This is a genomic window from Flavobacterium sp. SM15 (genome assembly GCF_022012335.1).
Classification (GTDB): Bacteria; Bacteroidota; Bacteroidia; order Flavobacteriales; family Flavobacteriaceae; genus Flavobacterium.
In genome coordinates this window covers 1-88,411 of sequence record NZ_JAKLTO010000009.1, presented here as the reverse complement: position 1 = coordinate 88,411, position 88,411 = coordinate 1, and the positions used below count along the sequence as shown (strand labels likewise).

The window sequence follows — 88,411 nt, the reverse complement described above, 5'->3', positions numbered from 1 at the left end:
GTTTACTCCTGGGCCTGTCCAAAGATATGTATATGGTGTAGTTCCGCCAGATGCAGTTAGATTAATTGATCCGTTTGAACCTCCAAAACACGAAACATTCACATGAGTTTCTGAAGCTGAAAGTGCCGCGGCCGGTTGAGTGATTTGGATACCCGACAAAGTGAATGTACATCCTTTGTTATCAGTTACTGTTACACTATAATTCCCTGCCGACAATCCCGATTGGTCTTCAACAGAAGCGATAACACCTGTTCCTGTCCAAAGATATGTGTAAGGAGATGCCCCTCCAGTTGGAGTGATATTTATTGATCCATTTGAACCACCAGAACAGGAAACATTCACATGAGTTTCTGATACTGATAAAGGACTATTAACTGTGACATTCAGTGAAGGACAGCTTGTATGTGGTCCTACTCCAACCGCACCACAAGTATTTCTATTGTTATTTCCATCAGAAGTTAATCCATAATTTGTATTTGTAACTACAGTTGGGTTTGTTACAACCACATTAAATTTTACCTGATCTCCACTTACTATCCGTTCAGCATTTGAATTTGCAGTAATACATACTATATTTCCAGAATTAGAAATAGCCCAAGTCTTTCCAAGGGGAGTACTTGTTATACTTAATGCCCCTAATGTAAATCCCGAAGGAATTGTAACACGAATAGTCCCTACCTGCCCAGGGCTAGATGAACCTAAAACCGATGCGGTAAAAGATAATGTTGAATTTGCCCCTGAACAAAAAGATGTTTGAGAGACACTTAAACACCAATCGAGTGTGTCTGTAAAAATAACCTCTGCATGCAAGTTAGATGATAAGCCATCAGCAGTTGCAATTAAAGTTGATCCTAAACAATCATCCTCACAAACAACCCATGTCGTTATAAAATTACCGGCTTCATCGGCCGTAACCATCCAAGAATCATGATCCGTTCCCGTATTTGGCGTTCCATCGTAATGAAGTACCAACATGATAACCTGTTCTCCCGGCTCAAAACCGCTACCAGTAAAAGTCGCAGTTGCTCCCGGTGGATAATCCATCTGATCTGAGACAAGCGTTGCCTGACCAAAAGTAATGGTCGATATCAGCAAGCAAGTAAATAGAATAAAAGGACTCCAAAACCCATTTTTTAGTAATAATGTCTTCATAGAAATATGGTATTATTTAGACAAAAAGTATTTTGTGTTTATATCCAAAAATATAAACGGCAATAAAATGCAGAATGATAAGGGGTTCAAAATCAATAAGAAATGAAACATAACAGTTCACCCGATTCGATTCGAACAAAAGAATTTACTTTTGGATGCTTAATGGCTCTAGAGTGGTATTTAAGACCGATTAAACAATTCAGTACAAAGTAATTGCAATAAAAGTGAAGACTAATTTAAGATTATGATTTAGGTTAATCTTAACAAAATGCTAAATATTCGATAAAACGAATAAAAAAAACCGCGTAAAGCAGTTTTTCTATTATGTCCCTTTTTTATTTATCTAAAGTTTGAATATTCCAAAGTTGGGTTTTATTATAGTAAAGTTTTCCGCTTATAACTTCGAGCGGGCAATCAAAATTATTAGTGAAAAGCGCACCTGTCCCTAAGCCTTGTGGCATTGGGTTTTGAAGGGTAAAGGTCCATTGTGCAATCGCATTTAAACCAATATTAGATTCTAATGCAGAAGTAATCCACCAACCGATTTGGTATTTTTTAGCCAACACAATCCATTCTTCAGAGCCTCGAAATCCTCCTATTAAACTTGGTTTTAAGATGATGTATTGGGGTTTGGTGCTTTGCAACAAGCGTTCTTTCTCTTCATAAGAAAAGATTCCGATCAATTCTTCATCCAGAGCAATTGGAAACGGAGTTTTTTGGCATAATGCTGCCATTGCATCCCAATTTCCGGCTTTGATTGGTTGTTCGATGCTGTGCAGTTTGAATTGGGATAATTTTTGAAGTTTATTTAAAGCTTTGTCGGGAGGAAATGCTCCGTTTGCATCAACGCGTATTTCAATGGTTTTTTCATCGAAATTATTTCGGATGAATTGAAGTAAATCAAGTTCTTGCTGAAAATCTATGGCTCCTATTTTAAGTTTGATGCAGTTAAAACCGGTTGCCAATTTCTCTTCAATTTGTTGCTTCATGAAAGCTTCATCACCCATCCAAACCAAACCGTTTATTGGAATGCTTTGGCTTGCGGAAGTAAATTCAGAAGGAAATAAGACAAAGGGATTTTTGCTTTCTAAAGACAAAAATGCCTGTTCAATCCCGAATTGTATCGAAGGAAATTCGCGTAATGCTTCCCATAATTGCTCTTTTCCTAAATGTATGTTTTCACACGCCCATTTTAGCATTTTTTCGTAATCCGGACGGTCGTCGATGCTTAATGTTCTAAGGATACCACACTCGCCTATTCCCTTTTTTCCGTTTTGCTCCAGAAGGATGAACCAGGTTTCTTTTTCCGTCAAAACGCCGCGTGAAGTTCCGCTTGGTCTTTTAAAGTTGAGAATGTATTTTTTATAGGATGCGCGAATCATGGTTTTTTTACTTATACAAAAATGGTTTGCCTTCTAGCCCCGATTGAAACGGTTGCCTCGCAAAAGTGGAAAGCGGGAAAATGGCCTGCAAATAAACACAGACCATTCGCTCCAAAAATTATAAATCGATAGAATTTCCGATGTCTAAAAGCATTAAATCTTTGCCTTTGTCGAAGAATTTCTTGATGGCCTCTTCATGGTTGATGACAATAAAACCAAACGTATCGTAGTGATAACCAAGGATTTTATCGCAGTCTAAAAAGTCTGATGCAACAATAGCGTCGTTTACATCCATCGTAAAATTACTGCCGATTGGAAGAATTGCCAAATCCAGCTTGGTACGCATCGGAATCAGTTTCATGTCCATTGTTAAGGCCGTATCACCAGCAATATAGATGTTTTTGTGTTCGCCTTCGATTACGAATCCGCCCGGGTTTCCACCGTAAGTTCCGTCTGCAAAAGAACTGGTGTGAATCGCGTTTACGTATTTTACGGTTCCGAAGTCGAATTTCCAGCTTCCGCCGTGGTTCATTGGGTGGTAATTCAGTTTTTTATTTCCGTAATGGGTTGCGATTTCATAGTTGGAAACGATGATTGCATTAGTTCTTCTGGCAATGGCTTCTACGTCCAAAACGTGGTCTTGGTGCGCGTGGGTAACCAAAATGTAATCTGCTTTTAACGTATTGATGTCGATATGAGAAGCTTTCGGATTTCCGGTAATGAACGGATCCACCAAAATGTGCTTACCGCTAACTTCAATACCGATACAGGCGTGACCGTAAAATGTAATTTTCATATTTGTAGTTTTTTGACTAATATTTCTTTAAAATTACTAAAAATAAAAAGAACAACAGTGAGAGAAAAAAAGTTCCTAAAGCCACTTTTTTAAGCTCCGGATCAAAGTCTTTATAGGTTTGTGCCTTGTTCACTACTTTAAGGTGGCGGATCAGAATAAAACTAACCAATAAAATAGGAATTGGCGATGTTCTGGTTAAAACCGAAAAAGTAATCATGCAAGCCATTGGCATAAAGACCAATACATTATGGTAATGTTTTGCGGTTTCCAATCCCATTTTTACCACTAAAGTATTTTTTCCTGAATTTTTATCGTTTTCAATGTCGCGCATATTGTTCAGGTTTAAAACCGCAACGCTTAACATACCTATTGAAATTGCTGGCAGAATTAACAACCATTCGAAATGTTTGGTAAAAAGGAAATTACTTCCCAAAACGCTCACCAATCCGAAGAAGATGAAAACAAAAACATCACCAAAACCGCTATAACCGTATGCGCCTTTTCCAACGGTATATTTAATCGCAGCCACAATCGAAGCAATTCCTAACAATAAAAACAATACGGAATAACCAAAGTCTTTTTTACCGAAGGCAATGTAAATTAAAGCCATAGCGGAAAGCAATGATAACAAGGAAGTAAGTATGATACCTTTTTTCATTTGCTTAACAGAAATAGCTCCGCTTTGAATGGCGCGCTTTGGTCCTACCCTGTTTTCGTTGTCGGTTCCTTTTACCCCATCACCGTAATCGTTTGCAAAATTGGACAAAATCTGAAAAAAAAGCGTGGTCAGCAACGCCAAAACCACAATTTTCCAGTTTTCATGTCCTTTAAAATAAGCATAACTGCTTCCTACAATAATTCCCGAAACCGATAACGGTAACGTTCTGAGCCTTGCGGCTTTAATCCATTCTTTCATATTTTTCTAATACTCTACGCTTATGTATATGTACAATACGGTCAATCCGTTTATCAACAAGGCATAAAGCCATAATTTTTTATAACTGAACTTGTTTTTTATCAGCATTATTAAATTTGTGATTGGTAGTACAAAAAGCAATGCCAAAAATGGTAACCACACAAATTCATAAATAGCTCCAACAATAGCATAACGATATACGTCTGTCAAATTAGCTCCCAACCAATATAACAACAAGAGAATACTTAAAAACAGTACCGTTCTACTTTGTCTATCAAGAAAATTAACTATTTTCCCCATAAGCTATTGAATTGATAATTAGCTACATCCAATTTTTTTCTGTGGTTTCCACCTGATACAACCATTTGTTTACAAGCTGTTTGATGTTTTCGAAATTCCCTAAATGAAAGGTAACGTCGCCACCGGCTGTTGAAATTCGTAAACTTCCGATATTCAAACGCTTGTGCCAAAAAAGCTGGCTTACTTTTAAGGACTGAATTTTATGCGGCTCAATAATTTCGTTGTCGATGTCCCAGGCGCCACTTTGCTTGATGATATAATCTTCATTAACAAACAAACGATAATTTTTAAAGCTGAAAAACAGCATGACTCCAACGAAAATCAGGTAAACCGGCAAAAGAAATAGGTAATCAAACAATTCCTCATTCACTTTAAAACCAAAAAACAACAATAACGATACTGGTAGCACTACATAAAAAAGTACCGGAAACAATAAATACCTGATGTTCGGTTTGATCATTGCGCCTTTTTCAGGGATTTCGTTGAAGATCAGTTTTAATATTTCCGCTTTTTCCTGAGCATTACAACCCGGAATTTCAATAGCAGATTTTTTCTCTTCACGACCGTCTTCACTTCCGGAGGCCTGCTTGATTTTGAAATTCAGAACGTTCATCTTTTTTTGGAGCCAATTCTGACTTACCGTGATAATCTGTACCTTTTCCGGTTTGATGATCGTGTTTTTGGTATTCAGCAAACCGTAAGACAATAACAACGAACGGTTTTGTCGGGCAATTTCAAAATCGAAATATTTGATGAGCGTTCTTCCTAAATTCAAAACCAGGATAAAGACGAAAATCACTAAAATGAACATTAGTACCGAATACATAATTCGATTCGCATCAAACAAATTGTCCAGCTTTGTGGTATCGACCGACTGAACCGATTCGGAATTGCGCAGCAGGTTTTGGAAATTTTCATACAAAGTCCCGACAAAAGCCAACAAAACACCGAATGTTTTTACATAGTTTGATGTAATTCCAACCTTAATTAAACTCAGAATACTGATTTTGATGAAAGGTTTCTCGTTTATAGTTTGAGTACTTTCTTCGGTTATAATTTCAGATGAAGATGTTCTGGCTTCACTCAAAAGTTTCGTTTTCAAAGCGACCGCCAAATCATGAGAAATCGCACGGATGGAAACTTCTTTTTTGTTGCTTCCTGCTGTATCGACATCCAAAGCGTGAACTCCGATAAGCTTCTGAATTAACGTTTGATTGATATTAACCTGCTGTATTTTATGCAGTTGAATTGCAATTTTGGTTTTATTGAGTATTCCTTTATTGATAATGAATTCGTCGGAGTCTTCATCAATATAAAACGTAAAATTCCAATACTGAAGATAGGCAATGATTCCAATTAAAGCGATAACCGCAACAAATCCTAAAGCCAGGTAAACTTTGTTCAGCTCATTGAATTTAAACAACCAAATCACCAAAATCGGCCACATCGCACGGGCAATTTTCTGGAACGTATCGGTAAACATGACCAAAACGCCCACCAAAGATTGCCTTTGCGGCTGATTAAATTCGGGTTTAGTACTCATTTTCGGAACTTGTCTTCGAAGGTTCTTCCGTTAGTTTTTGCATTAACAACTGCTTGATGTTCTGCGCTTTTTCCTTTTCGATACCCGGAATTTGGATATCGCTGTTCCCGCCGCCGGCTGTAAACACTTCAATTTCAGCAAGGCCAAACAGACGCGAGATAAAACCTTCGTGTAAAGCTACATGCTGAATCCTGTTATAAGGAATAATGGTTGTGGATTCGGAAATGATTCCGCTCTTGTACAGTAAATCGTGCTGACGAAAAGCATAACCTCTTTTCCTGAAACTGATTCTTCCAAAAAGTACCGACAAACCAAAAATTAATACGATTGTTATAACAAGAAAATGCCAAAACGCTCTGATTTCTTCATTAAAAAACAAAAAACCGCCTGCAATTGCACTCAAAATCAACAAAAAAATACACTTTTGAATCAATACGATTTTCCAATAATCTTGATGTAAAGGTTCAAAGGTGACTTCTTCAAATTTTGGAAGTTCGTTGGTGTTTAAGATTTCGTTGGTGAAATTTTGCATTGATAACTATTAAGGAATGTACTTTTTCTCAAAATTAGGCTTACGCTTTTCAAGGAAAGCGTTTCTTCCTTCAATTGCTTCGTCGGACATATAAGCCAAACGGGTCGCTTCTCCGGCAAAAACCTGTTGTCCAACCATGCCATCGTCGGTTAAATTCATGGCGAATTTCAGCATTTTGATAGAAATTGGTGATTTCTCAAGAATTTCTTGTGCCCACTGATACGCTGTGTCTTCAAGCTCTGCATGAGGGATTACCGCGTTGACCATTCCCATATCAAAAGCATCCTGCGCCGAGTAATTTCTACCTAAAAAGAAAATTTCACGGGCTTTTTTCTGTCCAACCATTTTGGCTAAATAAGCAGAACCATAACCACCGTCAAAACTGGTTACATCGGCATCCGTTTGTTTGAAAATAGCATGTTCTTTACTGGCTAATGTCAAATCGCAAACTACGTGCAAGCTGTGACCACCGCCAACTGCCCAGCCCGGAACAACTGCAATTACAGCTTTCGGCATAAAACGAATTAAACGTTGTACTTCTAAAATATTTAAACGATGGTAACCATCATCTCCAACATAACCTTGTTTTCCTCTTGCTTTTTGGTCGCCTCCACTGCAAAATGACCAGATTCCGTCTTTAGAAGAAGGTCCTTCGGCAGATAATAAAACCACTCCAATGGAAGTATCTTCATGGGCATCATGGAACGCTTCTAAAAGTTCTTTGGTTGTTTTGGGACGAAACGCGTTGCGTACATCCGGACGGTTAAAGGCGATTCGAGCTACGCCGTTGCATTTCTTATAGGTTATATCTTCAAACTCTTTTACGGTTTGCCAGTTGATCGTACTCATAATTTCAAAATTTTAGCGTAAAAATAACGCATTTTTTGCATTATATTGCGGTTTCAAATAATTAAAATATCATGAAAAAACTATTTGTTTCGGCAGCATTATTAGGTGTTCTATTTAGCGTAAATGCTCAAAAATATGAATTTCAAACCGTTACCGATTTAGAAGCACTACCTGTAATAAGCCAAGGGCAAACGGGAACCTGCTGGAGTTTTTCTGCATCATCTTTTTTAGAGTCGGAAATCATTCGTTTGACGGGAAAGAAAATCGATTTGTCTGAAATGTATCAGGTTCGAAATACTTATCCGAAAAAAGCAGATAATTATGTAATGCGCCAAGGAAAAGCGCAGTTTGGCGAAGGAGGACTCGCACACGATGTAATCAATTCCGTTGCGGATTTCGGCTTGGTTCCCAATAGCGCCTACACAGGTTTAAACGGAACTTATGAAAACCATAATCATACTGAAATGGTTGCGGTTTTAGAAAGCATGCTGAAAACCTACGTGGAAAATCCGGCAAAAAAACTGTCTCCAAACTGGAAAAAAGGAATTGAAGCTTTACTGGATGTTTACATCGGGAAAAACCCAACGGAATTCACTTACGAAGGAAAAAAATACACCCCAAAAAGCTTTCAGGAATTTACAAAAATCAATCCTTCGGCTTATGTAACCATTTCATCGTTTACTCATGCGCCAAATTACAAATCCTTCATTTTAAATATCCCGGACAATTTCTCAAATGGTAGTTTTTATAATTTGCCATTGAACGAATTCATTGAAAACATTGACAATGCTTTAGCGAAAGGCTTTACTGTGGAATTGGATTGTGATGTTAGTGAAGCTACTTTTTCGGGAAAAAACGGTGTGGCTGTAATTCCTGCTAATGATGACGATGCCAAAATGATTCTGACAGAAATCAAACCAGAGAAAAACATCACACCAGAATACCGCCAGCAGGAATTTGAAAACCAAAGCACAACTGACGATCATTTAATGCACATCGTTGGAAAAATGAAAGACCAAAAAGGAAACGTTTACTATAAAGTAAAAAATTCTTGGGGAACCGATGAAAAACGCGTAGCCAATGGTGGTTATGTATACATGAGCGTTCCGTATATGAAACTGAAAGCAATTTCCATATTGGTGCATAAAGACGCTTTGACCGCAGCCACACGAAAAAATTTGGGATTATAATCCTTGAAAAAAAGACGTTAAATTTTTAGAAATTCATTTTAATTTTAGTAACTTTAACTACCTCAAAATGAGGTTTTTGGATAACTGAATTATTAACTTAAAAAATTTATTCTTTGAAAAAATCTGTAATTTTTGTCGCTCTTTTATCTGTAGTGTTTTTTGCTAGTTGTAAAAATTCTGAAGTTAAACCTGAAGAAACAACACCGGCAACTATGGAAGAGCAAGTGGATTCAGTTGCAACTGATAGTATTAAAACTGATGAAGTAGCACCTGTGGAAGAAGTGAAGGATTCAACGGCAACTCCTAAAAAATAAGGACGCTTGTCATTCCTTAATGGATGATAAAATTCATAGGTTGAACAATGTGAACATCGCTTTTAATCTTTTACCAGCTTTGATTGAAACATTTGAAGACAAATAAAATTTAGCAATCGCCTTGATATATATCGAGGCGATTGTTTTTTTATACACCAATGAAAAACAACTACTTGAAAATTTTAACAGAAATATTTTTAATTAAGAATTTTGAAAACTCTATTGGTTAATTATATTTGCTTTTTACCAAGATTTACAATGAGAATTTCACGATATATCCCTATACTTTCACTATTTTTATTTTTAAGCTGCAATAAAGACAAATCCGGAAAAGACGGCAATAGCGTAAACGACACCGTCTTATTGGCTGATAATTATGAGGTTAGTTTTCCTAAGCTCACAGGCAAGTTTTTGTCCAGCAACAAAAATTATGTAGAAAATTTTTACAATAAAAAATACAATCCGAAAGATTTCAGCGGAGGTTTTCTTGTGGCAAAAAATGGCCAGGTAATCTACGAAAACTACAGTGGTTACGCTTATAAGGAAAAAGGAGAAAAAATTACAGCGGAAACACCAATTCACATTGCTTCGGTAAGTAAAATGATGACTGCTGTTTGCGTTTTAAAACTTGTCGATGAAGGAAAAATCGACCTGGACAAAACTGTTCAAACCTATTTGCCGACATTTCCTCACGAAGTAACTACTGTTCGTATGCTTTTAAACCATAGAAGCGGCTTGCGTAATTATGCCTATTTTACGGATGATAAAGGAGTTTGGGATAAACACAAAACTCTAACAAATCAAGATGTTTTAGATATTTTGGCAACAAAGCCGATCGGATTGGAATCAAAACCCGGTACCCGTTTTGGCTATTGCAATACCAATTATGCTCTTTTAGCTTTAATTATTGAAAAAGTAACCGAAAAAAAATATGCTACCGTTATGAACGAAATGATTTTCAAACCATTGGGAATGAAAAACACCTTCGTTTTTGACAATTTGGAAAAGAAAGACGACGTAAGCCAATCCTATAAAAACAATTATTTGCGTCTTGCTTTTGAATTTTTGGATCAGGTTTACGGCGATAAGAATATCTATTCTACACCTAGAGATATGCTTAAATTCGATATTGCCACTTATTCTGATGAGTTTTTAAGCAAAAAAATTAAAGCCGAAATGTTCAAGGGTTACAGCTATGAAACAAAAGGCCAGCGTAATTACGGCTTAGGAATTCGTATGCTGGAATTTGAAACCGGTCAGAAGTATTTCTTCCATAACGGTTGGTGGCATGGTAATACGTCTTCTTTGGTGACTTTGAGAAAAGAGAATGTGACCATTATTTCCCTGTCGAACAAATACACTCATAAAACTTACCAAACCAAGAAATTAGCACCTCATTTCGGAGATTATCCATTCAAATTTAACGACGAAGTAATCGGGGCAGAATAAAGTCGATAAAGATTAAAAATACGTAAAATGAAAACCTATCGTTCAACTTTAAATGTCATTATGGTTCCGGTATTGGTTATGCTGGTTTTCGGAATTATCGCTTCATTTTTTATTGCAGAAAATGAAATAGGCGAAGAAATCCCGATTCAAATCAAAATTTTTCTGGGATTGGTTGCTGCGATGCTTTTGTGGATATTGTTGGACACGAATTATAAAATAAAGGAAAATCAATTATTGTATTGTTCAGGTCCAATTCGAGGGAAAATCAATATCAATAAAATAAATAAAATCGAGAATGTAAAAACCTGGTACGTGACTTCTATTTTGAAACCGGCGCTGGGTTCTTATGGTTTAACCATCACTTACAACAAGTTCGACGACATTTATATTTCCCCAAAAAACAAATCGGAATTTGTTGCCGAACTTTTAAAAATCAATCCAAATATTCAAATAATCGCTTAACCGATTTTAACCGAAGTCATGGTAAGCGAACCTCCAACCGCTTTGTCATTAAAGAAACTGATTTCATCTTTACTGTCCTGCAAAGCCAAATTATAAAGCATTGGGTAATAATGATCCGGAGTAGGAATTGCCAATTTTGCAGCTTTATCTAAAGTTTCATAATCAATCAGGGCTTTGTGGTTACCGTCTGTGATTTTATTTTTAAAAATAGTGTTCATTTCATTAGCCCAATCAAATCCGTATTCTGGCTCACTTAATTTATCCCAAGCGACCATACGCAAGTTGTGCACCATATTTCCGCTACCAATAATCAACACCCCTTTTTTACGCAAAGCTGCCAATTGTTTGGCCAAATCGTAATGATATTGCGGTGGTTTGCTGTAATCTATACTTAATTGAAGCACCGGAATATCTGCATTGGGATACATATGACGAACCACTGTCCAGGTGCCGTGGTCTAGACCCCAATCGTGGTCCAAACCTACATCCGTAGAAGTAATTAACTGTTTTGTTGCTAAAGCCAATTCAGGATTTCCCGGAGCCGGATATTGAACTTCGAATAACGCTTGAGGGAAACCACCAAAATCATGTATAGTTTTGGGATTGTTCATTGCCGTGATGTGCGTTCCTCTTGTTAACCAATGCGCAGAAATTACAAGAACCGCCTTGGGTTTAGGGATTTCTTTGCCCATTTTCGCCCAATTTTGTGAAAACTCATTATCCTCAATACCGTTCATGGGCGAACCGTGCCCGATAAACAAAACGGGAAGTTTTACGTCTTCTTCCTTTAAATCCTGAGTCCAGTTGTAAAAGGGTTGTAAACTTGCCATGGCTGCTCCTCCTATTATAGTTTTAATAAAATCCGATCTATCCATTTCTATACAATTATTGTATATACAAATGTATGATTATTTTTTTACTCTTAATCTAATTTAGCATTTTTTAACAATAAATCATTGATTTACAAAAGATAAATACCGTCGTCTTTAATCTCGATAAGCTTTTGCTTATAAAGGGTTCCAATAGCTTTTTTAAACGTTTTTTTGCTCATTTGAAGAACGGTTTTAATGTCTTCCGGATGGCTGTCATCGTTTAAACGTAAGTAACCTCTGCTAGCTTTAAGCTCATCTAGAACAGCTTGTGCCGAAGCATCGATTCGATCCATTCCGAAAGGCTGTCGGGAAACATCTATTTTTCCATCAGGTCGGATGTTTTTGATAAAACCGATGATACGATCTCCGGTTCGCAAATCTTCAAAGACTTCGTTTTTATAAAGTAATCCTTTGTGCTTTTCGTTGATAATCACATTGATACCAACTTCAGTAATGTGAGAAACGATCAAATCTACTTCTTCCCCTACTTCAACGGTAATTTCATCGTTTTTTAAGAACTGATTCGTTTTACTGGAAGCTACAAGACGCTTGGTTTTTTCGTCAATATACATATAAACCAAATAACGTTTTCCTTGCTCCATTGGACGCGCCTGTTCTTTGAAAGGAACAAACAAATCTTTTTCCATACCCCAATTCATGAATGCACCGAACTTGTTGGTATAATTTACACGAAGCAATGCAAATTCATTCAGAAAAATATAAGGCTCAAGCGTGGTGGCAACCGGACGTTCTTCATGATCCAAATAGACAAAAACAGCCAATTCATCGCCAATTTCATATTCGTTAGGAACGTATTTATTTGGCAACAAAATATCTGTGGTTCCATCAGTTAAGTACAACCCCACTTTGGTGTCACGGGCGATTTTCAGTGTATTGTATTTTCCTATTTCGATCATAAATAAAGTTTCAGAGCCGCAAAGTTACAAAGTTTCAAAGTGGTTTCCATAAAAAAGCGCCCATTTCAGGCGCTTATATTCTATAACTGTTGTTTCTTACTTATAAACACTTTCTTTTTTGAAATGCGTTGTAAGCAAATAATAAACTACCGCCCTGTATTTGTTTTTATTGGACTTGCCATATTTTTCAATTACAGCATTAATGCCTTTATCCAGATCCGGACCGTCTTTCAACCCTAATTTTTTAATCAGGAAGTTATTTTTAACCGTTGCCAATTCTGAATCGGAACTTCCGGAAACCGTTGCAGCATCAGCATTATAAATTGACGGACCACAACCAATGGTCACTTTGGTTAATAAATCCATGTTTGGGGTTACACCGCACTTGTCTTTTAAATCGGCAGCGTATTTTGTAATCAATTCATCTCTTTTACTCATAATGTTCAAGTTTAAGTTTGTAATATGATACTTCTCTCAAATTTAAAAACTAAAACGTAAAACAAGTAGGATTTCTTACACTATAAAATTATATTTATGTTAAACTTTTGAAATACTCCAGCAATACCTGATTATTAACCTTCGTTGGCGTAAAAATTTCAATTATAGATGGTTTATTATTTTTGAAAAACGAATCTATTTCCTTTTCAAGTTCTTGCTCGTTTGAAGACTTGAAATAATCAAACCCATACATTTTAGCCAAATACTCAGCAGTTAATTGATGTGTGGTTTCAAAATAGGTATTGAAAACAGGGGTTTCCTTATGTCCTGGAAGAATTCTGAAAATACCTCCACCAGCATTATTAATCAAAATGATTTTAAAATCTTTAGGAATATAATTGTTCCAAAGCGCGTTGCTGTCGTAAAAGAAACTGACATCGCCAGTAATCATTATTGTCTCTTTTCCTGATGCGTAAGCTGCTCCAATAGCAGTTGTTGTGCTTCCGTCAATGCCGCTTGTTCCTCTATTACAGAAAACATCAATAGATGAATCTATCGGAAATAATTGTGCATAACGAATCGGTGAACTGTTACTGATTTGCAATTGAGCGTTTTTGGGAAGCTTCGGTAAAATGCTGTCAAAAACCTTTAAATCCGAAAAAGGAATCGTGTTCAAATAAACATCGTGTTTTTCCTTACGCAACGATTTCAAATTCAAGGCGTTTTGCAAATAATCACTTTCCGTAGTTTTTGTTTTCTGAAGAAAAGTCTCAAAAAAAACATTTGGCTCCACTTCAAAATGCTGTGTAAGCGCCTCAAAAGTATTATACGCACGAAGCTTGTCAATGTGCCAGTGTTGCATTGGCTTGTATTTCCTTAAAAAAGCTTTGATTCGTTTGGAAACAATCATTCCGCCAAAAGTAATCAGGATTTCCGGCTGAAAATCTTTAAAATCTTCCTCAGTAAAAGGAGTAATGATTGTATCAATATTGGCAATGAAATTAGGATGATGAATGTTTGAAGTCACTTCTGTCATCACAACTACCGATTCATCTTCAGCTAATTGCTTAATAAAACGCTCTTCAATTTCATTTGGATGGTTCCCTCCTATTAAAACCAGTTTCTTTTTAGCAGTATTCCATAAATTGACAAATGGTTCCAAAGAAGGAAGACTTATTGGCTCAGCCATTAAATCTTTAAGCAGCGGATTTACCCTAAGCTCACTAACAGTCTCATACAAAGGCTCTTCAAAAGGTGCGTTAATATGAACCGGACCCTGTTGGGTTATCGCAGTATGAATCGCATCGTTTATTTTTGAATCGTTTTCCTTAGAAGCTTCTTCAAGCAAATTTGCACTGAATAAAATATGATTCGCATAAACATTTTCCTGACGAATGGTTTGCCCGTCGCCAATATCGATTTTATTTTTAGGACGATCGGCAGAAATCACAATAAGCGGAATCTGACTGTAAAACGCCTCGGCAATGGCTGGATAATAATTCAACAACGCCGAACCCGAAGTACAGACTAACGCGACCGGTTTTCGTTTTTGCTGGGCAATTCCTAAAGCGAAAAAAGCAGCACAGCGTTCATCGGCAATACTAAAACATTCAAACGATGGATTACTGGCAAAACCTATAGTCAACGGTGCATTTCTGGATCCTGGGGAAATTACGATATCGAGTACATCTTTAGCTTTACAAATTTCGATAATGCTTTGTGCTAAAGGTATTTTTGGGTAAATCATTTTAAAATCGGTAAGTAACAAAGATAGGAATATTTGGTTAGTTCTGAGCTTGGAATTTGTACATTCAAATTGCTTCTTTTGCAACCGATTCTAAATCTTTAAAAACCATAAACTTGTAAAAAGTAAAATGAGAAATCCCATAAAATACAATAATGAGCTGAAGAAACAGTTGTTGTTTCAAATAAAATTTATTGACAAAAAACAGACCAATCTGCACCACAAAAAGAAGCGCGCTAATTAAGAGCCAGTAACTTTTCTGATCGTCTTTGTAACAATAATTAGAAACTGCCATTCCGGCCAAAAAGGCTGTCAAAAGACCATTACACATCCATAAATAATAACTGTCAATCACATTTTCCCGTATCAGATTGATCAAATAAAAATAAATGAACAAAATCGGTATACCACTAAGTACAATCATTTTCCAGCGTTTATCTGAAATTGCTCTGAAAATAATAATTACAATCAACAGTCTAAAAACTACCGATGCAGCAGCACCCCAAAACATATTTTGTGGAGTATTACTTCCAAAGAGAAGGTATGCTGCCTGAAAAAAAATCAGAGCTAAAACATAGATGTAATCAAACTTTGCAGAAGAATAAAAATAAAGTCCCATAAGAATTGGAACCCGCAAAAAACCAAAGAAATCCTTTAATGGCTGAAAGTCAAAATAAACGCATATACTGTAAAAAATCACTATTGAAAAATACAGTACAATCAAAGCCAGGACTCTACTATGTTTTTGCTGAAAAACCATATTTAAAGTTATGGCTTTTTTTTAACCCCAACAAGTAACTAAATGATATTCAGTGAATTAATTTGAATTTTATTTCCTCTGTTCTTTCAAGATCAGAAACTTGTAAAACGTAAAATGAGAAATACCATACGAGAGAATTACCATCTGATAAATCCCTTCACTTTTTACGTAAAATTTATTAATGAAAAAGGCAGCAATCTGAATAATGAATAAAATTGAACTGATCAACAGCCAAAATCCGTCCTCTTCAGAATCATTAAGATAATAAATAATTGAAACGCCTCCCATAAAAGAAGTGAGCAGTGCATTGATGATCCAAATATAATAAGTGTCACCTAACGAATCCACAACCATCTCAATAACATACAGATACAGTACAAAAAAAGGAAGAAAAGCAAACCCGATTGCCAAGCGATTTTTCTTTGTTATCAAATCCAAAATAAGCAGCACCAGGCAAAATTTAAAAAGAACCGAACAAAACGTCGCATAAACAAAATAATCAGGATTACCGGTAAAAAAGAAGACTGAAGCAAGTTGATAAAACAACAATCCTATCAAATAAACCCAACTTCTTTTAACGGTAGCCGAAAGGTATAAAACAATTAAAATAGGAATTCTAAAAAACCAGAAATAGCTACTGATATCCTCCAAATCCAACAACGAAGAAATACTGTACAGAAAAAGATTTACAAAGTAAAGAATGGTCAATATTGTAAGCAAATTTCGTAACTTCATGGTCTAGTTTAAACCGGTATTGGTTTTATATAAATTTAACACTTTTTCCACAAATGTCAATAACAATTCGACAAGCCACTAAAAACGATCTTCCCGCTGTACTCGAAATCGTTAATTATGAAATACTTCATTCAACTGCCATTTGGGACTATGACACCCGAACATTAGAAGAACAAACCGCAATTTTTAAAGAGAAAAGCGATAAGGGTTTTCCTTTTTTGGTAGCGGAAAAAAACGGAATTGTGGTTGGATTTGGCACTTATGGACCATTTCGTTTCAAAATTGGGTACCGATTTACCGTTGAACATTCGGTCTACGTGCACAAAGATTTTACCGGCAACGGAATCGGATCGTTATTGCTTAAAGAGTTAATTGAAATGGCAAAACTTCAAAAATTACACACCATGATTGGAGTGATCGATTCGGAAAACACCGGAAGCATTTCTTTTCACGAGCGCATGGGGTTTAAAAGAGTCGGCCATATTAAAGAAACCGGTTTTAAATTTAACCGCTGGCTGGATTCAATATTTGTACAGATACTGCTTTAGTTTTAAAAGCAATAAAAAATCCCAAACCGTTCAAGTTTGGGATTTTTCAATTCTGACAGGATTTACTTAAGACTTAATCCAATCAATGATTTCTTTATCGTTTGGTAAAACTCTCGGGTTGATTACATTTTCCAACTCCCCTTTTTCATTGATAAGGTATTTTTGAAAATTCCATTCCACCTGACTGTCTTCCAAACCGTTTTTGCTTTTTTCGGTTAAGAAATGATATAGCGGGTGCATGTCGTCGCCTTTAACGGAGATTTTCTCCATCATCGGGAATGTAACCCCGTAATTTTTAGTACAAAAAGCTTTGATTTCCTTATTGCTTCCAGGTTCCTGTGCTCCAAAGTTATTGGCCGGAAAACCTACAATCACAAAACCTTTGTCTTTGTATTCATTGTAAACATGCTGCAATTGCTCGTATTGCGGAGTTAGACCACATTCTGAAGCAGTGTTTACGATCATGATTTTTTTCCCTTTCAAAGAAGCAAAATCAAATTCCTTTCCTTCAATATCTTTTACTTTAAACTGATAAATGGTTTGGGCAGTCATTACTTTATTTTTTTGTGCTGTTTCCATTGCTTTCTTATTTTGGTTTTGCCCCTGGCATCCAAGTACAAACAATACCCCAAAGGCAAGAATTACATTTTTCATTAGTATTATTTTTTATAAAATTACTGAATTTGTAAGTTTAGATAGACTTTTATCGATTAAAGTTTTGTTAAACAAAAAACCCACAGTCTTGCGATCATGGGTTTTGCTTATTATTTTTTATAAAATTTTCGGTATTTAAAGTACGACAGAACACTTAACAAAATCACTAAAGCCACAGAAATATAAACAAAATCCGGCGTTACGACTTTATCTCCTTTTGCATAGGAATGTAAACCTGTCAAATAGAAATTCACTCCAAAATAGGTCATCATGATTGAATAGAATGCAAAAACACTCATCAGGTTGAAAATCCATTTTCCTCTTAAAGCCGGAACAAATCGGGCATGAATTACAAAGGCATAAACCATAATACTGATAAGCGCCCAAGTCTCTTTAGGATCCCAACCCCAGTAACGTCCCCAGCTTTCATTAGCCCATTGACCTCCCAAGAAGTTACCAATGGTTAACATTACCAGTCCAACGGTTAAAGCCATTTCGTTAATAATGGTTATCTCACGGATATTTAGTTCCATTTTCTTTTTGTTCTTCTCGTTGGTTAACAACATCAGCAATAAAGAAACGATTCCTAAGATCATCCCCAAAGTGAACGGTCCGTAACTTGCAACAATTACCGCAACGTGAATCATTAACCAATACGAGTTTAGTACGGCTGCAAGGTTCGCAATAGAAGGATCCATCCAGTTCCAGTGTGCCACCATCAAAATCATTGAGGCTACAAACGCAGTAGATGCAACGGTAAGTTCCGATTTTCTTCCAAAAATAAGCCCGAAAAGCATTGTTGCCCACCCCACATAAATCATCGATTCGTAAGCATCACTCCAAGGCGCATGTCCGGAAATGTACCAACGGGCAATCAATCCGGCAGTATGCAAAACGAACAATAAACCAATAACTACGTGGCTTATTTTCACTAAAGCATTCACAATTCTGCCTGAATTAAAAATCTTGATGATCACAAACAAAAACATGAAAACCCCGGCAAACATGTACCATGAGAACAACTTTTTGAACACATCGTATTTGTTGTATAAAATCTCCGAATCAATCTTGTCTTCGCTTGGATAAACTTCTTTTCCGAATTTCTTCTGATATTTGATTAATCCGTCCAAGAACAGGTTGGCCGCTTTATAATCTTTTTTAACCGGAACTTCGTCTAAAGCCGATAAATAAAGTGGAATTGCATTTTTAGTAAACAACGAATCCATTCCTTTTAAGCCAGCCTCGTTCAATTCTAAATGCGAAACCCATTTATTGTTTTTATCAAACGGAATTGGAAATACTTTCAGGATTTGACCACTTAAAGCCGAATATAAAAGGTTTACTTTTTTATCCGTTTCAATGAAATCTTTCTGGAATTGATTCGGAACTGCTGCTTTATAGGCTTCATCTAAGTAAGGCGACAATTTATAATTCCCGCGGTTGTCAAAAAACTTCATTAAGGAAACGTATTTTGTTCCTTTTTCGGCTCCGATTAAATTATGGATACTGTCGTTGTCTTTTTTGATATAAATGATTGGAATATTGTACCACAATTGCGGAAACTGCGTCATCGACAAAAACACCTGATCGGAATTCATGTCTTTGTAAGTATCCTTTTTACTCACTTTTCGAAGTAATTCCGAAGAGAATGTATTGACCGGTTTCATACGACCACCTTCGTCCTGAACAATCAGTCTCCCGAATTTCTCCGCATGTTCTTCCGTCACTTTGTATTTTGAAAGTATGGAATCAACCTGCTTTTCTGTTGGCAATTTAGGCTCGTGCATTTCTGCTTGATGTTGATGCTGAGCCGAAACACCTAAGCTGAAAAACAACGCAATAATCATGGTTAAAGCCGCTTTCTTATCTTTTACTTTTTTAAGTTTTCGTTTTAAATCGCCAAAACGGGAATCTTTTGTAAATAAAATTCCAAGCAAACCTAAAAACAATAGGAAATAGCCAACATAAGTAACCCAAGTTCCCCAGAAATCATGATTTACGGATAGAATCGTTCCTTTTTCATCCGGATCGAACGAAGCCTGAAAGAAGCGATATCCTCTGTAATCTAAAATATGGTTCATAAAAATTCTGGCATCAAACTTATTGTTTTGCTCTTTGTCTTCGATAGTTACCTGACTCTCGAAACCGGAATAACTTTTCTCAGTTCCTGGGTATTTTGAAGCGATGAAATCATTTAACTTTACTGAAAACGGCGTTTCGTAAACTTTACTACCGTAGATGAATGTATATTCTAAACTTCCCAATTTAAAGGATTGAGGAACTCCCATTTTCCCTTTCGAACCTACAAGTGTAACCTCTTTTTCTTTACCTTCAGATTTTACGGTTAAAACCAAAGCATCGTCGGTATCTTTATCTTTATAATCTCCGTTGGACTGCTGAACTACTTTTCCTTTCATCGCCGGCTCAGGGATTACAAACTGTGTTCCGCCCATGTTGTAAAGCGAACGCAGCATCAAAGGTTGAATTTTCTCTTTCTCAACCGAACCTTTAAACTGATCGGCCATTCGCATAAAGTTTCCGTCAAAGGGCGACTGAATCGTGTAAGCTTCACTAATTTTTGTAATGTTTACAGCACCTTGCGTAAATTTATTGAAAGCAAAAAGCACATTGTGAATGTTCTGAACCTCGCCTTCTTTGATATAATGTTCGTGACGTTTCCCGTCTCCGGATTCTACCAATTTCAAGTAAAAAACACCGTTTGGATCTTCTTTGATGGTTTCTTTGGCTCCCATAATGAAATCTTTGTAAGCGATCTCAAAAGGGATTTCATCAAATTCTCCGTTGATACTGAAATCATTATCGGTAACCGGTGAAAGCAAAAGCTGTTTCTCGAACGTACGGCGTTTCATTTCGCCTTTATAATTTCCGTCAATGAAAACATTCAAATAGGTTTTATCGGAAAAAATCTGTGTGGAAGATTCGCCTTCACGAATTGGCATCATTCCTTCAAAGCTGATGTAACGTGTAATGAACGCTCCAACGATGATCAGGATAAAAGCCAAGTGTAACAATAACGAAGCCCATTTACTCAACTGAAGTAAATTATAACGCTTAATGTTTCCGAAGAAGTTAATCACAAAAAACACCATGATTACCTCAAACCAACGCGCATTGTAAACTAGAATTCGCGCCGTATCGGTGTTGTATTTACTTTCGATAAAGGTTCCGGCAGCCATCGCAATTGCAAAAACGATAAACAAAACAGCCATTAAACGTGTTGAAAACAAGAAGGAAAATATTTTTTTATCCATGATGGAAACCGGTTTTTTCAAATTGTCGCGAAGATACTTAAAAACAAACTTTTGTTAAGCCATTTTAACGTATTTTAAGAAATAAAAAAGCCTGATTGGAATTCCCATCAGGCTTATATTTTTATGAATTGCTATTTTTAAATTCCGATTTCAATCTGGAAGCGCACATACCAGTTGTTTTTGGTAACATCTGCATTAAAAAACTGATTTTCATAGGTTACCTCACCCTGAAGTTTCAAAGCGTGCTCCCAAATATATTTATTAACACCAAAACTGTACTGGTTGGTGTTTGGCATCAGGCTTTTAATTTCTTTGTTAACATTCTGCTTCGAAAAACGCCCAATAACTTCATATTTGGAAGGAAAAACATAACTCATTTGGTAATCCTGACCGTTTCCAACAAAAACCGCTTTGGTTTGCGTCGCGTCTGTTGGATTAACCGTGATAGGATTGTGTGAACCACGTTGCATGTGCGTTGCCATAAAAGCCCATCCTTTGTATTTTAAGATCACATCCAACAAAAGGGTTGACATATCTTTGTTTTCATATAAAATATCACCGGTCTGACCTTGAGATTTTCTTGCTTTATTGTTAAAGTTATAAGCTCCGGAAATCATCAAACGAGGCTTCTCTTCTCTTAAGATATCACCCTCAAAATAATGACCGTCTTTTTTGAATTTACCAAACGGCAACAATTCCACTTTTCCACTGAAGGACAATCCATTGTTGTCTTTATTGGTATTTGTCCAGTTTCTTCCTTCTCCTAAAGTAACTGCTCCCTTAAAATTATAGGAGAACTTATCTGCGTATTCGTTAAGATTCGCAAAATGTACCCCAAAATCACGATCAATGCTAAAACGGGTGTTATTAATCGAACGATCGGTTAATTGAATAGCTCCAGAGGAATTCACCGCTTGTCTGGTACCTGGTAATTTAGACAAACCGAAACCTACTTGCCAGTGCTGACTTGGTTTATAATACAAAATCGCATCTCGAACCACATTAAGGTTTTCATTCGGTTTTACTCCGCCAACATCACCAACTCCGAAAGAAAGTTGTAAAACGTAAAGAAATTTAGGATTACCGACAAAACCGTCAAAACGCATACGCAAACGACGCACTTGGGCTTCATAAAAAGGTTCAACACCTTCATTATCTACATAACTCAAACGGTTTTGCATTCTGAAACGCATGTTGAACTGAAAAAGACTGTCCGGTGAAGTGATTCCCACACCTTTTCCGAAGTTATAATACGGTAAAGACGTAAGTTTTAAATCATTATCTTTAGTAGTGATTTTTATGTCTTGTGCCTGTAGTACAGCAACAAAACACAATGATAAAATTGTAAATAATTTTTTCATGTTAAGAAAATGTAAGTTGTGTGTTATTCAGGTGCAAAACTAATGTTATTAATTTCAGTCAATATTAAGGAATTGTTACCTTTGCGGAAATTTTGCGTTATGGAAAACAGCTATATAGGATATCATTTCACTGTAGAACCGAGAGAATTGGGCTCGGAAATCTTAATTGCCGAGTTAGGGGAAAAAGCCTTTGAAAGCTTTATAGAAACCGAAAACGGTGTCTCGGCTTACGTTCAGAAAGACTTATGGGACGAGCACATCTTGGATGATATTTACATTTTACAATCCGAAGAATTTAAAATATCCTACACTTTTGAAGAAATCGAACAGGTAAACTGGAACGAAGAATGGGAAAAGAATTTTGACCCAATTGATGTAGACGGAATTTGCTATGTTAGAGCTCCATTCCATGAGAAAACCGATGCAAAATACGATATCGTAATCGAACCAAAAATGAGTTTTGGAACCGGTCATCACGAAACCACCTACATGATGATTCAACATCTTTTGGAAATGGATGTCACTGATATGAAAACCTTAGACATGGGTTGCGGAACAGCTATTTTAGCCATTTTAGCAGAAATGAAAGGCGCAAAACCAATTGATGCCATAGACATTGATAATTGGTGTTATCTGAACTCTATTGAAAATGCAGAGCGCAACAACTGTAAACACATTTCGGTTTATGAAGGTGATGCAACTTTGTTAAATCAAGGACAGAAATACGATTTGATCATTGCCAATATCAACAGAAACATTTTACTGAACGATATGCAAACGTATGTGAACTGCTTAAATAAAGACGGTGTTTTATTATTAAGCGGTTTTTACAATGAAGATATTCCTCATATCGATGCTTCCTGCACCGAGAAAGGCTTAACCTATGTTAAAAAGTTCCAAAAGAACAATTGGGTTTCTTTAAAATACATAAATTAGCCTAATATTCAACACAAGTAATTGATTATGAGTGTAAAAGAAAAAATAAAAGAACAAGTTTCCGTACAGGAATTACTTGCAAATAATTATGAAATCATATTGTTCAATGACGATGTCAATACTTTTGACCACGTTATTGATACTTTAATTGATGTTTGCGATCACGAGCCTTTACAAGCAGAACAATGTGCCCTTTTAGTACATTATACCGGAAAATGTGGTGTCAAAACAGGTTCGTACGACGAATTAGAACCTCAATGCTCCGCCCTGTTAAGTGCCGGTTTAAGTGCCGAGATACAATAAATAAAAAAGTCCCGAATTATCGGGACTTTTTTATTTCAGTTAATGAGGTAGTTTGTCTTTAAACATACCGTATAGATACGTTCCTAATAAAGCTCCTATCAGTACAATTACAATTCCGTAGAAACCTGCTCCCAAAAGAATGAAAATCGGCCCGGGACAAGAACCAACCAATCCCCAACCTAATCCAAAAAGTATTCCCCCAACAATGTATCGGGTAAAACCTTTTTCTTTATCAGCGATTTCGATAGGAAGTCCATTAATATCCTTCGCATTTTTTCTTTTGATTAATTGCACACCGATAAGTCCGGTTGTAACGGCAACTCCTATAATTCCATACATGTGGAATGACTGAAACTGAAACATTTCATAAATTCTGTACCAGGAAACGGCTTCCGATTTTGTTAATACGATACCAAAAACAAAGCCGACTAAAACGAATTTTATAAGGTTTAAAAATTTCATATGCTGCAATTAAAAAATTAAGGGTAATAGAAAATGTGCCATGATTAATCCTCCGATAAAAAAACCAATAACCGCAATTAGTGAAGGTTTCTGAAGATTACTCAATCCGGAAATTGCGTGGCCGGAAGTACAGCCTCCTGCATAACGTGTTCCGAAACCAATGAGCAATCCTCCAAAAAATAAAATAAACAACATTTTAGGATTTTTAATGGCTTCCAAGCCGAACATAGTTTCTGGGCCAAGTTTCCCGTTTGGCGCTTCAATATTCATGGTTGCCAATTGTTCTATGGTTTTGGGATTTAGGTTTACTCCGCTTCCATCGCTTAAAAAATGAACAGCCACGAATCCTCCTAAAATCGCTCCTAAAACAACTGCCAGATTCCATTTTTGTTCCCTCCAGTCGAACTTGAAAAAATCAACGTTCTTTCCGGCTCCAGCAATTGTACAAAGTGTTCTCAAATTGGATGACATTCCAAACTGTTTTCCGAAGAAAATAAGGGTGAGCATGATTACTCCTATCAAAAACCCTGAAATGTACCAGGGCCAAGTTCCATAAAATGAATACATAGTGAATTATTTTTTGACAAAATTAAATATTGAGGCTACATTTTGTGTAACAAAAATTACATATTTTTCGTTAATCGGTATTAAACTGCTATTTTTGGGTGACTGAAAACAAAAACCAAAATATGAAAAACTTTGCAATTGAAATCAAATGGGGATTAATTTACATCGTTGCCTCATTATTGTGGATGGCGCTTGAAAAAACGGTTGGCCTGCACGATGTTCATATTGACAAACATCCTATTTATACCATGTTGTTCTTGTTTGTAGCCATTGCGGTTTATTCATTGGCAATTCGAGATAAAAAGAAAAACTTTTTCAAAGGAGAAATGACCTGGAAACAAGGCTTTGTCTCAGGAATTGTAATGACCATTGTTGCAGCATTATTAACACCGCTAATGCAATACATTACAAGTGCTTTCATAACTCCTGATTTCTTTAAAAACGCTATTGCTTATGCCGTAGAACACAATAAAGTAACCCGCGAGCAAGCTGAATCCTACTTCAACATGAAAAGCTATATCACGCAAGCCACTTTCGGAACATTGTCCTTCGGTGTTGTAATTTCTGCTATTAGTGCTTTTTTCAATAAATCTAAATAATTATGTTTAAAAGATTTTTATTTCTTTCGATAAGTTCTTTATTATTAGTGTCTTGCATTAGCACTAAATCAACCATTAAAAACATTGATAATACGGCGGCAAGGCTTAAAGTTGTTGAAGACGCCTATCAAATAACCGAAACTGCAGACAATGCTAAATATGGTTTAGACGAAGATTTTCCAGTTAACATCGGCTTTATTCTTGAGGCGAATGAAAGTAAGTTTGCTTCCTACTATTTTAATGCATTAGCTGGTCCAAATGGTGAAAAGCTTTCTTATCGTAAAGTTGATACCTGTTGCCCGTTCCCAACAAAAAACACAAAAGTAGGGGCTGGAACCTTGTCGATATATGAAGTTACCTGGGAAGGGCAGTCCAAACCTGTACGAATGTATTTCAACTTTTTCGAAAGAGGTAAAATAATGTGTCCTAAAGGGTTAAGCATTAAAAACAAAACAACCAAAACTCCATAATTTTAAGAATTTTATAAGATTTCAAACCTTTTAACGGCTTCGTTGGAAGGTTTTTTTATTATATCTTTGCACAACTTTTAGATCGAACTATGAACTTACAGAATATACCTCAAATTAAACACACAGACAGTGGTAATTTTTTCCTTTTGGCCGGCCCATGTGCTATTGAAGGCGAAGAAATGGCGATGCGCATTGCAGAAAAAACCGTGGCGGTTACTGATAAATTAAAGATTCCTTATGTTTTTAAAGGATCGTTTAAAAAAGCGAATCGCTCCAGAATCGACAGTTTTACTGGTATTGGCGATGAAAAAGCGTTAAAGATTCTTCAGAAAGTTTCCAGAGAATTCGGAGTGCCGACGGTTACCGACATTCATACCAATGAAGATGCTGTACTGGCTGCGGAATATGTAGATATACTTCAGATTCCTGCATTTTTAGTACGTCAAACCGATTTAGTGGTAGCTGCTGCAAACACTGGAAAAACAGTAAACCTGAAAAAAGGACAATTTATGAGCCCTGAAAGCATGAAACATGCTGTTCAAAAAGTATTGGATTGCAACAATCCAAACGTTATGGTTACCGACCGCGGAACCATGTTTGGCTATCAGGACATGATTGTAGATTACCGAGGAATTCCGACCATGCAACAATTTGCTTCTACAGTTTTAGACGTAACTCATTCGCTACAACAGCCAAATCAGATGGTTGGAGTAACCGGTGGTCGCCCTGAAATGATTGAAACCATTGCAAAGGCTGGTATTGCTGTTGGTGTAGACGGAATTTTTATCGAAACACATTTTGACCCGGCTAATGCCAAAAGTGATGGCGCTAACATGCTTCATCTTGATTTATTTGAAGGATTAATGACCAAACTTGTCGCTATCAGACAAACAATTAATAATTTATAATAACATATTAACCTACTAATGAAACATCCATTTTTGATGGTTGTGCTTCTTTTTAGTGTTTTTTCTCAGCACAGCATTGCTCAGGAAGCTCCTGCAACTCCAGAAAAATACACCGCTCATAATAAAGGGAAATTTTACATCTTTTGGGGTGGAAACCGTGAATCATATAGTAAATCCGATATTAATTTCAGTGGTCAGGATTACAATTTCACCATTCATGACGTAGAGGCTCACGACAGACCCAAAGGATGGCACATCGATTATGTCAACCCTGCCAGAATGACTATTCCGCAAACCAATTTCAGGTTAGGATATTTCATTACAGACAAGTACAATATTTCGGTTGGAGTGGATCACATGAAATACATCATGACTCAGGATCAAACCGTTAACATGAACGGATACATTAATATGCCGGCTTCGGAACCTGGTTCTGCGTTTAATGGTATGTATTCCAACGTTCCTCAAACTATGACGGAGGATTTTTTAACTTTTGAGCATACCGACGGTTTAAACTATGTAAATACTGAATTTTCAAGAGTAGATGACATCTCTAAGCTATTCTCAATTGGCAATACTGATAAATTCCAAGTTAATATTACCGAAGGAATTGGCGGTGGAGTACTTTACCCAAAAACCAATGCTAAAGTTTTAGGAAAACAACGTCACGATGATTTTCATATTTCAGGTTATGGTGTGGCTGCAAAAGTGGGTTTGAACCTTACTTTCTTCAAGTATTTCTTTATGCAGGCTGAATTAAAAGGCGGTTACATCAATATGAACGACATCAGAACCACTTATGTTGGAGCTGATCGCGCACAACAGGAATTTTTCTTTTTACAGCGTATTGTTTCCTTTGGAGGAATTTTCAGAATCTAAACACAATATTCATTTCAATTATCATAAAGCTTTCTTCGGAAAGCTTTTTTTATTCCTAAAAAAGTATCAAAAAATTTGTGCGTTCAAAAAAGAATTACTTACTTTGTTTTTCAAAGTACTTTTATGGAAACACAAGATTATCTTCAGGACTTAAAAGAAATCAAGAATTTGATGAGCAAATCTACTCAGTTTATTTCTCTGAGCGGGCTCTCTGGAATTTTGGCCGGGATATATGCCTTAGCCGGAGCATTTATAGCGTACCATTTAATAGAAAATCATACTGAATATTACATTACTTTAGAGAGTCAAACCTTCAAACTAATTCTGCTTACCGCTGTTTCTGTATTTGTAGCATCGATCGTGACCACTTTTGTTCTAACAATGAACAAAGCTAAAAAAGTGGGAGAAAGCATCTGGAACTCAGCTTCAAAGCGTCTTATTATCAATTTTTTAATCCCTTTGGTTACTGGTGGAATATTTGCATTGTTATTGCTTAAAAACGGGCATTACGGACTAGTTGCTCCTATCACTTTGATTTTCTATGGTTTAGCCTGTATTAATGCCAGCAAATATACTTTAAGAGATGTGCGCTACTTAGGTTTAACTGAAATCATTTTAGGCTTATTTGCAGTTGAATATTCGGGTTATGGATTGTACTTTTGGGCTCTGGGATTTGGAGTTTGCCACATTTTGTACGGAACCATCATGTATTTTAAATACGATAGAAACTAAGCACTTGAAAAACATTATTCAAAATATAAATAAAGCCTTCGACCATCGCATCCGATTGGGGATTATGTCGGTACTGATGGTTAATGAAAGTGCCGATTTCAGCACCCTTAAAGAACTTCTCGGGGTAACAGACGGCAACCTTGCAAGCCATACCAAAGCACTAGAATCGGAAAATTATATTCTTGTGGAAAAACAGTTCATTGGTAAAAAACCCAACACAAGCTATAAAGCGACTCCTGCTGGACGTAAAGCGTTTCAGGAACATATTGACGCCTTGGAAAAACTTATCAGTAAGAGCTAGTCTATTTTTTTATTTTAAAACTTTGAATTTCAAAGTACTTTTAATTACACAAACAACAAAATCCCTTAAACTGATTATCAGAAATATGTTAAAAAAAATCCTTTAATATTCTATACTATGCAACTCACTTCACTACAAATTAATTTTGGAAAAATAAGCGATTTCACCGCATTGGCAAGTTTTACTACCGGAACCCTTTTACTGCTTCTCGGCTTAACATGTAAAGGCTTTGACCTTATTTTTTTTATCGGCTATTTCTTTGTAATCATAGCTTTTTTATTCAACCTTTCTTTACTACTCATCTCACTTTCATTGCTCTTCATTTATTGGAAAAACTGGAAATTCTATCTTATAAGAATACTGATTTTATGTGCCAACATACCTGTTACACTACTTTATCTATACATCATCTTTAAATAATCAAAAAATGAAAATCATGGAAAACGAAAATCAAAAAACAAATCAAAATCAAGGAGATTTAACCGTTAGCATCGCTACAGGTAAAACTTCATTTTTCCAATCTACTACGGCAAAAATGATGATGGTTGGAATGCTAACCTTGATTTTACTCATTCCGCTTGCTTTTGTAAACGATCTTATTTCGGAACGTTCACAACGAAAAAAAGAAGTAGTAAACGAAGTCACACAACTTTGGGGACAAGACGTACTTTTTTATGGTCCGATTTTAAGGATTCCGTATAAAACCTATTCCGAAACTTCTGTGGTCGATTTTAAGACCAAACAGACCGTTATTGAACGAAAAGCTGTTGTTAATTATGCCTATTTCTTTCCTGAAAAACTAAACAACAACTCCGAAATTAAAAAGAATACTTCCTTAAAAAGAGGCATTTATAATAATGTGGTTTTTACTGCAAACATGAACTTTAACGGAAATTTCGAGAAACCTAACTTTGAAAAATTAGGCATAAAAGAAGAAGATATGCTTTGGGATCGAGCTGCTCTTGTTGTGAAAACCTCGAACTTAAAAAGCATCAAAAGCGATTTAAACATTAAACTTAACAATACCTCTTTCAATTTTGAGGCAAAAACCGAAGAAAACGATACTCTAGGAACCTTGGAGACTTCCTTGTTCAACTATAAAAATTTAGCAGCAAACTACAAACTTGATTTCAATTTCATCATGAAATACAATGGAAGCAACAGTGTTAAATTCATTCCGGTGGGAAAAACGACGCAAATCAGCATGAATTCGGATTGGGAATCGCCCAGTTTTGAAGGAATGTTTGCAGCAAACGATACAACGAAATCTGTAAGCAATAAAGGATTTCATGCCGATTGGAAAATTTTACACATCAACAGACCTTTTCCACAGCAATATGCAGGTAAAATACCGAATCTTACCAGTTATTCTTTCGGAACTAAATTAATTGAAACTGTAGACGAATACCAACAGAATGAACGTGCTTCAAAATATGGCTTTCTGGTAATTGGGCTTACTTTTTTGATTTTCTTTTTGATTCAGTCAGTAAATAAAATCAATATTCATATTTTTCAATACACGATGTTGGGTCTTGCGCTTATCATGTTTTACACCTTACTAATCTCAATTACAGAACACTCCAGCTTTTCATTGGCTTATCTGATTGCATCGATAGCAGTTATTGGAATGATTGTTCTTTATTCGGTATCCATTTTAAAAACCAAGAAATTCCCAATTTTTATAGGAATGGCATTAGCTGCTCTTTACACTTTCATTTATGTAATCATTCAGCTTGAAAACTATGCGCTATTAGTGGGCAGTATCGGATTATTTATTATTCTTGGATTAGTGATGTACTTCTCCAGAAAAATTGATTGGAACAACAACAGTTTATAGAACCCCCAATTTATTAAAATAAAAGCCCCGACTAAATCGGGGCTTTTTATTATTTTCCATCTACATAATCCTGCAGATATTTAAATCTTTCGGTTAGTTGGCCGTTTTCAGTAATTTTGGCACGTTCTAAAATTCCGTCTTTATCTCCATTGTAAAATGCAGGAATAACGTGAGTTAAAAACATTTCTCCAAAACCTTCACTGGCATCTTTCGGTAATTCACAAGGTAAATTATCGACAGCCATTACTACAATAGCACCTGGATGATTGATATCTACTTCAACTCCTTGACTTGGATAATATCCGTACAAAGGTTCTGCAATAGTCGAAGAGCGAATTGTTGATTCAATCGGCCCGTTCACATCACAGGAAATATCAGCGATTACTTTGATTTTATTATCCGGAGCATTAAGCATTTCACGGGTTAAGATTACCGGCGCGCCATTTCCGTAAAAATGTCCTGCCATAAAAATATCCGAAACTTTGGTAAAACGCTCAAAATCTGAAACGTATTCTTCAGGATGGGTATAGAAATCTTTATTGTCCAGCTTTTGCCCATCTTTGCGTTTGTTATAATCCAAAACGTCAATTTGAGTATAAACCGGCTCTGTATAAGTTTTGGTTAGATAATCGTCTGCAGAAACCTGTTTGATTTTCATGGCGTCCAAAATCTCCTTCGCTCCCATTCCAACTTTACCGTGACCGGTTAATACGATCTTGATTGGTGGCAACATCGGACGACGTAATCTTTCTACTAAAGCGGCTTTATCTGCCAAAGTTTCCGCTTTAGGTAAATTGAACAATTCGTATTTGATACCGAAAGCTCTAAAACCATTGTAAGCTCCAACAATTCCGGCATAGCGCCCGAAGCCAATTAAACGGTGGTTGGTATGGTCTACAATCGTTTCATGATCAATTAACTTGATATTCTTTTCTAAGCAGGCAATAAGTAATTTTCTGTTATAGGCTTGTTTTTTAATGGTATGGGAAAAGAAAAAATATTTTTTATTTGGTATTAAAGCGTCTACCGGCACTTCTTTCACACCAAGTAATACGTCGCAATCTGAAAGATCATCGGTAACTTCAAAACCTAATTTTCTATATTCTTCATCAGAAAAAACGCGGATATCTGAAGATTCCACTTTAATTTCCGCCTGAGGAAACTGCTCCTTTAGTTTCACTAATTCTGTAGGAGTAAAAACCACGCGTCTATCCGGCGGGGTTTTTCTTTCTTTAATTATTCCAAATTTCATTGTAAGGCACTCTTTGCAAAATTTTTATAATTATTGCTATTTTTATAACAATAATTTAAATTTTACTGTTTTGATTTGTTTGTTTTTATTTATTTTCGCCCAAATGTAACATTTAAAGAATAGCGAAGCAATTATTTTCATTCGTTTTTTTCAATTGTTTTTTTAAGATATTCGGAACATCTTTTTTTAATTCCTACACAAAAGGATTTTTCTTTAAACAAGAGTTTCAATTGAAAATTAAATGCTTTAACTTTGTGGTCTGATATTTGCTTTAAAACCTGTATCAGATACTGAAAAATTGGGGTCGACTGGTTTTGACAGCGAGTGGAATTGGACAGTAAGCACGTCGAGAACTGGGACAATTCTCGTTAATAAAAGGTTTCACAATTTTACACGGCGAAAATAATTACGCTTTAGCTGCTTAATCTGAATTATAGTAAGATTTGCCTAGTTCCTACCAGGTAGGAAAGCTAGATTCTCCTCAAAAGCCTTGGTTTATGGCGTTTGGATTAGGGGAACCGTAAAAGTAAACCTAGGAAAGGTAATGCTTTAAATCCGTTCTGAAACTCATAAAGCTAAGCAGAAAGTGGCGGTTTCCGGCCTTGCTTTTTGTCGAAAATTAAATCGGAAACTAAGCGTGTAGAAAGCTCTTCGATTGCTTGTTTGGACGAGAGTTCGATTCTCTCCGACTCCACATTAAAAAACCGCAATTAGCTAATTTTAAAGCTAATGCGGTTTTTAATTTTATAAGCTGTACGGTTCTGACTTTAAGTCCTTCAGAAACGGAACAAGCACAAATATTTTTACTTTAAGCAAGATATTACTCCACAACAATAGTTTTAGCAGCTTTCCCTTGATTGGTCACAACTTCTAAATAATAAGTACCTTTTGCTAAGTCACCAACTGAAATTACTGTATCTTTTTCGGTTTTAACTAATTGTCCTAAAGTAGAATAAACATTAACTTTTTCAATTTGCAAACCTTCTTTTAATTCAATGGTTACCTTATCAGTTGTAGGATTTGGATATACCTTAAAATTAGCTTGTACAAAACTATCGCTGGCTAAAACAACTGTTAAATCATACACTCTTACATTACCGGAATTAGTTCCAATTCCATCAGCATAAGAAGCACCAATAGCCACAATAGTACCATTGGCTGACATTGAAACACTCCTACCACTCCTATCATCACTTAATTCTCCATTGATATCACTACCAATTTGTTCTTGAGAAAAACTTAAAATCGGGAACAAAATTAAAAGTAGGATTTTTTTTCAATTTTTGAAATTTTTACAAATATATTGCTTTATAATGATTGTCTGACAAAAAAACAAGCTTAAAGAACATCTGGCTTTTTAATGTTGTTGTTTAAATTTTAAAAACTTTTTTATTTTAAAAAATATACTAATATTGTAGTTCTATTAACCCATTAACCCAATCTTAAAATGAAAAAAATATTTTTTTTCTTGTTGTTTGCCACTTTCGCAGTTAATGCACAGCAACCAAAATTCGATTTTCCTTTAAACGAAAACGGACAAATCATTTTTACAGAAGTTGTTCCTGCTGAAGGGAAAACCAAACAAGATTTGTTTACCAACTCAAAAATGTTTTTCGTAAACACTTATAAAGTGACTCAGGATAAACTTAAGCAAAACGCAGAAGCATCATCGGTTTCCGATACGCAGTATTCGATTATGACTGTAAAAATTAACGGAGCAGATGTAAAAGTGAAATTGTATTACACAGTTGCAATCCTGTCTAAAGACAACAAATACAAATACGAGATTAAAAACATCATAACCAAAACCGAAGTAACAGAAACGCCATTAGAAAAGCTATTTGACAAAACCGCAGCAGAAAAAGCCGCTCAAAAACCTAAAACAATGGAAATTTTGAATGCTTATTACGGAGCAATTAATGCCGAAATTGAAACGATTAAATCGAACATCAAAAAAGAGATGAGTAAAGCTTCTGCCAATAAAAACGATTGGTAAAAAACTCAAAACGATAAAAACAAAAAAGCTCCAGAATCTGGAGCTTTTTTTTATGGTTTCATAATTAATAACGATGGCGTTTTGTTTAACCAGGAACTCTGTTTTTCTAAGAGCATTTTCCAGGTTTCTACGCTTATTATCATTAAATCCTGTTCGTCTAATAAGGCTTTTTCGATCTTTCTTTCAACTGCCAATTTAACGTGTTTTGGATATTTTTTACTGATTTTATCAATCTGCTCGTTAAACACAGAACTTCCTTTTAAATGACCGGCTTTATCCAAAATAGTAACCGAAGCATTAGAATTTTCAATCAATTGTTTAGCGTAATCCAACAAAAACAAATCGCTTTCATCCAAGAGTAATACAAAAACCCTGTTTGCGTTATGGAAATTTTTATCAACCAAAATACCAACAGGAACCTCGGTTTTGGATAAAATCATGGCGGTTCTTTCATCAAAATGAGCATTATCAAACAGCTTTTCCTTGCCGGTAAATTTATTAATCAAACTCTCCGGGCTTATGATTCGCGTTGTAAAACCAAGCACTCGCCCTAAAAATGTTCCGTCAAAAATAGACTGGCTTAAACTCATCAGTACCAGATCAAAATCGCCTTTATTGGAAACTTCCACTACATCATTCTCAACCTCAATCGAGCTTTTGAAAATAGTCGTCACCTTCTGATTTAACTCTTCCGAAGTATGCAAAACCGGTTTGAAACTTTCAATTTCGTATTCGTCAATATTATACGGGCTTAATTCATTACTTGGCAAAATGTGCATAGCAGTAACTATGGCATTATTATTCATTTTCTTTACGAAGTTATTCGCCAAACGAAGTAATGACTGGCTTTCTTCTGCATTGTGAAACGAAAAGAGTATCTTGAATTTATTGTTCTGAACGATTTCTTTTGGAACAATCTCCGCCTTCGATTTAAACACAAAATTTATAAGATCCAAAGCTGGCCCCGTCATAAAAGTAGTGGCTAAGGCCATAATTACCATCATGGCAAAAATCTCTGGTTTTAGTACGCCCAAATCATAACCGATATTCAAAACTACAAGCTCCATCAAACCTCTGGTATTCATCAAAGCACCAATGGTCAAACTGTCTTTCCAGCTTTGTCCAACGTATTTAGCCGTTAGCGCGCTTCCTACAAATTTCCCGACTACGGCAACCAAAACGATGTAACCGCAAACTTCCCATAAATAAGCGTCGTCCAACAAACCAATCTGAGTACGAAGCCCTGTAAATACAAAGAACAACGGAAGCAACATTACCTGAGAAACATCCTCTACTTTTTCAATGAAAACATTACGAAAACGCATACTTTCCGGCATGATCACACCTGCCATAAAAGCTCCAAATAAAGCGTGGATTCCGATAATTTCGGTAGCGTAGGATGAAATTAATAAGGTCAAAAAGAAGATCGCCACAACAGGTTTTGTAATACTGTCGGGATTATCATAAAGCTCTCCAATACGTTTCAAGAAGGGTTTTACAAACTTCAGCATTAAGAAAACGTAGATAATTGCCAAAGCCATAATGTATAACGAACTCAAAAAAGAACCCGCCTTTACAATAGCGATAACCGCTGCCAGAATACACCAAGCTGTAATATCATCGGCGGCAGCACAGGTAATAACCATGGCTCCTAATTTGGTTTTATGTAAGCCTCGCTCCTGCACAATTCGCGCTAAAACTGGAAAAGCCGTGATACTCATTGCAATTCCGGTAAAGAGTGCAAAAGAAAGGAACTCTACACCTTCCGGAGCAAATTTTGCATAAATAAAATAGGCTAAAACCAACCCTAAAGTAAACGGGATAACTATACTCGCATGACTAATTACAACGGCTTCTTTGGCTTTATTCTGAAGCACTTTCAAATCCAGCTCCATCCCAACCACAAACATGAACAAGATAAGCCCTATTTGACTGAGAAACTGTAAATTTCCCAATGATGCTGCAGGAAACAAAGCATTCGAAAATTCAGGAAAGTAATTCCCAATAACAGAAGGGCCTAAAAAAATACCGGCTAAAATTTCTCCAATAACGGTAGGCTGTCCTATTCGCTTGAAAATGGCTCCAAAAAGTCGTGCCACAAAAACAATCATGACAATCTGAGCCAATAAAATTGCTAACGGATGGGTGAGGTTGTGCTCTAATGAATTAAGAAATTCCTGCCATTGTGTATTCCCTGTATTGGAAACTACAATATTTCTGCCAGCTTCAAGGTCTTTTCCATGCTGTACTGTCCAGTACATTATGGCCGAAGTGACCCCAACAATCCCGAAATAAAAAAAGCTGTTTTTGAATTTTTTCATAGTAAAACCAAGCGGTTTATGCCTTTCGCTTACGGACATCAATATTACTAATAAAAAAGGAATTTCAGGTTATTCTAACAATATTTATTCTACAACTGCCAACATGACAAATATCATTTTAAATGCGAACTCGCCAAAGTAATTTTGAGCTTGTAAATTCATTGAATATGACCACTTCATTAGTTCAAAAATATAACGTTCCAGGGCCGCGATACACGAGTTATCCAACGGTTCCGTATTGGGACGAAACATCTTTTTCATTGGAAAACTGGAAAAACAGCTTTATAAAATCGTTTTCCGAAAGCAATGATTCCGAAGGTATTAGTTTGTATATCCATTTACCTTTTTGCGAAAGCTTGTGTACGTTTTGCGGTTGTCATAAACGTATTACCAAACGTCATGAAGTGGAACATCCTTACATTGAAGCGGTTCTGAAAGAATGGAATTTGTACTGCGATTTGTTTCCGGAAAAACCAATTATCAAAGAAATTCATTTAGGCGGCGGAACTCCGACGTTTTTCTCACCGAAGAACCTTGAAAACCTCATCACCGGAATTTTCAAACGCGCAGAAAAAGCAGAGGAATACGAATTCAGCTTTGAAGGACATCCCAACAATACTACACGTGAACATCTTCAGAAATTATTTGATTTAGGTTTTCGAAGAGTAAGTTTTGGGGTTCAGGACTATTCTGAAAAAGTGCAAAATGCGATTCATAGAATTCAGCCGTTCCACAATGTGGCGAAAGTTACGTTTTGGGCCAAAGAGATTGGTTACACCTCCATTTCACACGATTTGATTTTCGGTTTACCCTTCCAAACCCTTGAAAATATTGTAGATACGATTGAAAAAACCAAAGCGCTTTCCCCTGACCGATTAGCTTTTTACAGTTATGCCCATGTTCCCTGGATTAAAGGTAACGGACAACGCGGTTTTAAAGATCAAGACGTTCCTAAAGACGATGAAAAACGTCGTCTTTATGAAATCGGAAAACAGCTTTTAGCTAAAAAAGGCTATCATGAAATCGGCATGGATCATTTTGCACATAAAAAAGACAGTATGTTTCAGGCGTTTCAGGAAGGGAAACTGCACCGTAATTTTATGGGATACACTTCTTCTAAAACCCAACTAATGATTGGTTTAGGTGTTTCCTCCATTAGTGACAGCTGGTATGGTTTTGCTCAGAATGAAAAATCATTGGAAGATTATTACACACGATTGGAAATCAATGAAATACCTGTTTTTAAAGGTCATATTTTAAATGATGAAGATTTGACCATCCGCAAGCATATCTTAAATCTGATGTGTCAATTCACAACTTCTTGGGATGAAAATTATTTGTTTTTTGAAGAATTACCCGAAGTTATAGCACAATTGCAGGAAATGGAAAAAGATGGTTTACTTGTTATTCAACACAATGCCATTACCGTTACCGAAAAAGGAAAACCATTTGTGCGCAACATCTGTATGGCTTTCGATTTACGTTTAAAACGCAAAGCGCCACAAACCCAATTGTTCTCTATGACGGTTTAATCACAAAGAAATAAATCTTACTTTTGAAGTAAGTCAAACCTGTTATGGAAGATTTACTTCAAAAAATAGAGCAATGTATTATCTGCAAAGAGTTCCTGCCGAATGAGCCGAAACCGGTTTTGTCCATTAGTAGGGAATCAAAAATTATTATTATTGGTCAGGCTCCGGGCACCAAAGCACATCAAAGCGGAATCCCCTGGAACGATGCCAGTGGTGAAGAATTACGTCGTTGGCTCAATGTAGACCGAAATCAGTTTTATGATACTTCGATTTTTGGGATTATGCCGATGGGTTTCTGTTATCCCGGAAAAGGAAAATCGGGGGATTTACCGCCAAGACCGGAATGCGCGCCGTTATGGCATCAACTTATTTTAGAACAAGTTACTGATGTGAAACTCATTCTACTCATCGGAAATTATGCGCATAAATATTATCTAAAAGACAAATCGTATAAGAATTTAACGGAAAACGTTGAGCATTACAAAGAATTTCTGCCTAAGTTTTTACCCCTTGTACATCCATCACCAAGAAACAAATTATGGCAAAAGAAAAATCCTTGGTTTGAAGAAGAAGTTGTGCCGGAACTCCGAAGAATAGTTCGGGAAGCGCTTAAAAAGTAATTAGCGGCAAACCGGATTGTTTTGCACAAAAAGGCTCAAATCACTTGGCGAAACATAAGGAATTCCCAATCCTAAACCGCGCATAATGAATAACATTCCGATAAAAACCGCAACAAAAGGAATGACTTTCTGAATCCTGTTACGCATCGGAACTGTTACTAAATTGGAAACATAAACCACAGCGCTCATCATCGGAATTGTTCCTAATCCGTAAAGCAACATATAACCTACTCCAAGTAGTTCATTTTGCATGGCAATCGCCCCGAATAAAGCCACATACACCAATCCGCAAGGCAAAAAACCGTTCAATAACCCAATGGTAAACAAGGCTTTATAACTTCGTTTTTTAAATTGATTCCCTAAAGAAGTTTTCACGTTTGAAATCAGTCTAAAAACTGGTTTTGAAAAATTATATTGGGCGAGAACTTTCTCCGGAATAAGTACGAATGCAATCATCAAAATGCCAATGACAACAGACAACTGCTGCTGCATTCCCGCCAGAAAAAGCCCTTTGCCCAACAAACCAAAAACCAAGCCGAAAATCATGTAGGCTACTACTCTTCCGGAATGATACGTTAAAAGCTGTACTGTCTTTTTAGCAGGATTCTTATGATCAAGCGGCAGCATCATTGCAATGGGACCACACATCCCAATGCAATGCAAACTGCTGATTAACCCTAGTATGAACCCCGAAAAAATCATATTATAAATTCACATTCTGTTTGTTCAAATACCCAACGCCTTCATATTCCCAATCAATGGTAATGTCCCAACGACCGCCCACCAAATCTGTTTTAGGTATGAGCAAATTTGAATCGGATAAGGAGATGGTTTTCTCAAAATCCATTTTCTGGTTGGACGGTCTGTAAAAGGACACTTTACCTTTAATTTTAGTATAATCAAATGTTTTCGGAAAGCTTATCAGTAAGCCATCCTTTTGAGAAGTTATCATCAGTTTGTCTTTTAAATCGTAAGCGTGTTGCGATTTATCCAACTGCTGCTGAAATACTAATTCTTTTTTATAATATTCCTCAGTAACCATCTCGTGGTCATACTGCGAATCGGATTGTACTTTAAACACGAAGTACAAAATAAACGTCATAAACAGCCCGAAAGCAATGACAATTCCTGTTCCCCAATTAATTTTCATAATCCTTATTTTTTGAAGCGAATGGTTTGGTTTGTACTTAAAAACGTAATTCCTGCTGTCCGTTCTATCTCCCGAAACCGGGAGGATGCCACTGCCATCAGGGCTAAAAGCGAACCATTCTATTGTTTCTAAACTCCTTTTTTAATCAAAACTTCTTGGCCCTAAAAAATTTGTTGTTGTAGTTTCCAGAAGTTCTTTATCATTATATACTTCAATGGTAATTTTGGTTTTATCGCCTTTTAAGAAAGCCGGATTAATTTCCACAAACAAGGTTCCTTGCGCCATGCCTTCTTTTTCCACTTTAAAATTTTCTTTTCCCACCATCTTAATTTCCCCTTTCGGAGTTGCCAATCTGAAATGAACGTTATCAAAATCGCGTACCGTTTTGTTCACCACTTTATAGGTAAACACATTGCTGATGTTCTCGCCTTTATGTTGAAACAATTGCCCCGGAAGTCGCAATACCGTAGCTTCGACATCATTTCTTAAAAACAGCATCCCGATTAACACGCCAATCAAAATCGCTAAAACCGCAGTATAGCCTTTCATTCTTGTTGTGAAAACGAATTTCTCCTTCTTCACAATTTCATTTTCGGAAGCATAGCGAATCAAACCTTTCGGAAGATTTACACTTTCCATGATGAGATCACATTCGTCGATACAAGCAGTACAGTTAATACATTCCAACTGAACTCCGTTTCGAATATCAATTCCGGTCGGGCAAACGTTTACACATTGATGACAATCAATACAATCACCTTTTCCGAACATTTTTCGGTCTTCGTTTTTTTTGAATTTTGCTCTTCCCGAAGCACCTTCACCACGTACATGGTCGTACGCCACATTTATCGTTTTATTGTCGAGCAAAACCCCTTGCATTCTTCCGTAAGGACAGGCAATGATACATACTTGCTCGCGAAACCATGCATAAATAAAGTAGAAAACCGCAGTAAAAATCAATAAGGCGATAAGCGTACTTACATTGTGAAATGGTCCTTGTCGCACCATATCCAAAACCTGATCACTTCCAACCAAATACGCTAAAAACACATTGGCAATTGCAAAAGAAGCAATGAAAAACAAAAACCATTTCGTCGTTTTCTTCCTGATTTTCTCAGCATTCCATTCCTGTTTATTGAGCTTTATCTGTGCGCCTCGATCGCCTTCAATCCAAAATTCGATTCTTCGGAAAAGCATTTCCATGAAAATTGTTTGCGGGCAAAACCATCCGCAGAAAATACGTCCGAAAGCAACTGTAAACAAAGCCAGTCCCACTACTCCGATGATCATCGAAATTACCACCAAATGAAAATCCTGTGGCCAAAACGGAAACCCGAAAATCGAGAACTTCCGCTCCATAATGTTAAACAGTAAGAACTGATTTCCGTTGATTTTCACAAACGGTGCCGAAAACAGAAAGGCCAACAAAAAATAACTTACCAGCTTTCTTTTTTCATATAACTTTCCTTTTGGAATTTTAGGAAAAATCCAGGCGCGTTTTCCCTCTTCATCTATAGTGGCAATGGTATCTCTAAAACTTTCATCAGGTAAATTGGACATACTTTTTTATTTTAAAACTTCACTTGAAGGTGCAGCGGCAACATTTTTATCAGAAGCGGTTTTTGGAGCATTTTCATCCACCCAAACTTCGCCTTCAGGAGCTTTTCCGGCTTTTGGATTGCTTCCTTGTAAACTCAACACGTAACTCGCTACTTTCTGAATATCAGAAGGTTTGATAATTTCTTTCCAAGGCACCATTCCTTTTCCGGCGCGACCACCTTCCATAATAGTGTTGAATACATTTTTGATTCCGCCTCCGTTAATCCATTGATTGTCTGTTAAGTTTGGACCGATCGCTCCTCCAGCATCTGCACGGTGACACGCTACACAATTCGTTTCGAAAATGGTTTTTCCGGCAGCTAATTCGGCAGCATCGGTAAGCAACGTCACTTTTTCCTTGTCCATTAAATCGGGAGCAGTTTTCTTGTATTCTTCCACAGCGATTTTGGCTTCAGCCATTTCTTTTTCAAATTCCATGGTTTGATCATCATGTCCTAGTACATGAAAACGAACTAAGTAGATGAAAGCAAACGCAATACAAGCATAGAACAAATACACCCACCATGGCGGTAATACGTTGTCAAGTTCTTTGATACCATCGTAATCATGATGCAGAAGCAATTCGCCTTCTTCTTCAATTTTACGGGAACGCGTTAGTTTCTGCATCCATTTTTTGTAGAAAGCAGTTTCTGTGAACGGAAGCTCATCTTCGATTTCTTTCTGTTTTCGTTGTTCTTCTGTTAAAAGACTGTACAGCACATTGTTAGTAGATTTTACTACAACTTCCATAGCAATCAATAAAAAAAGGAAGAGTAACAGAATCAATGAAACTATCGGAAATTTGATAAATGCCGGACGATCACCGGAGTCGATAAAGAATTCCATCGCAATGAAAAACAAAGCGAAAAGCACCGGAATTCGAACGTATATTGGAAAAAACTTTTTCATAACTTATTTATTTACAACTCTACAGCATTATCATTGTTAAACGGAATGTTACTCATTTCGGCTATTTTTTCTTTTTTATAGGTAAATACCCAAGCATAAAGCGCAACAAAAAAGATGAAGAAAATCAGTAACGATATGATCGGATAAATCTCAATTCCTGAGATGGTTTCCAAATTGTGTTTGATGAATTTTAACATGACTTGTGCTTTTAATTATTCGGCTTGTTTTACTTTGATATCGGTTCCTAATCGCTGTAAATAAGCAATTAGTGCTGTAATTTCACGATCTTTCATCGGTACAAAACTCTCACCTTTTACTTTCGCTTTTTTCATACTTTCCTCGTAACTCTTTACGAAATCAGGGTCATTTTTAAGGTTTTCCTCGATTTTAGCAGATTGTGCTGCAATGCTTTTCTTAGCGTTTGCAATATCTTGATCCGTATAAGGCACTCCTAATTTTACCATGACACGCATTTTGTCTTCCGTTTTCGAATAATCCATCGGTTTGTTGTCGAACAGCCATTTGTAACCCGGCATAATTGAACCGGCTGATGTACTTTGAGGATCCCACATGTGGTTGAAATGCCAATTGTCGTTGTATTTTCCGCCGACACGCATCAAATCCGGACCGGTTCGTTTTGAGCCCCATAAAAATGGGTGATCATACACATATTCTCCTGATTTTGAATATTCTCCGTAACGGGAAACTTCAGAACGGAAAGGTCTAACCATTTGTGAGTGACAGCCCACACAACCTTCTCGGATGTACAAATCACGACCTTCCAATTCAAGTGGTGTGTACGGTTTTACACTTGTAATGGTTGGAATGTTTGATTTTACAACAAGCGTCGGTACAATCTGGATGATTCCTCCAATTAAAATCGCAATCGTTGCTAAAAGGGTCAACTGAATTGGTTTTCTTTCCAACCATCCGTGGAATTTCTCCCCTTTTAATCGGTTTGGAGAGATTTTGACCAAAGCTGGAGCTTCGGCTAATTCGTCTTCAACCGGTTTTCCTTGTTTTACGGTCATGATGATGTTGTATACCAAGACAAACAATCCAATGATAAACAAGGTTCCTCCTACTGCACGCATGGCATACATCGGCATAATTTCTTTTACGGTCTCAAGGAAGTTTCCGTAAACCAATGAACCATCAGGATTGAACTGTTTCCACATTTGTGCCTGAACAAATCCGGCAACATACATTGGTAATGCGTATAAAATGATTCCTAAAGTTCCAATCCAAAAGTGGAAGTTGGCTAATTTTTTAGAGTATAATTCGGTTTTAGTCATTCTTGGGATTAACCAGTAAATCATACCGAAAGTCATGAATCCGTTCCAGGCTAAAGCTCCAACGTGAACGTGAGCAACGATCCAATCGGTAAAGTGTGCGATAGCGTTTACATTTTTCAGGGAAAGCATTGGTCCTTCAAAAGTGGCCATACCATAACCGGTAATCGCTACTACGAAGAATTTTAAAATCGGTTCGGTTCTTACTTTGTCCCAAACTCCGCGTAGAGTCAATAATCCGTTGATCATACCGCCCCAAGATGGTGCAATAAGCATTACGGAGAACACAACTCCTAAATTTTGCGCCCAATCCGGTAAAGCCGTGTACAACAAGTGGTGAGGACCAGCCCAGATGTATAAGAAAATCAACGACCAAAAGTGAATGATGGATAATCGATACGAATAAACAGGACGATTCGCAGCCTTAGGAATGAAATAATACATCAACCCTAAAAATGGTGTAGTCAAGAAAAACGCAACAGCATTGTGACCGTACCACCATTGCACCAAAGCATCCTGAACCCCAGCATAAACCGAATAACTTTTCATACCATCAACCGGTAAAGCCAAACTATTGAAAATATGCAATACGGCAACAGTTACGAAAGTCGCAATGTAAAACCAAATGGCTACATACAAGTGGCGCTCTCTTCGGCGTAAAATCGTCATGATCATGTTGATACCGAAAACTACCCAAATAATAGCAATTGCAATATCGATAGGCCATTCCAACTCGGCATACTCTTTTGAAGTGGTATATCCCAAAGGCAACGAAATTGCTGCGGCTACTATAATTAACTGCCAACCCCAGAAGTTGATGTTACTTAAAGCATCGCTCCACATTCTTGTTTTTAACAATCGTTGTAAGGAATAATAAATTCCGGCAAAAATCGCATTTCCTACGAAAGCGAAAATCACCGCATTAGTATGTAAAGGACGTAAACGACCATAGCTTAACCACGAAATTCCGTCGGTCATGTTCGGGAAAAGGTACATCGTGGCAATCAAAAGCCCCACGAGCATCCCCACTACCCCAAAAACGATTGAAGCATACAGGAACTTCTTTACAATTTTGTTATCGTAATAAAATTGTTGCACTTCCATAATTAGTTTTGTTTTTCTATTTGTGTTTCGGATTTGTTTACACTGGGTTTGTTTTTAAGCTCATCTTCGAACAACATGCGAACCGATGGCGTGTAATCGTCGTCAAACTGACCGCTTTTCACCGCTCTTATAAAAATGTACAAGAACGCCAGCGCCACAACGATACTAATGGAGATTAACAGATAAATAACACTCATACCTTAAATTTTATAGTTCAAAATTACTTTAGCGGTTGCGGATAAAACATGATTTTTATCATACAACCTTATTTATTTTCTTGCGAAATAATTGCTCATGATGGTTACAAAACTCACGATGGTTACGGTACTTAACGGCATAATGATGGCGGCAACCAATGGAGATAGGTTTCCGGTTACCGCAAAACTCAGTCCTACAACATTATAGAGTAAGGATAAACCGAAACTCATATAAATTGTAAGCATTGCTTTTTTAGAAAGTCTCAGGAAATAACTGATTTTTGAAAACTGAGTCGCATCCAGAATTCCGTCGCAGGCGGGTGAAAACACGTTTACATTTTCAGAGATTGAGATTCCAACGTTTGCTTGTGCTAAGGCTCCTGCATCGTTTAATCCGTCACCAACCATCATAACATTTCTGCCTTCCTTTTGGAGTTTTTCAATGAATTGAAGCTTTTGTTCCGGTTTTTGATTGAATACCAAAGTCGTATTTGTCGGTAACATCTTCTCTAAAATCTTGCGTTCCCCGTCATTATCTCCGGATAAAACAACCAGATTGTATCGTTTGGAAAGCTTATCAAACAATTGTTCCAAACCTTCCCTATATTGATTGTTGAATACGTAACTTCCTTTGTAAACACCGTCAATTTCAACATGAACTTTGGTTTTTTTATGGGTATTTTCACTCATGTGTTGCAAGAATTGTGACGAACCCAACTTTATCGTATGACCATCAACAGTAGCAAAAACACCTTTTCCAATAACTTCTTCGAAATGAGTCGTTTCTAATTTTTCCTGATTCGGAATAAAATCATACAATCTTCTGCTTAAAGGATGGTTGGAACTTCTTAATGCGTTTTTCAGAAGTTTTAGTTCTTCTTCATTTAATGGTATTCCTTCATAAATTATTGAAGTCTTTTTATTGGTGGTAATCGTTCCTGTTTTATCAAAAACTACCGTATCCACTTTTGCTAATTGCTCAATAACTGTGGCATTTTTAAGGTAGAACTTTCTGTAACCCATAATACGAAGCACGTTCCCCAATGTAAAAGGCGCAGTTAAAGCCAAAGCACACGGGCAGGCAACAATCAGAATCGCAGTAAAAACATTAAAAGCCGTGGTCACATCCCTGAAAATCCAGAATCCGAACGAAGCAAACGCCAGCAACAACAAAGCCGGAGTAAAATAGCGACTGATGGTATCGGTAATCGTTTTGTACTTTCGGTCGAAATGTTTCTGGAACACATCGTTGCTCCACAATTGAGTCAAATAACTTTGGGAAACTGAATGCAAAACCTCCATCTCAATCACATTCCCTATTTGTTTTCCGCCTGCGTAGATTTTGTCACCGGATTTTTTATCAATCGCTACGGCCTCACCAGTCACAAAACTGTAATCGATGGCGGTTTTTTCGGAAATCAGAATACCGTCAACCGGAATTAATTCCTGATTGCGGATTAATAAACGATCGCCTTTCTGAATGTCATAAACCTGAATCGCTACTTCCGATTTATCATTTAAAATCTTGGTAACGGCAATCGGAAAATAGGATTTATAATCGCGTTCAAATGATAAAAAATTGTAGGTTTTCTGCTGAAACATCTTTCCTAACAGCATGAAGAAAATAAGTCCGCACATACTGTCGAAAAAGCCTTGTCCGTAGCCCATTGCAATATCAACGGTACTTCTAACAAACATCACCACAATCCCTAAAGCGATCGGAATGTCAATGTTGAGCATTTTGGATTTGATGCTTTTCCATGCCGAAACGTAATAGCCCCAAGCCGAGTAGAAAAACGGCGGCAAAGCCAAAGCAAAAATCAACCAGCGAAAGAAACCTTTGTATTGTTCAATCCAGAATTCACCTACTTCAAAATACTCCGGAAACGACAAAAGCATGATGTTTCCGAAACTAAAAAAAGCAACCCCGATTTTGTAGTACAAACTGCGGTCTACCTCTTTTTTCATGTTCTCGAAATTTTCAAGGCTGATATACGGTTCGTATCCGATAGCACTTAACAACACTACAATTTCCTTAAGTGAAACATTTTCGGAATTGAACGTGACACGAACTTTTTTCTCATGGAAATTAACCTGAGAAACGGTAACCCCGTTATTTAATTTGTTCAGATTTTCCAGAATCCAGATACAGGAACTGCAATGAATGTGTGGAATATACAACGATACGATTTGTGTAGTTTCCTCGTTGAAGTCCAACAACTTCTCAACAATATCATCATTATCCAGAAAATCGTATTTTCCTTTAATGTCCTGCGGTGTGGCTCCGGGTGCGTTTTCAAAATCGTAATAGCAGGTCAAATCGTTCAGGCTGAAAATCTCGTACACCGTTTTACATCCGGTACAACAAAAGGATTTTTCCTCGAACAGAATTTCTTCCGCTTTTACAATATTGTTACCGCAATGGAAACAATTTTGTGTATTCATAATTTGCTCATTTTACCTGAAGCAAATTTCTTTCGTAATCATTTCTTAAAATATGATTTTTGTCATACTTTAGTATCTTTGCAAAAACAATCGAATATCATGAGCAGATGTGAACAATGTATCGTTAGGGAATTCAGTGCTTTAAAGGCGTTGAACAAAGACGAATTGCTAAAACTCGCCGATTGTAAAACTTCCTACGTGGTAAAAAAGGGAGAAGTTATTTTTGATGAAGGCGATCATCTGGACGGGATCTTTTGTGTGAAAGACGGCGTTTGCAAACTTTCAAAACTAAGCTCCAACGGAAAAGACCAGATTGTAAAACTGGTTTCGCGCGGGGAATTATTAGGTCAACGTTCCTTAATTAGTGAGGAGCCTACCAATTTAAGTGCAATTGCCCTTGAAGACATGACCGTTTGTTTTGTTCCGAAAAGCCAGGTGATGGATTTTTTCAACGAGAACAACAAGTTTTCGCTGAACATGATGAAAAACGTGTGCCATGATTTAAAAGAAGCCGATAACGTTTTAGTAAACCTTGCCCAGAAAAACGTTAAGGAACGTTTGGCTGCAACACTTCTTTACTTGCATGACGCTTTTGGAGTTAATGAAGACGATTCTTTGAAACTGCATTTATCACGAGAAGAGATTTCCAGTATAATAGGAACCGCGACCGAAAGCTGCATCCGATTATTATCCGAATTCAACAAAAACGGTTGGATCGAGCTCAGCGGAAAGAAAATCATATTGAAAAACAAAAAAGAGCTAAGAAAGTTAGCCGAATAAAAAAAGGAGCAAATTGCTCCTTTTTTTATTTCTGCTTTACTCCGGTGTTACCACTGGCCCTTCCCACTCCATGATGCCGCCAACTAAGTTGTAGGTGTTTCCGAAGCCCATTTGCTGCATGATATTGCATGCCTGTCCGCTTCTTCCGCCTGAACGGCAATAGATGTAATAGTTTTTGGTTTTATCCAATTCATCAACCTGATATATAAAACCTTGTCCTTTATAGATATCGATGTGCATAGCACCGGGTATAATGCCTTCGTTCCATTCTCCTTCAGTTCTAACATCAAGGATTACGGCGTTTTCATCTTCTTGGGCACCTTGCCACCATTGTTCTTGTGAAATGTCCATAGTTGTATTTTTCGTCAAAAATACTATGCTTTGATCGAACAACCAATAGCTTTAGTGGTTTTTACCGGAACTTCCTGATTTTTCAATAAAGCATCCACAGCATTTTCCACATATTTGGTTTTTACAGCGCTTTCATCGGAATAATTATCGTCGATTGCTCCAATATATTTAATCACATTACCTGCTTTTGTTTTTTCCAAAATATATACATGTGGTGTTTTGGTTGCTCCGTACAATGGGTAAACTTTCTGTCCTTGGTCAAATAAATACGGAAACGTAAAACCTTTTTCTTTGGCGCGCTCTTGCATGAGTTCAAAACTGTCTGCCGGCTGTACTTCAGGATTGTTCGGATTGATGGCAATTACCGGATACCCCAACTTTTTGTATTTCTTGTCTAAAGCAATGATTCTGTCTTCATAAGCTTTGGCGTAGGGACAATGGTTGCAGGTAAAAATTACAATGAAACCTTTTGCCTCTTTGAAATCTGCTAAGGCAACTTTTTTGTTGTTTACATTTTTTAGGTTGAAATCTGTAGCGATGTCACCAACCTGGTACCCTGAGTCTGATTTTATCAAAGTAAAAGCGCTCATTAAGCAAACAAGTACAAACATTGAAGCAATTTTAAGTGTTTTCATAATTTAGTTATTGATGATTGTTAATAGTTCTTTTTCAAGTGTTTCATAAGTGAAAGACTGTTCGTAGAATTTTCGGGTCTTATCATTATAAATTACTGTTGCGGGAATTGCACCGCTCCAGTTTTTATCAACTTTTTCAATCCAGGCATTAGCATCGGGGTCGTCTAGATGAAGCACTTCCGATTGGAGTTTCTTTTTAATTACAAAAGGAATTAAACTGGTTTCCACCTTTTTAGGCATGTCCATGCTCACCAAGATCACTTTAACGTTCTGATTTTTGTACTTTTCGTTAAGTTGTTCAAAATAAGGAAGTTCTTTTACGCATGGTAAACACCAGGTTGCCCAAAAATTAATCACGTAAGTTGTACCGTCATTTTTATGCAGATAGGGCTCGAAAGTGTTGAAATCATAAGAAATAATCTTGATTCCATCACTATTATAAGTTTTTAGCGGTTTAAAATCACTGCTTTGGGAAAATGATAAAAAACTACTTAAAAACAAAAACACAACCCAATTTTTCATTTGTATATTTTTGAATGTTAAAGTTAAATATTCTGACATCTCTGAATCTGTTAATTAACATAACATTAAAAATAGACATAAAAAAAGCGGGTAAAATACATTACCCGCTTTTTTTTATTAAAATCAATCTTAATTTATAAGTAATTTTTTAGTTGCTTTTTTACCATCCGAATCTACACTTAAAAGGTAAATCCCCTTTTCTAAAGCATTAAACTGTACTTCTTGTTGGAACATAGTTCCCGTAGAATTGAATTCGTTCTTATAGACAGCTCTACCTCTCATGTCAAATAAATCAACTTTCACTTTCTCGGAAGTATTTAATTGAATGGTCACGTTTCCAGTACTTGGATTTGGCCATACATTGAACGTTTCGAAAGCATTCTCCTGAGTTGAAAGTGTACCGTCAACCACAAAATTATCGATAATAATCCCTTCTCTTTGAACACCTTGATCTGTATGAATAACAAGTCTGAAAATTATATTCGATTGTGGTGAAGCGCTACCAAGTCCGAAATTAGAAAGACTACAAGTGTAATCACGCATTTGGGCATTAGTTCCTCCTCTTGGATTAGTTAATGTACCCTCTCCAGTCCATTGACCACCAATACAGTTATTGCAATCTGTTCCGTTTGGAAAACGGTTGCTCGTGTACCAGTTTGGTTGCGATGCGTTCCCTAATTGATACCAAGTAGCACCTCCGTCTGTAGTGTACTCCATATAAGCCAAATCGAAATTATTTTCCAAATCAAATCCCATTTTAAATTTCAAAGTAGGATTTTGAACATTACTTAAATTGTACGATTGAGAAACTAAGTACGATTTCATATTATTAGGATAATTTCCATCTAAATTTGTACCATATACTTTTGAACCTCCTGCAACAGTATTGCTTAATCGAGAGCCGGCAGCCAATCCTCTCTCCCATAATGAATTGGTATCCCCTTCATCGATAGATATTAAATTGTCCGTTGTATTTTCAAAAGTGTTAATCTGTCCTATAACTCCATTGTCATTTACAAGGAAAAGGAATGATTTTGTGTTATTTGAAGGATTTTCATCCCCAGGAGCTGTAACTGTAACTGTCAAAACATGTGTTCCTCTGCTCACACTACCCAAGGATAAAGCGAAATCAGCTTTTTCACACATTGCTAAATTACCATTCCATGCAGCATTGGTCACAGCTCCACCATCTAAGGAATAAGAAATAGTTGCTGAAGACAATGAAGCAGTTCCGCTATTTTCAATTTTAACCACCGGATTGGAAACTCCAGAAGTCAAATTCAAGTTTCCTTCAATTGATTTTATGCTTACATCGTTAGTAAAACCAATAAACTCTGTTCCTACACTTACAGCATACCAAGAGTTGGTTACAGCAATAGCTTCCGGACTATTTGGACAATACAGTTCATTGGCAACCTGAATAGTAGCATTTCTAACATCCATAAAGGTAGAGTTTGGTGTAAGATAATCTCTTTCTGCAAAATATGCTATTTCAGAAGATTTCTCCATACCAATTCCAGTAACATCATAATCATAAGGCTCAAATGCAGTATTGGTTCCTGTTTTACCCATAGTTAAGATATAAAACCAATGATTCAAAACACCGCTGTTGTTGTGTACACCACAATAATCATTTGTTTGGGTCGGAGAACAAGAACCTTCATCTCCGGTTGCTGTCCAGTTTGTTCCTTGGTAAGTATCCGGATTTCCTTCGCTCAAAGGATCACTCATCGAACGGAATGGCGATGCTGCCAAATCTTCTGCAATATTCCATACATCTGCATCCGGAGTACCTGACAAAGAACCTGTTCTTCCATAATGCTCAATACAAGCTCCCCAAATATCAGAATATCCTTCATTAATTGCTCCTGATTGATTTTGATATACTAAATCTGCAGTGTGACTACAAATTGCGTGTCCAATTTCATGACCGCAAACATCTAAAGAAGTCAAAATACCTACTTGAGCATTTCCGTCACCATAACTCATTACACTACCGTTCCAGAAAGCATTAACAAGGTTTACTCCAGCTGTCTTTCTATAGTGAACGTAACTAACGATTTGTGCTCCGTTATCATCAAAACTGTTTCTTCCAAATACATTCTGCCAGAAATCATAAGTTTTTTCAGCTCCCCAGTGAGCATCCAGTGCACCGTTGTCTTTATTTGAATTATTGAACTCTGCTGAAGTCCAGTTATTATCATTATCCGTAAAATTAACACTCTGATAATTCGTTGTGCGCTGACAATCATAAGTTATGATCCCATTACCTCTTGTATCATCCTGCAACACATAGCTGGTTCCATTGAAAGTTGTTTCAATATCACGGGCTCCACTGTAACGGGTTGCTGCATTTCCCGAAACCAAAACATCCAGTTTTTCTGCATAAGCTTTTGATTCTTTTTCAGAGATTAAACGATCTGCGTGTTTAATGATTGGGTTTTTATATAAAATCGCTCCCGAATTAGCATCTACGTAAACTTCATTTCTAGCAATTGGATCTAAAGAATAGATATCGTACTTGTATGCTAAATTTACCGCTCCGGTTTTTGCGTTTGGCAATATAACCAATTCACCTTCAGGCTTTTTATAATTCATAAGCGTTGCCTGATCTTTATCTTCCCACAAATATCGTTGAGCATTCTGGTTAGTTAAAGCTTGCTGAAAACCTGCCTCTTTTGATAGAACAGGAGTAGTATTAAGCCCTGAAACATTGTAAACCTCCCCATTAACAGAATAAACTTTTCCATTTTTTGAGTGTGTGATGATTGTTCCGTATTCTACTTTGATACCCTTATAAAATTGTTGGTGTCTTTGATGCGTATTACCGGTTCTGTCTTTACTTTCTTTTTTAGGTTGGAAAGTAGTTCCTTTTTCGGTCTTTGTTTCTTTCAAGTATAATGCAATTGCATTGTCAATAGTTTGTGGTGTGTCAAACTTTTTGATTCGTTGGTAAGCCTTGTTATCCGCTAATTTTGGATTGTTTTGCGCATGAAGCGAAAAAAAAAGCGAAAAAAGTAAAACCCCCGTCAAAGAATAATTTTTCTTCATTTTTAGCTCTAATATTAGTAGTTAAGTTTTTTAATGGTACGCAATATTACTAAAAAAATAAATTATAATTAATTTTAAATCAATATTTTATACAAACCTCTATTTAGAACAACATAATCCACAGTGTTTTAGCAACTTTCTTCTTACTATATTTTTTGTGAATATAATAATTAACAAATTTTTAATACAATACTTGTATATACAATTAAAAACATTACTACATTTGTATCGACAAATTTAATAACAAAATGAAAATCGAAGAAATCATTAAATCGACAAAAGTATTGTCATCGTCAAAAAAAACGGTGCTGAATATCTTTTACACGCAAAACATTGTTTCGGAGAAATTCGCTGAAGTTTTAAAACCTTACGATTTGTCCGGAGAACAATATAATGTGCTGCGTATTTTAAGAGGACAGAACGGAAATCCTACCAATATGTGTGTGATACAGGAACGAATGCTGGCCAAAACCAGTAACACTACCCGATTGGTAGACAAGCTTTTACTGAAAGATTTGGTTACCCGTGAAGTTTGTGCCGAAAATCGAAGAAAAATGGAAATCACCATTACTCAAAAAGGCTTGGATTTACTTACAGAACTGGATCCGAAAGTGGAAAGCCACGAGAATATGTTTGCTAAAAATCTTACGCAGGACGAACTCGTTCAACTAAACAATTTATTAGAAAAATTTAGAACAATTTAATTATGAGCAACTTCATAAAACATCAAAATTGGCGTTATGCAACCAAAAAATTTGACGCCACCAAAAAAATCTCAAACGAAGATTTGGAAATCCTTAAAGAAGCAATCCGTTTAAGTTCTTCTTCCTACGGATTACAACCTTACAAAGTGTTAATTGTTGAAAATCCGGAACTAAGAGCTAAAATACAACCGGCAGCATGGGGACAAACCCAAATTGTAGACGCATCTCACCTTTTTATTTTTGCCAACATGACCAATTTAGGTGAAAAAGATATCGATACTTACGTAAAAAACATTGCAGAAACCAGAGGAATTCCGGTAGAAAACATTGCTGGTTACGGAGATTTCATGAAGTCGAAAATTGCATCACTTCCTGAAGACGTAAAAAATACCTGGACAGCAAAGCAAACCTATTTAGCGTTAGGAAATCTTTTAAATGCAGCGGCCGAACTTCAAATTGACGCAACACCAATGGAAGGCTTTGAACCTGAAAAAATTAACGAAATTCTAGGTCTGAAAGAATTAGGTTTAAACGCATCGTTAATTGCCACAGTTGGTTACCGTCATGAAGAAGACGCGACACAACACAACATCAAAGTACGTAAATCAAAACAAGAATTATTCATAAATTTATAATCACTAAAATTCAATTAAAATCATGAAACAATTAAAATCAATCGCATTAGCTTTAGTAGTAGCTTTAGGAACATTAACGGCTTCGGCTCAATCAACAAAAAAAGTAGATGTTACAGCAAGTAAAGTAGAATGGATCGGAAAAAAATTCACAGGTCAGCACAATGGTACTATCAACTTAAAAGAAGGTGCTATCGTTTTTAAAGGAAAAAAATTAGCGGGTGGAAACTTCACTGTGGATATGACAACTATCGACACTAAAGATTTGGAAGGAAAAGGAAAAGCTAGTTTAGATGGTCACTTAAAAGCAGACGATTTCTTCGGAGTTGAAAAATTCCCAACATCTCAATTGGTTTTCAAAACTATCGGTACAAAAGCTAACAATACTTACCAAGTAACTGCTGATTTAACAATTAAAGGAATCACTAAACCAATCACTTTTGACATGGTTGTAGAAAAAAATACAGCTACTGCAAAATTGATGATCGACAGAACTAAATACGATATCAAATATGCTTCTGTAGGTTTTGGAGCAGTTGCTGATAAAGCAATCAACGACGAATTCGAATTGAACGTAAACTTGGTATTCTAATTTCCAAAAACGTTTAAAACTCATCATAAAATCCTGAATTTCAAAGTTCAGGATTTTTTTATTGCAAAAAATTTGTTTTTTAGAAAATCATTTCTATAACTTTGTACCATACAAAAAATACAAAATGAACAACATTTTAAACAATACTTGGTGGTGGAACAACTTACGTCGAACGTCGTGAGCAAATCCTCCTATCTGTATTTTTAAAACCAACATAGATAAAAGGCTTGTCAATCACGACAAGCCTTTTTTTATTGTCAAAATTTAAGCATCATGAAAAAATATAAATTACATACACATTACAAACAAATACTTGCCGACACCATCACGCCGGTAAGCATTTATTTGAAAATCCGGGACAAATTCCCGAACAGCCTTTTACTGGAGAGTAATGATTATCACAGCAATCAAAACAGTTTTTCGTATATCTGCTGTAATCCGATTGCAAGCATCAAAGTTGAAAACGAAGCCATCACATCAACATTACCGGACGGAACTTCAACTAAAAAAGCCATTGAAACCTCAAAAAATGTAATTGAGAATATTCAGGATTTTACTTCACAATTTTCAACAGAAAAAACTGATTTCAAATTCATTACCAATGGTTTATTCGGATTTACCAGTTACGATGCCGTTCGTTATTTTGAAAAGGTAACCATTGAAAAGAAAGCTTCTGATTTACAAATTCCCGATTTGTATTATGCTGTTTATCAGAACATAATTGCCATAAACCATTTCAAAAATGAAGCGTATATTTTCTGCCACAGTATTGACAATCAAAACAATATTGCAGAAATTGAGCAATTGATCCAATCGAAAAACTTTGCTTCGTATTCGTTTGCCAAAGAAGGCGATTCGATTTCCAACTTATCTGATATCGATTTTAAAACCAATGTTGCTTTGGCCAAAAAACACTGTTACCGTGGCGATGTCTTCCAATTGGTTTTGTCAAGACGTTTCACACAAGGTTTTAAAGGCGATGAATTCAACGTCTATCGTGCTTTACGAAGTATTAACCCTTCACCCTATTTGTTCTTTTTTGATTACGGAAATTTCAAAATCATGGGCTCATCACCAGAAGCACAATTGGTTATCAACAACCGAAAAGCGGAAATTCATCCCATAGCCGGAACGTTCAAACGAACAGGAAATGACGAGCACGATGCAATTTTGGCCAAACAATTAGCAGAAGATCCGAAAGAAAACAGCGAACATGTAATGCTTGTTGACTTAGCCCGAAACGATTTGAGCCGCAACGGTCACAATGTTGAAGTTGAAAAATACCGAGAAGTTCAATTCTTTTCCCATGTAATCCATTTGGTTTCCAAAGTAAGTGGGGAATTGCATGAAAAAGCAACGACCATGCAGGTTGTAGCAGATACTTTTCCGGCCGGAACTTTATCGGGAGCCCCGAAAAACAAGGCCTTACAACTTATTGAAAACATCGAAAATACTAACCGAAATTTCTACGGCGGCGCCATTGGTTTTATGGATTTTGATGGTAATTTTAACCATGCCATTATGATACGAACATTTTTAAGCAAAAATCATCAGTTATATTATCAGGCAGGAGCCGGAGTTACCATCAATTCCAGTGAAGAAAACGAAACACAGGAAGTGTACAATAAATTAGGTGCACTCAATAAAGCTTTGGATTTAGCAGAGAAAATTTAAAAATTAAAGAATTTAAAGATTATATCGCGATTAATTTTTCAATCTTTTAATCATTCAATCATTTATGAAAAAGATATTAGTCATAGACAATTACGATAGTTTCACTTACAATTTGGTTCATTATTTAGAAGATTTGAACTGCGAAGTAACTGTATTCCGCAACGACGAATTCTATATTGATGAAGTAAAACCTTTCGACAAAATCCTTCTTTCTCCAGGGCCGGGAATCCCAGACGAAGCGGGTTTATTGAAAGAAGTAATCAAAACCTATGCTCCTACCAAAAGTATTCTTGGTGTTTGTCTTGGCCAGCAAGCCATTGGAGAAGTTTTTGGCGGAAATCTGATCAATCTTGAAAAAGTCTATCATGGTGTGGCAACTCAAGTCAAAATCACCGTTCCCGATGAACTCCTTTTTAAAGATTTAGCTGATGAAATCGAAGTCGGGCGTTACCATTCGTGGGTAGTTTCCAAGGAGAATTTCCCTGAAGTTTTGGAAATCACATCGGTAGATGCAAACGGTGAAATCATGTCACTAAGACACAAAATCTATGATGTACGCGGGGTACAATACCATCCCGAAAGCGTTCTTACTCCCAACGGAAAGAAGATTCTTGAGAATTGGGTAAATAGCTAATTAACAACACTTTTATCGAAAAAACAGATCAGTTTTAAGTTGCAAAAACTTAAAGCCCAGCACAACTCATACCTAATTTAAACATTATGACTCGAGCCTGAAAGGCGACAGCATTGAACACAAATAACAAATAAAAAATAGTGAAATGAAAACAATACTAAACCGATTAATCCGGCACGAAACACTTAGTAAAGAAGAAGCGAAAACCGTGCTGAAAAACATCTCTAACAAACTGTACAACCCAAGCCAAATTGCAAGTTTTTTAACTATCTACATGATGCGAAGCATTACCATTGAAGAACTTGCCGGATTTCGTGAAGCGCTTTTAGAGTTGTGCATTCCCATTGATTTATCCGATTACAACACCATCGATTTATGCGGAACCGGTGGCGATGGAAAAAACACCTTCAACATTTCAACTTTAGCTTCTTTTGTTGCTTCCGGAGCTGGAATTCAGGTTGCAAAACACGGAAATTATGGTGTTTCCTCAATTTCCGGTTCAAGTAATGTGATGGAAACTTTAGGGATAAAATTCAGCAATGATGAGGATTTCCTGAAAAGGTCGATTGAAGAAGCCGGAATCTGTGTGTTGCATGCGCCTCTTTTCCATCCTGCCATGAAAAATGTGGCTCCGATTCGTAAAGAACTGGCGGTAAAAACCTTCTTTAATATGTTGGGACCAATGGTGAACCCGAGTTTTCCGAAACATCAGTTGGTTGGAGTTTTTAGTTTGGAACTGGCAAGAATGTATGCTTACCTGTATCAGAATACCCAAACAAATTTTACTATTCTGCACAGCTTGGAAGGCTATGATGAAATCTCACTAACCGGAAACACGAAAATTATTTCTAAAAACTACGATCAGATTTTAAAACCAGAAGATTTTCAAGCAACTAAACTTAATGAAAATGACATTTTGGGAGGTGTAACGGTAGAAAAATCGGCTGAAATCTTTTTAAATATCCTAAAAGGAAACGGAACGGAAGCCCAAAACAATGTGGTTTGTGCTAACGCTGGAATAGCCATTTCCACAGTAAAAAACTGTTCTATTCTGGAAGGTTTTGAATTGGCTAAAGAAAGCTTATTAAGCGGAAAAGCACTCGAAAAACTCAAAAAACTAAAACAATTAAGCAAATAATCATGACAATTTTAGACAAAATCATCATCAATAAAAAACAAGAAGTCAAACTAAAAAAACAACTCGTTCCCGTAACACAACTGGAAAATTCAGCTTTGTTTGGAAGCCGAACTTATTCCTTAAGCAAAAATTTACAGAATAATTTAATCGGAATTATTGCCGAACACAAACGTCGTTCTCCTTCAAAATCTGTAATCAATAATGATTTTACAGTGGAAGAAGTAGTTACAGGCTACCAAAACGCAGGAGTTTCAGGAATTTCTGTTTTAACCGATGGGAAATATTTTGGCGGTTCATTAGACGATTTGATAATCGCAAAAGCCTCAGTAAATGTGCCATTACTCCGAAAAGAGTTCATCATAAACGAGTACCAGATTTTGGAAGCAAAAGCCCATGGAGCCGATGTTATTCTACTGATTGCAGCCATTTTAACCCGCTTTGAAATCAAACAGTTTTCTGAATTTGCCCATTCCTTAGGTCTTGAAGTTCTATTGGAAGTTCATAATGAAGAAGAACTAAACAAAGCAGTAATGCCGAGTTTAGACATGATTGGCGTGAACAACCGCAGTCTGAAAACTTTCGAAGTCAGTTTGGAAAACAGCAAAGAACTTGCTCAACACATACCTAATGATTTTGTAAAAGTATCCGAAAGTGGAATTAGCTCTGCTGCAGCAATTCTTGAATTACAACAATTTGGTTATCAAGGATTTTTAATTGGAGAACACTTCATGAAAACTGAAAATCCGGAAAAATCTGCAACAGCATTTATCAACTCCATATTAATAAAGTCATGAAGTTAAAAATATGCGGAATGAAATACTTGTCTAATATTCAAGAAATTGCAACGTTGCAACCAGATTATCTGGGTTTTATATTTTATGAGAAATCGCCTAGGTTTTTTAGTGGCGAACTTCCAATCTTACCGAAATCAATTCAAAAAGTAGGTGTTTTTGTGAATGCTTATTTGGATGATATTCTGGACAAGATACAACGTTATAATTTACAACTCGTTCAGTTACATGGTAATGAATCACCAGAATTTTGTAAGCTGTTCCAGCATCTGAACATTAAAGTTATCAAGGTTTTTTCAGTAGATGACACCATTGATTTTCAAAGCATTACACCTTATGAAACCGTTTGTGATTATTTCCTTTTCGACACCAAAGGTCAATATCATGGTGGCAACGGAACTCCTTTTAATTGGCAAATCCTGAAAAATTACCCTTCAAAAAAACCATTTTTCTTAAGCGGCGGCATTGGTTTAGAGAACATTAGAACAATACAGCACTTGAATTTACCCATTCACGCCATAGATGTGAACAGTAAATTTGAACTCGAACCCGGATTAAAAAACACACAACTTTTAAAACAATTGCAACATGAACTATCAAGTTAACGATAAAGGTTTTTACGGCGAATTCGGCGGTGCTTTCATCCCCGAAATGCTCTATCCAAATGTGGAAGAATTGCGTCAAAACTATCACAAAATCATAGTAACCGAGAGCTTTCAAACCGAGTTCCAACAACTCCTGAAAGACTACGTGGGCCGTCCCACACCACTCTATTTTGCCGAACGTTTATCTTCCAAATACAATACCAAAATCTATCTAAAAAGGGAAGATTTGTGCCATACCGGAGCGCATAAAATCAACAATACCATAGGGCAGATTCTACTTGCCAAACGCTTAGGAAAAACAAGAATCATTGCAGAAACTGGTGCCGGACAACATGGTGTCGCTACTGCAACCGTCTGTGCTTTAATGGGTTTGGAATGCATTGTCTATATGGGCGAAATTGATATTAAACGACAGGCGCCGAATGTCGCCCGAATGAAAATGCTCGGTGCCGAAGTACGACCAGCCACATCCGGTTCTAAAACCCTGAAAGATGCTACAAATGAAGCCATTAGGGATTGGATCAACAACCCGTTTGACACCTTTTATATTATTGGTTCTGTGGTTGGTCCTCATCCCTATCCGGACATGGTATCGAAATTCCAAAGCATTATATCTGAGGAAATTAAACACCAATTGCTTGAGAAAGAAGGTCGCGAAAATCCAGATTATATCATAGCTTGTGTGGGTGGCGGAAGCAACGCTGCCGGAGCATTCTACCACTTTTTAGAAGATGAAAACGTAAAACTAATTGCTGTGGAAGCAGCTGGAAAAGGCATTAATTCAGGGGAAAGCGCGGCTACTTCGGTTCTCGGAAAAATCGGAATTATTCATGGCAGTAAAACCCTTTTAATGCAATCCGATGACGGTCAAATCACTGAACCCTATTCGATTTCGGCTGGTTTGGATTACCCGGGAGTTGGTCCGCTTCACGCGCATCTTCACCAAACAAAAAGAGCAGAATTTATTGCTGTTACCGACCAAGATGCAATGAGTGCAGGGCTCAATTTATGCAAGACCGAAGGCATCATTCCTGCCATTGAAAGTTCACATGCTTTGGCTGTTTTGGAGCAAAAAAAATTCGGTAAAAACGACATTGTAATTGTCAATTTATCGGGTCGTGGCGACAAAGATTTGAACACCTATATCGACTATTTTAATTATAAATAATTGGGCGTTACCACAAGGGTCGGGCTGTACATTTTATCTTTTTACGGTCGTTTCGAGAACCTCAACGACCGTAAAAAGGATGTCATTTCCATCCCTAACGCAAGCAAAAACATTAAATCATGAATCGAATAAACATCAAATTAAGCGAAAAAAAGAAGCTACTTTCCATCTATTTCACGGCAGGTTTTCCCACCTTAAATGACACAATTTCCATCATCGAAACCCTCGAAAAAAACGGTGTGGACATGATCGAAATTGGTCTTCCGTTTAGCGATCCGCTTGCCGATGGAACTACAATTCAGGAGAGTTCGACGGTCGCATTACGCAATGGAATGACCACAAAAATGCTCTTTGAACAACTAAAAAACGTCCGAAAAACAGTCCAAATTCCGCTTATAATTATGGGATATTTTAATCCAATTTTACAGTTTGGAGTAGCAGAATTTTGTCAAAAATGTGCTCAAATTGGCATCGACGGACTCATCATTCCAGACCTTCCTTTAGCCGTTTTTGAGCAGGAATACAAGACCATTTTTGACCGTTATAACCTTAAAAATATTTGCCTAGTCACCCCACAAACTTCCGAAGAACGCATCCGAAAAATTGATAATATCAGTGATAGTTTTATCTATTTGGTGAGTAGTTCGAGTACAACCGGAAGCAAAAAATCTTTTGAAAAAACCCAACAAAATTACTTCGGAAAAGTAGCCAAAATGAACTTGAAAAATCCTCAAATTGTAGGTTTCGGAATTTCCAATCGAGAGACGTTTTCACAGGCTACAAAACATCAAAAAGGGGCAATAATTGGCAGTTCGTTCGTCAATTTTATAAAAAACAATGAAATTTCAGAGATTCAAAATTTTGTAAAACAAATAATTTAAATAAACATACATAAATAATTGGTAAATAATTATTTAATAATCAGCTATAGATTTTACCTATACACTAAAAAAGGCTGCTTTTATTACTAAAAACAGCCTTTTTCTCATCTTGAACCTCCGGGATCGGACCGGAAATCCAACAGTATAAAATTAGTAATTAAAATTTAAAAAACGCACTTTTTCTTTAACAAAATCACTCACCTACTCTATTGAAAAATCAGCTTCAAAAATCAACCAAAACCAATCGTTAAAAAAAAGTTAAATTCAATTTAAACAAACGTTTAATTTAAACAAGTGTTTAATTTTGTACCCGAATTTAAAATCAAATTAAAATGACTGATTTTAACGATAAGCAAATTGAAATTTTACAGGCAGCCGAAAAGCTATTTGCCGAGCATGGTTATGACGGAGCTTCAGTTCGTGATATAGCCAAATCTGCCAACATCAACATTGCGATGATTTCCTATTATTTCGGCTCGAAAGAAAAGCTTCTGGAAGCTCTAATCATTTACCGAATTTCAGACATGCGTTTACAGATGGAAAATCTGTATCGTGAAGACCTTACCCCTTTGGAAAAAATTGACCGCTTAATTGAATTGTACATCAAACGCATCAATCAAAATAAAGGAATGTATCAGATCATCCACTTTGAAATTTCATCCGGAAAACGAATCATCAATTGTGATGCATTTAACGAAATGAAAAAACACAACCTGGATATTTTGAATAGCATCATTGCCGAAGGTCAGGACAAAGGTTTTTTTCGTAAAGACGTTAACACCATTTTGATTCCAACAACCATCATGGGAACGTACTTTCATTTTCAGATGAACAAACCTTTCTTTAAAAGTATTCTGAATTTGGAAACACCTCAAGACATAGACAATTACGTCACCTCAGAACTAACCCGTCATATCAAACAAACCATTAAAGCCCTTTTAACCTATGAAAAGTAATTCACTAAAGTTGGGAATCTTGTTCTTGCTTGGGACTTTTTCTGTTACCGCACAGGAAAAGAAAAACCTAACACTCGAAGAAGCTATTCAACTTGCAGTTACACAAAGCACCGAATCCAAATTGGCCGACACTAAAGTTGCCACAAAAGAATTCGAGATGCAAACCGTAAAAAACAAACAATACCCTGATTTAAAAGTTAGTGGACAGTACCAGCGTTTAACCAATGCCGATGTAGATTTTAAACTTGGCGGAAATTCCGGAGGCGGAAACACTCCAAAAGTAAATCAGCTGATGTTGGGAAATGCAACAGCTTCTGTACCGCTCTTTGCAGGTTTCAAAATTCAGAACAACATTAAAGCCTCACGAAGTTTGTTTGAAGCGGAGCAATTCCACGCAAAAGACACCAAAGAACAACTTGCACTGGAAACCGTAAAACTTTACGTGAACCTTTACAAAGCTCAGGAAAGCGAGAAACTAATACAGGAAAACATCAAACGTGCCGAACAACGCGTGAAAGATTTCAAAGCAATGGAACAAAACGGTTTGATTGCAAGGAACGATTTACTCAAAGCACAATTACAGGTTTCCAACTATCAAATTGCTTTAGAAGATGCTAAAAAGAACAGCAACATACTCAACTTTCAATTGGTAACTCTTTTGAAATTGCCTGAAGAAACACAAATAACGCCGAATTCTGCCCTTTTTGCCCAAAAAACAGAAACAAGTACCACTTCAAGCGATATTTCCTCTAGAAACGATTTAAATGCAATTCGTTCCCAACAAAAAGCTGCGGAAGCTAATGTGAAAATCGCTAAAGGAAATTATTACCCTTCTTTAAACCTAATGGGTGGTTACATCGCTTTAGATTTGCAAAACGTAATGACGGTAACCAATGCAATGAACTTCGGAGTTGGTTTATCGTATGATTTGACCTCGATCTTCAAAAATTCAAAAGAAGTGAAAGCCGCTAAAAGCAAGGTAAAAGAAACCGAACAATCATTGGAAATTATGACTGACAAGGCTAAAATTCAGATGCAATCGGCTAATGAAAATTATCTTTTGGCTCAGAAACAAAACAGCGTTTACCAACAAGCTGTGGAACAGGCCAACGAAAATTACCGTATCGTAAAAGACAAATACGACAACGGACTGGCCGATACCAACGATTTACTGGATGCCGATGTACAGCAACTACAATCAAAAATCAACGAAGCCTATTCCAAAGCCGACGTAATTCAAAAATATTACGAAATATTGGCTGCCGGCGGAAAATTAACCTCATCATCAACCTCAAACTAATTCAACATCATGGAAAAGAAACCATCAAATAAAAAATTTATATTCGTAATCAGCGGTTTAGTGATATTAGGGCTTGTTTACGGAACATTCAAATATTTACACGGCCAAGCACACGAAGAAACCGACGACGCGCAAATTGAGGCAAACATGAGTCCAATAATCCCAAGAGTTTCAGGATATGTGGCAAAAGTTTATGTAAAAGACAACGATTTCGTTAAAAAAGGCGACACGCTTTTCGTAATCGACAACAAAGATTATTTGGTAAAAGTTGAAGAAGCTAAAGCCGCATTAGTTGCTGCCGAAAATTCATTCGAAGTTTCCAAAGCCGATGTTGGTGCCGCAGCTGCAAACATTTCGATTTCCGATGCAACGATCCAATCCAACGCGGGAAGTATCGAAGCTGCAAAAATCCGTTTAGGAAGAGCAACCAACGATTTCGAACGTTATGCAAATCTATATCAGAATCATTCCATCACAAAACAACAATACGAGCAGGCTTTAGCCGCAAAACAAGAAGCACAAAAACAAGTTGAAATTTTACAACAACAACGTAATGCGAGTGTTCATCAACGTGAAGCGGTTGCTTCAAAAACAAACGTTGCAAATAAACAAACCGGTGTAGCTTCTGCAAACATCAAACGTGCTCAAGCAGTTTTAGAAGCAGCACAAATCAATTTAGGTTACACCGTGGTTACTGCTTCTATAGACGGACAGGTTTCCAGTATTGATATTCAGGAAGGACAAGCGGTACAACCGGGACAGTCTTTGTTTTATATCGTGAACAACACCAATCTTTGGGTTGTGGCAAATTTCAAAGAAACGCAATTGAACAAAATGCGAGCGGGACAGAAAGTAACATTAAAAGTTGATGCTTATCCTGATACCGAATTTGAAGGTGAAGTAAACTCCTTCTCCCCTGCTACTGGTGCTAAATTCTCTATTTTGCCTCCGGATAATGCAACCGGAAACTTTGTGAAAACCATTCAGCGTTTACCGGTTAAAATCAAATTAACAGCAAGTAACGACGTTGAAAAAGTAAAATTATTGCGTCCGGGAATGAACGTAGAAGTAGACGTACACGTAAAATAATCATGACAACACAAGCAGAAGATTTAGTAGAATATGGCTTTCGCAGGGTCATTATCACAATAACGGCCGTACTTTGTGCGCTGCTTGAAATTGTCGATACGACCATTGTAAACGTAGCCTTAAACGATATGCGCGGAACGTTAGGCGCAACACTTACCGACATCGCTTGGGTGATCACGGCTTATGCGATTGCCAACGTTATCATTATTCCGATGACGAGCTGGTTGTCGCAACAATTCGGACGTAGAAATTACTTTGCCGCCTCGATTATCATCTTTACCGTTTCTTCCTTTTTGTGTGGAAATGCAACGAATATCTGGGAACTGGTTTTCTTCCGATTCATTCAAGGTATGGGTGGTGGCGCGCTTTTGGTAACGGCACAAACCATTATTACAGAAAGTTATCCGGCAGCAAAACGAGGGATGGCGCAAGCAATTTACGGGATGGGTGTAATTGTAGGACCAACTTTAGGACCACCATTAGGAGGTTATTTAGTGGATAATTTTTCGTGGCCCTACATTTTCTACATCAATATCCCTTTGGGGATTATTGCTACCGTTTTAACACTTTCATTTGTTAGAAGTCCTAAATATGGTGAGAAATTAAAAGCCAATCAGGTGGACTGGTGGGGAATTATTTTTCTTGCCTCTTTTATCGGTTCGTTGCAATTTGTTTTGGAACACGGTCAGCAGGACGATTGGTTTGAAAACCCTACCATTGTTGCCTTGAGTGTTTTATCAGCATTTGGATTGATCTTTTTCATCTGGCGCCAGCTAACCTATAAGTACCCGATTGTAAATCTCAGGGTTTTAAAAAACAAAAATCTGAGAATCGGAACCATCATGTGTTTCATCTTAGGATTCGGTTTGTACGGAACCACGTTTGTAGTACCGATTTACACCCAATCGATTTTAGGCTGGACCGCTACGGATACCGGATTATTACTGATTCCAAGTTCCATAACCACTGCGATCCTGATGCCGATCATTGGAAAACTGATTCAAAAAGGTGTCCCGCAAGCCTATCTGGTTTCCATAGGCTTCCTGGTTTTCTTCGGATTCACCTTCTGGATGCACAACGTTATGACTCCGGATACCGGAAGCGAACACATGTTCTGGCCATTGATCTTACGCGGAGTTGGTTTAGGCTTCCTTTTCGTTCCGATTACTACTTTGGCTTTATCCACTTTACAAGGAAAAGAAATTGGTGAAGGAGCTGCGTTTACAGGAATGATGCGTCAGTTGGGTGGTTCCTTCGGAATTGCCATTATCACGACCTTCATTTCTAGATTCAGCCAACAACACCGCGTTGATTTAATCTCCCATTTGGATTCGGCTAAATTTGAAGTACAACAGCGCATTCAGCAAATACAAATGGCTTTTATGTCGAAAGGTTTTAGCGCAAGTGAAGCGCTTGACAAAGCGCACAAAGCTTTAGAAGGGTCAATAATGAAACAAAGTACGGTGCTTTCTTATATGGATGTGTTTTTATATCTGGGAATTATGTTCCTGATTTGCATCCCGTTCATGCTATTGATCAAGAAAGGTTCCGGAAAAGTAGATATGTCGAATGTTCATTAAGCAACATTATATAGTTACTGATTGATTGAAAAACTCTGGACACAGCCTGTTCAGAGTTTTTTTTATTTACTCCTTAACAGTGAACTAACCTTCAAATAGTGTTTTGATAACCATTTCATAAAATCCAATCTCTTGTCATCATTTATTTTAGTCGTTCGAAAAAACTAATGAAAACCATGGGACTGTTCAACAAAAAAGAAAAGAAACTGATAAAAGAAATCAGCAGAAAAAACAAAAACTATCATTCCGATATCGAAAAGGAAATCAACGAATTACTTCACGATTTGAAAGCCTATTTCAACGAAAACAAGTTAATTCTTGAGGAATTCTCCACTTTTACAACTAAAATAAAACCGCTGTTATCCCAAGAAGACGCTGTTAAACTCGATAACTACTTCAAGCAAGTCAGTAAAATGAAAAGTTGCGCCAAAAAAAGCATAGAAGGCCTGAATTATCTTTCCCGCGAACAGCAAAAAATCTCCAAAGAAGCCCTGCGTGATATCGAACAATACTTAACTTAGAAATATTTTCCTTCATTAATTTCTGTTCAGCGTGCATTTTAACATTTAATCGATTTTCAGTATCCTTAATGTTAAATTAACTCAAATTTAAAATATATTTGATTGATATATAACACATTAAGTAGTAACCAAAAACATTCTTCATTATGGGTATCTTTACTGGCAACGACAAAAAAATGCTCCGCGAATTTTTCAAAAAAAGCGAACACAACTTTCACGACATCGAGAAAGAAATTGATGAGTTTTTAGTGGATTTACAATCCGAATATGAAGAAAACAGTTACGTCGTCAACGAATTCAACGAGCTTGTAGACGAATTGCGTGAAAAATTACAACCTTCCGATGCCAAACGTCTTATGGATTTTTCAAGCCGAATTTTAAGAGTACGTCGTTGCGCCCGTAAAGGTGTGGAAGCCCTTCGTGAATTATCGCGTGATCAGCACAAAATTACCCGTGAGACCCTTCGTGACTACGAAGAATACCTTCATTTCAGATAAATCATCGCGTAAAAACCAGAGTATTGCCTTTGGATAACGACGCATCAAACTTATAGCCCTCGTAATTGAAACCTTTCAAGTCTTCGAGGGTTTCTGCATTTGTATCGATAATATAACGCACCATCATTCCTCTCGCCTTTTTGGCAAAGAAACTGATCATTTTAAGTTTTCCGTCTTTATAATCCTTAAATTCAGGAGTGATTACAGGTACTTTTAGCGCTTTTACATCAACTGCAGAAAAATACTCATTACTGGCCAAATTCAAAAACAAATCGCCTTTTTTAAGTTCCTTGTTCAGTTCTTTGGTAATTTTCGCTTTCCAGAATTCATACAGGTTTTTATTTTTACCAATAGGAAGCTGCGTTCCCATTTCCAGACGATACGGCTGAATTAAATCCAGCGGTTTCAAAAGCCCATAAAGTCCGGAAAGAATTCGAAGTTTGCTTTGCAACACATCCAATTTATCGGAAGCCAGATTGTAAACGTCTAAGCCAATATACACATCTCCGTTAAAGGCATAAACCGCAGGACGTGCATTTTCCGGAGTAAAAGGTATTGCCCAATCCTGGTTGCGTTGCCAGTTCAAATCGGCAAGTTTATCAGAAATATCCATTAATTCCATCAATTGTTTTGGCTTTTTCTTTTTCAGAACTTTATGCACCGAATTCGCTTCTTTTAAAAAACACAATTCCGAATATTGATTGGTTGGAAGCTGCTTTTCAAAATCTAGTGACTTAGCCGGAGAAATAACAATTTTCATGGTTTATTTTTTAAATGGATTTCAAAAATACAAATTCAAATCATAAAAGCCTACAGATAATTTGGTTTGAGAAGATTTGCTTAACTTCGTTTCAAATCATAAAAAAACAACCTCTTTCAATGACTTTTGATTTCATTACAACCAACAGATACGACTTACTTAAATTAACTCCGGAAGTGTATCAGTACGTTTTTACAACTTACAATCAAGAAGAGTTAAAAGCTTTTTTTGGAGTAACCTCCAAAGCAGAATTCCTTAAAGAAAAAAGCAAGTTTGAAAAAGGAATGACCACTTACAACAGGTCGTTTGTTAACTTTCTAATTATTGACAAATCCACCAAAGAAACTATCGGTTCCTGCGGATTTCACACTTGGTACCTGGAACATTCCCGTGCTGAAATAGGTTATGCGCTAAACAGTGATGTTTACAAAGGAAAAGGCGTAATGAGTGAAGTTTTAAAAGCTGTGGTTCATTATGGCTTTACCCAAATGCAATTACATCGAATCGAAGCATTCATTTCCCCAGAGAATATTGCTTCTTTAAAATTGGTTCAAAAACTGAATTTCATAAAAGAAGGGCATTTACGCGAACATTACTTCAAAAACAATGTGATGGAAGATTCACTCGTTTTTTCTTTATTAAAACACGAATACAAGCCATAAAAAAATTCCTTTTTCAAGGGATTTCGTTTAATTTTCTTCTTCCGAAGTATGGGATTTGGAATAAGTTCTCCATTTTTCGATACAATCTTTCATATCCTGTGGAATATCCGTATCAAAACGCATAAACTCTTTGGTAATCGGATGTTCAAAACCTAACGTCTTAGCATGAAGCGCCTGTCTTGGTAAGGTTTTAAAGCAATTATCGATGAACTGTTTGTATTTGGTAAAAGTGGTTCCTTTTAAAATCATGTCGCCTCCGTAACGCTCGTCGTTAAACAACGTGTGCCCGATGTGCTTCATGTGCACGCGAATTTGATGAGTTCTTCCTGTTTCTAATCTGCAGGAAACCAAAGTTACATATCCTAAACGCTCCAAAACTTTGTAATGAGTTACCGCATGCTTTCCTTTATCTGGGTCGGTAAAAACAGCCATTTGCATTCGGTTTACCGGATGGCGGTCAATATTGCCCACAATAGTTCCTTCATCTTCCAAAACATTACCCCAAACCATAGCAACATACTCACGCTCTGAAGTTTTCTCCGCAAATTGTTTGGTAAGATAATCCATTGCGAGTTCGGTTTTGGCCACTACAAGCAAACCTGAAGTATCTTTATCAATACGATGTACCAAACCTGGGCGCTCGCTGCTGTTCATTGGTAAATTATCGAAATGATAGGCTAATGCGTTAACCAAAGTTCCGGAATAGTTTCCGTGGCCCGGATGCACAACCATTCCTGCCGGTTTGTTTACTACGATTAGCTGATCGTCTTCATAAATAATATCCAAAGGAATATTTTCCCCTTTTAGCAAATGCTCGTACGGTGGGTGCTCCAGCATTACCCGAACCACATCGCTGGGTCTAACCTTATAATTGGATTTTACAGCAACATCATTAACAAAAATGTTTCCGGAATCTGCTGCTTTCTGTATTTTATTTCGGGTGGTATTCTCGATAAGGTTCATTAAAAACTTATCGATTCGTAAGGCTTGTTGCCCTTTGGCTACTTCAAAGCGATGATGCTCAAATAGTACGTCATCATCATCGAACTCGTCCTGCTCTAAATCTATATTATTCTGCATTTTCTTCTGCCGGAGCCGGCTCTAAAATTTCCTGTGTTTTTATACTGTCGGTTTCCTCTTCCTGATATCCTGTTTTTCCATCACCTAAAACAAAATCAATTTTAGAAGCTTTTAAAATACGATCGCCCGCTTTAAGTTTCTTTCCGTTTTGCTTTACTTCCAAAACAACGTCTTTAGCCATGTATTCTACATATTTTACATCGCCTTCCTTTAGCCCTAATGCGCGTAAAGTTGATAACGCCTGACGATAAGTCTTCTGCACCATTTCAGGTAAAACAACTCTGGCATAACCACCTGAATTGATTTTCACGTAAACCTTTCTTCCGTCTTTAACTGTAACACCCGCCAATGGGTCCTGCTCCACAATAGAATACGGCGGATAAGAAGGATTGTAATCTACAGTATCCAGCAAATGAAATTCCAAATCGATGTCGTTTAAGCGTTCTTCGGCTTTTTCAACACTCATTTTGGAAAGATTCGGAACCGGGATTTCCTCTCCGTGGTTTGTGGCCACGCTCAAAAATCTCATTACACCGACAACAAATACAACAACTATGATCAATGCTAAAGCGGCGTTTTTAAAAAATGCTGGGCTTGTTAAAAATTTTTTCCAACTCATTGTTTTGGGTTTTGGGCAAAGATATAAAATACTAAAGATTTTTTGTTTCTTCCGAAAAAGTAATTCTTTACCTAAGGTGGTCAGCAGCCCACTTTTTCATTTTTATCCGAAGAAAAATATTTTTTGACGTGGTTTTCAACAAATAGTAATAATTTTGTAAGAACTATATACTTATCAAATAACGGACATCTATGAAAAATGTTGCCATCATTATGGGAGGCTATTCCAGCGAATATCAAATTTCTCTAAAAAGCGGAAATGTAGTATACAACTTCTTGGACAAATCAAACTATAACGCCTACCGAATTCATATCTTCAAAGAAAAATGGGTTATGGTGGATGAAAACGAAAACGAATTTCCAGTAGACCGTCATGACTTTTCCGTTAATTATGCCGGCAACAAATTAACTTTTGATGTGGTTTTTAATGCCATTCACGGAACTCCAGGGGAAGACGGTTTAATGCAAGCCTATTTTGAGTTATTAGGCATCCCGCAAACTTCTTGTGATTATTATCAGGCAGCATTAACTTTCAACAAACGTGATTTACTTTCAGTTTTGAAACCTTATGGAATCAAAACCGCAACTTCTTTTTATTTGGATAAAGGCGATGCTATAAACCAAGAGGAAATCATTTCAGCTTTAGGATTACCATTATTTGTAAAACCAAACAAATCAGGTTCAAGCTTTGGAATTTCTAAAGTAAAATCCAAAGAAGAATTACTTCCTGCTATTGAAAACGCTTATAAAGAAGACAGTGAAATCATCATTGAAAGTTTCCTTGATGGAACCGAAGTTTCGGTGGGAGTTATAAATTATAAAGGACAAACAACAGTTTTACCGATTACGGAAATCGTTTCAGAAAACGACTTTTTCGACTATGAGGCAAAGTATTTAGGAAAATCTCAGGAAATCACTCCTGCCCGACTCTCAGATGAAATCCGTGTAAAAGTGGAAACCGTTTCTAAAAAAGCCTACGAAGTTTTAAAAATGAAAGGTTTTTCAAGAAGTGAGTTCATCATCGTAAATGGAGAACCTTATATGCTGGAAATGAATACTATTCCGGGATTAACAACCGAAAGTATTTTACCGCAACAGGCCAAAGAAGCAGGAATTTCACTAACCGAATTGTTCAGCAACGCAATCGAACTGGCGTTAAAATCATAAAATCTTATGAGAAAAGCAATCTTTCCAGGGTCGTTCGATCCGATAACTTTAGGGCATTTCGACATCATTAAAAGAGCTTTGCCTTTATTTGATGAAATTGTAATTGCTATCGGTATCAACGCAGAAAAAAAATACATGTTTTCTTTAGAAGACCGTAAAAAATTCATCGAAGACTCTTTTAAAAACGAACCAAAGGTTTCTGTGGTTACTTATGAAGGTTTGACCATTGAATTGTGTCATAAACTAGGTGCTCAATTCATTTTAAGAGGGTTACGAAACCCGGCAGATTTCGAATTTGAAAAAGCGATTGCACATACAAACCGTCAGCTTTCTGAAATAGAAACCGTGTTCTTATTAACCGCCATAGACACTTCACACATCAGTTCCAGCATTGTTAGGGACGTTATTAGAAATGGTGGCGATTATACCATTTTAGTACCCGAATCTGTAAAAATAAAATAACACAACAATGAAAAAAATAATCAGCTTATTATTGTTAAGCAGCGGAATTTTATCGGCTCAAAAAACCGAATTGAAAACTCCTTATGAAAAAGGAAACGGAAACCAATCGGCAACCTACGCCGAAGCAATTGAATTTTACAAAAACCTTGACAAAGCCTACGAAACCATCGCAATGCGCTCCATCGGAATGACCGACAGTGGCGAGCCTTTACACATTGTGGCTTTCAATCCAGACAAAAATCTGGAATACACCCAACTGCACAATAACAATAAAGCAGTAATCCTTATCAACAACGGAATTCATCCCGGAGAAACTGACGGAATCGATGCTACCATGTTGTTCATGAGAGATTTGGCTGCCGGAAAAATTGTTGCCCCAAAAAACACAGTAGTTGTGGCTATTCCGGTATACAATGTTGGAGGTGCATTAAACCGAAACAGTACTTCACGAGTAAATCAAAATGGCCCCGAAGCTTACGGTTTTAGAGGAAACGCGCGAAACTTCGATCTAAACCGTGATTTTATCAAATCCGACACTAAAAATTCAAAAACTTTTCAGGTGATTTTTAACATGGTCAACCCGGATGTTTTTCTGGACAATCACGTTAGCAACGGTGCAGATTACCAATATACACTTACCTATATAGCAACACATTATCAGAAATTAGGCGGTAAATTAGGTACATTCCTAAACGAGAAAATGATGCCTACCATCTTAAAAGATCTGAAAACGAAGAAGATCGAGTCGGTACCTTATGTGAATATTTACAACCAGACGCCGGAACACGGTTTTGCAAAAAGTATGGAAACTCCGCGTTTTTCAACTGGATACGCTTCAATGTTTAATACTTTGGGAGTAATGGTTGAAACCCATATGCTTAAAAAATACTCCGAACGCGTTAAAGTTACTTACGAATACATGCTTTCAACTTTAAATTTTACCGATAAAAATGTCGCAGAAATTTTAAAATTAAGACAAGAAAACATTGAAAATCACATGACAGGTGGGTTATATACTGTTCAATGGGAAATCGATTCGGCAAAAGTGAAACAGATACCATTTTTAGGCTACGAAGGAAAATACAAACCCAGCGATGTTTCCGGAAAACCTCGTTTGTATTATGACAGAACCAAGCCTTTCAATAAAATGATCCCGTTTTATGAAGTGTACAAACCTAAAAAAGAAGTGTATATTCCTCAATATTACATTGTTCCACAACAATATTGGAATGTAATCGATTTAATGAAGCTTAACCGAATTGAAATGACCCAATTGAAAAAAGACACCCTGATTTCTGTTGACAGTTATAAGATTTCCGATTATAAAACTTCAGAAACTCCTTTTGAAGGACACTATTACCATTATAATACTTCTGTTACTAAAACAACGGAAAATGTGAAGTTTCACAAAGGTGATTACATTATTTACAGTAATCAGAAAAACAGTAAATATCTGATCGAAACCTTAGAGCCGGAAGCAGCCGATTCGTTCTTTAACTGGAATTTCTTCGATACGATTTTACAACAAAAAGAATATTATTCGCCTTATGTTTTCGAAGATTTGGCCAAACAGGTTCTTGAGGAAAATCCAAAACTAAAAGAGGAATTGGAAACGAAAAGAAAAGAAGACAAGAAATTTGCTGAAGATGGAGATGCGCAACTGGACTGGGTTTACAAACATTCAAAATACTTTGAAAAAGCCTATTTACAGTACCCTATTTATAAAAAAATGCTCTATTAATTATGAAGCAAAAAAGTTTACTATTGACACTTGTCGTATTAATGACAATTCCTGTTTTTGCCAATGAAGACGAGGCGCTGCGTAAAGAAGTAATCCATAATGGAATAGGCATGGGAACTGTTCTGGCAATAGTAATATCCTGGTCGAGAAATAATTCAGTTCTGTGGGCATTTCTCCATGGAATCTTGAGCTGGATCTATGTAATCTATTTCATAATTACCAGAGAAAACAAATAAAAAAAGCCGCATTTAGCGGCTTTTTTATTGCAATATCTTTTCTTGTTCAAACAATAATTTTATGTTCTCATAAGAGTTATTCAAAGCTTCTTTAATTTCTGCCGGATTTAACCAGGCAACTTTTTCAATTCCTTCTTCGGCTTGACCGTGTGGTATACCTTCAAAATTCGTTTTCATTTCAAACCAGTGTGTTACTTTGAGCTTGTAACGTCCGTTTCGTTTAAAAACATGATATGTTTTTTGCAACTTTGAGGTTATTTTCAACCCTGAAACACCGGTTTCCTCCTCTACTTCTCTAATGGCAGTTTCTTCGATAACTTCGCCTTTTTCAATTCCACCTTTTGGGAGGTCCCATTTTCCGTTTCGGAAGATAAAAAGCACTTCACCTTTCTTGTTATAGACCAATCCGCCACCTGCTTTTACCACTGGGATTTTCTCTTTAAGCTTAGACATGATTTCCTTTTCGTCTGGATGGTATAAAAAAGCCTTCTGAATTTTATTCTGGAACATTTTCACAATAATTTGCTTGATATCAACGCTTTCCAGAAGAAAAAGTTGAAAATCAGTTTCCTTAACAACTTGATTTGTCAGGAAAAATGGCTTATCGTTCACAAAAACTTTATACATTTGCACTTATGATTTTTAACACAGACACAGCTAAAAAAACAGCCGAATTGCTTTTACAAATAAACGCAATTAAATTAAATCCCAAAAATCCTTTTACATGGGCATCGGGATGGAAATCGCCTATTTACTGCGATAACCGTATAACCCTCTCATTTCCACCGATTAGAAATTATCTGCGTGAGGAATTTGCAAAAAACATTGAGAAACAATTCGGAAAACCCGATGTAATTGCGGGAGTGGCAACCGGAGCTATCGGAATTGGTATGCTTGTTGCTGAAATTATGGGACTTCCTTTTGTATATGTTCGCCCAGAGCCTAAAAAACACGGTCGTCAAAATCAGGTGGAAGGCTTTTTACAAAAAGGACAAACCGTTGTGGTGGTTGAAGATTTAATCAGTACAGGGAAAAGCAGCTTACAAGCAATTGAAGCTTTAAGAGATGCCGGTGCAAACGTAAAAGGAATGGTTGCCATCTTTACTTATGGATTTGATATTGCCGAACAAAACTGCAAAGAAGCTAATTTGGATGTTTTCACCTTGGGTAACTACGACACATTACTAGAAGAAGCCGTTGCAAAACAATATATTACAGAAGAAGAACACGAAACACTTAAAGAATGGCGTAAAAGTCCTTCTACTTGGGGTGTTGAAGTATAAAATATCAGAATAAAAACACTTATGAATTTAGAAAGTCCGAAAGTAAACGTTGAAAAATCGCCGGAGTATTTATTTAATGCTCTAACAGACGTTAAAAATTTTGAAAAATTAATGCCGGAATCCATCGCAAAATTTGAAGTTTTGGATGAAAATGCCTTTATCTTCGGATTAAAAGGAATGCCGGAAATCAAATTAAAAATGAAAGACAAAATAGCACCAAACAAAGTTGTTTTGGGAGCTGCGAGCGATAAATTACCTTTTACCTTAACTGCCAACATCAACGCGTTATCACCAAACACTTCTGAAGTACAGTTGCTTTTCGAGGGTGATTTCAACCCAATGATGGCTATGATGATTAAAGGGCCGATCTCAAAATTCATTGAGACTCTATCTGCAAACATGAGTAAACTTTAAGTTTACCGTGCTAATACATATTCCAAAGAAAAAGGCTTTTAGAAATCTCTAAAAGCCTTTTTTAATACAACATCTGAATTTCCTTGATATCGAACTGTTGAAACGAATCACTTTCAAGTAAAATTTCCAATTTCCCGAAATCTGTAACTCTCTGGATTATTCCCATAAAGCGATTTCCCTCAGTATCTTCAAAAGGCATTGGGACACCTTTTTTATAAAGTAATTTATCATAGCTTTCCCAAAAAAAATTAAAATCTCCACCAAGCAATACTGACATATTCTTTTTAAGCCTTTGCAGAATGGAAAGCATTAACACTTCTTTATCAAACTCTTTGTTAGTTATCGTAAAAAGCGAACCGGCCTTAGGCAATTCTTGAAAATCATTTTGATTAACGTTTAAACCAATACCTACTACTGAAAAAATTTCACCTTGGTTTTTAATGCTGTTCTCAATCAATATTCCGCCAATTTTTTTGTTTCCTGCCAAAATGTCGTTCGGCCATTTAATAGCTAGATCAGGCACTTGAAATTCTCGCAACGCTTCCACTATGCTTACCGCAACAGCAACATTTAAATGAAAAATAGAATTAATCTCCAACAACACATCTTTTATTAAAACGCTGAATGTCAAATTTTTACCAGCTTCAGCATTCCATTTTGCTCCCATCTGCCCTCTACCGTCAGTTTGATTTTCAGTTACCACAACAGTGAAATTTTCAAGGTACTGTTTTGACAGTTTTTCCTTTAAAAAGTCATTTGTGGAAGCTGTGGCACTGAGTTTGATTATGTTCATGAAATTAATATGCTTCTTAAGAAGTTTAATCTTATGTTAAGATGTCAAAAATAACAACAAAAATGGTAACTTTGCCAAAAATATAGTAAACATAAATGGCGGTAAAAGAGATAAACAACGATGAATTGTTAGCAAACATCATCAAAGGGATTGAAGACGTAAAAGGAAACGATATAGATATTTTAGATTTAAGAGGAATTGACAATACCGTTTGCGATTATTTCGTGATTTGCAACGGAAATTCTAATACACAGGTTAATGCAATTGCTAATTCTGTACAAAAAGTAGTATCCAAAGAACTAAAAGACAAACCTTGGCACGTAGAAGGCGGTGATAATGCCGAATGGATTTTAATGGATTACGTTAGCATCGTGGTTCATGTTTTCCAGAAACACATCCGTGAATACTACAACATTGAAAGTTTGTGGGGTGATGCAATAATCACTTCTATTGAAAACAAATACTAATAATCACAGTACATGTCAAAAGATAAAAAACCAAATCCTGCCAAAATTAAGGTTAGCATGTGGGTTGTTTATGGTGCTATACTTTTAATTTTAATAGCCATACAACTCGTTTCAAGCGGATCAAATTTTCAGGAAGTAAAACCTACTTCTTTAGCTAAATTCTATCAGTTTTTAGATTCAAGTCAGGTAAACAAAGTCGTTTTCAACAAAACAACGGCTCAGGTTTATCTTAAAAAAGAGGCTTTAAAAAGCAAAACACATTCCTCAATAAAAAAAGAAACCATTCTTGGGAAAGAAAATACAGGTCCTCACTACTCTTTGGATATTGGAAACCAGGAATTGTTCCAAAAAAAGCTTGATGAAGCCCGAAGTGCTGGAAAATTAAACGATTTTTCTTCAGAACCGGAAAGCAATTGGGGAGACATCTTCATTAATTTCCTTCCGATTATCGTACTGATTGGATTCTGGGTATTTATGATGCGTAGAATGTCAGGCGGTGGTGCTGGTGGCGGTGGCGGTCAGATTTTTTCGATTGGAAAATCTAAAGCGAAGCTATTTGACGAAAAGAACGACGTTAAAGTCACTTTCAAGGATGTAGCCGGATTAGAAGGCGCAAAAGAAGAAATTCAGGAAATTGTAGAATTCCTTAGAAATCCTGAAAAATATACCGAAATTGGTGGAAAAATACCCAAAGGAGCTTTATTAGTCGGTCCTCCGGGAACAGGTAAAACTTTATTAGCAAAAGCCGTAGCCGGTGAAGCAAAAGTACCTTTCTTTTCTCTTTCAGGTTCTGATTTTGTGGAAATGTTCGTTGGTGTTGGAGCTTCTCGAGTTAGAGACTTATTCAAACAAGCTAAAGAAAAAGCGCCTGCCATCATCTTTATTGACGAAATTGATGCAGTTGGTCGTGCCCGTGGAAAAAACAATTTCTCAGGATCAAACGATGAGCGTGAAAATACATTAAATCAGTTGTTAACCGAAATGGATGGTTTCGGAACCAATACTCATGTTATTGTTCTTGCCGCAACCAACAGAGCCGATATTCTTGACAAGGCCTTAATGCGCGCCGGACGTTTTGACCGTCAGATTTATGTGGATTTACCGGATATCCGTGAGCGTAAAGAGATTTTTGAAGTACACCTGACTCCTCTTAAAAAAGAAGAAGAATTAGATACCGATTTCCTTGCCAAACAAACTCCAGGATTCTCTGGAGCTGATATCGCAAACGTTTGTAACGAAGCTGCGTTAATTGCGGCTCGTAAAAACAAAAAAGCGGTTGGTAAACAAGACTTCCTTGATGCGGTAGACCGTATTGTTGGCGGTTTGGAAAAGAAAAACAAAATAGTTACCCCGGAAGAAAAGCGCGCCATTGCAATTCACGAAGCAGGTCACGCAACTGTAAGCTGGATGCTGGAACATGCAGCTCCGCTTGTAAAAGTGACTATCGTGCCGCGTGGACAAAGTTTAGGAGCTGCTTGGTATTTACCCGAAGAGCGCTTAATTGTAAGACCCGAGCAAATGCTTGACGAAATGTGCGCTACTATGGGTGGGCGTGCAGCCGAGAAGGTAATTTTCAACAAAATTTCTACCGGTGCTTTGAGCGATTTGGAAAAAGTAACCAAACAAGCCCGTGCAATGGTAACGGTTTATGGTTTGAACGATAAATTAGGAAACATCACTTATTATGATTCTTCAGGACAAACCGATTATAATTTCTCCAAACCGTATTCTGAGGACACGGCAAGAGTAATCGATAAAGAGATTTCGGATTTAATCGAAAACCAGTACCAAAGAGCGATTCAGATCTTGAATGAAAATCGTGACAAATTAGTAGAACTGGCCGATATTCTTATCGATAGAGAAGTAATTTTCAAAGATGATTTAGAAACAATTTTCGGAAAACGACCTTTTGAAAAATCAGAAACAGAAGCAGTTACGGAAAACGAATAATCTTGTTAAATAAAAAATGATAAAAATCTTAATTCAGTTGCATGATTGAATTAAGATTTTTTTATCTTTGGTTGTTATCCAAGTAGAAAAAACAAGATTTTATATACTATATGAGTCTTTTCAGAAAATTTTTTGGCGCGTCTTCCGAAGGTTCCAATGAGGACAAGGAAAAGGATTCCAGTCCTTACCTTCCCGATCCGGTTATGCCTATTGACGAGCTGTTTACCTATAAATTCAAAAAAAACGGCGGTAAGTTTTTATACTGTGAAAACCTTCCTGAAGTTCATGATAATTTTGAAAGTATTTTAGAAGAAAACGATTGGTTTGAAAAAGAAGCCATGTGCTTAGAGCCAAAGCTTTACAGCCTTCTTGACGAAAATAAATTAAATTACACCAACCCAAAAGAACCAAAATTTCTTTTGGCTTCTTGCGAAAGCTTGATTGCTGATGAAGGCTCGATTCTTTTTTCTTCCAATCAAATCAAACAATTCAAACCCAACGATTTACCTGCAAACATTGTAATATTGGCAACAACAAGTCAAATAACAGGAAACAAGAGCGACGGATTGCGTGAGATAAAGAAAAAATACGACAAGGAATACCCAACAAACATTACTACATTTAAATATTTCGAAAAAGCAAAAGAAGAAGATTTTCTTCAGTACGGAAGTTGCCCAAAAAACCTGTATTTATTGCTTTTAGAAGACTTATAACATGCAGGAAAGTGTAACAAGAACCCTTTCGGGTTTGATTTATATCCTACTTTTAGTTTCGGCTACTTTGTATTCAGAAATGAGTTTCACACTGCTATTCGGAGTGTTTATGCTTATTGCCGTGGTGGAATTCTGCAAATTGATCCATCTAAAAAATTCATTGCCCATACTTTTAGCATTGGTGGCTTACATCTTTTTTGTAGTAGTCCAAACCTTTCATTTTTCGTCCGACATCATGCTGGTGGTTGCCACACTGTTTGTATCCACAAATCTTATTGTAGATTTATTCAGCGAAAAGGCAAAACCTAAAACTGACAACGCGGGAAAATACGTTTGGCTTTTCGGTTACATTATTTTACCATTTGTATTGTTAATGCGAATTCCCTTCATCTCTGGCAAGTTCAATCCTTATATCATCATCGGAATCTTTATCCTTATCTGGACAAACGACACCTTTGCCTATATTATAGGAAAAACAATGGGCAAGCATAAATTACTGGAACGTATTTCACCTAAAAAAACCATTGAAGGTTTTATTGGAGGGCTTGTATTCACAATGATCGGAAGTTATCTTCTGAGCATATATTTTACCTTCCTGACTCCTTTGGCATGGATTGTTACCGGCTTATTTGTTGGGCTTTTCGGAACCATTGGCGATTTAATCGAATCTAAATTCAAACGTTTGGCTGGTGTAAAAGACAGCGGAAAAATAATGCCAGGTCATGGAGGCGTACTAGATCGTTTAGATAGTATTATCTTTGTACTACCGTTTTTATATTTATTTTATCAAATTTTAAATTATGTTCATACAATTTCATAAAGAGGGCGCAAAAATCATTCTTGGTGCAACGATTACTGCTACTGCTATTATCTTTTTAGTGGATAGTTTAGGCATGAATAACTGGCTTAGAATTGCCATACAACTGTTCACACTGTTCATGCTGATTATGATTTTGCAGTTTTTCCGTAATCCGAAACGAATCACCCAAATTAACGACAATCATATTATTGCTCCGGTTGATGGAAAAGTAGTGGTTATTGAAGAAGTTTTTGAACCGGAATATTTTAAAGACAAACGTTTAATGGTTTCCATTTTCATGTCTCCGATTAATGTTCACGTAACCCGTTATGCCGTAAACGGTTTGGTAAAATTCAGCAAATACCATCCGGGTAAATATTTAGTAGCTTGGCACCCAAAAGCCAGTGAAGAAAACGAAAGAACAACTGTTGTAGTTGAAAACCGTGTTTTCGGTGAAATCTTATACCGTCAGATTGCAGGTGCGTTAGCGCGCCGTATTGTAAATTATGCAAAAGAAGGTACACAGGTAGTTCAGGGAACAGACGCCGGATTTATTAAATTTGGTTCGAGAGTAGATTTATACTTACCTTTAGGTACCGAAGTAAACGTAAAACTAAACCAAAAGGCCGTTGGTGGGAAAACCATCATTGCAACTAAAAAATAATGAATTCCGAAGAGCTGAATAAATTATTTGATGAGGCTTTTGAAAATGCCAAACTGATACCGCAATCTTCTGTACCGATAGATTTGCAGTTGATACTTTATGGCCTATACAAACAGGCCACTTCCAATGATTCCGATCGGTTTTTTTTTCGACAGGAATCCCAAAACATTCGAAGTGCTTTTAAGCTAAACGCTTGGATGCAGGTGAACAACCTCTCGGCAGAAGAAGCCAAAACACAATATATTGAGATTATTAACAAACTCATGAAAGAACGAAATTTGTAAACAGATTTCGTTTTTTATTTTAAACCAATACCCGATGAAAATCAAAAAACTAACTCTTTTAAGCTTTGCCTTTCTAACGTTTTTTTCCTGCAGACAGAAAAACAATCTGGAGGAAGTAGTTCAAATTCCCGAACCAGAAGCTCAGGAAACCCAGTCGGTTTATGGAAATCCGGCCGATGTTAAGGCTGAAAAAGGAAAGTTTAAAATGCGAGGGCTTACTTATGCTTATAATGCTTTAGAACCATATATTGACGGTAGAACGATGGAGCTTCATTATTCCCGTCATCATTTGAGTTATTGCAATAATTTAAATAAAGCGGTTCAAGGTACCGAATTGGAAAACTGGACTTTAGATCAGATTTTAAAAGGATCCGACCCTAACAATGCCGAACTTAGGAACAACGCCGGAGGCTATTACAACCACAATTTATATTGGGAATCTATGGCGCCAAAAGCAGGCGGAAAACCTACAGACAGTTTAGCTGTCGCTATAGATCGAGATTTTGGTTCTTATGATACTTTCAAATCTCAGTTTGTGAATGTTGCCAGTAAGCATTTTGGTTCTGGTTGGGCTTGGGTGGTAGTCGATAAAACCGGTAAACTACAAATCGGCACAACCTCGAATCAAGACAATCCTTTAATGCCTGAAATGCCCATCAAAGGAACTCCTATTCTGGCTTTGGATTTATGGGAACACGCTTATTATTTAAAATACCAAAACAAACGTGGCGAATACATCTCAGCTTTCTTCAATGTAGTAAATTGGAAAAAGGCTGAAGAGAAATATTTAGAAGCTTTAAAACACGTTATTAGAGAATAATCAAAGTAAAATCAGTTTGAAGAATTAAAACGACAAAAAAATGAAAAATTTACTCTTACTTGCAGTATTTTCGGTCAGTTCGTTTGCTTTTGCACAAGACATTCCAAACGATAAAGTACCCACTGAAGTCATGACTTCCTTTAAATCAAAATTCCCAACAGTAAACAATACTACGTGGGAAATGGAAAACGATTTTGAATACGAAGCGGATTTTACTCTTAATGAAGTAAAACATTCCGCGCTATTTCACAAATCGGGAAAATGGCTGGAAACCGAATTTGAAATCAAAACAACAGATTTGCCAAAACCAGTAAGCTCTGTTATTTCAAGAGAATTCAATGGTTATAAAGTGCTAGAAACTGAAAAAATAGAAACCGCTCACGATGGAACACTTTACGAAGTAACCATTGAAAAAGAAAACAAATCATTTGAACTTCTGATTTCATCTTCCGGGAAAATTCTAAAAAAAGAAAAGGAAAACAAGAGCAGCGAAAAAGAATAATCTTTATAATTTATCATAAAAAAAGCCCCGAATTTTTCGGGGCTTTTCTATTCTATTAAACTTTCAAACCAGCTAAGCTTTGTTCGATGGTTGTTATTTTCGCCAAGGCATCGGCTTCTTTTTTGCGTTCCATTTCAATAACTTTTTCCGGCGCACCCGCCACGAATTTCTCATTCGATAATTTCGCTTGAACTGATTTAAGGAAACCTTTAGTATAATTAAGTTCTTCCGTTAATTTTGTGATTTCCGCATCGATATCAATATTTCCGGTAATTGGAATAAAGTACTCGTTGGATTTTACTCGATAGGACAATGCTCCGTCTACTTTTTCTGAAACGTATTCCAAATTGGTTACATTCCCTAACTTCTTGATAATTGAATCGAAGAAAACAGAAGCTTTTTCATTGTTCACTACTTTCAATTCAATAGTATCTTTAAACGGAATATTTTTATCTTTTCTGATGGTTCTGATTCCGGAAATAACATCGGTAGCAAAATCAAAATCTGCAATTAGTTTCTCATTTGCAGAAGTCATTTTCGGCCATTCTGATACAATTAAAGCTTGCTCCGGAGTTCTTTCAGCGATGTATTGCCAAATTTCCTCCGTCAAGAACGGCATGAACGGATGCAATAATTTCAAATTAGCTTCCAACATTTCAATCGCTTTGTTGAACGTCGCACGGTCAATCGGCTGCTGATAACCCGGCTTGATCATTTCTAGGAACCACGAACAGAAATCGTCCCAAACCAATTTATAAATCGCCATTAAAGCATCGGAAATTCTGTATTTATCGAAATTATCTTCGATTTCCGCTAAGGTTTTCTGCAATTTCGCTTCGTACCATTCAATCGCCACTCTTGAAGATTCCGGCTGTTCGATATCGGCTACCTCCCACCCTTTGATCAATCTAAAGGCATTCCAGATTTTATTGGCAAAAGCTTTTCCTTGGTTACACAATTCTTCATCGAATAAGATATCATTTCCTGCCGAAGCACTTAACAATAATCCGCAACGAACTCCATCGGCACCAAATTTCTCAATCAAACCTAACGGATCTGGCGAGTTCCCTAAAGATTTAGACATCTTACGTCCTTCTTTATCACGAACCAATCCTGTTAAATATACATTTGAGAATGGTTTTGCATCTGCATACTCGTAACCAGCAATAATCATACGGGCTACCCAGAAGAACAAAATATCCGGACCTGTAACTAGGTCATTTGTTGGATAATAATATTTAAAATCCTCATTTTCAGGGTTCATTACACCTCCGAAAACAGCCATTGGCCATAACCATGAAGAGAACCATGTATCTAGAGCATCGGCATCTTGTTTTAAATCTGATATTTGAAGATTTACATTTCCGGTTTTCTTTTTAGCTAATTCTAAAGCTTCTGCAGGAGTTTCCGCTACTACGAAATCTTCTTTTCCTTCTCCGTAATAATATGCAGGGATTTGTTGTCCCCACCACAACTGACGGGAAATATTCCAATCGCGAATATTTTCCATCCAATGACGGTAGGTATTATTGAAACGCGAAGGATATAATTTTACTTCATCTGATTGCAAAACAGCTTTGATGGCAGGTTTTACCAACTCTTCCATTTTTAAGAACCATTGGTCGGATAATCTTGGCTCGATTACCGCTTTGGTTCTTTCAGAAGTTCCAACTTTGTTCAAGTGGTTTTCTACTTTAGCTAGAGCGCCAATCGTTTCTAATTCTTTTGAAATTTCCTCACGAACTACGAAACGGTCTTTTCCTTGATAATGCAATCCGAACGAATTTAACGTAGCGTCTTCGTTGAAAATATCGATGATTTCCAAATTATGCTTTGTACCTAATTCTTTATCGTTAACATCGTGAGCCGGAGTTACTTTTAAACATCCGGTTCCGAATTCCATATCAACATATTCATCAAAAATGATTGGAATTACTCGATTACAAATTGGAACTATAGCTTTTTTACCTTTCAAATGCGTATAGCGCTCATCATTAGGGTTGATACAAATTGCAGTATCTCCTAAAATCGTTTCCGGACGCGTGGTTGCAATGGTTACAAAATCATTTGAACCTTCAATTTGATATTTTAAATGGTATAATTTCCCTTGTCTTTCTTCGTAGATCACTTCTTCGTCTGAAAGGGTAGTTTTCGCTTCCGGATCCCAGTTCACCATACGGTAACCGCGGTAAATCAACCCTTTGTTATACAAATCTACAAAGGAACGGATTACCGATGCCGACATATCCGGATCCATAGTGAATTTAGTACGGTCCCAATCGCAAGAACAACCTAATTGTTTTAATTGCTCTAAGATAGTTCCTCCGTATTTATCAGTCCATTCCCAAGCGTGTTTTAGGAATTCTTCACGGGATAAATCATTTTTGTTGATTCCTTCCGCTTTTAATTTTGCCACAACTTTTGCTTCGGTTGCAATTGAAGCGTGGTCGGTTCCCGGCACCCAACATGCGTTGAATCCTTTTAAACGGGCACGACGGATTAATACATCCTGAATGGTATTGTTAAGCATATGCCCCATGTGCAACACTCCGGTTACGTTTGGCGGCGGAATTACGATAGTATAGGGAGTTCTATGGTCAGGCTTGGAATGAAAATAATTGTTTTTCATCCAGTAATCGTACCATTTTTTTTCTACTAGTTTGGCGTCAAATTGAGCAGGTATCATTTTAGTTAAATGTTTTAGGATTAAAAGTTTAAAAAATTTAAACTTTAAAAATATGTTTACAAAAAATCAAATAGTATCCTCAGTAGCCCCGATGGCAGCAACTACCTTGTAGTGCGTACAGCGGGAACAGGGATTACAGACACAAGCCGTTGACTCGCTCCAAAAAAAGATTGATATGAAATAAGTTTTGGTACACTTTTTGTAATTTATTCTGGCAAAAATAACGATAACTGAGCAAATAAAAAAAGAGCGTTAAAATATTTGTTCGTTTATTAAAACAATGTAATTTTACGATAACTATTAAAACTCAAAAGCATGAAAAAATTATTAGGACTAGTTGCAATTTTAGCTTTCAGCGTTGCTTCCTATGCACAAAAAGGACCGAAAATTGAATTTAAAGCGAAAGACAATACAATTGATTACGGTACCGTTTCCAAAGATTCTGACAGCGGGGTAAGAACATTCGAGTTCACTAATACCGGTGATGCTCCATTGATCATTACTAATGTTCAGTCTACTTGCGGATGTACGGTTCCTTCGAAACCAACTGAGCCAATCATGCCTGGAAAAACTGGAAAAATTGATGTGAAATACAACATGAATCCTGGTAAAATTTCCAAAACGATTACGGTAGAATCCAATGCAGTGAACGTAGAAGGCGGAAAAGTAGCCATCCGAATTAAAGGAGAAGTGATTGTCAAACAAGAAAAAAATGTTTTGGAAAAAGCTAAAACAGGACCACAATCGTAACAACTTTACTTAATAAAATCAAACCCGCTAAATAGCGGGTTTTTTTATAGTATCTTCTTGAGATGAAATTCGAATTTTTTGACTTTGCCTTTCCGCTCTATTTCAAGTTCCATTTTTTTACCGTCTTCATCGAGCAGCATTTCGTCTAATTTTTGCTTTGAAAGATTCCCAACATTTCTGCCGTTAATTTTTAAAAGTCTGTCACCTGCTAGCAAACCAGCAAGCTCAGCCGGAGAATTTTTACGAATGGTTGCGATTTCGAAAACCGGTTTTAAAGTGAATCGATATTTAAAGTTCTCACTGTCAAATATTATATTCTTCTCATTTTTTGAACTTTTATTATCGGTATCAACATACTGCTCTTTTACCCATTCTACCCCATTATGCTGAAGTTCAATTCCACTCATATTATAATTGAATTCCTCATCGTACAAAGAGTTCTTTTTCAAAAGCAACTGACTCCCTTCATAATCAATAAAAACATTAAAACGCTTTAGAATTCCTCCTCCGATTGATCCGTCTCTTCCTTCAACCATTTCCAATTGTTTATAAGAAGTTGGATCCGGATAGGCAACTAAAGGCAAACTGAACTTGAATTTAGAAATTTGTATTTCTTCCAATCGCGATCGTTTTCCCAAAACCGTACCCCCGACTCCTTGACCTAAAACATCCTCAAAATAGTTTTTTCCGGATTTAATGGAATCGTTTTCAAAAAGCCAAAGCCCGTCTGCCATTCCGGTATCGATAAGCAATTTTAGATTATGGCTTTTGTTTTCCAACTTAGTTTTTACATCTAGATACGGTCGGTCTTTTACAATTTTTACAGGTAATTTAGTGTATGATTTTAATTTGCCTGATTCTAGAATTTTACGGTCTTTATAAATTGTAATTTTCTTTTTTGTATAGTTGATTTCCACTAAATTGTTCTGAAAAAATGAGTAGCCTAAAATCCCGTTAACCGGAATTCCGATCCGAGAAGAAAAGTTTAGGTCTTCATCTAAAATAACCAGGATCTGAAAGTCTTCGTTGGTAAACCCCTGAATATTGGCTACATTATTATTCGATAGCAAACCTTCTGCAATTTCTTCGTTTCCTAATCCGGAAATTTTTATTTTACGGGTATTAAACAAATGAATCGAATCATTTTCCGGAAAACTGAAAATAAGCGACGGTTCCGATCCGGAATCCAACAACATATTCAACTTGGTATTGTTAACTTCAATAGGGATAATAATAAGATTGTCTACGAAAGTAAACGGAATGACAATTTTGTTTTTCTCCGACTTCCACTGAAAACCAAACTGACCATAAGTACTGAAACCCAGAACATAAAAAAAGACTAATAAAATTAATCTCATACTTCCTTTTTTCTGAAAATTACTACATTACATTGATATTTCCTACGATTTTAAAAAATTAATAACAATTCAGTTTTCTGTATTACTAAAAATAATCGCAAATTTGCAGAACAAAAAAACAAACCATGCCAAAAGTTTCAAATAAAGGACAACAAATGCCGGAATCACCAATCAGAAAACTGGTTCCGTATTCTGAAATGGCCAAGAAAAAAGGTCATAAAGTATATCATTTAAACATCGGTCAACCGGATATTAAAACTCCGGAAGTAGCTCTTAACGCAGTTAAAAACGCTAATATCGAAGTTTTAGAATACAGTCATTCTGCCGGTTTTGAAAGCTACAGAAATAAATTAGCAGCTTATTATCAAAAACACGGATTACCAATCAATTCTGCCGATATTATTATTACCACAGGCGGTTCGGAAGCTTTGCTTTTTGCAATGGGAAGCACTATGGATCAAGGTGATGAAATCATCATTCCAGAACCATTCTATGCAAATTACAATGGTTTTTCAACTGCTTCAGGTGTAAAAGTTGTGCCGGTTATTTCAGGAATTGAAACAGGTTTTGCACTTCCTCCAATTTCAGATTTTGAGAAACTTATCACTCCGAAAACAAAAGCTATTTTAATCTGTAATCCGGGTAATCCAACAGGTTATTTATATTCAAAAGAAGAAATCCAACAATTGGCCGAATTGGTTAAAAAGCACGATTTGTTCCTAATTGCAGATGAAGTTTACCGCGAATTCGCTTACGACGGTTATACCCACCACTCGGTAATGAATGTAGAGGGATTGGAAGAACATGCCATCATGATTGATTCAGTTTCTAAACGTTACAGTATGTGTGGAGCACGTATTGGTTGCATCGTTTCTAAAAACAAAGAAGTTATGGCTACTGCCATGAAATTTGCACAGGCACGTTTAAGCCCGCCAACCTATGCGCAAATTGCAAGTGAAGCTGCTTTAGACACTCCTCAAAGTTATTTTGATGATGTAATTACTGAGTACAAAGACCGTCGCGATACTTTAGTTTCCGAGTTAAACAAAATCGAAGGCGTAACCGTTGCCAATCCAAAAGGTGCTTTTTATTGCATCGCTAAATTGCCGGTTAAAAACGCCGATGATTTCGCTCAATGGCTTTTAGAAGAATACGATTTCAATGGTGAAACCGTTATGGTTGCCCCTGCTGCCGGATTCTATTCCACTCCAGGTGTTGGCTTAGACGAAATACGAATTGCTTATGTTCTTAAGAAAGAAGATCTGATCAAATCGGTTCAAATTCTCAAAGAAGCCTTAACAGCTTACAACAACAAATAAAAACAAAAGCCTCTTACCAAAGGGGCTTTTTTATTTCCAGAAGCAAAAGGATAGTCCTTTTTTGCAATCCCTATTCCTGCTGTCCGTTTAATTTTTTGTTTTGCATATACGCAACAAAACAAAAAGATACCACTGCCATCAGGGCTAAATCAAAACTTTCTTTTCTGTTTGCAAACTTCCTAAAT

At 36.7% G+C, this 88,411-nt stretch carries 92 protein-coding genes and 1 other RNA gene; 53 read left to right on the top strand and 40 right to left on the bottom strand.

Going from position 1 to position 88,411, the window contains the following annotated elements:
- From LZZ90_RS13360 to LZZ90_RS13330, 7 genes are all read right to left on the bottom strand, one after another.
- Window positions 1-1,152 (bottom strand): SprB repeat-containing protein (locus tag LZZ90_RS13360; RefSeq protein ID WP_237791206.1); only part of this gene is annotated, 1,152 nt, incomplete at its 3' end.
- Between the two features lie 335 nt (window positions 1,153-1,487).
- On the bottom strand, window positions 1,488-2,531 hold the full coding sequence (locus LZZ90_RS13355) for an o-succinylbenzoate synthase (protein ID WP_237791210.1): 1,044 nt from the start codon (window positions 2,529-2,531) through the stop codon (window positions 1,488-1,490).
- Window positions 2,532-2,652: 121 nt separating this feature from the next.
- On the bottom strand, window positions 2,653-3,330 hold the full coding sequence (locus tag LZZ90_RS13350) for a metal-dependent hydrolase (RefSeq protein ID WP_237791205.1): 678 nt from the start codon (window positions 3,328-3,330) through the stop codon (window positions 2,653-2,655).
- A gap of 16 nt (window positions 3,331-3,346) precedes the next feature.
- Entirely contained in the window at window positions 3,347-4,246 is a 900-nt protein-coding gene (locus LZZ90_RS13345; RefSeq protein ID WP_237791204.1) for a 1,4-dihydroxy-2-naphthoate polyprenyltransferase, read from the bottom strand.
- Window positions 4,247-4,568: 322 nt separating this feature from the next.
- The gene (locus tag LZZ90_RS13340; RefSeq protein ID WP_237791203.1) at window positions 4,569-6,089 is read right to left on the bottom strand and encodes a PH domain-containing protein; all 1,521 of its coding nucleotides are present in this window, start codon (window positions 6,087-6,089) and stop codon (window positions 4,569-4,571) included.
- A complete protein-coding gene (locus tag LZZ90_RS13335) occupies window positions 6,079-6,621 on the bottom strand; it encodes a PH domain-containing protein (protein ID WP_237791202.1) in 543 nt (180 codons plus the stop codon). The genes LZZ90_RS13340 and LZZ90_RS13335 overlap by 11 nt, the downstream gene beginning before the upstream one ends.
- Window positions 6,622-6,630: 9 nt before the next feature.
- A complete protein-coding gene (locus tag LZZ90_RS13330; RefSeq protein WP_237791201.1) occupies window positions 6,631-7,470 on the bottom strand; it encodes a 1,4-dihydroxy-2-naphthoyl-CoA synthase in 840 nt (279 codons plus the stop codon).
- A 71-nt stretch (window positions 7,471-7,541) separates the two neighbouring features.
- On the opposite strand from LZZ90_RS13330, the gene LZZ90_RS13325 reads away from it, so the two are divergent.
- The 4 genes from LZZ90_RS13325 (at window position 7,542) to LZZ90_RS13310 (ending at window position 10,885) form a co-directional block, all read left to right on the top strand.
- The gene (locus LZZ90_RS13325; protein ID WP_237791200.1) at window positions 7,542-8,660 is read left to right on the top strand and encodes a C1 family peptidase; all 1,119 of its coding nucleotides are present in this window, start codon (window positions 7,542-7,544) and stop codon (window positions 8,658-8,660) included.
- 113 nt (window positions 8,661-8,773) lie between these two features.
- Window positions 8,774-8,974 (top strand): hypothetical protein, encoded by a 201-nt coding sequence (locus tag LZZ90_RS13320; RefSeq protein ID WP_237791199.1) that lies wholly within the window; start codon window positions 8,774-8,776, stop codon window positions 8,972-8,974.
- A 258-nt stretch (window positions 8,975-9,232) separates the two neighbouring features.
- Window positions 9,233-10,423: a serine hydrolase gene (locus tag LZZ90_RS13315; protein ID WP_237791198.1), complete on the top strand. Its 1,191-nt coding sequence runs from the start codon at window positions 9,233-9,235 to the stop codon at window positions 10,421-10,423.
- A 27-nt stretch (window positions 10,424-10,450) separates the two neighbouring features.
- Entirely contained in the window at window positions 10,451-10,885 is a 435-nt protein-coding gene (locus LZZ90_RS13310; RefSeq protein WP_237791197.1) for a PH domain-containing protein, read from the top strand.
- Here LZZ90_RS13310 and ygiD read toward each other — a convergent pair.
- The 6 genes from ygiD to LZZ90_RS13280 all read right to left on the bottom strand — a co-directional run bounded on the left by ygiD (window position 10,882) and on the right by LZZ90_RS13280 (window position 16,351).
- Window positions 10,882-11,760: a 4,5-DOPA dioxygenase extradiol gene (gene ygiD, locus LZZ90_RS13305; protein ID WP_237791196.1), complete on the bottom strand. Its 879-nt coding sequence runs from the start codon at window positions 11,758-11,760 to the stop codon at window positions 10,882-10,884. The genes LZZ90_RS13310 and ygiD overlap by 4 nt on opposite strands.
- Window positions 11,761-11,846: 86 nt before the next feature.
- Window positions 11,847-12,674 (bottom strand): S1 RNA-binding domain-containing protein, encoded by an 828-nt coding sequence (locus LZZ90_RS13300; protein WP_237791195.1) that lies wholly within the window; start codon window positions 12,672-12,674, stop codon window positions 11,847-11,849.
- 96 nt (window positions 12,675-12,770) lie between these two features.
- Window positions 12,771-13,112, bottom strand: coding sequence for a DUF2853 family protein (locus tag LZZ90_RS13295; protein WP_237791194.1), 342 nt, complete (start codon window positions 13,110-13,112; stop codon window positions 12,771-12,773).
- A gap of 94 nt (window positions 13,113-13,206) precedes the next feature.
- The gene (gene menD, locus LZZ90_RS13290) at window positions 13,207-14,859 is read right to left on the bottom strand and encodes a 2-succinyl-5-enolpyruvyl-6-hydroxy-3-cyclohexene-1-carboxylic-acid synthase (RefSeq protein WP_237791193.1); all 1,653 of its coding nucleotides are present in this window, start codon (window positions 14,857-14,859) and stop codon (window positions 13,207-13,209) included.
- A gap of 64 nt (window positions 14,860-14,923) precedes the next feature.
- A complete protein-coding gene (locus LZZ90_RS13285; protein WP_237791192.1) occupies window positions 14,924-15,475 on the bottom strand; it encodes a hypothetical protein in 552 nt (183 codons plus the stop codon).
- 210 nt (window positions 15,476-15,685) lie between these two features.
- Window positions 15,686-16,351: a lysoplasmalogenase family protein gene (locus LZZ90_RS13280; RefSeq protein ID WP_237791191.1), complete on the bottom strand. Its 666-nt coding sequence runs from the start codon at window positions 16,349-16,351 to the stop codon at window positions 15,686-15,688.
- A gap of 53 nt (window positions 16,352-16,404) precedes the next feature.
- On the opposite strand from LZZ90_RS13280, the gene LZZ90_RS13275 reads away from it, so the two are divergent.
- On the top strand, window positions 16,405-16,899 hold the full coding sequence (locus tag LZZ90_RS13275) for a GNAT family N-acetyltransferase (RefSeq protein ID WP_237791190.1): 495 nt from the start codon (window positions 16,405-16,407) through the stop codon (window positions 16,897-16,899).
- Window positions 16,900-16,965: 66 nt separating this feature from the next.
- Here the strand turns inward: LZZ90_RS13275 and LZZ90_RS13270 are convergent, their stop codons facing one another.
- The 3 genes from LZZ90_RS13270 to LZZ90_RS13260 form a co-directional block, all read right to left on the bottom strand.
- Complete coding sequence (locus LZZ90_RS13270) at window positions 16,966-17,553, bottom strand: glutathione peroxidase (RefSeq protein WP_370640703.1); 588 nt, start codon at window positions 17,551-17,553, stop codon at window positions 16,966-16,968.
- A 110-nt stretch (window positions 17,554-17,663) separates the two neighbouring features.
- Window positions 17,664-20,825: a cytochrome c biogenesis protein CcsA gene (ccsA, locus tag LZZ90_RS13265; RefSeq protein WP_237791189.1), complete on the bottom strand. Its 3,162-nt coding sequence runs from the start codon at window positions 20,823-20,825 to the stop codon at window positions 17,664-17,666.
- A 137-nt stretch (window positions 20,826-20,962) separates the two neighbouring features.
- Entirely contained in the window at window positions 20,963-22,186 is a 1,224-nt protein-coding gene (locus LZZ90_RS13260; protein WP_237791188.1) for a porin, read from the bottom strand.
- A 99-nt stretch (window positions 22,187-22,285) separates the two neighbouring features.
- On the opposite strand from LZZ90_RS13260, the gene prmA reads away from it, so the two are divergent.
- On the top strand, window positions 22,286-23,122 hold the full coding sequence (prmA, locus tag LZZ90_RS13255) for a 50S ribosomal protein L11 methyltransferase (protein ID WP_237791187.1): 837 nt from the start codon (window positions 22,286-22,288) through the stop codon (window positions 23,120-23,122).
- A 27-nt stretch (window positions 23,123-23,149) separates the two neighbouring features.
- Window positions 23,150-23,425, top strand: coding sequence for an ATP-dependent Clp protease adaptor ClpS (locus LZZ90_RS13250; RefSeq protein WP_237791186.1), 276 nt, complete (start codon window positions 23,150-23,152; stop codon window positions 23,423-23,425).
- Between the two features lie 39 nt (window positions 23,426-23,464).
- On the opposite strand, the gene LZZ90_RS13245 is transcribed toward LZZ90_RS13250, so the two are convergent.
- A complete protein-coding gene (locus LZZ90_RS13245; protein ID WP_237791185.1) occupies window positions 23,465-23,887 on the bottom strand; it encodes a DUF6691 family protein in 423 nt (140 codons plus the stop codon).
- Between the two features lie 9 nt (window positions 23,888-23,896).
- Complete coding sequence (locus LZZ90_RS13240) at window positions 23,897-24,454, bottom strand: YeeE/YedE family protein (RefSeq protein ID WP_237791184.1); 558 nt, start codon at window positions 24,452-24,454, stop codon at window positions 23,897-23,899.
- A gap of 122 nt (window positions 24,455-24,576) precedes the next feature.
- Here LZZ90_RS13240 and LZZ90_RS13235 point away from each other — a divergent pair, with 122 nt between their 5' ends.
- From LZZ90_RS13235 to creD, 7 genes are all read left to right on the top strand, one after another.
- A complete protein-coding gene (locus LZZ90_RS13235) occupies window positions 24,577-25,053 on the top strand; it encodes a DUF4199 domain-containing protein (protein ID WP_237791183.1) in 477 nt (158 codons plus the stop codon).
- A 2-nt stretch (window positions 25,054-25,055) separates the two neighbouring features.
- Window positions 25,056-25,523: a 2-dehydro-3-deoxyphosphooctonate aldolase gene (locus LZZ90_RS13230; protein ID WP_237791182.1), complete on the top strand. Its 468-nt coding sequence runs from the start codon at window positions 25,056-25,058 to the stop codon at window positions 25,521-25,523.
- An 89-nt stretch (window positions 25,524-25,612) separates the two neighbouring features.
- The gene (kdsA, locus tag LZZ90_RS13225) at window positions 25,613-26,431 is read left to right on the top strand and encodes a 3-deoxy-8-phosphooctulonate synthase (RefSeq protein ID WP_237791181.1); all 819 of its coding nucleotides are present in this window, start codon (window positions 25,613-25,615) and stop codon (window positions 26,429-26,431) included.
- Window positions 26,432-26,449: 18 nt separating this feature from the next.
- Window positions 26,450-27,310 (top strand): hypothetical protein, encoded by an 861-nt coding sequence (locus LZZ90_RS13220; RefSeq protein ID WP_237791180.1) that lies wholly within the window; start codon window positions 26,450-26,452, stop codon window positions 27,308-27,310.
- A gap of 123 nt (window positions 27,311-27,433) precedes the next feature.
- Window positions 27,434-28,042, top strand: a complete 609-nt coding sequence (locus tag LZZ90_RS13215; protein ID WP_237791179.1) for a hypothetical protein — start codon at window positions 27,434-27,436, stop codon at window positions 28,040-28,042.
- A gap of 4 nt (window positions 28,043-28,046) precedes the next feature.
- Window positions 28,047-28,343 carry a transcriptional regulator gene (locus LZZ90_RS13210; protein WP_237791178.1) on the top strand — a complete coding sequence of 99 codons (297 nt, stop codon included), beginning with the start codon at window positions 28,047-28,049 and terminating at the stop codon, window positions 28,341-28,343.
- A gap of 436 nt (window positions 28,344-28,779) precedes the next feature.
- Window positions 28,780-30,180, top strand: a complete 1,401-nt coding sequence (creD, locus tag LZZ90_RS13205; protein ID WP_255702405.1) for a cell envelope integrity protein CreD — start codon at window positions 28,780-28,782, stop codon at window positions 30,178-30,180.
- Between the two features lie 49 nt (window positions 30,181-30,229).
- Here the strand turns inward: creD and LZZ90_RS13200 are convergent, their stop codons facing one another.
- Window positions 30,230-31,432, bottom strand: a complete 1,203-nt coding sequence (locus LZZ90_RS13200) for an NAD(P)-dependent oxidoreductase (protein ID WP_237791177.1) — start codon at window positions 31,430-31,432, stop codon at window positions 30,230-30,232.
- Window positions 31,433-31,732: 300 nt separating this feature from the next.
- Between LZZ90_RS13200 and ssrA the strand changes: the two genes are divergently transcribed.
- Window positions 31,733-32,129, top strand: a transfer-messenger RNA (tmRNA) gene (gene ssrA / locus LZZ90_RS13195).
- Window positions 32,130-32,252: 123 nt separating this feature from the next.
- Here the strand turns inward: ssrA and LZZ90_RS13190 are convergent.
- The gene (locus LZZ90_RS13190; RefSeq protein ID WP_237791176.1) at window positions 32,253-32,687 is read right to left on the bottom strand and encodes a T9SS type A sorting domain-containing protein; all 435 of its coding nucleotides are present in this window, start codon (window positions 32,685-32,687) and stop codon (window positions 32,253-32,255) included.
- Between the two features lie 192 nt (window positions 32,688-32,879).
- On the opposite strand from LZZ90_RS13190, the gene LZZ90_RS13185 reads away from it, so the two are divergent.
- Window positions 32,880-33,428, top strand: coding sequence for a DUF4468 domain-containing protein (locus LZZ90_RS13185; protein ID WP_237791175.1), 549 nt, complete (start codon window positions 32,880-32,882; stop codon window positions 33,426-33,428).
- Between the two features lie 50 nt (window positions 33,429-33,478).
- On the opposite strand, the gene LZZ90_RS13180 is transcribed toward LZZ90_RS13185, so the two are convergent.
- Window positions 33,479-35,749: a cation:proton antiporter gene (locus LZZ90_RS13180; protein ID WP_237791174.1), complete on the bottom strand. Its 2,271-nt coding sequence runs from the start codon at window positions 35,747-35,749 to the stop codon at window positions 33,479-33,481.
- On the opposite strand from LZZ90_RS13180, the gene LZZ90_RS13175 reads away from it, so the two are divergent.
- From LZZ90_RS13175 to LZZ90_RS13165, 3 genes are read left to right on the top strand one after another with little or no spacing between them, the layout of a single operon-like run.
- Window positions 35,736-35,891: a hypothetical protein gene (locus tag LZZ90_RS13175; RefSeq protein WP_237791173.1), complete on the top strand. Its 156-nt coding sequence runs from the start codon at window positions 35,736-35,738 to the stop codon at window positions 35,889-35,891. The genes LZZ90_RS13180 and LZZ90_RS13175 overlap by 14 nt on opposite strands.
- 25 nt (window positions 35,892-35,916) lie before the next feature.
- Window positions 35,917-37,281 (top strand): oxygen-independent coproporphyrinogen III oxidase, encoded by a 1,365-nt coding sequence (gene hemN, locus LZZ90_RS13170; RefSeq protein WP_237791172.1) that lies wholly within the window; start codon window positions 35,917-35,919, stop codon window positions 37,279-37,281.
- Between the two features lie 44 nt (window positions 37,282-37,325).
- Entirely contained in the window at window positions 37,326-37,901 is a 576-nt protein-coding gene (locus LZZ90_RS13165; RefSeq protein WP_237791171.1) for a uracil-DNA glycosylase family protein, read from the top strand.
- On the opposite strand, the gene LZZ90_RS13160 is transcribed toward LZZ90_RS13165, so the two are convergent.
- The 8 genes from LZZ90_RS13160 to LZZ90_RS13125 form a co-directional block, all read right to left on the bottom strand.
- Complete coding sequence (locus LZZ90_RS13160; protein WP_237791170.1) at window positions 37,902-38,603, bottom strand: sulfite exporter TauE/SafE family protein; 702 nt, start codon at window positions 38,601-38,603, stop codon at window positions 37,902-37,904.
- A 1-nt stretch (window position 38,604) separates the two neighbouring features.
- Window positions 38,605-39,051 (bottom strand): FixH family protein, encoded by a 447-nt coding sequence (locus tag LZZ90_RS13155; RefSeq protein WP_237791169.1) that lies wholly within the window; start codon window positions 39,049-39,051, stop codon window positions 38,605-38,607.
- Window positions 39,052-39,192: 141 nt separating this feature from the next.
- Complete coding sequence (gene ccoG, locus LZZ90_RS13150) at window positions 39,193-40,611, bottom strand: cytochrome c oxidase accessory protein CcoG (RefSeq protein ID WP_237791168.1); 1,419 nt, start codon at window positions 40,609-40,611, stop codon at window positions 39,193-39,195.
- Window positions 40,612-40,617: 6 nt separating this feature from the next.
- Entirely contained in the window at window positions 40,618-41,559 is a 942-nt protein-coding gene (locus tag LZZ90_RS13145) for a cbb3-type cytochrome c oxidase N-terminal domain-containing protein (protein ID WP_237791167.1), read from the bottom strand.
- Between the two features lie 11 nt (window positions 41,560-41,570).
- A complete protein-coding gene (locus tag LZZ90_RS13140; RefSeq protein ID WP_237791166.1) occupies window positions 41,571-41,756 on the bottom strand; it encodes a CcoQ/FixQ family Cbb3-type cytochrome c oxidase assembly chaperone in 186 nt (61 codons plus the stop codon).
- A gap of 15 nt (window positions 41,757-41,771) precedes the next feature.
- A complete protein-coding gene (gene ccoN / locus LZZ90_RS13135; protein WP_237791165.1) occupies window positions 41,772-43,955 on the bottom strand; it encodes a cytochrome-c oxidase, cbb3-type subunit I in 2,184 nt (727 codons plus the stop codon).
- 2 nt (window positions 43,956-43,957) lie between these two features.
- Window positions 43,958-44,152: a cbb3-type cytochrome oxidase assembly protein CcoS gene (ccoS, locus tag LZZ90_RS13130; protein WP_237791164.1), complete on the bottom strand. Its 195-nt coding sequence runs from the start codon at window positions 44,150-44,152 to the stop codon at window positions 43,958-43,960.
- Window positions 44,153-44,224: 72 nt separating this feature from the next.
- The gene (locus LZZ90_RS13125; RefSeq protein WP_237791163.1) at window positions 44,225-46,597 is read right to left on the bottom strand and encodes a heavy metal translocating P-type ATPase metal-binding domain-containing protein; all 2,373 of its coding nucleotides are present in this window, start codon (window positions 46,595-46,597) and stop codon (window positions 44,225-44,227) included.
- A gap of 99 nt (window positions 46,598-46,696) precedes the next feature.
- Between LZZ90_RS13125 and LZZ90_RS13120 the strand changes: the two genes are divergently transcribed.
- Complete coding sequence (locus tag LZZ90_RS13120; protein WP_237791162.1) at window positions 46,697-47,377, top strand: Crp/Fnr family transcriptional regulator; 681 nt, start codon at window positions 46,697-46,699, stop codon at window positions 47,375-47,377.
- A 36-nt stretch (window positions 47,378-47,413) separates the two neighbouring features.
- Here LZZ90_RS13120 and LZZ90_RS13115 read toward each other — a convergent pair whose 3' ends face one another.
- The 4 genes from LZZ90_RS13115 to LZZ90_RS13100 all read right to left on the bottom strand — a co-directional run bounded on the left by LZZ90_RS13115 (window position 47,414) and on the right by LZZ90_RS13100 (window position 51,936).
- On the bottom strand, window positions 47,414-47,728 hold the full coding sequence (locus tag LZZ90_RS13115) for a rhodanese-like domain-containing protein (protein ID WP_237791161.1): 315 nt from the start codon (window positions 47,726-47,728) through the stop codon (window positions 47,414-47,416).
- A 23-nt stretch (window positions 47,729-47,751) separates the two neighbouring features.
- Entirely contained in the window at window positions 47,752-48,363 is a 612-nt protein-coding gene (locus LZZ90_RS13110) for a thioredoxin family protein (RefSeq protein WP_237791160.1), read from the bottom strand.
- Window positions 48,364-48,366: 3 nt separating this feature from the next.
- Window positions 48,367-48,885 carry a TlpA disulfide reductase family protein gene (locus LZZ90_RS13105; protein ID WP_237791159.1) on the bottom strand — a complete coding sequence of 173 codons (519 nt, stop codon included), beginning with the start codon at window positions 48,883-48,885 and terminating at the stop codon, window positions 48,367-48,369.
- Window positions 48,886-49,014: 129 nt separating this feature from the next.
- Window positions 49,015-51,936, bottom strand: a complete 2,922-nt coding sequence (locus LZZ90_RS13100) for a M4 family metallopeptidase (protein ID WP_237791158.1) — start codon at window positions 51,934-51,936, stop codon at window positions 49,015-49,017.
- Window positions 51,937-52,184: 248 nt separating this feature from the next.
- On the opposite strand from LZZ90_RS13100, the gene LZZ90_RS13095 reads away from it, so the two are divergent.
- From LZZ90_RS13095 to LZZ90_RS13020, 16 genes are all read left to right on the top strand, one after another.
- Window positions 52,185-52,640, top strand: coding sequence for a MarR family winged helix-turn-helix transcriptional regulator (locus tag LZZ90_RS13095; RefSeq protein WP_237791157.1), 456 nt, complete (start codon window positions 52,185-52,187; stop codon window positions 52,638-52,640).
- Between the two features lie 2 nt (window positions 52,641-52,642).
- Window positions 52,643-53,275, top strand: coding sequence for an NAD(P)H-dependent oxidoreductase (locus LZZ90_RS13090; protein ID WP_237791156.1), 633 nt, complete (start codon window positions 52,643-52,645; stop codon window positions 53,273-53,275).
- A 22-nt stretch (window positions 53,276-53,297) separates the two neighbouring features.
- Window positions 53,298-53,864 (top strand): YceI family protein, encoded by a 567-nt coding sequence (locus tag LZZ90_RS13085; protein ID WP_237791155.1) that lies wholly within the window; start codon window positions 53,298-53,300, stop codon window positions 53,862-53,864.
- Window positions 53,865-54,137: 273 nt separating this feature from the next.
- Window positions 54,138-55,538, top strand: a complete 1,401-nt coding sequence (locus LZZ90_RS13080) for an anthranilate synthase component I family protein (protein WP_237791154.1) — start codon at window positions 54,138-54,140, stop codon at window positions 55,536-55,538.
- Between the two features lie 64 nt (window positions 55,539-55,602).
- Entirely contained in the window at window positions 55,603-56,172 is a 570-nt protein-coding gene (locus LZZ90_RS13075; RefSeq protein ID WP_237791153.1) for an aminodeoxychorismate/anthranilate synthase component II, read from the top strand.
- 145 nt (window positions 56,173-56,317) lie between these two features.
- The gene (gene trpD, locus LZZ90_RS13070; protein ID WP_237791152.1) at window positions 56,318-57,310 is read left to right on the top strand and encodes an anthranilate phosphoribosyltransferase; all 993 of its coding nucleotides are present in this window, start codon (window positions 56,318-56,320) and stop codon (window positions 57,308-57,310) included.
- Window positions 57,311-57,312: 2 nt separating this feature from the next.
- Window positions 57,313-58,104, top strand: coding sequence for an indole-3-glycerol phosphate synthase TrpC (gene trpC / locus LZZ90_RS13065; protein WP_237791151.1), 792 nt, complete (start codon window positions 57,313-57,315; stop codon window positions 58,102-58,104).
- Entirely contained in the window at window positions 58,101-58,706 is a 606-nt protein-coding gene (locus LZZ90_RS13060) for a phosphoribosylanthranilate isomerase (RefSeq protein ID WP_237791150.1), read from the top strand. The genes trpC and LZZ90_RS13060 overlap by 4 nt, the downstream gene beginning before the upstream one ends.
- Window positions 58,690-59,874 carry a tryptophan synthase subunit beta gene (gene trpB / locus LZZ90_RS13055; protein WP_237791149.1) on the top strand — a complete coding sequence of 395 codons (1,185 nt, stop codon included), beginning with the start codon at window positions 58,690-58,692 and terminating at the stop codon, window positions 59,872-59,874. Before LZZ90_RS13060 ends, trpB begins: the two co-directional genes overlap by 17 nt.
- 119 nt (window positions 59,875-59,993) lie before the next feature.
- Window positions 59,994-60,755, top strand: coding sequence for a tryptophan synthase subunit alpha (trpA, locus tag LZZ90_RS13050; RefSeq protein ID WP_237791148.1), 762 nt, complete (start codon window positions 59,994-59,996; stop codon window positions 60,753-60,755).
- Window positions 60,756-61,087: 332 nt separating this feature from the next.
- Window positions 61,088-61,711 (top strand): TetR/AcrR family transcriptional regulator, encoded by a 624-nt coding sequence (locus LZZ90_RS13045; RefSeq protein WP_237791147.1) that lies wholly within the window; start codon window positions 61,088-61,090, stop codon window positions 61,709-61,711.
- Window positions 61,701-63,011, top strand: coding sequence for a TolC family protein (locus tag LZZ90_RS13040; RefSeq protein WP_237791146.1), 1,311 nt, complete (start codon window positions 61,701-61,703; stop codon window positions 63,009-63,011). Before LZZ90_RS13045 ends, LZZ90_RS13040 begins: the two co-directional genes overlap by 11 nt.
- A gap of 9 nt (window positions 63,012-63,020) precedes the next feature.
- Window positions 63,021-64,100 carry an HlyD family secretion protein gene (locus tag LZZ90_RS13035; protein ID WP_237791145.1) on the top strand — a complete coding sequence of 360 codons (1,080 nt, stop codon included), beginning with the start codon at window positions 63,021-63,023 and terminating at the stop codon, window positions 64,098-64,100.
- Window positions 64,101-64,102: 2 nt separating this feature from the next.
- On the top strand, window positions 64,103-65,680 hold the full coding sequence (locus LZZ90_RS13030) for an MDR family MFS transporter (protein ID WP_237791144.1): 1,578 nt from the start codon (window positions 64,103-64,105) through the stop codon (window positions 65,678-65,680).
- Between the two features lie 167 nt (window positions 65,681-65,847).
- Window positions 65,848-66,201, top strand: coding sequence for a hypothetical protein (locus LZZ90_RS13025; RefSeq protein WP_237791143.1), 354 nt, complete (start codon window positions 65,848-65,850; stop codon window positions 66,199-66,201).
- 146 nt (window positions 66,202-66,347) lie between these two features.
- A complete protein-coding gene (locus tag LZZ90_RS13020; protein WP_237791142.1) occupies window positions 66,348-66,698 on the top strand; it encodes a hypothetical protein in 351 nt (116 codons plus the stop codon).
- A 1-nt stretch (window position 66,699) separates the two neighbouring features.
- Here the strand turns inward: LZZ90_RS13020 and yaaA are convergent, their stop codons facing one another.
- Window positions 66,700-67,458: a peroxide stress protein YaaA gene (gene yaaA / locus LZZ90_RS13015; RefSeq protein WP_237791141.1), complete on the bottom strand. Its 759-nt coding sequence runs from the start codon at window positions 67,456-67,458 to the stop codon at window positions 66,700-66,702.
- 119 nt (window positions 67,459-67,577) lie between these two features.
- Between yaaA and LZZ90_RS13010 the strand changes: the two genes are divergently transcribed.
- Window positions 67,578-68,120 (top strand): GNAT family N-acetyltransferase, encoded by a 543-nt coding sequence (locus LZZ90_RS13010; RefSeq protein ID WP_237791140.1) that lies wholly within the window; start codon window positions 67,578-67,580, stop codon window positions 68,118-68,120.
- Window positions 68,121-68,147: 27 nt separating this feature from the next.
- Here the strand turns inward: LZZ90_RS13010 and LZZ90_RS13005 are convergent, their stop codons facing one another.
- Together LZZ90_RS13005 and LZZ90_RS13000 are read right to left on the bottom strand one after the other, a co-directional pair.
- Window positions 68,148-69,200: an RluA family pseudouridine synthase gene (locus tag LZZ90_RS13005; protein WP_237791139.1), complete on the bottom strand. Its 1,053-nt coding sequence runs from the start codon at window positions 69,198-69,200 to the stop codon at window positions 68,148-68,150.
- On the bottom strand, window positions 69,190-69,819 hold the full coding sequence (locus LZZ90_RS13000; RefSeq protein ID WP_237791138.1) for a PASTA domain-containing protein: 630 nt from the start codon (window positions 69,817-69,819) through the stop codon (window positions 69,190-69,192). The genes LZZ90_RS13005 and LZZ90_RS13000 overlap by 11 nt, the downstream gene beginning before the upstream one ends.
- A gap of 191 nt (window positions 69,820-70,010) precedes the next feature.
- Here LZZ90_RS13000 and LZZ90_RS12995 point away from each other — a divergent pair, with 191 nt between their 5' ends.
- Genes LZZ90_RS12995 through LZZ90_RS12980 form a run of 4 tightly spaced genes read left to right on the top strand, consistent with a single transcriptional unit; the run spans window position 70,011 to window position 73,424 of the window.
- Window positions 70,011-70,985 carry a D-alanine--D-alanine ligase gene (locus tag LZZ90_RS12995; protein ID WP_237791137.1) on the top strand — a complete coding sequence of 325 codons (975 nt, stop codon included), beginning with the start codon at window positions 70,011-70,013 and terminating at the stop codon, window positions 70,983-70,985.
- A gap of 6 nt (window positions 70,986-70,991) precedes the next feature.
- Window positions 70,992-71,447, top strand: coding sequence for a pantetheine-phosphate adenylyltransferase (coaD, locus tag LZZ90_RS12990; protein ID WP_237791136.1), 456 nt, complete (start codon window positions 70,992-70,994; stop codon window positions 71,445-71,447).
- A gap of 7 nt (window positions 71,448-71,454) precedes the next feature.
- Window positions 71,455-73,188: a M14 family metallopeptidase gene (locus LZZ90_RS12985; RefSeq protein ID WP_237791135.1), complete on the top strand. Its 1,734-nt coding sequence runs from the start codon at window positions 71,455-71,457 to the stop codon at window positions 73,186-73,188.
- A gap of 23 nt (window positions 73,189-73,211) precedes the next feature.
- Complete coding sequence (locus tag LZZ90_RS12980; protein ID WP_237791134.1) at window positions 73,212-73,424, top strand: hypothetical protein; 213 nt, start codon at window positions 73,212-73,214, stop codon at window positions 73,422-73,424.
- 24 nt (window positions 73,425-73,448) lie between these two features.
- Here the strand turns inward: LZZ90_RS12980 and LZZ90_RS12975 are convergent, their stop codons facing one another.
- Window positions 73,449-74,051: an NUDIX hydrolase gene (locus tag LZZ90_RS12975; protein ID WP_237791133.1), complete on the bottom strand. Its 603-nt coding sequence runs from the start codon at window positions 74,049-74,051 to the stop codon at window positions 73,449-73,451.
- An 8-nt stretch (window positions 74,052-74,059) separates the two neighbouring features.
- Here LZZ90_RS12975 and pyrE point away from each other — a divergent pair, with 8 nt between their 5' ends.
- A complete protein-coding gene (pyrE, locus tag LZZ90_RS12970; RefSeq protein WP_237791132.1) occupies window positions 74,060-74,707 on the top strand; it encodes an orotate phosphoribosyltransferase in 648 nt (215 codons plus the stop codon).
- 21 nt (window positions 74,708-74,728) lie between these two features.
- Window positions 74,729-75,121, top strand: a complete 393-nt coding sequence (locus tag LZZ90_RS12965; RefSeq protein WP_237791131.1) for an SRPBCC family protein — start codon at window positions 74,729-74,731, stop codon at window positions 75,119-75,121.
- 61 nt (window positions 75,122-75,182) lie between these two features.
- Here LZZ90_RS12965 and LZZ90_RS12960 read toward each other — a convergent pair whose 3' ends face one another.
- Window positions 75,183-75,914, bottom strand: coding sequence for a biotin--[acetyl-CoA-carboxylase] ligase (locus tag LZZ90_RS12960; RefSeq protein ID WP_237791130.1), 732 nt, complete (start codon window positions 75,912-75,914; stop codon window positions 75,183-75,185).
- A 95-nt stretch (window positions 75,915-76,009) separates the two neighbouring features.
- Here LZZ90_RS12960 and rsfS point away from each other — a divergent pair, with 95 nt between their 5' ends.
- The 8 genes from rsfS (at window position 76,010) to LZZ90_RS12920 (ending at window position 82,113) form a co-directional block, all read left to right on the top strand.
- Window positions 76,010-76,381, top strand: coding sequence for a ribosome silencing factor (gene rsfS, locus LZZ90_RS12955; RefSeq protein WP_237791129.1), 372 nt, complete (start codon window positions 76,010-76,012; stop codon window positions 76,379-76,381).
- A 12-nt stretch (window positions 76,382-76,393) separates the two neighbouring features.
- On the top strand, window positions 76,394-78,331 hold the full coding sequence (gene ftsH, locus LZZ90_RS12950; RefSeq protein ID WP_237791128.1) for an ATP-dependent zinc metalloprotease FtsH: 1,938 nt from the start codon (window positions 76,394-76,396) through the stop codon (window positions 78,329-78,331).
- A 110-nt stretch (window positions 78,332-78,441) separates the two neighbouring features.
- The gene (locus tag LZZ90_RS12945; protein ID WP_237791127.1) at window positions 78,442-79,044 is read left to right on the top strand and encodes a lactate utilization protein B/C; all 603 of its coding nucleotides are present in this window, start codon (window positions 78,442-78,444) and stop codon (window positions 79,042-79,044) included.
- Window position 79,045: 1 nt separating this feature from the next.
- The gene (locus LZZ90_RS12940; protein WP_237791126.1) at window positions 79,046-79,864 is read left to right on the top strand and encodes a phosphatidate cytidylyltransferase; all 819 of its coding nucleotides are present in this window, start codon (window positions 79,046-79,048) and stop codon (window positions 79,862-79,864) included.
- On the top strand, window positions 79,845-80,507 hold the full coding sequence (locus LZZ90_RS12935; RefSeq protein ID WP_237791125.1) for a phosphatidylserine decarboxylase family protein: 663 nt from the start codon (window positions 79,845-79,847) through the stop codon (window positions 80,505-80,507). Before LZZ90_RS12940 ends, LZZ90_RS12935 begins: the two co-directional genes overlap by 20 nt.
- Window positions 80,507-80,791, top strand: a complete 285-nt coding sequence (locus tag LZZ90_RS12930; RefSeq protein WP_237791124.1) for an acyl-CoA-binding protein — start codon at window positions 80,507-80,509, stop codon at window positions 80,789-80,791. The genes LZZ90_RS12935 and LZZ90_RS12930 overlap by 1 nt, the downstream gene beginning before the upstream one ends.
- A 34-nt stretch (window positions 80,792-80,825) precedes the next feature.
- On the top strand, window positions 80,826-81,611 hold the full coding sequence (locus LZZ90_RS12925) for a superoxide dismutase (RefSeq protein ID WP_305039222.1): 786 nt from the start codon (window positions 80,826-80,828) through the stop codon (window positions 81,609-81,611).
- A gap of 40 nt (window positions 81,612-81,651) precedes the next feature.
- Window positions 81,652-82,113 (top strand): PepSY-like domain-containing protein, encoded by a 462-nt coding sequence (locus LZZ90_RS12920; RefSeq protein WP_237791123.1) that lies wholly within the window; start codon window positions 81,652-81,654, stop codon window positions 82,111-82,113.
- Window positions 82,114-82,168: 55 nt separating this feature from the next.
- Here LZZ90_RS12920 and LZZ90_RS12915 read toward each other — a convergent pair whose 3' ends face one another.
- On the bottom strand, window positions 82,169-84,799 hold the full coding sequence (locus LZZ90_RS12915) for a valine--tRNA ligase (RefSeq protein WP_237791122.1): 2,631 nt from the start codon (window positions 84,797-84,799) through the stop codon (window positions 82,169-82,171).
- A gap of 315 nt (window positions 84,800-85,114) precedes the next feature.
- Between LZZ90_RS12915 and LZZ90_RS12910 the strand changes: the two genes are divergently transcribed.
- A complete protein-coding gene (locus LZZ90_RS12910; RefSeq protein ID WP_237791121.1) occupies window positions 85,115-85,549 on the top strand; it encodes a DUF1573 domain-containing protein in 435 nt (144 codons plus the stop codon).
- A gap of 44 nt (window positions 85,550-85,593) precedes the next feature.
- Here the strand turns inward: LZZ90_RS12910 and LZZ90_RS12905 are convergent, their stop codons facing one another.
- Entirely contained in the window at window positions 85,594-86,907 is a 1,314-nt protein-coding gene (locus tag LZZ90_RS12905; RefSeq protein ID WP_237791120.1) for a PDZ domain-containing protein, read from the bottom strand.
- Between the two features lie 125 nt (window positions 86,908-87,032).
- On the opposite strand from LZZ90_RS12905, the gene LZZ90_RS12900 reads away from it, so the two are divergent.
- On the top strand, window positions 87,033-88,226 hold the full coding sequence (locus LZZ90_RS12900) for a pyridoxal phosphate-dependent aminotransferase (protein WP_237791119.1): 1,194 nt from the start codon (window positions 87,033-87,035) through the stop codon (window positions 88,224-88,226).
- The last annotated feature ends 185 nt before the right edge of the window (window positions 88,227-88,411 follow it).

Coding starts and splice junctions, on each gene's coding strand:
- LZZ90_RS13310 (WP_237791197.1), top strand. CDS start 10,451: ATGAAAACCTATCGTTCAACTTTAAATGTCATTATGGTTCCGGTATTG.
- ygiD (WP_237791196.1), bottom strand. CDS start 11,760: ATGGATAGATCGGATTTTATTAAAACTATAATAGGAGGAGCAGCCATG.
- LZZ90_RS13250 (WP_237791186.1), top strand. CDS start 23,150: ATGAGTGTAAAAGAAAAAATAAAAGAACAAGTTTCCGTACAGGAATTA.
- LZZ90_RS13005 (WP_237791139.1), bottom strand. CDS start 69,200: ATGCAGAATAATATAGATTTAGAGCAGGACGAGTTCGATGATGATGAC.
- LZZ90_RS13330 (WP_237791201.1), bottom strand. CDS start 7,470: ATGAGTACGATCAACTGGCAAACCGTAAAAGAGTTTGAAGATATAACC.
- LZZ90_RS13280 (WP_237791191.1), bottom strand. CDS start 16,351: ATGAAGTTACGAAATTTGCTTACAATATTGACCATTCTTTACTTTGTA.
- coaD (WP_237791136.1), top strand. CDS start 70,992: ATGAGAAAAGCAATCTTTCCAGGGTCGTTCGATCCGATAACTTTAGGG.
- ccoN (WP_237791165.1), bottom strand. CDS start 43,955: ATGGAAGTGCAACAATTTTATTACGATAACAAAATTGTAAAGAAGTTC.
- LZZ90_RS13285 (WP_237791192.1), bottom strand. CDS start 15,475: ATGGGACTTTATTTTTATTCTTCTGCAAAGTTTGATTACATCTATGTT.
- LZZ90_RS13350 (WP_237791205.1), bottom strand. CDS start 3,330: ATGAAAATTACATTTTACGGTCACGCCTGTATCGGTATTGAAGTTAGC.
- LZZ90_RS13155 (WP_237791169.1), bottom strand. CDS start 39,051: ATGAAAATTAATTGGGGAACAGGAATTGTCATTGCTTTCGGGCTGTTT.
- LZZ90_RS13090 (WP_237791156.1), top strand. CDS start 52,643: ATGAGCAACTTCATAAAACATCAAAATTGGCGTTATGCAACCAAAAAA.
- LZZ90_RS12975 (WP_237791133.1), bottom strand. CDS start 74,051: ATGTATAAAGTTTTTGTGAACGATAAGCCATTTTTCCTGACAAATCAA.
- rsfS (WP_237791129.1), top strand. CDS start 76,010: ATGGCGGTAAAAGAGATAAACAACGATGAATTGTTAGCAAACATCATC.
- ccoS (WP_237791164.1), bottom strand. CDS start 44,152: ATGAGTGTTATTTATCTGTTAATCTCCATTAGTATCGTTGTGGCGCTG.
- LZZ90_RS13335 (WP_237791202.1), bottom strand. CDS start 6,621: ATGCAAAATTTCACCAACGAAATCTTAAACACCAACGAACTTCCAAAA.
- LZZ90_RS12900 (WP_237791119.1), top strand. CDS start 87,033: ATGCCAAAAGTTTCAAATAAAGGACAACAAATGCCGGAATCACCAATC.
- LZZ90_RS12930 (WP_237791124.1), top strand. CDS start 80,507: ATGAATTCCGAAGAGCTGAATAAATTATTTGATGAGGCTTTTGAAAAT.
- LZZ90_RS13080 (WP_237791154.1), top strand. CDS start 54,138: ATGAAAAAATATAAATTACATACACATTACAAACAAATACTTGCCGAC.
- trpA (WP_237791148.1), top strand. CDS start 59,994: ATGAATCGAATAAACATCAAATTAAGCGAAAAAAAGAAGCTACTTTCC.
- LZZ90_RS13325 (WP_237791200.1), top strand. CDS start 7,542: ATGAAAAAACTATTTGTTTCGGCAGCATTATTAGGTGTTCTATTTAGC.
- LZZ90_RS13165 (WP_237791171.1), top strand. CDS start 37,326: ATGGAAGATTTACTTCAAAAAATAGAGCAATGTATTATCTGCAAAGAG.
- LZZ90_RS12915 (WP_237791122.1), bottom strand. CDS start 84,799: ATGATACCTGCTCAATTTGACGCCAAACTAGTAGAAAAAAAATGGTAC.
- LZZ90_RS13145 (WP_237791167.1), bottom strand. CDS start 41,559: ATGAAAAAGTTTTTTCCAATATACGTTCGAATTCCGGTGCTTTTCGCT.
- yaaA (WP_237791141.1), bottom strand. CDS start 67,458: ATGAAAATTGTTATTTCTCCGGCTAAGTCACTAGATTTTGAAAAGCAG.
- LZZ90_RS13340 (WP_237791203.1), bottom strand. CDS start 6,089: ATGAGTACTAAACCCGAATTTAATCAGCCGCAAAGGCAATCTTTGGTG.
- LZZ90_RS13075 (WP_237791153.1), top strand. CDS start 55,603: ATGAAAAAGATATTAGTCATAGACAATTACGATAGTTTCACTTACAAT.
- LZZ90_RS13010 (WP_237791140.1), top strand. CDS start 67,578: ATGACTTTTGATTTCATTACAACCAACAGATACGACTTACTTAAATTA.
- ccoG (WP_237791168.1), bottom strand. CDS start 40,611: ATGTCCAATTTACCTGATGAAAGTTTTAGAGATACCATTGCCACTATA.
- trpD (WP_237791152.1), top strand. CDS start 56,318: ATGAAAACAATACTAAACCGATTAATCCGGCACGAAACACTTAGTAAA.
- LZZ90_RS13345 (WP_237791204.1), bottom strand. CDS start 4,246: ATGAAAGAATGGATTAAAGCCGCAAGGCTCAGAACGTTACCGTTATCG.
- LZZ90_RS12960 (WP_237791130.1), bottom strand. CDS start 75,914: ATGAACATAATCAAACTCAGTGCCACAGCTTCCACAAATGACTTTTTA.
- LZZ90_RS13245 (WP_237791185.1), bottom strand. CDS start 23,887: ATGAAATTTTTAAACCTTATAAAATTCGTTTTAGTCGGCTTTGTTTTT.
- LZZ90_RS13105 (WP_237791159.1), bottom strand. CDS start 48,885: ATGAAAAATTGGGTTGTGTTTTTGTTTTTAAGTAGTTTTTTATCATTT.
- LZZ90_RS13100 (WP_237791158.1), bottom strand. CDS start 51,936: ATGAAGAAAAATTATTCTTTGACGGGGGTTTTACTTTTTTCGCTTTTT.
- LZZ90_RS12905 (WP_237791120.1), bottom strand. CDS start 86,907: ATGAGATTAATTTTATTAGTCTTTTTTTATGTTCTGGGTTTCAGTACT.
- LZZ90_RS13035 (WP_237791145.1), top strand. CDS start 63,021: ATGGAAAAGAAACCATCAAATAAAAAATTTATATTCGTAATCAGCGGT.
- LZZ90_RS13140 (WP_237791166.1), bottom strand. CDS start 41,756: ATGTTAAAATTCATCAAACACAATTTGGAAACCATCTCAGGAATTGAG.
- LZZ90_RS12910 (WP_237791121.1), top strand. CDS start 85,115: ATGAAAAAATTATTAGGACTAGTTGCAATTTTAGCTTTCAGCGTTGCT.
- prmA (WP_237791187.1), top strand. CDS start 22,286: ATGGAAAACAGCTATATAGGATATCATTTCACTGTAGAACCGAGAGAA.
- LZZ90_RS12995 (WP_237791137.1), top strand. CDS start 70,011: ATGAAAAATGTTGCCATCATTATGGGAGGCTATTCCAGCGAATATCAA.
- LZZ90_RS13240 (WP_237791184.1), bottom strand. CDS start 24,454: ATGTATTCATTTTATGGAACTTGGCCCTGGTACATTTCAGGGTTTTTG.
- LZZ90_RS13085 (WP_237791155.1), top strand. CDS start 53,298: ATGAAACAATTAAAATCAATCGCATTAGCTTTAGTAGTAGCTTTAGGA.
- LZZ90_RS13045 (WP_237791147.1), top strand. CDS start 61,088: ATGACTGATTTTAACGATAAGCAAATTGAAATTTTACAGGCAGCCGAA.
- kdsA (WP_237791181.1), top strand. CDS start 25,613: ATGAACTTACAGAATATACCTCAAATTAAACACACAGACAGTGGTAAT.
- LZZ90_RS13020 (WP_237791142.1), top strand. CDS start 66,348: ATGGGTATCTTTACTGGCAACGACAAAAAAATGCTCCGCGAATTTTTC.
- trpB (WP_237791149.1), top strand. CDS start 58,690: ATGAACTATCAAGTTAACGATAAAGGTTTTTACGGCGAATTCGGCGGT.
- LZZ90_RS13180 (WP_237791174.1), bottom strand. CDS start 35,749: ATGAAAAAATTCAAAAACAGCTTTTTTTATTTCGGGATTGTTGGGGTC.
- LZZ90_RS13125 (WP_237791163.1), bottom strand. CDS start 46,597: ATGAATACACAAAATTGTTTCCATTGCGGTAACAATATTGTAAAAGCG.
- LZZ90_RS13025 (WP_237791143.1), top strand. CDS start 65,848: ATGAAAACCATGGGACTGTTCAACAAAAAAGAAAAGAAACTGATAAAA.
- LZZ90_RS12945 (WP_237791127.1), top strand. CDS start 78,442: ATGAGTCTTTTCAGAAAATTTTTTGGCGCGTCTTCCGAAGGTTCCAAT.
- pyrE (WP_237791132.1), top strand. CDS start 74,060: ATGATTTTTAACACAGACACAGCTAAAAAAACAGCCGAATTGCTTTTA.
- LZZ90_RS12925 (WP_305039222.1), top strand. CDS start 80,826: ATGAAAATCAAAAAACTAACTCTTTTAAGCTTTGCCTTTCTAACGTTT.
- ftsH (WP_237791128.1), top strand. CDS start 76,394: ATGTCAAAAGATAAAAAACCAAATCCTGCCAAAATTAAGGTTAGCATG.
- hemN (WP_237791172.1), top strand. CDS start 35,917: ATGACCACTTCATTAGTTCAAAAATATAACGTTCCAGGGCCGCGATAC.
- LZZ90_RS13185 (WP_237791175.1), top strand. CDS start 32,880: ATGAAAAAAATATTTTTTTTCTTGTTGTTTGCCACTTTCGCAGTTAAT.
- LZZ90_RS13315 (WP_237791198.1), top strand. CDS start 9,233: ATGAGAATTTCACGATATATCCCTATACTTTCACTATTTTTATTTTTA.
- LZZ90_RS13295 (WP_237791194.1), bottom strand. CDS start 13,112: ATGAGTAAAAGAGATGAATTGATTACAAAATACGCTGCCGATTTAAAA.
- LZZ90_RS13275 (WP_237791190.1), top strand. CDS start 16,405: ATGTCAATAACAATTCGACAAGCCACTAAAAACGATCTTCCCGCTGTA.
- LZZ90_RS12920 (WP_237791123.1), top strand. CDS start 81,652: ATGAAAAATTTACTCTTACTTGCAGTATTTTCGGTCAGTTCGTTTGCT.
- LZZ90_RS13110 (WP_237791160.1), bottom strand. CDS start 48,363: ATGAAAACACTTAAAATTGCTTCAATGTTTGTACTTGTTTGCTTAATG.
- LZZ90_RS13120 (WP_237791162.1), top strand. CDS start 46,697: ATGAGCAGATGTGAACAATGTATCGTTAGGGAATTCAGTGCTTTAAAG.
- LZZ90_RS13000 (WP_237791138.1), bottom strand. CDS start 69,819: ATGAGTTGGAAAAAATTTTTAACAAGCCCAGCATTTTTTAAAAACGCC.
- LZZ90_RS12935 (WP_237791125.1), top strand. CDS start 79,845: ATGTTCATACAATTTCATAAAGAGGGCGCAAAAATCATTCTTGGTGCA.
- LZZ90_RS13230 (WP_237791182.1), top strand. CDS start 25,056: ATGTTTAAAAGATTTTTATTTCTTTCGATAAGTTCTTTATTATTAGTG.
- ccsA (WP_237791189.1), bottom strand. CDS start 20,825: ATGGATAAAAAAATATTTTCCTTCTTGTTTTCAACACGTTTAATGGCT.
- LZZ90_RS13160 (WP_237791170.1), bottom strand. CDS start 38,603: ATGATTTTTTCGGGGTTCATACTAGGGTTAATCAGCAGTTTGCATTGC.
- LZZ90_RS13235 (WP_237791183.1), top strand. CDS start 24,577: ATGAAAAACTTTGCAATTGAAATCAAATGGGGATTAATTTACATCGTT.
- LZZ90_RS12965 (WP_237791131.1), top strand. CDS start 74,729: ATGAATTTAGAAAGTCCGAAAGTAAACGTTGAAAAATCGCCGGAGTAT.
- menD (WP_237791193.1), bottom strand. CDS start 14,859: ATGATTTACCCAAAAATACCTTTAGCACAAAGCATTATCGAAATTTGT.
- LZZ90_RS12985 (WP_237791135.1), top strand. CDS start 71,455: ATGAAAAAAATAATCAGCTTATTATTGTTAAGCAGCGGAATTTTATCG.
- LZZ90_RS13300 (WP_237791195.1), bottom strand. CDS start 12,674: ATGATCGAAATAGGAAAATACAATACACTGAAAATCGCCCGTGACACC.
- LZZ90_RS13260 (WP_237791188.1), bottom strand. CDS start 22,186: ATGAAAAAATTATTTACAATTTTATCATTGTGTTTTGTTGCTGTACTA.
- LZZ90_RS13040 (WP_237791146.1), top strand. CDS start 61,701: ATGAAAAGTAATTCACTAAAGTTGGGAATCTTGTTCTTGCTTGGGACT.
- LZZ90_RS13270 (WP_370640703.1), bottom strand. CDS start 17,553: ATGAAAAATGTAATTCTTGCCTTTGGGGTATTGTTTGTACTTGGATGC.
- LZZ90_RS13060 (WP_237791150.1), top strand. CDS start 58,101: ATGAAGTTAAAAATATGCGGAATGAAATACTTGTCTAATATTCAAGAA.
- LZZ90_RS13030 (WP_237791144.1), top strand. CDS start 64,103: ATGACAACACAAGCAGAAGATTTAGTAGAATATGGCTTTCGCAGGGTC.
- LZZ90_RS13215 (WP_237791179.1), top strand. CDS start 27,434: ATGGAAACACAAGATTATCTTCAGGACTTAAAAGAAATCAAGAATTTG.
- LZZ90_RS13220 (WP_237791180.1), top strand. CDS start 26,450: ATGAAACATCCATTTTTGATGGTTGTGCTTCTTTTTAGTGTTTTTTCT.
- trpC (WP_237791151.1), top strand. CDS start 57,313: ATGACAATTTTAGACAAAATCATCATCAATAAAAAACAAGAAGTCAAA.
- LZZ90_RS13200 (WP_237791177.1), bottom strand. CDS start 31,432: ATGAAATTTGGAATAATTAAAGAAAGAAAAACCCCGCCGGATAGACGC.
- LZZ90_RS13115 (WP_237791161.1), bottom strand. CDS start 47,728: ATGGACATTTCACAAGAACAATGGTGGCAAGGTGCCCAAGAAGATGAA.
- LZZ90_RS13095 (WP_237791157.1), top strand. CDS start 52,185: ATGAAAATCGAAGAAATCATTAAATCGACAAAAGTATTGTCATCGTCA.
- LZZ90_RS12940 (WP_237791126.1), top strand. CDS start 79,046: ATGCAGGAAAGTGTAACAAGAACCCTTTCGGGTTTGATTTATATCCTA.
- creD (WP_255702405.1), top strand. CDS start 28,780: ATGGAAAACGAAAATCAAAAAACAAATCAAAATCAAGGAGATTTAACC.